The organism is Blastococcus sp. Marseille-P5729 (assembly GCF_900292035.1).
Taxonomy (GTDB): Bacteria; Actinomycetota; Actinomycetes; order Mycobacteriales; family Antricoccaceae; genus Cumulibacter.
This window is the reverse complement of the sequence record NZ_OMPO01000001.1, coordinates 739,991-852,755: the sequence shown is the minus strand read 5'-3', so window position 1 is coordinate 852,755 and position 112,765 is coordinate 739,991. Positions and strand designations below refer to the sequence as shown.

Genomic DNA, 112,765 nt, shown 5'->3' with positions numbered 1-112,765 from the left:
GGCTTTGAGCACGCGGATCCGAATCGACTGGTGCACCGAACCGATCCGAACCAACGGCGGGGCGAGTTTCGACGAGCCTCCCGCTAGGTCCACCACGGTGTCCTTGCTCAACCAATGGACCGAGCAGAGTGCCACCGAGTGGATTGAGGAAGAGTGAGAGGCTTGCCGGGATGACCGGCGGGCCTCTTGGCATTTATGCGGACCGTGTCGAACGGCTCGGCGAGCTCTGCTTCGAGTCGTACGCCGACGCCGCCGGTGACCAAGGGCCTGAGCGCCCCCGAGCAAGCTTGTGGGCGATCACGTCGCGCTGGCGGTACGGGAAAATCCCAGGTAGACAGGGAGGTATGGCTATCACTCTGACCCGCGGAATCGGCGCTCTCAGCGCCTCGGCGATCATGCTGCTGACCGGCTGCGCCAGCTCGGACGACGGCTCGACAGACGGCGCCAGCGCCACCACGACCGTCGCCGACGACAGCTCCTTCACCGTCGACCCGTCCGCATCACCGTCCGCCAAACAGGACGACGATGCCGACGACACCGGCGAGGCCACCGGCAGTCCCACCGCGAACGCGGGGGCAGCCGGCGGGGAGGCCGCGCTCGCAGCCATCGCCACGGCCGCCGCTTCGCAGACCGACGGCAAGGTCTACGACGTCGAGCTGGACGACGATGACGACCAGCGGTGGGAGATCAAGGTCGCTTCAAGCGGGCAGGGCCACAAGGTCTACGTCAGCCTCGATGGCGCGACCGTCATCAGCCAGGAGCCTGATGACGACGACAATGACGACATCCAGGCGATCGAGAAGGCCGCCGTCGACGCAGCCACCGCACTGCAGACCGCGCTTGACGCCAAGGGTGGCAGCCTCGACGAGATGGAGATCGACGAGGACGACGGCACCCTGAAGTGGGACATCGAGCTCGACATCGACGGCCAGGACGTCGAGGCTGACGTCGATGCCACCTCCGGCGAGCTGCTGAACTGACACGCCCGCGGGTGACGCGTCGTTCTGAATGTCCCCGGATGTGCCGAAAACGACCCATTCGGGGACAAGTCTTCAGCCCGCCCAGCGGCATCTCTGTCAGCCCGCCCAGTCGTCCTTCGTCAACCCCGCAAACCGTCGTCCTCGGGCGCCGGACGCCGTCCGCTAGGTTGAAGGCAACCCGGCGCCGACCCAACCTGTCCCATCCGGCGCCTGCATCGACAAAGGAGCGCACATGAGCGAGCTGGACTACGGCAGGCTCCAAGGAATCTACATCGACGGCCAATGGCGAGACGCCACCTCAGGCGCAACCTTCGAGGTCACCGATCCGGCGACGGGCCGCGTGATCGCTACGGTGTCGGACGCCGGCACCGACGACGTGAAGGCAGCCATCGACTCGGCGTCCGCGGCGCTGCCGGCGTGGGCGAAGCTCACCGCCTACCAGCGCTCGGAGATCCTCTACAAGGCGCACGCGCTGATGATGGAGCGCCAGGACGAGCTCGCCCAGCTGATGTCCACTGAGCAGGGCAAGCCGCTGCGCGCTGCCTCCATCGAGGTCAAGTACGCCGCCGACTTCCTGCTGTGGTTCGCGGAGGAAGGCAAGCGGGTCTACGGCCAGACCATCCCATCGGCGCGCGCGGATCAGCGGTTCATCGTCATGCACGGTCCAGTCGGCGTCGTTGGAGCAATCACGCCGTGGAACTACCCGATCTCGATGATCACCCGCAAGGTCGCTCCCGCGCTCGCGGCCGGCTGTACCGTCGTCCTCAAGCCGGCGGAGCAGACGCCGATCTGCGCCATCGAGGTATTCAAGATCCTCGAAGAAGCGGGCGTCCCGGCAGGCGTGGTGAATCTCGTGCCGTGCCTCGATCCGGTCCCGATCGGCGACGAGTTCCTGACCAACAAGGCCGTGCGCAAGCTGACCTTCACCGGCTCGACCGCCGTCGGCAAGCACATCGCCCGCGGTGCCGCCGATCAGATGAAGCGCGTCTCGCTCGAGCTCGGCGGCCATGCCCCGTTCATCGTCTTCGGGGACGCCGACCCCAAGCATGCGGCGACCGGCGCGGCAATGGTCAAGGTGCTCAACACCGGCCAGGCCTGCATCTGCCCGAACCGGATCTACGTGCACTCGTCGATCAAGGACAAGTTCCTGGAGATCCTCACCGCCCGCCTGGAGAAGATGAAGGTCGGCCACGGCCTGAGCGAGGGCACCAACATCGGCCCGCTGATCGACAAGGACGCCCACGACCGCATGGAGCGTCAGGTCGCCGACGCCGTAGAGAAGGGCGCCACGGTCGCGACCGGCGGCAAGCGGGTCGAGGGCGACGAGTACGCCGAGGGCTACTTCTTCGCCCCGACCGTGCTCACCGACGTCACGCCGGAGATGACCATCTACCGCGAGGAGACCTTCGGCCCGATCGCGCCGATCATCGTCTTTGACGACGAGGACGAGGTCATCGAGATGGCCAACGACACCGACTACGGTCTCGCCTCGTACATCTATACCCGTGACATCGGCCGCGCACTGCGCGTCGCCGAAGCACTGCGCTTCGGCATGGTCGGCATCAACGACATCAACCCGACGTCCGCGGCCGCGCCGTTCGGTGGCGTGAAGGAGTCCGGCCTCGGCCGCGAGGGTGCGCAGGAAGGGATTCTCGAGTACCTCGACACCAAGCTGGTCGGCATCTCGATCAGCTAGTCCGTCGCCGGCTCGCCAGTGCGAGCCAGTCGACGATCAACCGGGCGGTGCAGGACCGGGCTAGTGCCAGGTGGCCTGGTGGTCGTGGTGGGTGCTGAGGTACGAGCCCGGCTTGAAGAGGGTGTCGTAGTACTCGGTGTCAAGGTGCTGCGCCTGAAGGTAGTTCATGATCCACACCGTTGGCACCGTGCCTGGGAACTTGCCGAAGGTGTCGTCGATGTAGGTCGCCTGCAGCGCCATGAGCTCGGTGAACCGCTCGTCGGGGCGCGCCGCCTGTGCACGAATCGCCGCACTCTCGGTCCACGGCCCATCGGTGTCAGGGTGGAATGGCCCGCCTGGGCCGTACTTGCGCTCGAAGAACGCGTCGATCGCGTCGCGCATCGAGTCGTAGTACGGCCGCGTGTAGGTCTCGTAGACGCCCGGTAGCCCGGTCGCGTTGGGCAGCGCCCACCGCTCGTCCTCGACGATGTCAAACCCCAGGCCCGGGGTGTCCTCGCGACCAGACGCTCCGAGGAAGGTCAACCGATCGATCCCGTCGAAGCTCCACCCACCGAGACCCATCGCGCCGAGCACGAGGTGACCGACGAGCGTCGCCGACATGAGCTCGGCCGAGGCCTCGGTGATCGAGTACTGCTCCAGGAACGACAGGGGGAGTGGGTCATCGACACGGGCTACGTCCGCGAACTTCTCGATGCCGGGGATGGGACGGTTGTTGATGTCGTCAAAGATGACGTACCGGTTGCGCGTGAAGAACGCGAGGTTCGCGAGCGTGTGCTGAGCGAGGTCGGCGACCGGAGCGATCAGCAGCGATCCCGGGTGATTTGCGATCCAGGTGTTGTGCCCCTCCAGATAGGGCTCTTCGCGCGGAATCCACACGCGCGAGTCGCTGAGCCGCCGGACCCGCTTCAAAACGCCGTTCAGCCGGTCGGCGGTAAAGCCCTCACCCTCGCTGAACGCCACCTCCGGCTCGGCATCTCGAGTCGACAGGAAGTAGGTGCCCGATTCGTCGGTGAAGAAGAAGTCGACGATCTCGAAGCCAGCTGCGGACGGGAAGGTGCGACCGGTCGCGCTGCCGGAATAGTCGGGCAGCGCCGGTGCGTAACCGGGGTGGTGACTGATGCCATGGTGCCAACCGGTCGTGCCGGCAACCGTCGCCAGGACGACGGCCCGCTCTAGATCGCTCAGTGGCTGCACCGGCTTGTTGCTCTTCCACGCCAGCGGACCAGCGGGAATCTCTCCGCCGACGGGGAAGCGGCGCGAACGGCGTCCGTGAATGGCGTCTAGCAGCGGGAACTCCGCCAGTCGGGCGAGCCGCTCGTTGTCGGCGTCGGTCAGGCTCAGCAGGGGCAGATCGTTCATGTGCGTTCCTCTCGTGCCAACCGGGGTCAGCCGGCCGACGAAGCGATTGCTCTGTCGATGAAGTCGATGATCGTGGCAGCCACCTCGGCGTGCTCGACGTCGTTAAGGACGTCGTGTCGGCTGCGCTCCCACACCGTCACCTCGCTCGAGGGGATTTGTGCCGCGACCTGTCGGGTGTCCTCGAGCGGGGCCACCTCGTCGTCCGCGCCGTGCACGATCAAGGTCGGGACGGCGATCTTGCTGACGCCGGAGGACAGCTCGTTCCAGCCGGGGATCAGGCTCGCCCGGAACGCCGCAACCGCGTCCGCCTCGGTGAACGCGAGCGGATCGTTCTCCAGCCACGATAGGTAATCAGGGTCGGTGGCCAAGCCCTCGGCATCGAGGTCGATCTGGGCGCCAGGGGTGTCGAGCACCTCCTTCAGCCAGACCGGAGGCTTCAGCGGCGCGCCCGACAGCACTAGCGCCTGCTGCCACGCAGGGTGCTTGATGGCGAGCACCGCGGCGACGACCGAGCCCAGCGAGTGCCCTTGCAGGACGACGGGTACAGCCGCGTCAGCGACGACAAGCTCGTAGAGACGCTCGGCGTCCGCCACCAGCCCATCGAGTGAGCCGACGTCGCCGCGTGGTCCTTCACTGCGCCCGTGGCCGCGGTGGTCGAGGGTCACCAGCGTGATGCCGGCAGCATTGAGTGCCTCGGCGTACCGCTGATACAGGCCACCGTGCTCACCGAAGCCGTGTAGGAAGAGCACGACCGCGCGGGGGTCAGCCGCCTCGCGCACCTCGTAGTGGATCGAGCCAGAACTGCCATCGAACGCGGGCACCTATCGACCTCCATATGGCTAACGGCCCGCATGCCCGCGCTGCTCGCAGGCAGGGCCGGGCCATAGCATACTTTCCAGCCTGATACCGCCCGATGAAAGGGGCAGGGAAGTGGATCAGCGGGCGTAGCGGCGGGCGAAGTTGCTCAGAATCTTGTGCTGGTCACCCGGCAGGTCGGCGGTGTGCGCGTCGGTGATGAGCTGAGTCATCTCATCAGGTCGGAAGTACCCCGCGTTCTCGTACAGCCGGATGCGGGTCGCGAGGTCGTCGGCGTCCAGCTCGGGGTGGAACTGGGTCACGTAGAGGTTCTCGTCGATCCGGTACATCTGCACAGGGCAGGCCGACCCTTTAGCCAGCAGCACGGCGTCCGCCGGCGGCTGTGCGCAGGACTCCTTGTGGCCCACGAACGCCTTGAACCGGGTGGGGACGCCCGCCAGCAGCGGGTCAGCGGCGCCCTCGTCAGTCAGCTCGACCTCGATCGCGTGCACCGGCTCCTTGTAGATGTCGTTGACGACGCCGCCGAGGCGCATGGTGACGACACCGATGCCGTAGCAAAGGCCGATGAACGGGAACTGGCGCTCGCGTACCTCGTCGACGAGCCGGCCGAGGAAGTCCTCGACCTCGATCTGCACGTCGGACTTCACGACATCGCTGGCGTTGAAGGGGCCACCGCCGAGCACCACGCCCGAGTAGTCGTCCAGATCGACCGGGTCAATCGGTAGGTCGGTCAGCTGGCGATGCTCGAGATCGGCCGCGTCGACCTGCAGGTGGCGACGCACGGACTCGTATTCGTCGAAGGCGGCCTGCGGGTCGCGGGTGCCGAGAAGGAGGAACGGTTTCACGGCGACCAGGCTAGCCGCGCGCCGAGCGGCCTGGATCACCCAGGACCGACGCGCGAGCGACTAACCTGGCACGGCCCACCTAAACTCTGGCCCGGGGTAGCACATGGACCGTATGCATTCCCGTGACGACGTCCTCTCGGAGGACGTCGCAGACGAGGACATCGTCTACGACGACGAGATCGACCACGTCGACACGCGGCCGCGCGCCCTCGTCGTCGCGGCCTGGGTGCTGGTCGTCTCGGGCGCCGTCGGCCTCATCGGAGCGGTTGCCCTCTTGATGGAGCGGCTCGCGCTGCTCGGCGACGCCAGTTACATCCCGCAGTGCAATGTCAACGATGTGCTCTCGTGCGGGTCGGTGATCGAGTCCTGGCAGGCAAGCGTCATCGGGGATCTGCCGAACCCGGTGCTGGGCATCATCGGCTTCCCGATCGTGATCGTCACCGGGGTCGTCGTCCTCGCGGGTGCCCGATTGCCGGACTGGTACTGGGGCGCCTTCCTCGGCGGCACGCTCTGCGCGGTGGCCTTCATCCACTGGCTGGCCTGGCAGAGCTTCTTCGTGATCGGCGCGCTGTGCCCGTACTGCATGGTCGTGTGGCTGGCGACGATGTGCACCCTGGCCGCGATCCTCGTGGCGATGGCCGCGCAGGGACACTACTCGCGCAGGCTGATCAAGTGGATGCCGATCGCGGTCGTGGCGTGGGTGGTGCTGATCGTCGTCCTCGCCTTCGTCCGCTTCGGCTCCGAGGTCATCGCCTAGCCACTTCACCTTTCCAACCGTCGCGGCACGAACCTTCCGAAAGCGTGCCCCCCGTGTCAAACACTCGTTAGAGGCACTATCCTCTCTACATACGTGTCGCCTCGCGCGCCCTTGAGAGCCACAGGGGCACCAAAGGTGGCAACGTATGCCGGGAGACCACAGATCCGGAGGATGACAGTGACCCTCGCGCCCGAACGTCCGGTCGTCGCAACACCGACAGCCACTCCGCCGCGCACCGCGGCGAAGGGGTCGATGTTCGCGAACGTCCTGCGGACGACCGACCACAAGACGATCGGCAAGATGTACTTCATCGCGTCGTTCGGCTTCTTCATGATCGGCGGGATCATGGCGCTGCTGATGCGCGCCGAGCTGGCATACCCGGGCTACCAGTTCCTGTCGCCGGAGCAGTACAACCAGCTGTTCACCAACCACGGCGCGATCATGCTGCTGATGTTCGCCACGCCGTTGTTCTTCGCATTCGCGAACCTGGTCGTGCCGATCCAGATCGGCGCGCCCGACGTGGCCTTCCCGCGGCTGAACGCCCTGTCATTCTGGCTGTTCCTGTTCGGCTCGCTGGTCAACCTCTCCGGCTTCTTGACTCCGGCCGGCGCGGCCGACTTCGGCTGGTTCGCCTACACGCCGCTGTCGACCGCCGCTCACTCGCCGGGCGTCGGCGCCGACCTGTGGATCGTCGGCCTCGGCATCTCCGGTCTGGGCACCATCCTCGGCGCGGTCAACTTCATCACCTCGATCGTGTGCATGCGTGCCCCCGGCATGACCATGTTCCGGATGTCGATCTTCACCTGGAACACTCTGATCACCTCGATGATCATCCTGGTCGCCTTCCCGATCCTGACCGCTGCGTTCCTGGTGCTGATGTCCGACCGGCAGCTCGGCTCGGTGGTCTTCGAGCCGGAGAACGGCGGCGCCATCCTCTGGCAGCACCTGTTCTGGTTCTTCGGGCATCCCGAGGTCTACATCATCGTGCTGCCGTTCTTCGGCGTGATCTCCGAGGTCCTGCCGGTGTTCAGCCGCAAGCCGATCTTCGGGTACAAGGGCCTGGTCTTCGCGACCGCCGCCATCGCGGTCCTGTCCATCGCGGTGTGGGCGCACCACATGTACGCCACCGGCTCGGTCATGCTGCCGTTCTTCGCCTTCATGACCTTCCTCATCGCTGTCCCGACGGGTCTGAAAATGTTCACCTGGGTCATGACGATGTGGCGTGGGGCGTTGACCTTCGAGACCCCGATGCTGTTCGCGGTCGGCTTCCTGGTGACCTTCCTGTTCGGCGGCGTCACCGGTGTGGTGCTGGCCAGCCCGCCACTGGACTTCCACGTCTCCGACACCTACTTCGTGGTCGCGCACTTCCACTACGTGCTGTTCGGCGCGGTGGCCTTCTCGGCGTACGCCGGCGCGTACTTCTGGTTCCCGAAGTTCACCGGCCGGTTCCTCGACGAGCGGCTGGGCAAGTGGCACTTCTGGCTGACCTTCATCGGCTTCCACGGCACCTTCCTGGTGCAGCACTACCTGGGCAATGAGGGCATGGCCCGCCGCTACGGCGACTACCTGATGACCGACGGGTTCACCGGCCTGAACCAACTCTCGACAGTGTTCTCGTTCGTGCTGGGCGCCTCGGTCCTGCCCTTCATCTGGAATATGGTCCGCTCGTACAAGTACGGCGAGGTCACCACCGCCGACGACCCGTGGGGCTTCGGCAACTCGCTGGAGTGGGCGACCACCACCCCGCCGCCGCGGCACAACTTCCACCAGCTGCCCCGGATCCGCTCCGAGCGTCCGGCCTTCGAGCTGCACTACCCGCACATGCTCGAGCGGATGGAGCTCGAGGCGCACACGGGCAAGAAGCACCGCGAGCACGCCGAGGCGATGATCGCCGAGCGCCGCAAGAAGGGGTCCGAGGAAGGGCCGCAGGCTGCCGGCAGCGTGCGCTCGCGCGACCCGCAGAGCAACCCCGACCACGGCTAAGCACGATCACTAGACTCATGGCCGCCCACCGGGCGGCCATGAGCCTTTTCTGGGAGCCACCGCATGAGCTGTTTCGCCGTCCTGCTCGCCGCCGAGCTCGACACCGCGCTGCTGCAGTCGACCGAACGGGCCATCGAGGACGCCGACGCCGACATTCAGGCGATGCGGGTGCTCAGTGACCAGCCCGCCGCCCTCGAGCTGCGGATCGACGGGCTGGAGGCCACCGCTGCCCGCACGGTGCTGCGCGACGCGGCAGGTGACGTCCCGGTCGACATCTGCGTGGAGGACGCCGTCGAGGGCCGGCGTCCGCGCCGGGGGCTGCTGCTGATGGACGTCGACTCGACCCTGGTCGCCGGGGAGGTCATCGACTCGCTGGCCGCGTACGCCGGCAAGGGCCCCGAGGTCGCCGCGGTCACCGAACGCGCGATGCGCGGTGAGCTCGACTTCCGCGAGAGCCTGTACGCACGCGTCGCGACCCTCCAGGGGCTGCCGGCGCGGGTCATCGACGAGGTCGGCGGCGGCTTGCGGCTGACTCCGGGCGCGCGGACCCTCATCGACACGCTGCAGGCCGAGGACTGCCTGGTCGGAGCGGTCTCCGGGGGATTCAGCCAGATCCTCGATCCGCTGGCCGAGCAGATCGGGCTCGACTTCGCAGCGGCGAACCTGCTCGAGGTGCAGGACGGCGTCCTCACCGGCCGGGTGCTCGGCGAGGTCGTGGACCGCTCCGTCAAGGCCCGGCACCTGCGAGAGCTGGCCGCGCAGCACGGCTTGAGCCGCGCCGAGACGATCGCGGTGGGCGATGGTGCCAACGACCTGGACATGATCGCCGAGGCCGGCATCGGCATCGCCTTCAACGCCAAGCCCGTCGTGCAGCTAGAGGCTCCGGCCAGCCTGAATCAGCCCGGGTTGGACGGCGTCCTGCTGCTGCTAGGCATCGAGCGCGAACGGTGGCAAGTGCCGACGTGAGCCTCCCGGTGCCGTACGGGCGGCTGCAGCACCGCCGCCGTCCGGCCAGCTACGCGGTGGACGGACGCCAGCCGGGGACTGGGGGCGGGAGTGATCGGGCCGCCAGGCGTGGGCTCAGTCCGGTGCCTCGGAAGAGACCTCGGCGCCGGCGGCGCGCAGCTCAGCGATCGCCCGCTCGGTGGATTCCTCAGCGACGCCTGCTGTGTAGGGCAGCAGCACTCGCACGGCGAGTCCTTCGCGCACCGCATCGAGGGCCGTCGCCCGCACGCAATGATCGGTCGCGATGCCGACGATGTCGACCGAGCCCACCTTCTGCTTGCGCAGCCAGTCGGCCAGCGCCTCGCCGTCCTCGTTCTCGCCCTCGAATCCGGAGTAGGCCGCCTCGTAGTTGCCCTTATCGAAGGTCTCCTCGATCGGCTCGAGCGCCAGATCGGGGTGCAGCTGTGCGCCGTCCGTGCCGACCACGCAGTGCACCGGCCACGAGTCTACGAAGTCCGGCTCGTCGCTGAAGTGCCCGCCTGGATCGATGTGCGCGTCACGGGTCGCGACGACGTGGTCGTACGACGACCGCTCGACCAGCGCGCTGACGTCGCGGGCGACCTGCGCACCGCCGGTCACCGCGAGCGACCCGCCCTCGCAGAAGTCGTTCTGGACGTCGACGATGATCAGCGCGCGTCTCTGGCGGTCCTTCATCAGGCTCATCCTTCCGGTTGGTACACGTCGACATCGAGCACCGGCGAGCCGCGTAGCAGCTTCAGCGCCTCGCGCGGCAGCGATGCCATCGCCTCGCGATGATAGGCGCGCGACGTCTCCAGGGTGTCCCGCTCGAGGAACTCGCCACCGCGGACGAAGTCGACCTGCAGGTGGATGTCGTTGTCGTCGTACTCCGGCTGACCGTTCACCGCAGCGCGCTCCTCGGTCATCTGGCCGCGCTCGTCGATGCGCCGTACGGCGGTCTTAGCGCCGCCGATCGAGCCCTTGCCGGAGGCCTTCTTCTCCACCGGCACCCCGTCGCGCTCGACGAGCTTGTAGACCATGCCCGCGGTGGGCGCCCCTGAGCCGGTGACCAGCTTGGTCCCGACGCCGTACCCGTCCACCGGTGCGGCCCGCAGCGAGGCGATTGCGTACTCGTCGAGGTCGCTGGTGACGATGATGCGGGTCCTTCTCGCCCCGAGCGAGTCCAGCAGCTCGCGCGCCTCGTGCGCGAGCGAGCCGAGGTCGCCGGAGTCCAGCCGGATCGCGCCGAGCTCGGTCCCGCCTGCCTCGATCGCGTTGCGGATGCCGTCCATGACGTCGTAGGTGTCGACCAGCAGTGAGGTGCCGGTGCCGAGCGCCGCCACTTGGGAGGCGAAGGCGTCGTCCTCGGTGTCGTGCAGCAGCGTCCACGAGTGAGCGGCGGTCCCGGCGGTCGGGACCCCGAAGCGTCGTCCGGCCTCCAGGTTGGACGTCGAGGCGAAGCCAACCAGGTAGGCGGCGCGCGCCGCCGCGACCGCCGCCTGCTCGTGCGCTCGCCGCGAACCCATCTCGATACAGGGACGGTCGCCGGCAGCGGACACCATGCGGGCTCCGGCGCTTGCCACCGCCGAGTCGTGGTTGAGGATGGACAGCACGAGGGTCTCGAGGACGACGGCCTCGGCGAAGGTCGACCGCACGGTAAGGACCGGGGACTCGGGGAAGTAGATCTCACCCTCTCGGTAGCCGACGATGTCGCCGGTGAACCGGTACCCCTCGAGCCACTTCACCGTGTCGGCGTCCACCACCTTGGTGTCGCGCAGGAAGCGCAGCTGGTCATCATCGAAGCGGAACCGCTCGATCGCCTCGATCAGCCGGCCGGTGCCACCGACGACCCCGTACCGCCGTCCGTCCGGCAGCCGTCTGGTGAACGCCTCGAACACGCTCGGGCGGTTTGCGGTTCCGTCCTTCAACGCCGCCGCGATCATCGTGAGCTCGTAGTGGTCGGTCAGCAGAGCAGTGCTCGGGCCAGGGGTAGTCGAGGTCATGGGATTGATCCTAGGGGCGTTCCCGTCCTCCCATGCCGGCCGGATCTCTGGGACACTAGAGGGCATGACTGCGCGACGAGCGACCGCGAGCGCCCTGCCCGATCAGCTGCAGCAGCAGGAGACCGACGAGGTCCGCGACCCGCAGAAGCAGTGGGTGACCATCGTCTGGAACGACCCGGTGAACCTGATGAGCTATGTGACCTACGTATTCAAGAAGCTGTTCGGGTACGACGACCAGAAGGCGACCAAGCTCATGCTGGACGTGCACCACGAGGGCAAGGCCGTCGTGTCGACCGGCAGCAAGGAGCAGGTCGAGCACGACACCGCCCGGTTGCACGCGATGGGCCTCTGGGCCACCTTCCAGCCGGCCTAGCGGATGCGTCATTTCACGGTGCACGGTGACCGGATCGCCGTCAGCTTCCACGATGTCGAGCGCGAGATCCTCACCGGCTTCTTCGGTCAGGTCCGCGCCATCCTGCACGAACGGGCCGCCGAAACCGGGCAGTCCGGCGCGTACGCCGAGTCCGGCGACGATGAGGAGGCGCTGTTCGCCTCGCTGGAGAGCCAGAGTCGCCCGCTGCCGCCGCCGGACGACCCGGCGATCGCGCGGCTGCTGCCGTCAGGCCGGCGTGATGACGGCCCGGCCGCGGGGGAGAGCGCGATCGAGTTCCGCCGCCTTACCGAGAGCGACCTGAGAGGCGGCAAGGTGCGGGACGCCGAGCGCTCCGAGGCCCTGATCGAGTCCGGCGGCGAGCTCGACCTGGAGGACGCGACGGCGCTGCTGCGGGCGATCAACGACGTCCGGCTCAGCCTGGGAGCGCGGCTGGCGGTCGAGGAAGACACTCCGTACCCGCACAAGATCCGTACCGAGCACGACCAGGCGCTGGCCATCTACTTCTGGACCGGCGGGGTGCAGGAGGAGCTGCTCGAGGCGCTGCTTGAGATCGACGAGGACGTCTGATCGCTACTCGGGGACGCCTACGCCTGCGTCGCGGCGAGCGCGCTGGCGCAAGTAGTGCAGCAGGAAGCTGGCCGCGATGATCCAGGTGAGGACGGCGCAGACCCAGACGCCGCGCGGGATCCCGACGCTGCCGCGGTGCGCGGCGAGCGAACCCACGACCGCGATCACGGCCGCCGTCGCCAGCAGGATCAGCAGGCCGATCTTGAGGAACGCGACGACTCCCTGATGGACCACATCGCGCAGGTAGTCGGGATCGTTATCTGGATTCCAGGTGCGCACCGTCAGCGCGCCGGCCACCAGACCGACGGGGCCGAGCGCGGTCGTGAGCACGACGAGGAGCATGGGCATGGTGCGCCGAGTCTAGCGGGGGAATCACACGGCTCAGGCATCATGGACCCATGAGCGCCCCTTCCTTCACCCGCAGCCCGGGAGTCCCGGAGACCAAGCAGTCCCTTGACGAACGGCTCTCGCGGCCCCTGCCCGCGCTGATCACCGTCGGCGTGCTGCTGCTCGTGATGGTGGTGCTCGAGATCGTGGACGCCGCGATCCCCGCCAACCTCGACCTGTACGGCATCGAGGCTCAGGAGCCGGACGGGCTTCCCGGGATATTCAGCGCACCCTTCCTGCACCACGGCTTCGCTCATCTGTGGTCGAACGCGGTGCCCTTCTTCGTCCTCGGCTTCCTGACGATCATCGGCGGGATGAAGCGGTTCGTGTTGGCCAGCATCGGGATCATCATCATCTCGGGACTGTTTGCGTGGGGCCTGACCTTCGGGCCTGGCACCCAGATCATCGTCGGGGCCAGCGGCTGGGTGTTCGGCCTGCTGACCTACCTGCTGGCGCGGGGGGTGTTCACCCGCAACGGTAAGCAGATCGTGATCAGCGTGGTCGTGCTGGCCCTCTACGGCAGCGTCCTGCTCGGCATCTTCCCGACCGAGGCGGGCGTCTCCTGGCAGGGACACCTTGGCGGCGCGGTCGCCGGCGTGCTGATGGCATGGCTGCTCTCACGGGGCGATCGAGCCCGGCGAGCCTCATCGAGCGTCACGAAGACCTCGCCAGGTCCTACGCTGTAGTGCGTGCCAACCCAAGCTGACCGCAACGCGCCCATCGGAGTCTTCGACTCCGGAGCTGGCGGTCTGACTGTCGCCCGGACGATCATCGACCAGCTGCCCTCTGAGTCGGTCACCTACCTCGGGGACACCGCGCACGTGCCGTACGGGCCGCGTCCGATCGCCCAGATCCGCGAGTATGCGCTGGCATGTATGGACCGGCTGGTCGGCCAGGGGGTCAAGGCACTCGTCATCGCCTGCAACTCGGCCAGCGCGGCGTCGCTGCGGGACGCCCGGGAGCGCTATGACCTACCCGTCGTCGAGGTCATTCAGCCCGCCGTACGCCGCGCGGTCGCCGCGACCCGTAACAACCGGATCGGCGTGATCGGCACCGCCGCCACCATCGCCAGCCGCGCGTACCACGACGCCTTCGCAGCAGCGCCCCAGGTCGAGCTGCACGGCGCGGCCTGCCCGCGCTTCGTCGACTTCGTCGAGCGCGGCATCACCAAGGGTCGCCAGATCATGGGACTGGCGCAGGCGTACGTCCAGCCCCTGCAGGAGGCCGGTGTCGACACCCTGGTGCTCGGCTGCACCCACTACCCGATGCTCACCGGCGCGCTGGGCGTCGTCATGGGCGAGCAGGTGACGCTGGTCAACTCCGCCGAGGAGACCGCTAAGGACCTCTACCGCGTGCTCCTCGCCAGAGATCTCTACGCCGAGCGGGAGGGAGACGGCGAACGCCGATTCCTCGCTACCGGCGATCCCGACCAGTTCCTGGAGCTCGCCCGCCGCTTTCTTGGCCCGTTGATCGAGTCGGTCGAGGCCTCGCTTGGGTAAGCAGAGCACCGCCCCCTCGGCCAAACCGTCGCGTGCGGTCTGGATCTGCTACGCCGCAGGCGTCTTCGCGTACGTCGTGGCGGTGTTCAACCGCACGTCGTTCGGCGTTGCCGCGGTGCCTGCGGCCGAGCGCTTTCAGGCGTCGGCGTCGGACATCGCGATGTTCACCGTCGTGCAGCTGGTGGTGTACGCCGGCATGCAGATCCCGGTGGGCGTCATGGTCGACCGCTACGGCCCGCGCCGACTGGTGATCACCGGCGCGTTCATGATGGCGGCCGGCCAGGCGCTGCTGTCGATCTCGACGGCGGTCACGCCGGCGCTGCTGGCCCGCATCCTGATCGGGGCAGGTGACGCGCTCACGTTCGCGTGCGTGCTGCGCAAGGTAGCCGACACCTTCCCGGCACGCCTGGTCCCGCACATCACCCAGCTCACCGGCCTGCTGGGGCAACTGGGCCAGCTGATCTCGGCGATCCCGTTCGCGGCGTTGCTGGCCGCCACCTCGTGGACGACGAGCTTCCTGGCGGTGGCGGCGCACGCGCTGCTGGCCGGCATCCTGGCGATTGCCTTCTTTCGCGGTGAGACGAGCGGCGGCAAGCAACTGCAGTCGCTACGGCCCGGAGACGTCGTCCGCCAGATCACCAACGCATGGCGGCATCCCGGGACCCGGCTCGGGTTCTGGAGCCATTTCGTCACCCCGTTCAGCGTGACCACCTTCGCGATGCTGTGGGGCTACCCGTTCATGACTGAGGGCCTGGGGTTCAGCCAGCGGACGGCGAGCACGATGCTCACGATCAACGTCCTGGTCGCCCTCGTCGCCTCGCCGCTGATGGGCCGGTTAGTGTCCCGGCACCCGCTGCGCCGCTCCATGATTGTGCTGGCCTGTGCGATCGCCGCCGCGCTCGGATGGACGCTCGTGCTGCTGTGGCCCGGCGCCGCCCCAGCCTGGACGATCGCGCTGCTGATGGTGCTGATCTCGCTGGGCGGGCCCGGATCGATGGTGGGTTTCGACTTTGCCCGCACCTTCAACCCGACCAGCCGGCTGGGTACCGCCACCGGCATCGTCAACGTCGGAGGGTTCTTTGCCGCCCTGGTCACGATGTTCGCGATGGGGATGATCCTCGACGCGCTCGGCAGCGAGCGGGGCAACTACTCGCTCGAGTCGTTCAAGTGGGCGTTCGCCTTCCAGTATGTCGTCTGGGCGATCGGCATCGTGATGATCGTCCGCAACCGCGACCGGACCCGCAGGATTCTCGCCCGCGAGGACGAAATCGTCGTCCCGCCCCTCCGCTCGGCATTGCGGCGCGATTGGAATCGCTACCAGATGCGCAAGAACCGCGAGCGGCTCGCCGCCCGCAAGGTCGCCGAGCGGGACAACGCATCCCGTGAGGCTGCCGCGCGAGAGGCCGGGCGCCGACCGGTAGCCTCGGATGACGACAGCGCCCCAGATCCACCCGATTGGCAGATATGACCTCCCAGCCCCGAAGCGACGGCCGCCAGGCCGACCAGCTCCGCGACGTCCGCATCACCCGCAAGTGGCTCGACCACGCCGAGGGTTCGGCGCTAATTGAGTTCGGCCGCACCCGGGTGCTGGTCGCGGCCAGCGTGACGCAGGGGGTGCCGCGCTGGCGAAAGGGGTCGGGTTTGGGCTGGGTCACGGCTGAGTACGCGATGTTGCCACGCGCGACCCACGACCGGTCGGCCCGCGAGTCGGTCAAGGGCCGGATCGGCGGACGCACCCACGAGATCTCTCGCCTCATCGGCCGCGCGTTGCGCGCGTGCGTCGACCTCGGCGCGTTGGGGGAGAACACCATCGAGATCGACTGCGACGTCCTGCAGGCCGACGGCGGCACGCGCACCGCCGCGATCACCGGCGCCTACGTCGCGCTCGCCGACGCGATCTCCTGGCTGCGCGAGCGCGGCGCGCTGGCCACGGACGCCGCCCTCACCGGATCGGTGGCGGCGATCTCGGTCGGCATGATCGACGGTGAGCCCCGGCTGGATCTGCACTACGAGGAGGACGTGCGTGCCGGGACCGATATGAACGTCGTCGCCACCGGCGACGGACGGCTGGTCGAGGTCCAGGGAACGGCCGAAGGCGTGCCCTTCTCGCGCGCCGAGCTCGACGCACTGCTGGACCTGGCGCTCGCCGGCTGCGCCGCCCCCACCCGCCTGCAGCAGGAGGCGCTCGGCTCATGACCCGATTGCTGCTGGCCTCGCGCAACGCCAAGAAGCTCGCCGAGCTGCGGCGGATCATGACCACCACGGGAGTCGAGGTCATCGGGCTGGACGACGTCTCGCCGTACGACGAGGCCCCCGAGAGCGGCGCCACCTTCGAGGACAATGCGCTGCTGAAGGCACGTGAGGCCGTGCGCGCCACGGGGCTGCCCGCGATCGCGGACGACTCGGGCATCTGCGTCGACGCGCTGAACGGGATGCCGGGCATCTTCTCGGCCCGGTGGGCCGGGGAGCACGGCAACGACGAGGCCAACAACGACCTGCTCCTGGCCCAGCTGCGCGACGTCCCGGACGAGCGGCTCACCGCCCGCTTCGTGTGCGCCGCGGCGTACGCCGACCCGAGTGGTAACGACGTCGTCGTCCGGGGCGAGATGCCCGGGCGGCTGCGGCGGGCGCCCTCCGGCAGCGGAGCGTTCGGCTACGACCCGCTGTTCCAGCCCGACGGCGAGGAGGTTACCGCCGCTGAGCTGGCCCCCGAGGCGAAGGACGCGATAAGTCATCGAGGCAAGGCGATGCGCGCACTTGTCGCTGAGATCGAGCGCTACCTCGGCTGAGCTGCCACGCGGCGGCAGGCTAAGTCCTGGGAAATGGGCAGGCGGTGCGTGGGGTAACTTGGGGACGTCCAGCAGGCAGCGCTGACGTCTCCGTCTTGGATCAACCAACCGGCGAGGATCTTTGATGAACACCGATCGCAGTCTGTTGCAGGGCCCTGTGTGGCTGCGGCTGTTCGTCCTCGGCTCGCTCGTGCTGATCCTGCTGTTCGCGGCCGGATCTGCGCTGAACTCCATCGGCGCGATCGTCAGTGCCGCCCTCGTGCCTCTGCTGGTGTCTCTGCTGCTGACCGCGCTGCTGATGCCTCTGCAGATCCTGCTGAACCACCGCCTCCGCCTGAACCGGCACCTCGCGGCCGGGCTCACCCTCGTCCTCAGCACCGGGGCGATCGGCGCCGTCCTCTATCTCGCGGGGGCCCAGCTGGTCAACGGTATCGCCGACCTGCGCGACTCCGTCGCCGAACAGCTCGACAGCGTCCGGGACTGGCTGCTCAGCTCGTCGCTACCGATCACCGAGCAGACCATCGACGGGGCGATCGACCGAGCGCAGGAATGGCTGTCCGACAGCCGCGGCACCCTGGTAGAGGGCGCGGTGAACGTGGGGGTCTCGACCGCGAGCTTCCTGTTCGGCACCTTTCTGGCCCTGCTGGCCACCTTCTTTTTTCTTGCTCAGGGCGACAAGATCTGGGCGTGGTGCATTACGGCCCTCCCGGCGGCGAGCCGCCGCCGCACCTACGAGGCGTCACGGCGGGCCTGGGTCACCCTCAGCACCTATGTGAAGACGCAGGTAGTGGTCTCGGGGATCGACGCCATCGGGATCGCGCTCGGCGCGTGGATTCTCGGGCTCCCGTTCGTCATACCGCTGCTGATCATCACCTTCGTCCTGTGTGTCATCCCGGTGGTCGGCGCGTTCATCTCAGGGGCGCTTGCGGTGCTGATCGCGCTGACCTTCGAAGGCCTCGGGTCGGCGCTGATCATGCTGGCGATCGTGCTGGTCGTGCAGCAGCTCGAGGGTGACGTGCTCAGCCCACTACTGATGGGCAAGGCAGTCAAGATCCATCCGGTCGTGGTGCTGTTCGCGATCGCCGCCGGCGGTTACGCGTTCGGATTCCTCGGTGCGCTGTTCGTCGTACCGCTGATCGCGACCGCGAACACCGGTTACAAGTACCTCAACGGACGCGACCCGTTCCCCGTGCTCGACGAGGGCGGATCGGCGCTCACCGACCGTCCGAGCAAGCTGGTGGGCGACATCGTGGACGTACAGCTGCCAGCCCGAGTCGGCGACGCCACCCCGGTGTGGCTTATCGCCGCTCGGAACGCCTCGGAAGAGGGAAAGACCGAGCCGTCGCCCGGACACCTGGCCATCGCCGAGGCGGAGCTCGACCTGATCGAGCGGGACCGCGTCGAGGCGGAGCGGATCGCCGAGGCCCGGGTGGAGGCGGAGCGGATCGAGGCGCGCAAGATCATCGCCGACGAGGTCGAGGGCGACGAGGTCAAGGCCGATCAGATCGAAGCCGATGAGATCCAGGCCGACGTCGTGAAGGTCAACGAGGTGGACGCCGAGGTCGTCGAGCCGGACGAGCCGGGTGGCGCGCATGAGCAGACTGGCACGCCGGGGTCGCGGAGCGAGCGGCGCGACTGACAGTTCGTTCGCACCATCAACGCGACCGACGGTTCGTTTGCACTACTAAGTAGTCCTCTGGTGAACTAGACCGATGCACTCACCGCCCGCCGAACACGCCGCGTTCGGCTGGCGGTTCGTCGCCCCCTTGTGCATCGGTGCCGCGCTCAATCCGATCAACTCGACGATGGTCGCCACCGCTGTGGCCACCATCGGCGAGCATGTCGGCGCCGGCGCCGACCGCACCGTCTGGCTGATCTCGATCCTGTACCTCAGCAGCGCCATCAGCCAGCCGGTCTCCGGACGGATCGCCGACCGGATCGGCCCGCGCAAGGTCTTCGTCGCGGGCAGCATCCTGGTCGCCGTCGCGGGTTTCGCCGGGTTCTTCGTCCACAGCCTCTGGGGTCTGGTGGCGCTGAGGGCGGTGATCGGCGCGGGCACCGGCGCGGTCTATCCGGCGGCGATGGCGATGGTACGCCAGCGTGCGGACTCTCTCGGCCTGCCGCCGCCCAACCGGGTGCTGGGCTGGCTCGCGACGGCGTCGTTGACGACCTTGACCGTCGGTCCGCTGCTGGCCGGGCTGCTGGTGCAGACCGTCGGCTGGGAGTGGATCTTCATCCTCAACCTGCCGCTGGCGCTGCTGAGCCTGGCGATGGTGCTGGCCTTCGCACCCCGCGACCGGCCCCGCGAGCCTGGGCAGCGGGCCGCGCTCGATGTTGGCGGAATGGCGCTGTTCGCGGGCGCGATTGTGGCGCTCCTGTTCTTCCTGATGGAGCTTCGGGAGCCGCCGTGGTGGGTCCTGGCGGTCTCCGCCGCGTTCGTCGTCCTGCTGGTGCGGTACGAGCGGGGCCTCCGCCAGCCGTTCGTCGATGTCCGGATGATGGCCGCCAACCGGCCGCTGCTGCTGACCTACCTGCGGATCACGCTCGCGTTCGTCGTCCTCTACGCGGCGATGTTCGCGCTCGCGCAGTGGTTCGAGGCCGCCCGCGGCCTGAGCCCCACCCAGGTCGGAATGCTGCTGCTGCTGATCTTCGGCGTGGGCGCCCTGCTGTCGAGCTTCGGGTCACGCTTCTCCGCGATCCGCCCGCCGCTGCTCATCGGCGCGGTCAGCATGATCGCGGGTTCGCTGGTGATGGCGTGGGTGAGCGCGGACTCGCCCATCTGGCTGTTCGCGCTGATGTGCCTGTGCTTCGCGCCGTCCGCAGGTCTGTCGATGCTGGCGAACCAGATGGCGATCTACGTGCAGGCGCCGGCCGAGCAGATCGGAATGGCCTCTGGGCTCTCGCGCACCGCCCAGTACCTCGGCGCGATCATCGGCTCCGGGGTCATCGCGCTCGCCTTCGGGGCCCATCCGACCGATGCGGGGCTGCACCTGATCGCGTGGATCCTTGCAGTGACCGCGCTGCTGTTCATGCTCGCGACCCTCGTGGACCGCTCGTTGTCGAAGCGCTAGTTCCCTCCGTGGGAACCACCTGCGGTAGGTTTCGACTCGCTATAGGTGCGCGCAGAGCGGGATCGCAGCCGCGCCATCCCGAGGAGAGGACTGAGGACCAGGATGAGCACCCCACACACGCCGCCCACCGCACCCACCCAGGCCGGCGGGCAGCCTCAGCCGACGTCACCGGAACAGACCCGCGCGGGTGGTGGCTCGTCGAGCGCATCCATGCCCCGGGAGGGCTACGGGCCATCGTCCGGTTATGCGCCGCCGTCGGCGTACGGCCCTGCACCGGGATACGGTCCGCCTCCGGGCTACGGTCCGCCTCCCGGATACGGTCCCGGACCCGGGTATGGCACTCAGCCGGGCGGACCCGATGAGCATCACCGGCTACGGCCTCTCGGCCCGATCCTGATGATTCTCGGCGTGGTCGCCGCCGTCGTGTCGCTCTTCCTGCCGTGGAACCACGACATGGTGATGGTCGATGTGCCGGGTGGCGGGTTCACCTACGAGAAGGGGGAGGCCTGGAACGCCTTCGACCAGATCTCGGTTAACCAGGACGCCGGCCGCACGTACGGCACCTTGATGCTGATCGCAGTGATCGTGGCACTGGCGGCGTGCGTCGTCGTCCTCATCGCAGCGCTCGGCGCGCTCCTGGCTCGCCCGCGCGGGCGTGGCCTCGGCGTTCTTGGGTTGGTCGCGGCGATCCTCGGCCTGGTGGGCACTCTCGGCGTCCTGCTCGGGTACGTGGCTCTCGGTGCGACCGCCGAGAGCGACGTCGGCATGTGGGTCTACGGCCTGTCGTTCATCCCGGTGCTCATCGGCGCGATCGGCGTCCTGTCGAAGAAGTACTGACCGCCGCGTACTATTGACCAGCCCGCGTGATCACGGGCGGTGGGGCCGTAGCCCAATTGGCAGAGGCACACGGTTTAGGTCCGTGCCAGTGAGAGTTCGAGTCTCTCCGGCCCTACTTGATCGGCCACCTTCGTCCGGCTGCTGTCATCCGGTCCACTCGGGCGCGGCCGTCTTCAGTGCGTCCGCTCAGGCGAGGTTGAGCGTCTTGACGAGGCGCTCGACGTGGCCGGTGGCCTTCACGTTGTACTGGGCCTGCGCGATCTTGCCGTGCGCATCGATGACGAACGTCGAGCGGATGATGCCGACGCTGGTCTTGCCGTACATCTTCTTCTCGCCGTAGGCACCGTACGACTCGGCGACCTTCTTGTCCGGATCGCTCAGCAGCGTGATCGCAAGATTCTCCTTCGCGCGGAACCTCGCCAGCTTCTCGGGCTTGTCGGGCGAGATCCCGATGATCTTGAACCCGGCACTCGTCAGGTCGTCGTATGAGGTAGTGAAGTCGCAGGCCTGCTTGGTGCAGCCAGGGGTCATCGCGGCGGGGTAGAAGTACACGATCACCTGCGATCCGACGAGGTCCGCCAGCGAGACCTCGTTGCCAGCGTCGTCGGTCAAGGTGAAGTCCGGCGCGGTGTCGCCCGGTTCCAGCGTGACCTTCTCGGTCATGGTCGCTCCTCTGGTCGGTGGCTACCCGCACGATGCTAGTCCGTCGGGAACTTCGGGCGGCCGGATCGCGACTATCCTTTCCGGCAGTCGACGAGAGGCGCGTAGTGGCACTGAGCAGGCGGGGCTTCCTCGGGGCTGCGGCCGGTTCGGTCGCGGCCGGAGTCGTGCTCGCCGGCTGCGAGGGCGAGGGCACGGCACCCGCGACCAGCGGTGAGGGCAACCCCGGAGCCGGTCAGCAGCCGCAGTCCTTCCACGGCGCGCACCAGATGGGCATCCTGCCGGGCCCCGCGTCGTACGCCGTCGCGTTCGCCCTCGATCTCACCGTCGCCGACCGTGGCGGGCTGGCCGACGTGCTGCAGACCCTCTCGGCCCGCATCAAGTCGCTGGTCGAGAAACCCTCCGACGACCCCACCGATCCGTTGAAGGTGCCCGAGGACAACGGGATGCTCACGGGTCTGGACGCCCTCCTCGTGAGCGGCACCGTCGCTGCAGGGGCGTCGTTGTTCGACGCCCGCTTCGGCCTTCAGTCGCTCAAGCCGACCGCACTCGACCCGATGCCGGACGGCTTGGCCCGCGACGAGCTCGACCCGCAGCGCACCCACGGCGACCTTCTGGTGCTCGTGCAGGGGGAGCACGCGGACGTCGCGATGCACGCCGTCCGCCGCATCGTGCGCGACCTGGGCGGCAAGGCGACCGTCCGGTGGCTGCTCGAGCTGTTCACCCGCCCCGACACCACCCCCGAGCCGGACCGTACGACTACCCGCAACCTGATGGGCTTCAAGGACGGCACGGGCAATCCCGATCCCACCCTCGATGACCTGATGGACGACGTCGTCTGGAGCGCCGGTGCCGAGGACGGCGAACCGGCGTGGTGTGCCGGCGGCAGCTATGTCGCGGCCCGCACCCTGCGGATGATGATCGAGGAGTGGGATGGGCACACCCTCGACCACCAGGAGAAGGTCTTCGGTCGGGCGAAGGTCTCCGGCGCCCCGCTCGACGGCGAGAAAGAGACCGACGTCCCGGTCTATCCCAAGGATCCGGCCGGTGCGAAGATCCCGTTCACCGCGCACATCCGGCTGGCCAACCCGCGCGACGGGAAGGCCAAACTGATGCTGCGCCGGTCGATGAGCTACACCCGCGGCATCGACGGTGCCGGCCTGCTCGACCAGGGGCTGTTCTTCGTCAGCTACCAGCGCACCATGCAGGCATTTCTGGAGGCGCAGCAACGGCTGAAGGGCGAGCCGCTTGAGCAGTTCGTCATCACCAACGGGGGTGGGTTCTACTTCGCCTTCCCGGGACCGGCCGAGGGGGAGTACCTCGGTCAGGGCCTCATTGAGGCCGCCGGCTGACCCGGTCCGGCGACCGTTCTGCAAGCAGCCAGCGGCGTACGACGCTACGACCGCCTTGACCAGTCAAACGCCCTTGAGGAGACCCCGGGGCAGAGCGCACCCCCGCCGATATCCAGCGTGACATCGACCGCACCCGCGACGCACTCGCCGGAACGCTCGACCAGATCGCCGATCGCGTGAACCCCAAGCGGCTGGTCGACACCGGCAAGTCCCAGGTCCAGGCATTCCTCGAGTCACCTCAGGGCAAGGCCGTGATCGCCGGCGCCGGCGCGATCGTGGTGTTCCTCGTCGGACGCCGAATCGCGCTGGCGAAGAAGAACAAGCAGGAGCGCAACCTCGAGTTGCTCTACCGGTACAACCTGCTCGCCGACTAGGCCCACCGTCCGACGGACCGCGGCGCACCACTTCGTGGGCAACGCGGTCCGTTCTTTTGAGCGCACCCTGGCATACGGGTACCCCCTAAGGGTATAGTCGTGCGTATGGAGCACGCAATGACGCCCGGTTACACCGATGACAAGGACGCGATCCTCAAGCGGCTGCGCCGCATCGAGGGGCAGGTCCGCGGCATCGCCCGCATGGTCGAAGAGGACACCTACTGCATCGACGTGCTCACCCAGGTGTCGGCCGCGACCAAGGCGCTGCAGTCGGTGGCCCTCGGCCTGCTCGACGAGCACCTCGGTCATTGCGTTCGCCACGCGATCGACGAGGGTGGCGAAACTGCCGATGCCAAGATCGCCGAGGCCAGCGCGGCCATCGCGCGGCTGGTCAAGTCCTAGCACTCACGAAGGAGAGCCCGATATGGCAACCCAGAACTTCACCGTCACCGGCATGACCTGCGGCCACTGCGTCGCATCCGTCACCGAGGAGGTCTCCGAGGTCGACGGCGTGCAGAAGGTCGACGTCCAGCTCGACGGCGGCACGCTGACCGTCGAAGGCGACGCCGATTCCCAGGCCATCATCGACGCGGTCTCAGAGGCGGGATACGAGGCCGTAGCGGTATGACGACCGCCCCGGCGCGGAGCGTCAACCTCGAGCTCGAGGGGATGACCTGTGCCGCCTGCGCCAACCGCATCGAGCGCAAGCTGAACAAGATCGACGGCGTCGAGGCCAGCGTCAACTACGCGCTGGAGAAGGCGCACGTCGACTATCCGGCGTCCATCGACGTCGCCGACCTGCTGTCGGCCGTCGAGGCTGCCGGGTACAAGGCCACGCCCGAGTCCACCAACCAGGCGGCCCAGCGTGATTCGCTGGACGTCTCGGGTGAGAAGGGCATCACCCTCGGCACACGCTTGCTGATCAGCGCGCTCCTCACGATCCCCGTCGTCGCCATCTCGATGGTGATGCCCTGGCAGTTCGACGGGTGGTACTGGTGGGTCTTCGCGCTCACCACCCCGGTCGTCGTGTGGGGCGCCTGGCCGTTCCACGCAGCCGCGGCGAAGAACCTGCGGCACGGCGTGTTCACCATGGACACGCTGGTCTCCATGGGCGTGCTCGCCGGGTACCTCTGGTCGGCCTGGGCGGTGCTGAGCGGTGCCGCCGCGAAGGCCGCCCACGATGACAGCGGAACCGGGCACGTCTACTTCGAGGCGGCAGCCGCCATCACCACGCTGGTCCTGCTCGGCCGCTTCTTCGAGGCGCGGGCGAAGCGCAACGCCGGATCTGCGCTGCGCGCACTGCTCGATCTCGGCGCGCGCGATGTCACCGTCGTACGCGACGGTGTCCAGTCCCGCGTCCCGGTCAGCGAGCTGAGAAAGGGCGACGAGTTCGTCGTCCGGCCCGGGGAGAAGATCGCCACCGACGGCGTCGTCCTCGGCGGAGCGTCGACGGTCGACTCCTCGCTGCTGACCGGCGAGTCCGTCCCAGTGGAGGTCACCGAGGGCGACGAGGTTGTGGGAGCGACCATCAACCTCAGCGGGCAGATCCGGGTGCGCGCCACCAAGATCGGTGCGCAGACCCAGCTCGCCCAGATCTCGCGGCTGGTGTCCGAGGCGCAGGCCGGCAAGGCCGACATCGCCCGGCTGGCCGACCGGATCTCCGGCGTCTTCGTGCCGATCGTGATCGTGATCGCCGCCGGGACCTTCCTCGCCTGGCAACTCACCACCGGTGACACTGCGCGAGCGCTCACCGCCGCCATCTCGGTCCTGGTCATCGCGTGCCCATGCGCGCTCGGGCTGGCCACGCCGACGGCGCTGCTAGTGGGCACCGGCCGCGGAGCCCAGCTCGGCATCCTGGTCAGCGGTCCAGAGGCGCTTGAGTCAGCCGGGCGGATCGACACGGTCGTGTTCGACAAGACCGGCACGCTGACCACGGGCCAGATGCAGGTGCAGCAGATCGAGCCCGTCGACGGCGTCGATGACGAACGGCTGCTGTCGATCGCGGCGGCCGTCGAACGCGGCTCGCAGCATCCCATCGCCTCGTCGATCGTCGATCACGCCGAGTCGCTCGGCCTGGGCGATCGGCCCGCGAGCGACTACAAGACGCACGACGGCTTCGGTGCGACGGCCATCGTCGATGGTGCGCTCGCCGCGGTCGGCAAGCCCGGCTTCCTCGCGGACCAGGGGATCGCGACCGACGTGGCGCCGACGTCCGACGGGCACACCCGTGTTGCGGTCGGCTGGAACGTCCACTTGCTCGGCTGGATCGCGCTCGCAGACGCCCCTCGGCGCGAGAGCGCCGCGACGATCGCCGCCGTCCGGAAGCAGGGCATCGAGCCGATGCTGCTGTCGGGCGATCGGGCGGACGTCGCTAGCGCCGTCGCCGCAGAGGTGGGCATCGATAGTGGCAACGTGATCGCCGAGGTGCTGCCGGCCGACAAGGTCGACCAGGTGAAGACGCTGCAGGGGCAGGGCAGGAGCGTGGCCATGGTCGGGGACGGCCTGAACGACGCCGCCGCCCTGGCGACGGCGGACCTGGGCATCGCGATGGGCACCGGCACCGACGCGGCCATGAAGGCCAGCGACATCACGCTGGTCCGCGGAGACGTCGCCCAGGTCCCCGACGCGATTGCGCTGAGCCGCAAGACGCTCGGCACGATCAAGGGCAACCTGTTCTGGGCGTTTGCCTACAACGTCGCAGCGATCCCCCTCGCAGCCAGTGGCCTGCTCAACCCGATGATCGCCGGAGCGGCGATGGCGTTCTCGTCGCTGTTCGTCGTAGGAAACTCCCTGCGGCTGAGGCGCTTCCAAGCGACGGCTCGCACCTAGCACCGCCCTGCCGGGTCTTTTGACGGGCGGTTGAGGTGGTGCGCTTCGTTGGCTATGCCCAGGGGACGCCGCGAGCGGTCAGCAGCGCCTGCAGCGGACGCCGAGTCAGGTTTGACAGCTCGGCCTGTAGGGCCTCGGACAGCCGCTCGCAGAACTCGTTCGGCTCGTCTGCGGCGTCCGGGTTCTCCAGGACGACGGTGTGGATGGCGCCCGCCTGCAGCATCTCCTTCACACTGACCTTCTGTGCCCGTGCCATCTCGTCGGCGTGGTCGATGGTGCGGTGGATGATCGCGCTGGCGCCCTCCGGCGGCAGCGGCGAGAGCCAGGAGTTCTGCGCCGCGATCACACGGTCGCTGGGCAGCAGCGCCAGCGCCGCGCCGCCGGTGCCCTGACCCATCATGATCGCCACGGTCGGCGTCCGCACCGTCGAGAGGTCGGCCAGGCACCGGGCGATCTCGCCGGCCAGCCCGCCGTTCTCGGCCTCGGCCGACAGCGCGGCGCCCGGCGTGTCGATCACCGTCACCAACGGCAGACCCAGCTCCGTAGCGAGGAGCATGCCGCGCCGGGCCACCCGCAGACCCTCGGGGCCCAGCTGGTGGTTCGCGGTCTGCATCCGGCGGTCCTGACCCAGGACGACGCACGCGTACGAGCTGAAGCGGGCCAGCGCCAGCAGCAGACCCGGGTCGCGCTCGCCCTGACCGGTGCCGTTGAGCGGGACGACGTCCGAGGCGGCGATTCGCAGCAGATCGCGTACGCCCGGCCGGTTCGGACGCCGTGAAGCCAGCACGCTCTGCCAGACGTCGGCGTCCGGCAGGGCGTCGGGATCCTGGGTGGTCATCTCCGGGCGCGGCACCTCGATGGGTCCCTCCGCGGCCGAGGTGATGCGGAGGACCTTGTCGAGCAGCTTGCCGACCTGCTGGGGGGTCACGACGGCGTCGATGATCCCCTTCTTGTAGAGGTTCTCGGCGACCTGGACGCCGTCCGGGAACTTCTTGTCGTAGATCGCCTCGAACACCCGTGGCCCGAGGAAGCCCAGCATTGCCTTCGGCTCGGCCGCGGTCACCTGGCCGAGCGAGCCCCATGAGGCCATCACGCCGCCGGTGGTGGGGTTGCGCAGGTACACGAGGTAGGAGAGGCCCGCCGCCTTGTGCGCCGTCACGGCCTTGGAGATGTCGATCATTTGCAGGAACGCCGGTGTGCCCTCCTGCATGCGGGTGCCGCCCGAACTGGGTGCGGCGACGAGCGGGAGTCCTTCGGCCGTGGCGCGCTGGACGGCGGCAACGATCCGGTCGGCGGCGTTCTTGCCGATCGACCCGGCCAGGAACTTGAACTCGCTGGCGATGATGGCGATCCGACGTCCGGAGAGTAAGCCCTCGCCGGTGATCACCGACTCATCCGTCCCGGCCGTCTCAGTCGCCGCGACCAGTTGCTCGACGTACTCCTGAGATGCCCCCTCCACGGCGTCCTCGGGGTAGTGCAGGGGGGTGTCCCAGGAGACGAACGAGCCGTCGTCCAGCGTGAGGTCGATGAGCTCGCGGGCAGTGAGCCGCACGGGCTTCTGCTCGACGGGAGTGGCTGCGGTCATGCCCCCATCCTGACGGATCAGCGGCGGTGAGGCACTGTCAGTGGCTGCCAACAGAGCAGCCAGGGGCTGATACCACCGTCACACCAGATCGGGTGGATCTGGCTACCGGCGTACGTCGCGCGCCTGCTATTGTTTATCGCTGTTGCTCATGGAATGAGCGCGCGCCGCTAGCTCAACTGGCAGAGCAGCTGACTCTTAATCAGCGGGTTCGGGGTTCGAGTCCCTGGCGGCGCACATCGGGAGCCCTCGTCCGGACGATCCGGGCGAGGGCTTCGGCGTTAAGGAGCACTGCCGGAAAGACAGGAAGCGCATGGCTATTCGCCGGACCAAGATCGTCGCCACTATCGGCCCGGGGTCGGAGAACGCGGTCACGCTGCGGGCGTTGATGGATGCGGGCATGGACATGGCCCGCATCTCGCTGTCCCATGGATCCCTGGATGAGGCGCTGGGTCGGATCGAGCGCATCCGCGCAGTGGCCGAGGAGGCCGAGCGGCCCGTGGGGATCATGGCCGACCTGCCTGGACCCAAAGTGCGTGCCGCTGAGCTGCCCGACGGCGGCGTCCTGCTGGAGGCCGGCCAGACGATCGATCTCGTCGAAGGCACGCCGGGGGACAGGAGCACAGCCGAGCGGATCGCGATCGATCATCCAGGCGCCGCGAGCGCATTACGACCGGGAGACCGGGTGGTGATCGGCGACGGCGGCATTCAGTTCATCGTGACCGAGACCCATGATGAGCGGGCCGTGGCCGAGATCAGCACGGGCGGGTTCACCCAAGGTCGCCCCGGCGTCAGCATGCCATCGAGCCGGCTCGGACTATCGGCCCCGACGGCCCGAGATCTCGAGCTGCTCGCCGCGCTCTATGACGCCGAGGTCGATGCAGTGGCGATCTCGTTCGTGAAGTCTGCGGCCGACATCCTGCGTGCTCGCCACGCGATCGGTGATGACGCGCCCATGCTGGTCGCCAAGGTCGAGACTCCAGAAGCGGTCGACAACCTCAACGACATCGTCGCGGTCGCTGATGCCGTCATGGTGGCTCGCGGCGACCTTGGAATCCGGTGCGCGCTGGAAGACGTGCCCCACATCCAGAAGCAGATCATTCACTCCGGTGTTGCCTTCGGGCGACCGGTAATCACCGCCACCCAAATGCTCGAGTCGATGGTGCGGTCGCCGGTGCCCACCCGGGCGGAGGTCACCGACGTGGCGAACGCGGTCTCCGACGGGACGAGCGCGGTGATGCTGTCCGGCGAGACTGCCGTCGGTATGCACCCAGTCGAGGCAGTCGCCACGATGGCGCGGATCATCGATCGCGCCGAGCGGGACTTCCCCTACGAGGCGTGGGGCAAGGACCTTGAGCGACAGCGGGCGGCCGATCCCTCCGGAGTTTCTCCGAAGGACCGCATCACGAACGCGATCTCGGCGGCCGCATCGCGTGCTGTCGTGGACGCCGAGGCATCGGTGATCATCGCCTGCACGGACTCGGGCACCACGGCCCGGTCGATCTCCCGGTATCGCACGAAGGCTCCGATCATTGCGGTGACGCCCGTAGACCGGACCGTCCGCCAGCTCACGATGAGCTGGGGAGTCACGCCGCTGAAGGTCGAACGGCAGGACACCACCGACAAGACGGTCTGGGAGTCGGTCGCGGCTGCGGTGCGCGAGGGGCTGTTGCGTCCCGGCGAGGTGGTGGCTGTGCTCGTCGGCTCGCCCGCCGACGCGCCGCTGAGCACCGACACGCTGCGCCTCGTCCGCGTGCGGTGAACGACGCTCCGACGCAGGGGCCGTCCCACGCACGCCCGTCTCAGCCAGATCGCGGGTAACCGGTGCGACAATGGCGGGACATCTCGGCACGGCGAGCACGTTGAATCGATGGCGATGAGCGGATCCTGGAGCACCACACCACCGACGCGCCGGTCCCTGCGTGCTGGGCTCGGCGTCAGTTCATCGTTGGCGCTGGCCGCCTGCACGACCGGGGAACATCTTCGACTGGACCATCGAGTGGGCCACCTGGCAGCAAGGCAGCGCCCTCTAGCCGAGCGCGTGCTGCGCTAGCCGAGGGCGGCCTGGAACTTCTCGAGCAGATCCTCGGAGAAGAGCACGAACTGCACGTGGTCGAGGTCGGCGAGCGCAGGGGAGCGTCGTACGGTGTCCACCGCGATGTGGGCCACCTCGGCAGGGTCCCAGCCGTAGACGCCGGCGCTGATCGCGGGAAACGCGACGCTGCGGGCGCCGACCCGCACCGCCTCCGTCAAGGAGTTCGAGAAGCAGGCGGCGAGGTCGGCCGGGTCGGTCTGGCCGGCGTGCCGGTTGGGTCCGACGGTCTGGATCACCCACTTGGCCGCGAGCTGCGCGCCCGGGATCGCCGCTGCGGCACCCACGGGGAAGCCCTGGGGGTAGTGCGATCGCAGCTCTCTGCAGTGCGTGAGTAGCTCCGGGCCTGCGGCGCGGTGGATGGCGCCGTCCACCCCACCACCGCCCATCAAGCCGGAGTTGGCGGCGTTGACGATGGCATCGCAGCTCGACTGGGTGATGTCGCCGCGGACGGCGTCGATGCGGGCTGTCATGCTGCCACCCTACGACCTGCGGTACGCCGGTTGCTCCGTCGGGAACTCCACGATCGTTGCCCGCTGTGGAGCCCGGCCCTTGAGGGTCACTGGCTGTGTTTGCGCAACGATGCGGGCGTCGAAAGCATCGAGGGTGGCATCTACCTTCGATAGGTATTCGCGCAGCGCAGGTGTCGGCGACACGTCGTTACTGAGAAGACGGCGAGTACCGGCATCTCACAGCACCGTGAAGTCGTCATCCAGCCGAGTGCGGCCGGTGAGCGTCATCAGGATCTGGGTGCGCATCTCGGGTGTCGCGACCTGGGCGGCCAGCTCGATGGCGGGGACGGCGGCCGCCGCCAACGTCTCCGGGATCGGCTGACCGGTCGCTCGCGCGAGGTCGATCCCGTGGACGGTCAACTCGAACGCGCGAGTCGGAAGATATGCATCGAGAGTCATCGATCCCACCGGGGTCGCCACGTGGCGCGAGCCGGGGGTGTGCTCGACGAGATCGATCACCTGCTCGCCGATCGCGACGGCCTCGGCCGTGGGCTCCGAGCCAAGCGCCCCGCCGGCCTGCCGCCCACGTTCGGCGACCTGGGCCGGATCCGCCAGCCCGGCGCGCACCGCGGCGAAATACTCGGCTGCGGTGCGCAGGTCTGGCTCGCCGCCGTCCTCGCTGAGATAGCTCTCGATCGTGACGAACGCGCGGGAGGCGTGGCCGAGCAGCGCCCTCACGTCCCACTCGCCCAGGCCGGGGCCGTCGAGGGAGTCGGGATCGACCTGCCGGGCGACGTCCAGGAAGCCTCGCGCTGCTAGGAAGAACCAGTCGCGTCCAGTCGTCATTGCGTGACCGCCTTCTCGAAAAGCCCGGCTCCGGAGGAACTCCAGTATGGCACCGCGGGGCTGGAAGGCCGGGCCCCGGCCTTGTCGACCAGATGGGCGGTGACCATGCTGTGGGGGCAACCCACGAGCGCCGCGAAGAACGGCGGCGGGGCCGGGCTTCGCGCTGTCGCCAGGGGACGACGTGGAGGACCGGTTGACGGGCATGGATGCCGAGTCGGCGGTCGTGCGCGAGTCCTTAGAGCGCGGCACACCGGTGGCGTCGATCTGCGTCGGCGCGTTCCTGCTCGGTATCACCGGTCTGCTCGATGGCCGAGTGGCAACGACCGCGTGGCTCTATGCGGATGAGCTGCAGGAGCGGCACCCGCGGGCCAGAGTGGACGCGCGGCGGCTGGTCGTGACTGATGACGGCGTCACCACGACAGCCGCGTTGAGTGCGATGTTCGATTTCGTGCTCGATCTGACGGAACGCGAGTGTGGCTCGGCCGTCGCGCGGGCCACGGCTCGCCACGCGCTGCTGCCGGGCACGCGCACCAGCCAGTCGCCGTACGTCGACCGGTCGTTGCTGCCAGCGAAGGTGCATGGAGACGTCGTTCGGGCGGCGCAGCGGCTACTTCGCCAGAATCTGGCCGATCCGTACGACCTTCCCAAACTTGCTCGCGACTGTCGCGTCAGCACCCGGACGCTGCTGCGGCGCTTTCAGCAGGAGACTGGGGAGTCCCCGCTGGCGTATGCAGAAGGTGCGGATCGAGCGGGCCAAGCGATTGCTGGAGCGTTCGGAGCAGAGCTTCGCCGCCGTACGGAGCGCGGTGGGCTATCGCGACGGGGGCGCCTTTCGCGCGCTGTTCGCCCGGCATGTCGGCATGAGCCCCAGTGACTGCCGAGCGTCCTTCTGCGGAAGACCCGACGGATGATTCCAAGCAGCCGCCTCTGCGAGGTGTGAGTCGAAATCTGTTCGACTCGTGTGGACGGGGCCGATAGCGTCGGCTGCACCCTCCGCAGATCAACCCGAAGAGGTGTTTATGAACGGATTGTCTCGCCCTGCGCTTCCGCTGCGTGGTCGCAATGTAGTGGTCACCGGGGTGAGCCGCCGCGCGGGCATTGGCTACGCGACCGCGTGCCGGCTGGCGGCGTACGGCGCCAGCGTCTTCTGTCACCACTTCGCACCACACGATCATCAGCAGCCTTGGGGTGGCGATGACATCGGCGCTGTGCTGGACGGCGTCCGCAAGCATCTCACCGAAGGGGCCCAGATCGCAGACATGGGCGCGGATCTCGCTGATCCGGATGCACCCGAGCGTGTTATCGCGCATGCTGTCGCGGCTCTCGGGAGGGTCGACGCGCTGGTCTGCAATCAGGCGCTGAGCGGATCGGACGGCGCCCTGGGGCAACTGAGTGCTGACTACCTCGATCGCCACTGGGCGGTCGATGCGCGAGCGTCGATTCTGCTCGCGCAGGCATACCTCCGCCATCATGAGGAAGGTCGCGACGGCTCGATCGTATTCCTGACGTCCGGACAGGCGCACGGCCCCATGCCGGGTGAGATCGCCTATGCAGCGGCGAAAGCGGCAATCGCGGGCGTCACATTGACCATCGCCGACCAGCTCGCGGATCGCGGCATCCGTGTCAACACAGTCAATCCCGGGCCGGTGGACACCGGCTACCTCTCCAACGAGATGTGGAAGGCGGTGGCGCCGATGTTCCCAGCCGGACGATTCGGGAAGCCCGACGACCCGGCGCGACTGATGGCCTGGCTCGTCACGGACGAGGCTGCCTGGATCACTGGCCAGGTGATCAGCAGCGAAGGCGGCTTCGCTCGGTGGCGGGCCGGCAGCGAGTGAATTCGGACGGGCGCTGAAGATGTGCTGACGCGACCGGCCCCGGCGGGAAGCCGGGGCCGGTACATGGGGTGAGTAACGGGACTCGAACCCGCGACATCTGCGACCACAACGCAGCGCTCTACCAGCTGAGCTATACCCACCATTGTCACGTCACGCGCACATGCGCGATCTGCGACGTCTAAGAATAGCGGACGCCGGCCGCCCGGGCGACCGTGGGGCGTCCGGTCCGGGGATCCGACGTGCGGGCATTGTCGTACTCTGGCGCTCTGCCCGCTTCGCGGTCGTCGACGAGCGTGGGTGCTGCGCGGTCACGAACGAGCGTGGGGTGCCCCGTGATCACCGGCGGGCGTGCGGTCAGGGGCGAGACTGAGCGCGACCTGCTTGGCCTCCTCGCTGGAGGGGCCGGGCAGTGGGACGAAGACCGTCTCCCGGTAGTAGCGCAGCTCGGTCACCGACTCGAGGATGTCGGCCAGCGCGCGATGCGCCAGCCCCTTCTCGGGCTTGTTGTAGTAGGCCCGTGGATACCAGCGGCGGGTGAGCTCCTTGATCGAGGAGACGTCGATCATCCGGTAGTGCAGCATCTCGTTCACGCGCGGCATGTCGCGGGCGATGAACCCGCGGTCGACCCCGATCGAGTTGCCGCATAGCGGCACGGTGCCGTGGGTCTTGATGTGCTTGCTCAGGTAGTCGACGACGAGCTGCTCGGCCTGTTCCAGCGACACGGTGGAGCGCCGGACCTCGTCGGTCAGCCCGCTGGCGGCGTGCATCTCGACCACCACTGGCGGCATCGACTCCAGCATCTCGTCGGTGGTGTGGATGACGATGTCGATGCCCTCGTCGAGCACGTTGAGATCGCCGTCGGTGACCACGGCGGCTACCTCGATCAAGGCGTCGTGATCGAGCCGCAGGCCGGTCATCTCACAGTCGATCCACGCCAGCAGATCGGAGTTCGCAGAGTCGTTCATGGCGCCCAGCCTAGGCCGTTAGGCTGACGGTCGTGTCAACCGGCGCCGGGCAGCGGCGCGCCACCGAAGGGACCCGCATGAGCGAGCGCGATCAGCACGCAGACCAGCAAGGGCGGGCGTCGTCGTCCGGCCCTCGCGCCGAGGACGCCGCCCGCATCTCCGCCGGATACGCCTCCGACGGCGAGGCGCTGCGACTGGGTGCGGTCATGCTCGACGGGCAGGTGTATGGCGAGGCGCCGATCCGGATCCCGTTGGCGATGATGAACCGCCACGGCCTGATCGCGGGCGCGACCGGCACCGGAAAGACCCGCACGCTGCAGCTGCTGGCCGAGCAGCTCTCGGACGCCGGCGTCCCGGTGTTCGCCGCAGACATCAAGTCCGATCTGTCCGGGCTGGCGCAAGCCGGCGCGTCGAACGCCAAGATCGCCGAGCGCACCGCTCAGGTACGTGACGATTGGACGCCGACCACCTACCCGGTGGAGTTCTTCTCGCTCGGCGGTGACAAGACGCAGGGCAGCCCGCTCCGGGCGACCGTCACGAGCTTCGGTCCGCTGCTGTTGTCGAAGGTTCTCGGGCTGAACGAGACGCAGGAGTCCTCCCTACAGCTGATGTTCCACTGGGCCGACACCAACGGCCTGCCGCTGCTGGACCTGAAGGACCTCCGTTCGGTGATCACCTTCCTGACCAGCGCCGAGGGCAAGAGCCAGCTCGAGGGCATCGGTGGAGTGTCGAAGGCGACCGCCGGAGTGATCCTGCGGCAGCTGTCGGCGCTGGCCACCAGCGGAGCCGAGGAGTTCTTTGGCGAGCCGGAGTTCGACACCCGCGACCTGCTGCAGACCCGCGGCACCCAAGGCGTCATCAGCCTGATCGAGCTGGTGAAGGTGCAGAATCGCCCCGAGCTGTTCTCCACCTTCCTGATGTGGCTGCTGGCCGACCTGTACAACGATCTGCCCGAGGTGGGCGACACCGACAAGCCGAAGCTGGTCTTCTTCTTCGACGAGGCGCACCTGCTGTTCAACGGTGCGTCGAAAGCCTTCCTTCAGCAGGTCACCCAGACGGTACGGCTGATCCGCTCGAAGGGCGTCGGCGTCTTCTTCGTGACCCAGCAGCCCACGGACGTCCCGGACGACGTCCTCGCGCAGCTCGGCAACCGCGTGCAGCACGCGCTGCGTGCCTTCACCCCGGACGACGCGGCAGCACTCGCCAAGACGGTGAAGACCTACCCCAAGACCGAGGATTACGACCTCGCGCACGACCTCACCCAGCTGGGCACCGGCGAGGCGGTCGTGACCGTGATGAGCGAGCGGGGCGCACCCACGCCGGTCGCGTGGACCCGGCTGCCGGCCCCGCGATCGTCGATGGCCCCCGCGGATCCCGCGCTGTTCAGCCAGCTGGTGACGGATTCGACGTTCATGAGCAAGTACGGCGAGGAGGTCGACCGGGACTCGGCGTACGAACGGCTCGCCGCCCGGACCCAGGGCACCGGCGAGGACGGCGAGCAGGCGCCGAAGCCCACGAGCAAGGCATCAGCAGACAGGAAGTCTGCGCCGAAGCGTGAGCCGAAGCCGGAGCCGAGCGCGGTCGAGAGGTTCTTCGAGAACGGCGCGGTCAAGCAGTTCATGCGCAGTGCCGCGGCAGCGATCGCTCGTAACATCTTCGGCACGGCTCGGCGAAGGCGGTAGCGGCCGCTTTCGACCCGTTCCTACACTTGACGCTTGGTTTGACGCCGACGTCAAGGAGGGCCCGTGTCCTCGGACTCGCCCCGCGAGAACGACTCCACCACTCCGGTCGACCGCCGCGCCGCCGTACGGCGGCTGGCGACGATCGTCGGGGTGGGTGCAGGAGCGGTCGCGCTGCCGGCGCTCACCCAGCCTGCCGAGGCCAAGCCAGGGGACGCCGTCCGCGCGGGCGCCAAGAACGACGCCGGAGACGCGCAGACCGCGCTCCAGGGCTCAGGCTCCACGCCCGTGCTGCGCGTGGAGAACACCCGCTCGAAGTCCGGGCCGGTCGGCGACTCGGTGGACCTGATCTCGCCGCAGCTCGAGCTCGGCGCTCCCGTCCCCGGCGCCAACCGTCCACAGGTACCCGACGTCCGCGGCCTGCCCCCGGGCGGAGTGGGCATTGCCGGCGGCATCGTCATGGTCGGGGCCGATCTGGGTCGGGACACCGCCTTTCCGGTGCAGGTGCACACCTCGGCGGTCGGCAACCTCGTGGTGCCGATCCCGCTGGCGGCGGCGACCGTGCTCGACACCGCCACGATGTCCGCTGACCAGCGCGCGCAGCTGCCCGCGGGGGCGTTCGACGGCGCGGGCCGGCTCGCGCCAGGCACCCGCACCCCGGTGAGCCTGCGCGGCCTGGTCAACAGCGAGAAGTTCGAACAGCACGTGCTCGCGTGTGTGAGCATCACGGCCGCGGGCGGGGACTTCAGTGGCGCGGTCAATGCCCACGCCGATGATCAGCTCCCCGGTGACGTCGTGGTGCTCTCCTATGCTGTGCTGCCTCCCGAGGTGACCGCGAACGGCCAGCCGTTCGCGCTGCCCGCGACGGCGTCCGCGATAGCCCCGCTCGACCAGGTCGATCGGCTATGGATCTCGGTCAGCACCGCCACCCACGTGAAGCTGCAGGTGAGCGCGGTGATCGTGCCGGACCACAGCGTTCTGGTCGAGCCGGCCGAGCCGAGCGCCGGGCTGAGCGATACCGCTCGACGCGGCGCACTGCAGCGCCAGGCGGTGCGTGAGATGACCGCCTCCCAGCCCAACGCCAAGTAGCCCGCTTCCGACACAACGAAGGAGGCCCGGCACCCGCGTGGGTGCCGGGCCTCCGGTCGAGGCGATGCCTTAGCGGCGGACGGAACCCGCCGAGCGTCCCTTGACGGCGCGCCAGATCAGCAGCGCGATGATGGCGCCGATGATCGAGCCGATGATGCCCGAGGTCTGCAGGTAACCCTCGCCGAAGCCCTTGCCCTCATTTTTGAAGATCAGCCAGCCGAGGAAGCCGCCGATGACGGAGCCGACGATGCCGAGGATGATGGTCTGGCCGATGCTCATCGCATCCTTGCCCGGAACGACCGCGCGAGCGATGAAGCCGGCGATGGCGCCGATGACCAGAAGAACCAGAATTGCCCAGAGTGTGCTCATTGACAATCTCCTTCTACTTAAGTGGGAGTTCTGTCTCCCCGAACGGGAGCAGGTTTGCTCCCCTCTAGGAGCCGGGGGCTTGACTCACCATGTAAACCCGAGGTTATTGGCTCCCATTCCCCGATCATCGGTTATTTGGCCTTCCAAGACGAACATTCGGCAGATCGTTATGTCCTGGTAACTATTGCCCGCCGGCGATCCGCAACCGCACCCCACCGCGATGAACCCGCTTCGGACGCCGGATAATGGCCTCTCGTGACCGCCGTCCTCCTAGCCCTGACCTCGGCATTCGCGTACGGCTTGAGCGACTTCCTGTCCGGTGCGGCGAGCCGCACCACGCACTACGCGCGGGTGGCGCTGGTCACTCAACTTGTCATGACGGTCGCAACCTGGTCGGTGGCCGGGTTCTTCGGCGGATCGAGCACCGCCGCGTCCGTCGGTTGGGGACTCGCTGCCGGTCTGGGCTCCAGCCTCGGCACCGTGTTCCTGTACCGCGGCCTGGGGTCGGGGCAGATGAACGTCGTCGCTCCGCTGTCCGCCGCGACCGCCGCGGTCGTGCCGGTCGCGGTCGGATTGACGCTGGGAGAGCGGCCGTCCGCCTTGGTGCTGCTCGGCGTGGCGCTGATCATCCCGTCGATCTGGCTGATCTCGTCGGCGGCGCCGCAGCCGGGACGTCGCGGCCGGGCGGGTCAGGGTGCGATCGACGGCCTGCTCGCCGGCGTTGCGTTCGCGGTCAGCTTCATCGCGCTGGACCAGTCGCCGTCGGACGCCGGCCTGTGGCCCGCGGCGTACGCACAGCTGTCTGCGATGCTCGTGATCGCGGTAGCTGCGCTGCTGATCCTTCGCCGAGCAGGCCGCAGCGAGTCGCCCATGCCCAGGACAGCGATGCTGGCGGCTTTGGCAGCTGGCGTCCTGGGTTCGGTCGCGGTCGCGACCTTCCTGCTGGCCACCGGCTACGGCCTGCTGGTCGTGGTATCGGTGCTGACCTCGCTATATCCGGCGATCACCGTGCTGATGGCCAGGTTCCTGCTCGGCGAGAGCGCCACTGCGGCCCAGGTCGCGGGCTTCGCGCTCGCGGCGGCGGGCGTGGTGCTGGTGACGATCGGATGAAGTCGGTCGCCCCGGCGCGCCCGGCAGGGATCGAACCTGCGACCTGCCGCTTAGAAGGCGGTTGCTCTATCCGCTGAGCTACGGGCGCGTACGGCGCGAGCGCCGCCGGATCATTGTAGGCGCGCCCACTAGGATGGGCTCATGTCACGTCGCGCCATCATGGCCATCGCTATCGCTCTCGCCTGTCTGCTGGTCGTGTTCGTCGTCCTCTCCGTGGTGACGTCCAACGCGCAGTGGATCCTGTGGAGCGCCGTACCGCTGCTGCTGGCGCTCGGGTTCGTGCTGTCGGCGATCCGCGGCGAGACGCTCGGAGAGGGCAAGCGCCAGCGTGACGTCGTGATGGCCGAGCGCAAGGCCGCCGAGCGCAAGGCCAAGATCGCCGCCCGCGCCGCGGGCAAGTGAGCATCCCTAGTAGGAGGAGCCACCGATGACCATCACCGCCGAGCAAGTGCGCGCTGACGTCGCGCAGTACCTGCAGCTGGACCCGGACACGCTGACCGAGTACGCGCTGTTGACCGAGGACCTCGGTGTGGACTCGCTGACCGCGATCGAGATGTCGATCGAGCTCGAGGGTCGCTACGGCATCGACATCAGTGACGAGGAGCTGGCGGAGGTCGCGACCTACGGCGACCTCGAGAAGCTCGTGCTGGCGAAGGCCGGTGAGCAGGCATGATGGAATCGCGCGACGGCCGCCGCGTCGTCATCACCGGCCTCGGCGTGATCGCTCCGTGCGGCACGGGCCTGGAGGCCTTCTGGGAGGGCCTAGGCAAGCAGCCCGAACCCGCGGCGGAGCGGACGATCCCGGACTTCGATCCCAAGGAGCACGGTCTCAAGCACGCCGAGACGCGCCGTCTGGACCGCTTCGCCCAGCTCGCCTACGTGGCGGGCCGGATGGCGCTCGAGGATGCCTTCGGCGAGCAGGGCCCAGCCCAGTACGACGAGTGGAAGCGCGGTGTCGTCATGGGTACCGGCATCGGCGGGGCCCACGCGTGGGAGGCCAATGCCCAGGTCCTCGGCGAGAAGGGCGAGAAGGGCGTCTCGCCGCTCGTCGTCCCCATGGTCATGCCGAACGCCGGCGCGGCCGCAGCGTCGATGCGGCTGGGCTTCCGAGGCCCGGTCGAGACCATCGCGACCGCCTGCGCCTCCGGCACCCACTCCATCGCGCACGGCGCGAAGCTGGTCGCCTCGGGCCGCTGCGACGTCGTCCTCGCCGGCGGCTCGGAGTCCTGCCAGACCGGGGTGATGCGCGGCGGCTTCAACAACATGAAGGCCACCAGCAGCAGCGGCATCTCGCGGCCGTTCGACGTCCAGCGCGACGGGTTCTGCAGCGCAGAGGCCGCGGGCGTCCTCGTGCTGGAGGAGTACGCGGCGGCCAAGGCCCGCGGTGCCACGATCTACGCCGAGGTTCTCGGCAGCGGGTCGACCGCGGACGCCCACCACATCACCGCCCCTGACCCCGAGGGCAATGGCGCGTTCAACTGCATGCGGCTGGCCCTGGAGGACGCCGGCCTCGAGCCGTCGCAGATCACCCACATCAACGCCCACGGCACGTCCACGCCGCTGAACGACGCCGCCGAGAGCGCGGCTGTCGCGCGGATGTTCGGCACCGACCCGGGCCCGGCGATGACCTCGATCAAGGGCGTCACCGGCCACTCGCTCGGTGCCGCGGGCGCGATCGAGGGCGTCGCGCTGGCACTGACCTTCCATCACCGGAAGATCCCGCCGACGATGGGCACCAGCCAGGTCGATCCGAAGATCGAGACCGACATCGTCCTGGACTGGCGCGACTGGGATCCTGCTCCGGCGCTGAGCAACAGCTTCGCCTTCGGTGGGCACAACGGCTCGGTGATCTTCGGCCCGGTCCGGCCGTAGGCTCGCCCGGCGGCGACGCCAGCGCCGCTAGAACGAGTCAACCGTGCCCGGCACGATCTGCTTGGTGCCGTCGGCCGCCGCAGAGTCGGTGTCCTCGGCGGTCGGCCGGGTCGCCAGCGCGATGACCACTGCCGCGACCGTCGCCACGCTGACGATCACGGCGACGGTCGTGATGATGGTGACCGGAGTGTCAGACAGCCCCAAGGCGTAGAACGCGAGGATCTCCGCCGCGATGCACGCCCACACGATCGCCAGCCGGCCGCGGCGCAACACCGCCAGGCCGGCATAGATCGCGAACTGCATCACCGCCAGGCCACCACCCGCGAGGGCGAAGATCCACAGATCCTCGTCGAGGTCGGGGAACTTGTCGCCGGCGACGATCGTGCTCACCAGCCCACCGAGAACGGCGCATCCGGCGATGGTGGCCGCGGCGAGTCCGCCGACGGCCGCCAGGCCCTGCCGGGTCGCCGTACGGTGACGGGCCCAGTCCGACAGCGAGGCGAACAGCAGCGAGGTGACCGGCTGCGGCAGCCACAGCGCCGCGCGGAAGATGACATTGCCCGCGGCGTACCACCCGGCCTCCTCGCCGCTGAGCACATTGCGCGCGATCGTCATGTCGAGGCTGGACAGCAGTAGGAACACGCCATGTGCGTGAGCGGCGTGCACCGTTTCGATCAGCAGGCCCCGGACCGGCTGGCTGCCGTCCACGGGGGACTGGCCGATCAACCGGAGGGTGGGTCCGAGCATGACCGCGGCAGCCAGGGCCAGGCCCACCGCGGTGCCGAGCAGCGCGCCGGCCGAGCTGCGCGAGACGATCAGACCGGCGACGCCACCGGCCACGCGACCGACACCCATCAGCACTACGGCGATGCACAGCGTGCGCCACTGCCGGCGTCCTTGGGCCGCGCCCTGGGAGACGCCCAGCAGCACGAGGGCCGGCACGCACAGCGCGCCGCCGACGACTCCCCAGTAGCTCGGCAGGTGCAGAAAGCTCACGATCAGCGGAGAGACGAGCATGATCGCGCCCGCTCCGGCAATTCCGATCAGCACCGCGACCCGCATCAGCCGCGGCCCGACCGTGTCGGTCGCCGTCCGCCGGGCGACGACGGTCTGGATGGCGAAGCTCGGGATGGTGGCGATGACCACGAGATTCAGCAGCGCGAGGGTCTCGCCGAAGGTCGCCTTGTCGAGCAGGCGCGCGGAGAGCAGGAACAGTGCGTACGAAAGGACGTTCGCGATGATCGTCGCCGCGGGTACGAGAGTGCGCCAGGTCTTCTCCGACATCCTGCTAGCGCTCACGAGGTGAGAGTCTCCAGATCACGACGGATGAACAGGCTGGAAAGTGCTGGCGACGAATTCTACCGGCTGGTAACTTATCGCAGACGGAGTGGTGCGGGTCACGTGACCGGCGGCACTCGACCCTACGAGGAAGGTCCAGACGTGGTTGTTGCGTCCCTGCCAGCCTACGGCGTCGCGCCGAGCGAGGTTCTGGACCCGCTGCATAGTGGCGATGCGTCGCTGCTGGACGAGCAGACCGGGCTGGCCTTGGTCGGACGGCGGGTGGCGATCCTGAACTGGCGCGAACCCGGCCAGTCGGTCGCCGGTGGGGCCGAGGTGTACGCGTGGAACGTGGCCAAGGCACTCGTCGCCGCCGGCGCGTACGTCGACTTCTACAGCTCGCGCGAGCCTGGACAACCCAAACGGTCGGTCGTCGACGGCATCACGATCTACCGGCAGGGCGGCTTCTACGACGTCTACGCCCGAACCGCGCTGAAGGTCTGGCGTCGGCGCCATCACTACGACCTCGTCATCGACGCCGAGAATGGCGTGCCGTTCTTCGCTCCGCTGTATCTGCGGTCGGTGCCCGTGGTGCTGCTGCTGCATCACGTGCACCAGGACCAGTTCGGCGTCCATATGGGCCCGCTGCACACGTTCGTCGCCCGGTTCATCGAAGGCCGGCTCATGCCGTGGGCCTACAGCCGCCATGAGGCGATCGCAGTCTCGCCCTCGACCCGCGACAGCATGCGCAGGCGGCTGGGGTGGCGCGGTCCGATCGACGTCATCGAGAACGGGTCCCCGTCTCCGCGCCCGCACCGCGCCCAGGACCCTACGGCGGTCCTGCGAGTCTGTGCCCTTGGGCGGCTCGTCGCGCACAAGCGCGTCGACCGGGTCATCGAGGCGGTCTGCCAGCTGCACGCCCGCGGCGTACCGGTGCACCTGGACGTCGTGGGGCGCGGTTACGACGAGGAGATCCTGAACGACCTCGTCCGGGCGCGCGGGGCCGAGGAGCTCGTCACGATGCACGGCTTCCTCGACGAGGAGCGCAAGATCGAGGTGCTGCAGTCCGCCGACGTCCACGTCTGCTGGTCGGACGGTGAGGGCTGGGGACAGGTGGTGCTCGAGGCCGCGGCGGTGGGCGTCCCCACGATCGGACGCCGGGTCACCGGCCTGCAGGACGCCATCGTCGACGGCGTGACCGGATGGCTGGTCGACGACATCGACGGGCTGGCCGACGCGCTGCAGGCGGTACGTTCGCGCCTGGCCGACCCGCAGCAGCGGGCCGAGCTTGCCGCGGAATGCCGCATGCGCGCCTATGACTTCAGCTGGCCGCGGATGCAGCGCGCCGTCCGCGAGTACGTCGCGGCCCGGCTGATCACCTCGGCGGACTGACCCCCATGACGGCTCTCGAGTCGCGCACCATCCCGAGTCGTGACGCCGCCGATGTGGCGATGGAGCAGTCGGCTGGCGTCCTCGCGGCCGACCCGGACGCGCGGTCGTTCTTTCCTGCGCTGGACGGTGCCCGTGCCGTGGGAGCCATCATGGTCGTCGCCACCCACTGTGCGTTCCGGTCCGGGCAGTCCCTGGAGGGGACCTTCTGGTCGCACATCACCGCGCGCTTCACCTTCGGGGTCGCGCTGTTCTTCGTGCTGTCGGGCTTCCTGCTCTACCGCCCGTTCGCGGCGGTGGCCAACGGTAAGCGACGCCCGCATGTCGGCCGGTACCTGCGGCGCCGCGCGGCCCGCATCATCCCGCCGCTGTGGGTGTTCATCATCGTGATGCTGACCTGGGTGGAGAAGCCGAGGGGGACCTGGCAGGAGTACCTGAGCTTCCTGACCCTGAGCCACATGTTCAACGGCCTGGACAACCGGGCCGAGATGACGCACCTGTGGTCACTGAGCACCGAGGTCTCCTTCTACCTGCTGCTGCCGCTGCTGGGACTGCTGCTGGTCGGACGGCGCGGCCGGGGCTCACGCAGCTTCGCCCGGCAGGTGATCGGGATCGGTCTGCTCATCCTGTCCTCCTACGTGTTCCTGGTCGTGTGGTCGGTGGGCGTCATCAGCCACCCGCAGGCGCCGAGCTGGGTGTTCGCGTACTTCTCGTGGTTCGGCGGCGGCATGCTGCTCGCTGCGCTGTCGGTCGCCGGCAAAGCGTGGGTGAGCCGGTGGCGTGCGGGCCGGACGCTGCTGGCCTGGGCCGGGTCGCTGGGGCTGTGCTGGGGCATGGCGGTGGCGCTGTTCCTGCTGTCCACCTTGCCCTTCGGCAAGCCCTACGACCTCTCACCCGCTCGGCTGTCGCAGGTCGTCTGGGAGAACCTGCTGTACGGGCTGGCGGCCTTCTTCTTCCTGCTGCCGCTTGTGCTCGCCGAGCACAAGGGGGCCGATCGGGTGCTCTGCGGACGCGTGGGCAAGTTCCTCGGCGACATCTCGTACTCGACCTACCTCTGGCATGTCCCGCTGATCCTGGCCGCAGAGTGGCTCACCGGATCGGGGCTGTTCCAGGGTGGATTCCTGCTGCTGTTCGCGGTGACGCTCGGACTGACCATCGTTGTCTCGTCCGCGTCGTGGTTCCTCATCGAGCGTCCGGCGCTTCGCTATCTGTCCGGACGCCGCCAGGCCGCCACCGCCAGTACGCAGCAGGTCACGACTGCGCCGTAGGTCAGCAGCGCCGGCAGCATCTCGCGGTCTCGTTCGAGGATGCCGTCGCGGTCCGGGATCAGCACGTACGCCGTCGCCGCCAGCAGGAGCAGGCCGGGCAGTAACTGCGCGACCGGTCTGCTGAGCCAATGGCGTAGCCGAGGCACGCCCCAGATCAGCCCGATCCCGGCGATCAGCCCGAGCAGGCCCACGAGCTGATAGCCGAGCAATACGAGGCCGGCCGCACCGCCGATGCGGCCCAGCCGGCCCCAGGCGAGCTCCTCCGCGGGCGGCAGCGCCGCATCGCGGCGGAACGGGATCAGGCACAGGCCGCCGAGCACGAGCAGCAGCAGCCCGCCGCCCACGAGACCGGCGCGCACGGTCCCGGCCGGCTCGAAGACCAGCTCGACCACCCCGGTCGTGCCGGCCGGGACGACGTACGCCTGCTGCCAGCCGTTCACCGTGGTGGCTGCGAGAACCCGACCATCGACCGTCGCGCGCCAACCGGGATTGGCGTTCTCCGGGATGACCAGCAGGCTGTCGGCCGTGGCGTCGACCTGCACCATCCGATGCGTCGCGTCCCAGGACTGGATCTGCGCCGACCCCGCCGCGTCGGTATCGTCGACCGGGCCGAGCGGGGCACCCGGCGGATGCATGTCGATGCTCACCGGGGTAGCCACCGCCGTGCCGCTCACGACCACCTGGTTCGTGCCCGCCCGCAGGCTGGGCGAGCCCTCCCCGCACGCCGTGGCCGTGACCGGGAGCCCGGCGAGGACATCCGCTCGGTCGGCCGTGATCTCGGTCTGCAGCACGGTCCCGTTGATGCTGACGGCCGGTCCGTAGCCGCAAGGGATGACGACGGACTCGCTAGCCGCGGGGGCCGGGGCTCCGTTGACCGATAGCTGGGAGATGCCGGCGGGGAGGATGCCGCTGCGCAGATCGAACGAGCTCGTGCTCGTGCGCAGCTCCGCACTGCGGATCTGCACCCGAATCGAGGACGTCGTGATCTGCTGTCCGAACTCGACCTCGCCGTCTTCGGGAAGGGTGCCGGTCCAGATGAACTCGCCTGCGGTCACCCGCACGGTCCTCGGCTGGGGCAGCGGGTCGGACTCGTCGACCGTGATCTCGAGCCCGTCGGTGGTGACCGGCTCGGCGTAGTCGACCTGCAGCCAGGGTCGGGCGTCACCGGGCTCGGTCTGCCAGTACGTGCTCGGGTCGTCGTCCAGCGCACCGCCGCCCTGCACTCGCGGGTCCGCGCTGATCGTGCCGGAGGTCGTGACAGCTGGGGCGCTTCCGCCGGCCAGCAGCTGGTTGAGGGCTGGGCCGCGCTGGAGCAGTGCGGTGACCGCGAACTCGATCGAGCCACCTTCGACAAGGCTGAACTCGCGCGCGAACTCGTAGTGTTCCTCGCTGAGCAGCGTCGCCGCCGAGTCGCAGTAGGTGTGCTCCTCGACGGTGCGGCACTCGGGGCGCGCACCGGGGGAGCGCTCGAAGTGGACGTGGCTGGCTGCGTGCTCACCGGGGATGACGAGGTAGCGCTGGGGCAGGACGGCGGAGAACTTCAGGTCGCTGATCGCGAAGTAGGTTCCCACGGCGTCCGCTCGGTCCAGGACGGCGGCCTGGACGGTCAGGAAGGAGGTCTCGGGGACGTCGATCGCCACGAACTGCGACTCGTCGTTGGGCTGCACGGAGACGCGAGTCGTCCCGGCGTCCGTGGTGATGTTAAGTGCGGTGGGGTACGCCAGCAGGTCCGGTGGGAACTTCATGGTGAAGCCCGAACCGGACCAGGTGCCGTCGAAGTCGACCCGCAGCGCCTCCCCGATCGCTCCCAACGCCGAGGCCGAGTACCACGCGGTCACCGGTGACCCGTCCAGCGCGGACCAGGGGCCGTTGAGCGGGCTGGAGTTGGCCGCTGCGTAGATGCTGTCGCCCGACGACGTGGCGTACACGTCCTTGATGCCGGCGATCCGGAACCCCGACAACGGGGCGTCCGGTGGCAAGTAGTCGTAGGCGGCACGGGTTCCGAGGTAGCCCGAGCCGACGTTTAGCGTCTTCGACTTGGTGAACGAGCTGCCGAAGAATGCCTGCTGCTTGCGGATGCCGTCGGTGAGGAGACTGGGTCCGGTGGCGGGCAGGCTGTCGGTGGGGCCGAAGACGACGGTCGGCTGCGGACCGATCAAGTTGGCCAGCTGCGGCGAGAGATTGTCGCTGCTGCCGTTGGCCGTCACGACCTGATCGGCCGGCACCAGGCGCGCGGGTGTGGGCTGTGGGGTGACGGTCCAGATCTCGACAGCCGGCCGGGGCTGGGTCATCCCGCCGTCCATCAGATCGTTGTCGTCGCGCTCGAAGGTGGTGTCCGGGCCGAACGTGGTGGTCAGCTCGAACCCGGGGGAGGACGCCAAGGTCGCCCGCACGACCTCCCGCGGTGTGGCCGACGACGCGTACGAGTCAAGGTCGTTGCGCAGGACCACGTACCCGACGCCGGCGTTCGAGAGCGCCGCTGCGAGGTGCGGGTTCACGGTCCCGGCGGCGAGCTGGTGTTCGACGAGGTCCAGGAACCGGATGTAGCCGGCGGGGGTCAGCGGAATGCCGCTGCGCGTCGTCCACGGCGAGCTGGTCGCCGGCTGGAGGGGCTCATCCCCGGTGCGCCCCCACAGATAGGTAGGTGACGGGCTGCCGGGGACGACGAGGGCGCGCGCGCCGTCGGCGTTCTCATCCAGCCACTGCCCGGTCTGTGCCCACCAGGTGGTCGTGGCCGACGCGCGAGGCGATGCGGCCGACGACCCGGTGACCATGGGGGCGGCGTACGCCGCGGCCAGGCACAGCAGCACGAAGGTGGTGACTCGCTGGGCGCGGCGGCTCAGCCGCGGCGTCCGGCCGCCCCGGAGCCCGACGCCGGCGTACAGTCGGCGGACGGCGTACCCCACGCCGATCGCGACCGGCAGCCGGACGAGCGGGTCGAACTTGTGGATGTTCCGGAACGGAGCGAGCGGGCCGTCGAGAAGTGACTGCGTCCAGCTCGCCCACGCGGGGCCCCAGGTGCTGACGAACCCCAAGGACATGACGAGCATGCCCACGGCCAGGACGATCAGCAGGTAACGGCGGTGCAGTGCGGACCGCTGGGAGAGCCCCCAGAGCCCGAGGCCCAAGACCGCCACGGTCGCGGCGATGACCGCGGGAGCGGTCGCGATCGTCCATCCACCCGGCCAGGTGCCGGGCCCGAGGTAGGACACCCACTGCGTGGAGCCGCGCGCGATGTTGAAGGCGCTGAGCGGAGCGCTGGTGGTGCTCGCCCCCTCGATCCAGTCGAGGAACGGCGGGCTGTAGCGGCCCAGCACGAGCAGAGGGACTGCCCACCACGCCGAGGCCAGGGCGACGGCAAGCGCGAACCAGCGAGTCAGGATCCCGCGCCGCTTCGATCGGCGGCGGGTCAGCAGCCAGAGCGCCGGGACGGGAAGGATCGCCAGCGAGGCGGCGGCGTTCACGCCGCCGGCTAGCGCGAACGCCGCTCCCGCCAGGACGGCGCCGTGCCGGGGAGAGCCACTGCGGCTTGCGCGCACGAGCGGGATCATCATCAGCGGCAGCGCCACCATCGGCATGAGCTCGGACGAGATCGACGTCAGCTCGCTGATGACGCGCGGCGACAGGGCGTAGACGAGACCGGCGGCAATCTGCGGAACGAATCCGCGTACCCGCAGCTCGCGGGCCAGCCGGGTGGTCGCCAGGAAAGCGCCGCACACCAGTATCGATTCCCACAGCCGCTGCGCCGCCCAGGCGGGGATGCCGAGCGAGAACATCGCGCCGAAGGTCGGCCCCATCGGGAACAGATAGCCGTAGGCCTGGTTCTGCACCACACCGCCGTCCACCAGGGGGTTCCAGAAGACGGCGCCGCGTTGCAGGAACTCCCACGGGCTCACCACCAGATCGAGCTTCGTGTCGGTGGTGGCAAGGCCCGGTGACTGGCTGAAGACCAGGAAGGTCAGCAGCGCGCAGCCGAGGAGGAGCGCGAACCGCTGCCGGGATCTGCGCGCCTCTGCTGCACCCGGCGTTCGTCTGCGCTTACTCGGGAGGGTGGCGGTAGAGGTCATCGGGCGCCCGCCGTGCCGGCTACGGCTAGATTGTGCTGATGCCCGCCACGTCCCTCAGACGCCGCGCGTCGCCGCGTTGGCATCCGGTGGAGATCGGGGCCGTGGCGCTCATCGCGAGCTACCTGCTGTGGCCTGCACTTCGGCCCGGTGACCTGCTCGGTCGGGACATGGTCTTCACGCCGTACCCGAAGCTCGACCTGGCGGCGCTGGGTCTGGCCGACGGGTCGCCGCGCGCGGTGCCGCTCGACTCGGTCGTGGGCGTGGCCACGGCGATCTTCGGCTCGCAGCCGACCGGCCGACTCGCCCTGATCGGCACCGTTGTACTCGTTGCGAGCGGCGCCCGGGCCCTGGTGGCACGCGCTGTCCTGCCGGGCCGGCTGGCTGCGATCTCGCTCGCCCTGGTCAACCCCTTCGTGGTGGAGAGGCTGGCCATCGGGCAATGGCCGGTCGTCGCGGCGTACGGCGCCCTGGCGTGGCTGCTGATCGGCGTACGCCGGTTCCTCGACGGTGGGTCGGTGAGCTGGCTGCTGGCGGCGATCTGGATCGCGTCGCTGACGCCCACCGGCGGGCTGCTCGCCGCTGGCGTGGTGCTCATCGCCGCGGCGCTCGGCAACGGGCGGGTTCTGCGCAAGACGATCGCCGTCGCGCTGGCGCTGGTCGCTCAGGCGCCGTGGGTAGTGGCCGCGATCGCCAGCGGCGCCAGCCTGTCTGCTGATCCCGTGGGGGTCGAGGTGTTCCAGGCGCGTTCCGAACGGCCGGGACCGGTGCTGCTGACCCTCATGACAGGCGGCGGGATCTGGAACTCGCAGACCGCCGTCCCCTCGCAGAGTGGCCCGCTCGGCTGGGGATGGCTGCTGCTGGTCGTCGGCGTCCTGATAGCCGGCTGGAGCGGGCTGTCGCGGATGCTGGGCACGCTGCGCCGTCCGCTGGTCGTGGTGGGCCTCGGCGGCGTCCTGCTCGCGCTGCTGCCGGTTCTGCCGCTCGGCCAGGACCTGATGGAGTGGGCGAGCCGGGCGCTGCCCGGTGCCGGGCTGCTGCGGGACAGCCAGAAATGGATCGCGCCATGGGTGCTGCTGGTCGTGGTCGTCGCCGCGACCGCGGTGGATCGGCTGGCTCGATCGCTGCGACCGCCGGCGACCGGCTTCGCGGCGCTGGCGGCGATCACGGTGCCCCTGGCGCTGCTGCCGGATGCAACGGTGGTGCTCGGGCCCACCCTCCGGCCGGTCGGGTACAGCGAGGAATGGGACGACGTCCGCGCAGCCGTCCGGCCCGGCGATGTGACCCTGGTCCTTCCCCCAGGCAGCTACCGCAACTTCGGCTGGATGGACGAACGACCGGCGATCGATCCCGCGCCGCGGATGCTCCCGGGGGTAGTGATCGCCGACGACACCCTGATCGTGGGCGACACGCCGGTGGCGGGGGAGAGCGGGCGTGCGCGGGCGGCGTTTGCGGCCCTCGACGACGACGATCCGGTCGCCGCACTCGTCGGGCTCGGCGTCAGCCTGGTGCTCATCGAGCAGGACACCCCGGGCGCCTCGCTCGAGCTGCCCGGCACCGCCGTACACCGCGGTGATCAGCTGATTCTGGTGCGCATCAGCGAGTCCGGGGCGGACGAGGCGCGGGCAGTGCGCGCGGTCGCGGCGGTGGGTGCACACGGGCTCTACGCGCTCCTTCTCGTCGGTGCGTTCGTCAGTCAGTTCAGCAGATCGCGGGAAAAAACCCGCAAAAGGTCTCCCGAGACTACTGGCGAGTAACCTACTATGTCTCGTACGTCACGAGATGCGCATCACATCACCGACACGAAGGATCGTCATGTCCAACACAAACGGAGCCCGTTCGACGCTGATCGCCGCCGTCATCGGCATCGCGGCTGCGCTGCTGGCCGCGTTCGGTATCGCCTCCGCCGCCACCGGCTCGCAGGGCGACGCCCCCCGAAACGAGATCTCCCAGTACGGCGCGAACTGAGCGCCCACGCCTGAACCTGCGCGGACCAAGTCCCGCCGTACGAACTGGAGCCCCTGTGCCCGCTTTCACCGACAACGAGCCCCAGCACGCAGCTGACGGCCAGAGGCGCAAGCCCGGCATCCTCGCCCCGATCCTGATCGGACTCGGCGTGCTACTTCTTGCGCTCGCGATCCTGCTGCCCACGATGGTGCTCGGCATGGTCAAGAAGACGCCGCTCGACCCCGCCACTACGACGTCCATCGCCGAGGGCAAGGGAAAGATCTTCGACGCGGACGCCGGAGAGCTCGTCGAGTACGACAACATCCAAGCCACTCGCCTGGTGTCGATCGACACGAAGGCGTCCGACAGCGACGTCGCGGTCTTCCAGGCGACGCTGTGCGTGCGCAAGGAGCCCAAGTCCGGCGCGCCGGACGAGTGCGACTTCATGAACGACCCCGACATCCTGTCCTTCTCCTGTGACCGGGTCGCCACCAAGCGGTATGAGGCCACGGCGGTCAACGAGAAGAAGTACTTCGAGAACGTGAACAACGAGCCGACCGACTGCGAGGGGACCGACTACCCCGACCACCAGGGACTCACCTACAAGTTCCCGTTCGACGTGACCGCCGACGGCAACTACGAGATGAACGACGGTGACAGTGGGGGCGCGGTCAAGGCGGAGTATCAAGGCAAGGAGACGATCAAGGGCGTCGACGTCCTGCACTTCAAGGCCGAGTTCCCTGAGGCCGACACCAAGATCAAGGGCATCTTCCCCGGCACCATCCAGAACACCATCGAGTACTGGGTCGAGCCCACCACCGGCATGGTGATCAAGGGCGCCCAGCACCAGGTGCAGAAGTTCGAGAACGGGGATACCGCGGCTGACGTCCAGCTCGATTTCACCGAGGACAACGTCAACAGCAACGTCGCCAAGGCCAAGGACTCGCTCGGGCTGCTGAACATCGTCCAGCTGTGGGCTCCAATCGGAGCCGGCCTGATCGGGCTGTGCCTGATCGCGGCCGGTCTCATCCTGCGCAGCAAGCGGCGTCGGGACGATGAACAGGACCGCGAGTACGAGTACCAGCCGCCCGCCGCGTACGCCGGACGGTGACTGCCAGCGCACCTCGCACCGAGCGCCCGTGGGCTCCGACCCTCGGGCGCTCGGTGCGTCTGTTCCGGCTGTTCCTCAAGGAGCAGAGCGATCCGGATCTGTTCTACTCAGCGCTCGCGATCGACTCGGCCGAGCAGGTGGCGGCGTACGCCGACCTGGACGGCGCCACGCTGCTCGACATCGGCGGCGGTCCGGGATACTTCGCCAGCGCCTTCCGGGATCGCAGCGCGAGGTACGTCGGCATCGACCTCGACGCACCCACCGACATGACGCCCGATACCTACGCGCTGCGCGGGTCGGCTGAGGCGCTGCCGTTCGCGGACCAGAGCGTGGATGTCAGCTACAGCAGCAATGTGCTCGAGCATGTGCCCAACCCCTGGTTGATGGCTGACGAGATGGTCCGGGTGACGCGGCCCGGCGGCACCGTGTTCCTGTCGTTCACGCCGTGGTTCTCACCATGGGGCGGTCACGAGACCGCGCCGTGGCACTTCCTCGGCGGGCGGTACGCCGCGAACCGGTACGCCCGCAAGCACGGCAAGCGGCCCAAGAACGACTACGGTGTCGGCCTGTTCGGTTATCGCGTGGGCCAGGCGCTGCGGTGGGCCCGCAACCATCCCGACATCGAGGTGCTCGCTGAGCTGCCCCGGTATCACCCGCGCTGGGCGTGGTGGTTGGTGAAGGTGCCCGTCGTCCGCGAGGTCGCGCTGTGGAACCTCGTCATCGTCGCCCGTCGCCGAGCGTGATAAAGACGCCGACCCGTTCTGCGAGATGACGCGGTTCATCACACTGTACGGGGTTCTCGTTGCGCTCTCGGTGGTTGGAACGCCGGCGACGCCCTTCGCCGTGCAGTCGTTGGGTGGCTGATCTACGCGATGCCCGCGGCGCCCGCCGTGAAGCCGCCGGGCAGTGGCGCCCGTAGGCGCTCGGCAATGCGTAGCGGCCGCGGAGAACTGAGCCGCTCTCCGCGGCTGCGTGTCACGCCGTCTTCGACGACAGCTGGATGAGGTTGCCGCACGTGTCATCGATCGTCATGACTCGCACGGGCCCCATGTCGGTCGGCGGGGACACCACGCGCACGCCGAGCCCGGTCAGGCGATGATGCTCCGCGTCGATGTCATCGACCGCGAAGCTCGTCAGCGGGATCCCATCTTCGATCAGGGCTTGCTTGTACGTCTTGGCGGCAGGATGCTGATCGGGTTCGAGCAGAAGCTCTGTGCTGTTGTCGTCTGTCCCGACGACGGTAAGCCACCGGTACTCACCCATTGGGATGTCGGTTTTCGGGATGAACCCGAGCGTGTCGCGGTAGAACGCGAGTGCCTTGTCCTGGTCGTCCACGAGGACGGACGTGACGATGATGTGCGGCATCATTTCTCCTGTTCGGTTGGTGGGATCGGCCATCGAGTGACGATGGACCGTAGGGGCCCCGGGGTGAACACGTGCACCTTGGTGCGCCCATGTCGGCTCGTATGAACCAGCCCTGCGTCTTCCAGCACCTGAAGATGCTGCGAGATCGCCTGGCGGCTCATGGTGATGCCGTGATGGGCGGTAAGACGCGAGCAGATCTCGAAGAGTGGTTGACCCTCGCGTCGCTGCAGCTCGTCAAGGATCAACCTCCGAGTCTCGTCGGATAACGCCTTGAAGAGTGCGTCGTCGCTCACGAATATCTCCAATACGCAAGTTACAACTTGCATATTGCCTGAGAGGTCGAGAAAGCGCAAGCGCCTGCTTGCCTTTCCGTTCGCGGAAGTGAGCCGCGCTACTGGAGAGCTACCGACGGGTAGCTGTCCCCGAATGCGCCGCAATCGCCGCATTCGGGACATCTACCGGCGGGTAACTGAAGTGGGGCACTGCGCAGCGTCGTCGCGTACCACGTCGAGCGGCTGATGGTTACCGAGTACCCTGGGCCAAGATCTACTCCCAGACGCAGGAGGATGGATGACTGCGCCCTCGCAGCCCAACGACCCCAACGCCGGCGGCCAGGTTCGTCCGCCGGGCGCCGAGATCCCCGAGGCGGAGTATGGCAGCACTGCCCAGTTCCAGGCCTTCGTGCGCGAGAACGACGACCCCGACGAGGCACGCGACCGCGCGGCGGCCGACCCGGACGGCGCCCGCCCGGCGCTCGACGTAATGCCCGACGACCGCGAGATCCAGTTCTCCGAACCCCCGCCGGTGCGCAGCGCGCAACCGACGCCGCGCCCGGCCACCGCCGATGTCGAGGACGCCGAACTCGGCAGCACCGCGCAGTTCCAGGCCTTCGCCGCCGGGCCGGACGACGACACGATCCAGAGCGCTGCATCCGAGCGCCGCACCACGACGGACGACGACCAGGTTCTCGAGGCCGTCGTGCCCGAGGACCATGACCCCACCGCCGCGCAGATCATGGACGACCCACAGGTCCGAGGCTCGGTCCAGCCCTCCGACCTGCCGCCGGTCAACCCCGACAACAAGCGCAATCTGTACATCGCGCTCGCGGTGATCGTCTTGGTGGCGGTCGTCGTCGCGCTGATCTACTTCATCGCCTAGCACCTGCCCGACATCCCGCCGGCGTCCGATCGGCGGGCTCCACAGGCGTGCCTGCCGTCAGCGGCCCGACCCCGCTGGGAGAGAATCGGCCACTGAGGCAGCGCACTCCACCACAGCAACGAAAGAGGCTTCGATCGTGGCGCAGTACATCTACACCATGCGCAAGGCGCGCAAGGCGCACGGAGACAAGGTCATCCTGGACGACGTCACCCTCGCCTTCTACCCGGGCGCCAAGATCGGCGTCGTCGGCCCGAACGGCGCCGGCAAGTCGTCGGTGCTGAAGATCATGGCCGGGGTCGACAAGCCCTCCAACGGCGATGCCTTCCTCAGCCCCGGCTACACCGTCGGGATGCTCGCCCAGGAACCGCACCTGGATGAGAACCTGACCGTCCGCGAGAACATCGACCTCGCGGTGCAGGACATGCGCGACACCCTCGCGAAGTTCGAGGAGGTCTCGGCCGCCATGGGCGAGCCGGACGCCGACTTCGACGTCCTCATGGAGGAGCAGGGCAAGCTCATGGAGAAGATCGAGCACGGCGGTGGCTGGGAGCTCGACTCGACCATCGAGCAGGCCATGGACGCGCTGCGCTGCCCGCCCGGCGACGAGGAGATCTCGCACCTGTCCGGCGGCGAGAAGCGCCGCGTCGCGCTGTGCAAGCTGCTGCTGGAAGCCCCCGACCTCCTGCTGCTCGACGAGCCCACCAACCACCTGGACGCGGAGTCGGTGCACTGGCTCGAGCAGCACCTCGAGAAGTACGCCGGCACCGTCGTCGCCGTGACCCACGATCGCTACTTCCTCGACAACGTGGCGCAGTGGATCCTCGAGCTCGACCGCGGCCGCGCGCACGCCTACGAAGGCAACTACTCGACCTACCTCGAGAAAAAGCAGGCCCGCCTGAAGGTCGAGGGCCAGAAGGACGCCAAGCGCCAGAAGCGCCTCGCCGAGGAGCTCGAGTGGGTGCGCTCGAACGCCAAGGGCCGGCAGGCCAAGAGCAAGGCTCGCCTCGCCCGCTACGAGGAGATGGCGGCGGAGGCGGAGAAGACCCGCAAGCTCGACTTCGAGGAGATCCAGATCCCGCCGGGCCCGCGCCTCGGTGCGGTCGTGGTCGAGGCCAACCACCTCACCAAGGGCTTCGACGACCGGATCCTCATCGATGACCTGTCCTTCACCCTGCCGCGCAACGGCATCGTCGGCGTGATCGGCCCGAACGGCACCGGCAAGACGACCCTGTTCAAGATGATCGTCGGCGCGGAGCAGCCCGACTCCGGCTCGATCAAGCTCGGCGAGACCGTCAAGCTGTCGTACGTCGATCAGAGCCGCGCCGGTCTGGACCCGAAGAAGAACGTCTGGGAGGTCGTCTCCGACGGACTGGACCACATCCAGGTCGGGCAGGTCGAGATGCCCTCGCGCGCCTACATCTCGGCGTTCGGCTTCAAGGGCCCCGACCAGCAGAAGCCCTCGGGTGTGTTGTCCGGTGGCGAGCGCAACCGCCTCAACCTCGCGCTCACCCTCAAGCAGGGCGGCAACCTGATCCTGCTCGACGAGCCGACGAACGACCTGGACGTCGAGACCCTCTCCAGCCTTGAGAATGCGCTGCTGGACTTCCCCGGCTGCGTCGTGGTCACCTCTCACGACCGGTGGTTCCTGGACCGAATCGCGACCCACATCCTCGCCTACGAGGGTGACTCGCAGTGGTTCTGGTTCGAGGGCAACTTCGACGCCTACGAGAAGAACAAGATCGAGCGGCTCGGACCCGAGGCCGCCCGCCCGCACCGCGCGACCTATCGCAAGCTCACCCGGGGCTAGGCGATGGGCAAGACTTACGACTACGACGTCCATCTGCGCTGGTCGGACGCCGACCGTCAGGGCCATATCAACAACGGCAAGTTCGCCACCTACGCCGAGGACGCCCGCATCGAGTGGTTCGAGCACCTGCCCGGACGCGAGGGTCGGGTGCCCAGCGGCGGGCTCATTCTGGCTCGCCAGGAGATCGAGTACCACCGGCAAGTCCTCACCGAGGGTGAGCCGGGCAAGCACATGGTCATGAAGTGCTCGGCGCTGTCGGTGGGGCGCACCTCGGCCCGGATCCGCGAGGAGCTGTGGGGGGAGAACGACACCACGCCCGCGTGCACCGTCGTCTGCGTACTGGTCAACTTCGACTACGAGGCGCAGTCCTCGACGCCGTGGACCGACCAGCAGCGCGAGTGGATCGAGTCGTTCGCCGCCGAGGAACGGTAGTGGTCTTCCAGACGCAGATCCCGCTGCGGTGGGGCGACATGGATGCCTACGGGCACGTCAACAACGCCACCTTCGTCAGCTACCTCGAACAGGCCCGCGTCAACGCCTTCGAGTCGCGCACGGAGGATCGGACCGGCGCGGAGATGCTGATGACTGGCATCGTCGTGGTCGAGCACCAGATCCGCTACCGCCGCCAGGTGCCCTTCTCGCCGGTTCCGCTGCGCGCCCTGCTGTGGGTGCAGGAGGTCAGGTCGGCGTACTACGTGACGTCGTATGAGCTGTGGAATGATGCGGGGGAGCAGCCCGAGCTCGCCGTCACGGCCACCACCAAGCTCGCGCCGATCAACTTCGAGACCGGCCGGCCACGCCGGTTCACGGACGCTGAGCGTGAGTACCTGCTGGCCTTCGAGCCACCTGGAGGACGCACATGAGCACGCTCGCGCCGGCCTCGCACGCGGCGCGCACCGACCTGCTCACGTTCAGCTCGCGCGTCGCGCGACTTGCCCCGGACGGTCTGATCCGCCTGAAGAACGAACGCGACCGCACCACGGCGTGGGCGCTCGCCGTTGGCGTCCTGGTACGCCGCGACTTCGGCGCCAACCTCGAAGGGGCCGACGACGTCACCGTCTCGGCCAAGGCTCTCGCGGACGCCGTCGACCGGTCGGTGTCGTCGTCCGAGGTGGTAGACCTGCCCGAGGCGATGGACGCCGCCTGGCGCGCGTCCCTGCCGCCGTCCACCGACTGGACCCACCGGGAGGACCTCCCCGCGACCGAGATCCTGCAGACCCTCGACTTGGCGGGCTCTCAGCTGAAGGCCCTGGACGACACGCAGATCGCGGCGGCCGGGGACGCGATGCTCTCGCAGACCATCGCCATGGTCGACCGCGACAGCGTCGAGCCGGTCGAGATCCCGATGCGGATGCTGGTGGCGATGAGCCGGCTGGGGTTCCTCTCCGAGGCCGGCGGAGAGAACGACACGATCCGGGTGGCCACCAACGGCCGTTGGATCGTCGCGGCGACGCGGCTGGGCGCGGCCTTCCGCCGTCCGGCCTCCATTGACCTGCTCGGACTGAGCTGAGCGCCTGAACAGTCCGGCCGTCAGCCGGTCTGGCGCCAGGAGTCGCCGGACGAGCTCGACCCGTTCGACGGCTCGGGGGCGATGAACTGCGGGGTGGCGTGCGGCCGGGGCGGTTGCTCTCCCTGCTCTCCGCGCCCGGTCATGATCACCGGGATGTACCCGCTGTCGTCGACCCGCCGGGGGTACGGGGCGCCGTCCGGCGTAAGATTCTCCACCGCCTTCAGCCGGGAGTTCCACACCAGGGCGATCAGGGTGAACCCGGCGAGCGCGACCCGCAGCCCGATCGGGGTGTCCGCCGGCCGTACGGCGTCCCCGCGCAAGGACATCACCAAGCACAGCATGACCAGCGCGAACGCTGCGCCGATGGTCAAGGTCATCGCCAGCCGGGTGGCGCTGGCGCGCCGGGTCGCCAGCGGGAGGACGGCGATGCCCACGCCGACCGCCATGATGATCAGGATCATGAGCCGGAACAGCGTGACCCCGGGGGCGCCGGTGGCGGACGTCGCGAAGAACAGCTGGAAGGCCGCCATCTGCCCCGACTCCTCGCCGATTCCGGAGACCACGACCCACGGCAACCAGATGGTGGCGAAGGTGAGCGCGGCGGCGACCGGAGCGATGATCCATCGAGTCTGCTGTTCGCGGGCTGGGAAGCTGAAGGCCGAGACGACCCAGGCGATTCCGATCACCGCCAGCGACAGGACCACGACCTTCACCGGCCAGGGATAGCTGCCCGATTCAGGCATGAGAACCGGGCCGATGGCGGTCAGCGCTCCGATCGTCGGGATGAAGGCGACATAGCTCATCCAGCGATGCGGGAAGGCCAGCGCGAGCGCGCCGAGGATCACGGTAGCGACGCTGGACCAGACCAGCTCGGGACGAACGTCGGCCGGCGGCACCTCAGAGGCGGAGGACCAGGGGATGAACAGCATGATCACCACGGCCGGAAGCAGGCACACCAAGACCCACCAAGCCCCTCTGCTGGAGACACTTGATGGGAGGATCGTCTTCGAACCCTCGGGAGTGAGGTAGTCCTTCGCCGGCGTCATGATTGGTCCAAGTGTGACCGAGTTGTAGTTACCGGACCGTAGGTGTCCCCCTGATGGATCGCAACCGTGACTGGGCCGTGACTGAACAGAGTCCGGGACTGTGGCGCGGATTACGCCGCCGCCGCGCTGGGTGCGTTCAGCGTGTCGCGGCGGGGTCCGAATCGGCGCTGTTGACGAGGCTGTTCGCCGCCATCGTGAGATAGCCCCACAGTTGGGCATCGTGCTCGGGGGACAGCTCGATGGAGTCGACCGCATCGCGCATGTGCTTCAGCCACAGGTCGCGTTCATGCGTGCGGATCACGAACGGCTGGTGGCGCATCCGCAGGCGCGGGTGACCACGCTGCTCGGAGTAGGTGCCCGGGCCGCCCCAGTACTGCTCGAGGAACATCCGCAGCCGATCCTCGGCCGGACCGAGGTCCTCCTCTGGATACATCGCGCGCAGCTCGGCGTCCGCCGCGACGTTCTCGTAGAACCGGCGTACCAGCCGCGCGAAGGTCTCGTGCCCGCCGATCTCCTCGTAGAACGACCCGTGTCGCCTCGCTCTGGTGGTCACGATCCTCCTACTGGCTGCCGTTGCCCGTCCCTGGGAAGGATACCGCCGGAGCCTGGATGCCGGCCGCCGTGAACGCCTCGCTGATCCGCTGCTTGGCGTCGCGGCCGACGCGATAGCGATCGAGCGGGGTGACGGTGAGGACGGCGCGGAGGGTGATGCCGACGGCGTTGACGGCCTGTACGCCCAGCACCTGCGGATCGTCCAGGAAGGAATCCTGCTCGTCGTCAGAGGTGGCCATCGCGTCGAGAACCCGGCGCATCTCAGATCGCGCCAGCTCCAGATCGGTGCCGTGCGCGACCGGCATGTCGACGATGACGCTCGCGGTGCCCTGGCTCTGGTTGGCCACCCGTAGGATCTCGCCGTTGCGGACGTACCAGACCACGCCCTCGACGTCCCGCAGGCGGGTAGTGCGCAGCCCGACTGCCTCGACCGTGCCGATCGCCTCGCCCAGGTCGACGGTGTCACCGACGCCGTACTGGTCCTCGAGGATGATGGCGATCCCGTTGAGATAGTCCTTGACGAGGTTCTGGGCTCCGAAGCCGAGGGCGACGCCGACGATGCCGGCGCTCGCAACGATCGGTGCGAGGTTGATGCCGAGCTCGCCGAGGATCAGAACGGTGGCGACGCTGAACACCACGATCGAGACCACGCTCTTGAGCACGCTGCGGATCGTCTCGCCACGCTGGCGCCGCCGCTCGTCGTTCAGTCCAGCCGCGGCCGCGATGACGCTGCGGGCGCGGCCGCGAACCGGTATGAGCATCACCGGGTCCTTGCCGTCGATCGAGCGCTGGGTGAGCCGTCGGATGGCGCGGTGCAGCAGGAACCGGATGACGACCGTGATCACGATGATCAGCGTGATGCGGCCGCCGACGACCAGCCACTCGTTGGCTTCGGCGAAGGTCTGCTGGGCTTCTCGGGGTAGCTCGTTGAACATCACCGCCGAGTGTAGGGGTGGCGGCCGATGGTCGGCAGGATCGCGACAAGGTTGACTAACGAAACTTACAGTAAATAAAGTGAGGGAGTGCCCTCGCTGTCGAACCGCCCGTTGCTGTCGACCTCGGCCGACCGCGCCCTGGTGGTCGAGCGCACCGCCGAGTTGACGGTGGTAGGGGACGCCGTCCGCGGCGGGCTGAACGTGCTGCTCACGGGTGCGCCCGGGGCAGGCGCCACCACGGTGCTGCACCAGCTGTTGCGCAGGCTGCCCCGCGAGGGACAGGTGCACCCGCGATTCGTGAACGCGGCGGCCTTGCAGACCACCGACGAGCTGCTGCAGGAGTCGCTCGCCGAGCTGGTCCCGGCCATGGCCGTCGTCGGCGGTGGCTCGACCTACGCGCGGTTCGCCCGCTACGGCGAAGCACCGGACGGCGTGGTCGTGCTGGTCGACAATTCGCCACTGGCGCTCCTGCAGGACGCCTTCGGCACGCATCGCGACGAGATGTGGCAGGTCCCCGTGCGGTGGGTGGTGACCTGCCACGAGCAGCAGCGCGCGGACCTCCTGGCGACGCCGGCCGGCGACTTCTTCGATGTCGTCGTCGACCTCGAGCCGCTGACCGACGTACAGGCCGCGAGCCTGCTGCGCCGCCGGACGACGAAGGATGAGCTGAACGGGCACGCGTTGCGGGTCGCGGTCGAGTCGGCTGGGGGCAATCCGCGGGCCCTGATCCGGGCCGCGCGCCGGGTCGTGCTGGAGGGAGTCGATCCGGACGACCTCCAGCGCGACGTGTATCGGCGCGCCGAGGTGGCGCGGGGGCTGTCGCGCCCTGCGGCCATGCTGCTCGCGGAGCTGGTCGAGCGGGGCCCCTCAAGCGCGTCGGATCCAGGCCTGCAGGCCGCCACCGGGTGGACCAGATCGCGTCTCGTGCAGGTTCTCAACGAGCTCGAGCGCAGCGGCGCGGTCGACAGCGACGAGCACGGAGGTGGGCGGTCCGGCAGGCCCCGCAAGGTCTTCCGGTCCCGCTACTAGTGGCGCGATGCCGTTCGCTCACGTCCGAATAGCACCGCAGCGGGCGATAGCGTGGTGAAACCCACCGCAGCCGGTTGGGTAGGTTGGCAGCATGGCCGCCCTTCACGATCTCAGCGCGCTCGAGCAGGCTCAGATGATCGCGGCGCGTGAGGCATCCCCGGTCGAGCTTGTCGAGCACTATCTAGACCGCATCGAGCGGCACAACGACACCGTGGGCGCGTTCGTCACGGTGACCGCGGACGCCGCTCGGGCGCAGGCCAGGAGGGCCGAGCGCGCCCTCCGGAGCGGCGCGGACCTGCCGCTGCTGCACGGCGTGCCAACCGGCATCAAGGATCTGTCGAACCTCGAAGGCGTGCGCACCACCTCCGGGACTGCGCTGATGGCGGACTTCGTAGCGCCGTACACCGACGAGGCCGTGCAGCGGATCCTGGACGGCGGCATGATCAGCCTCGGCAAGACCCAGACGCCGGAGTTCGGCTTCCCCTGCTGGACCATCAACGACGTCGGTCCGACCTCCCGGACCCCGTGGGACCTCACCCGCCTCGCGAGCGGGTCGTCCGGCGGGGCGGCGGCCGCGGTGTCCGCGGGCCTGCTGCCGATGGCGCAGGGCTCCGACGGCGGTGGCTCCGTGCGCAGCCCGGCGGCCGCGTGCGGACTCGTCGGGCTGAAGCCGTCGCGGGGGCGGATCACCAACGGCCCGCTTCACGTAGACCCGGCCGGGCTGGCGGTCATCGGCCCGCTCGCCCGCACGGTCGATGACGTGGCCGCGTTCCTGGACATCGCCGCCGGGCCGGGTCGGTCCGATCCGTACTGGGCGCCGCCGCTACCGGCAGGGGAGAGCTTCCGGGACGCCGTACGCCGACCGCCGCGGCGGCTGCGGATCGGGCGGTACATCGACCCAGTGATGCCCGGCGCGGTGGTGGCCGCGGACGTCGCTGACTCCTGGGAGCGGACCTCCACACTGCTGGAGTCGCTGGGCCACGACGTCGAGGACATCGATGCCCCGATCAGCGTCGACGGTGTCGCTGAGTTCATGAAGGTCTGGGCGCTCGGCGCGACCGGGCTGCCGTTCGACGACGAGCAGGCCCGCGGGCTCAAGCCGCTCACTCGGTGGTTGCGCGAGCAGGGGATGCGATTCACCGGCGCCGAGGCGATGGCCGCGCTGGTGGCAATGGGCCAGGTCGGGCGCTCGATCGTGGAGCGACTCGCGCCGTACGACGTCGTGCTCTGCCCGGTCACCACCGACGTCGCCAGGCCGCTCGACTGGTACGGGGACGACCCTGCCGCGGACTTCGAGCTGCAGAAGCAGTACTCGGCCTTCACCAGCCCGTACAACGTCTCCGGACAGCCCGCGGTGAGCCTCCCGCTGCACCACAGCAGCGATGGCCTGCCGATCGGCATGATGCTGGTGGGTCGGCCGGCCGACGAGCTCACGCTGCTCGCGCTCGGCGCGCAACTGGAGCAGGCACTTCCGTGGCGCGATCGCGTACCCCCGATATGGCACGAGTGAGAATCGGCTAGATTCTCTAGGCATGAGCCTCCCGCATGTGATCTTGATGTTCGTCGGCGGACCACTGCTGGTCATGGCGATCGCCTACGGCCTCGCCTACCTGATGTCTCGCGACACCGCCTCGGCCGGCACCTACAAGCTCGGCGACACGTGGGAGCGTGAGCCGCTATGGTTCGTCGGACAGCCCCGCGAGGGCGTGGCCGCGCACCTGCCGCAGCACGCACTCGAGACCGCTCACGAGCCCGTTCCGTCGGCCACCATGGTCGGTGGCGCCAGCGGTACCTGGTAGCGAGGAGAGACTGAGATGGCCACCACTGCACCCGCCGAGCACCCCACCCTCGCGTTCGGGCCGACCGGCAATTCCGGACCCTTCACCTTCAAAGAGCTCGATCGTCTTTCCGAGGCGCTGACGATGAGCTCTCACGAGTCCGACATCAACTTCTCGGTGTTCATCGGCAACCTCGGCGCGGACCGTCGCGGCGCGGTCGCGCAGCGACACCGCAGCTTCGGCGCCAAGGCCGGTAACACCTGCCTGATCGCCGTCTCGCCCAACGAGCGGGCGGTCGAGATCGGCGTCGGTGAGATCGCCGCCAAGCGGCTCGATGACCGCGCCTGCAACCTCGCGGTTGCCTCGATGGTCTCCAGCTTCCAGGGCGGCGACCTGGTCGGTGGGCTGGTCGACGGGCTGCGGCTGCTGTCCGAGCAGGCCGGCCGCCCGCACCAGGCCTAACCGCGGGGGCTTCTACGTCAATGCTTGATTTTTGCTGAGAGGCGATTGCGCAGGACCAGCGGTAGATGCCGTAGCAAGCGTTCGTGTGACCTCAGCCGCGATTGCCCTCGGCGTCCGTGCGGCGGCAGGCCAGCGCCCGCATGATGCTGTCGCGCTGCTCGGCGACTAATCGCGCCTGGGGGTCGGCATGTCCGCCTGCAGACAGCCATCGGTCGGCCGCATCCACGGTCTCCTGCTCGATCAGCCGGGGGAACATCAGCTCGGTCACCTGCTGGGCGATCGCCGACGAGCGGTTCTGCCACACGTGATCGAGCGCCTCGAAGTAGCGATCGCGGTAGCCGCGGGTCAGGTCGTACTGGCGCCACGAGTAGAACCCCAGCGCCGTCGCCTCATGCATGTAGTTGGTGAGCTCATCGTTCTCGACCGCGGAGCTCCACGCCTCTGCCTTCGCCTCGGGAGTCGCTCGGACGGCGAGCGCGGTGGCGGCGCGGCGCTGGGCCACGTCCCCGGGGTCCTTCGCCAGCGCCGCCTCGATCTCGGCGTCCCCGGCTCGCCCGGCCGCGACCAACGGCGTGAGCAGGGCCCACCTGGTGTCGAGATCCATCGCCAGACCATCGAGCTTTTGCGAGCCTGTGGCGATCGCCGCGAGTCGGTCGAGCTGGGTGTCGGTCACGGCGGACGAGGCGAACACCCGCGACCAGTGCACCTGGGCGTCACTGCCGGCCGCCGCCTGCTCGGTCTGCGCCCACGCGAAGTCCGCCAGCTGCTCGGCACCCTCGCGCATCCAGTCCGGCGCACTGTAGGAGAAGACCGCTGACTGCGCCTGCGCCGAGAGGGTCTGGATGACGCTCATGGTCTGCTCGCTGCCGACCCCGGTCAAGAACAGCGCGAGGTAGTCGCGGGCCCGCATCTCGCCATCGCGAGTCATGTCCCACGCCGCGCCCCAGCAGAGTGCGCGGGGCAGCGACTCGGCGAACTTGTCGATGTGCTCCAGCAGGAAGGTCAGCGACTGCTCGTCGAAGCGTATCTTGGCGTAGGCGAGGTCGTCGTCATTGACCAGGAACAGCGCTGGGCGCATGGTCCCGACGAGTTGCTTGACCTCGGTGCGCTCACCTTCGACATCGAGTTCGATGCGGTTGGTGCGCACCAGGCGGCCATCTTGCAGGTCGTAGCAGCCGACGGCGAGCCGGTGGGTGCGCAGCGTCGGGTGCTCGGCGACGGCGGTCTGCTCGATGGCGAACGACGTGATGAGGCCGTTCTCGTCGGTTTCGACGACCGGGCGGAGGGTGTTGACCTGGGAAGTCTCCAGCCACTGCGCCGCCCACCACGACAGATCGCGTCCGCTGGCCCGCTCCAGCTCGTCGAAGAGGTCCTGCAGCTCGGTGTTCGCGTATTGATGCTTCTTGAAGTATGCGCGCAACGCGGCGAAGAAAGCATCCTGGCCGACGTACGCCACGAGCTGCTTGAGCACTGAGGCGCCCTTGGCGTAGGTGATGCCGTCGAAGTTGACCTCCACGGCCTGCACGTCGACCATGTCCGCGGCGATCGGGTGCGTGGTCGACTTGGTGTCCTGGTCATAGGCCCACGTCTTCTCGACGTTCGCGAAGGTGGTCCAGGCGTTGGTGTACTTCGTCGCCTCCGCCTGGCAGTGCACTGAGGCATAGGTGGCGAAGGACTCGTTGAGCCACAGGTCGTCCCACCACCGCATCGTGACGAGATCGCCGAACCACATGTGCGCCATCTCGTGCAGGATCGTCTCCGCGCGACGTTCGAGCCGGTATTCAGTGACCTTCGACTGGAAGACGTAGTCGTCACGGAACGTGATGGCGCCCGCGTTCTCCATCGCGCCGAAGTTGAACTCGGGAACGAACAGCTGGTCGTACTTCCCGAAGGGGTAGGGAAAGTCGAAGAGCTCCTGGAAGAAGTCGAAGCCCTGCTTGGTCACCTCGAAGATCTCGTCCGCGTCGAGGAACCGCGCCAGCGACGACCGGCAGTAGATTCCCAGGTCGATGCCGTCGTGGCGGTCGTGCACGTGATGGAAGGGGCCCGCGATCAGCGCGGTGATATAGGTCGACATCGGCTTCGTGGTCGCGAAATGGACCGTCTTGGAACCATCGCCGTTGTCGGTGACCCGCTCCGGCGTGCCGTTCGAGACGACCTCCCAGTCCCGGGGTGCGGTGACGTGGAAGGTGTAGGTCGCCTTCAGATCGGGTTGGTCGAAGCACGGGAACATCAACTTCGCGTTCGCCGTCTCGAACTGCGAGTAGAGGTAAACCGCCTGATCGCTCGGGTCGACGAAACGGTGCAGCCCTTCTCCGGTGTTGGTGTAGAGGCAGTCGACGTCGACCACCAGCTCGTTGCGTGCCGCCAGACCACCGAGGGAGATGCCGTCTTCGGCGCGGTAGCCGGAGGTGTCGATGCTCGAGCCGTTGAGCACCACCTCGTGCACCCGGTCCGCGACGACATCGACGAACGTCGATTCGCCTGGAGTGGCCTCGAAGCGGATCAGCGCGCGCGAGCGGAAGGTGCGGTCGCTGGGCCGTCCCGCGCCGTCGGTGAGGTCGATGCGCACGTCGTACGACGTCGTCCGTACGACCGACGAGCGCTGCCGCGCCTGGTCGCGAGTGAGGTTCGGGTGGGCCACTGAGGTGTCCTTCGCGTCGCTGGCGTGCCGCGCACCTGTGGTGCCGGCGGCAAGTTCGTCGTGCCCGTGATCTTCAGGCAACCGGGAACGATCCTGCCATAGGATCGATGAACGCATGGATGCCGACAGAGACGAGGAAGCAGCCCGTGGGCAAGAAGAAGGACGCTGCGGCGAAGGCCGGGGAGCTCGAGGCCAAGAAGGCCAAGAAGAGGTCCGACAAGAATTCCGCGATCAAGTCAGGCAAGAAGGACACGAAGAAGAAGGACGGCAAGAAGTCCGACAAGAAGGCCAAAAAGGACGATCGCACGACCACAGGCCCGCACGGAGACGCGCTCGGCGCTCCGCGGCCGGGCGAGGTCGATGCCGCCATCGCCGCTGCCGACCAGCTGACGGGCGAGGACGGCGCAGACCGCGACCGTGTCGACTTCTGGTTCGACCCGGCCTGCCCCTGGTGCTGGATCACCTCGCGGTGGATCCTCGAGGCCGAGAAGGTGCGCGACCTCGAGGTGAGCTTCCACGTCATGAGTCTCTCCGTGCTGAACGAAGGGCGCGACCTGGACCGGTCGTACGCGGCGCTGATGAAGAAGGCGTGGGGCCCGGTGCGGGTACTGATCGCCGCTGCCCGGGAGAAGGGCGATGCCGTGCTGGGACCGCTCTACACCGCGATGGGCACCCGCATCCACAACGAGGGCCGCAAGGACTTCGCCAAGGTCATCACCGAGTCGCTGCAGGAGGTCGGACTGCCGACCAGCCTGGCCAAGGCGGCTCGTTCGACGGAGTTCGATGATGAGCTGCGCCGCTCGCACCACGAAGGCATGGACAAGGTCGGCGACGATGTCGGTACGCCGACCATCCACGTCAACGGGGTCGCCTTCTTCGGACCGGTGCTCTCCCGCATCCCGCGCGGCGAGGACGCCGGAACCGTCTGGGACGGTGCGGTCAAGCTCTCGTCGTACCCGCACTTCTTCGAGCTGAAGCGTTCCCGCGACGAGTCGCCGTCCTTCGACTAGCGGGACTCTCGCGATGAACGATGCCCGCTCCGTGCACGATTACGAGTCGGTCGACGAGCGCTCGGCCCGCGGCCTCGTCGACAGCGGGCCATCTCGGATACGCCGCGATCAGGCGATGCGCGCGCGAGACATCGACCGGCCCACCGAGGCCGATCTGGCCGAGGCCGAGGACTCGCTGCAGGTCGTTCACCGCAACTGGAAGCCGCCGTCTGGCTAGCCCGCCAGGCCAGCCAGACGACGGGCTTCGGAAGCCGATGCGGCTACCTGCTCTCGTAGTCCGCGATCAGGTCGATCCGGCGCTGGTGACGCTCGTTCTCGCTCCACTTGGTGGCGAGGAAGACATCGACGATCTCGGCCGCCTCCTCCAGCGAGTGCATCCGCGCCCCGATGCCGATCACCTGTGCGTTGTTGTGCTCGCGGGCCAGCGCTGCGGTCTCGGTGCTCCAGGCGAGTGCTGCGCGAATCCCGGCTACCTTGTTCGCTGCGATCTGCTCGCCGTTGCCCGACCCGCCGATGACGACGCCCAGGCTCCCGGCATCGTCCCGGACCGCCTCGGCGGCTGCGATGCAAAACGGCGGGTAGTCGTCGTCCTTGTCGTAGACGTGAGCGCCCAGGTCGGTGACGTCGTGGCCCGCGTTCTGCAGGTGCTGCACGAGGTGGTTCTTGAGCTCGAATCCGGCGTGGTCGCAACCGATGTAAACGCGCATGGCAGCAAAGGTAGCGCGCCGCTCATTTCGAACCGGCGACTGGTCATGGCGACGTACGATCGTGGTGTCCGTCCGCTGAAGAAAGGCAGCCCATGTCGCGTCGTCATCACGTGGTCATCATCGGATCCGGTTTCGGTGGGCTGTTCGCTGCCCGCGCCTTCGACGGGCAGCCGGTCGATGTCACTCTGATCAGCAAGACCGGGCAGCACCTGTTCCAGCCATTGCTCTACCAGGTCGCGACCGGCATCCTCAGCGAGGGCGAGATCGCACCGGTCACTCGCGAGGTGCTGCGCCGGCAGAAGAACGTGCAGATCCACCTCGGCGAGGTCACCGACATCGACCTCGGTCAGCGGACGGTGCATTACCGACTGTTCGACAAGCGCATGGTGATGGAGTACGACTCGCTGATCGTCGCCGCCGGTGCGGGGCAGTCCTACTTCGGCAATGACGAGTTCGCCCGCTTCGCTCCCGGCATGAAGTCCATCGACGACGCCCTGGAGATCCGCGGCCGCATCTTCGGCGCGTTCGAGCTCGCTGAGCTCAGCCGGGAAGAGTCTGACATCGACCGATTGACGACCTTTGTTGTGGTCGGTGCCGGGCCGACCGGAGTGGAGATGGCGGGGCAGATCGCCGAGCTCGCCTATCGGGCGTTGCCGTCGGAGTTCCACAACTTCGACACGCGGGCCTCGAAGGTGATCCTCGTGGACGGCGCCGACCGCGTGCTCGGTTCCTTCGGGGAGAAGCTGTCGGCCAAGGCGCGGCGAGCGCTGGAACGGCTCGGGGTGGATGTCCGGCTGGAGAGCAAGGTGGTCGATGTCGACACGGGCGGTCTGCTCATCGAGCGCGCGGACGGCACGCGCTATCGGATCGAAGCGAGTTGCAAGGTATGGGCGGCCGGGGTGCAGGCCTCTCCGCTGGCGGGCATCCTCGCCGCGCAGTCCGGCGCGAAGCTCGACCGGGCAGGGCGGATCGAGGTCGAGCCGGACCTGACCATTCGCGACCATCCAGAAGTGTTCGTGGTGGGCGACATGATGGCGCTCGACGGTCTTCCGGGCGTCAGCCCAGTCGCCATCCAGGGTGGAAGGCACGCGGCCAAGATCATCGCCGAGCGCGTGAGTCGGCCCGGCTTCACCGAGCGCTTCCAGTACGTCGACAAGGGCAGCATGGCGACGATCTCCCGTTTTTCGGCGATCGCCAGCATCGGGCCGATCCGGACCGCGGGGTTCTTCGCCTGGCTATTGTGGCTGGCGGTCCACCTCTGGTACATCATCGGCTTCAAGCAGCGCCTCACGACGCTGCTGCACTGGGTGGTCTCGTTCGTGGGAAACGGACGCGCGGAGCGCGCAGTGACCACTCAGCAGGTGATCGCGAGGGGCGCGATCGCGGACCATGGCCCGGGGTACGACCCGCTGGCCGGAGCGGACTAGACACCCAGACGCGTCTCGGGTGGGACGGCCGAGGCCATCCCACCCGAGATTGGCGGTGCGGTGTGGTTACCGCCGCTGCGTTAGCGGCGGTCGCGGCGACCGTCGCCGTCCACGTCACCGCGGACGTCGCCGTCGATCTCGACCTCTTCCTTGCGGACGTCGGCCTGGACCTGCTCGGTGCCCTCGACGGTGGTCTTGCCGACGTTGATCTTCTCGGCAGCAACGACCTCCTTCTCGACGACCGGGCGCTCCTCGCGCAGGATGATGTCCTGCTCGCCCTCGCCCAGCTCGGCGCCCGTAGCAGCCTTGCCGTCGCCATCGTTGATCGGGGTGCGCTCGACGCGCAGCTCCTCGCGCTTGACGGGGACCTCGACGGTGCGCTTCTCGGTCACCACGTGCTTGCGCAAGCGTGCCCGGCCGGCTTCCTGGGTCTCGGTGCCGACGTTGACGCGCTCCTCGTGGCGCACGACCTCGTCGCCGTCGGCGACGTCGCGGTCCCGCGTGCGGTCGCGGTCGGCGACATCACGGTCGCGCTCGACGTCTACTCCGCCACCGGCAACGGCCGCATCGCGGTAGTTCTGCTCGTAGTAGTCGCGGTCGTAGCCCTCGGCTGCGCGGTAGTCGCGATCGCCGAAGTACTCGTACAGCCGACGCTCGTCATCGGCATCGAGGTGGTGGTCGGCGTCCACGTTCGGGGCGTCCTTGATGAAGCCCTTCTCGTAGGGCACGTGGATCTCTTCACCGCTGATGCGCGCGTCGGCCAGCGGGATCAGGGTCTCGTTGGTGCCGAACAGGCCGGTGTTCACCGACACCCAGGTCGGCTCCTGCGTCTGATCGTCGGTGTAGACCTGGCTCACGCCGCCGACCTTGTCGCCGTCCTGGTCGTAGACGGTCGCGTCGAACAGTGAATCGATCGTGTACTTCTCGCTCATGTCTTGCTCCTTGCTCGAACACAGGCGCGTTTTGCACCCGGCGGGCATTGGCCGCTGTAGGTAGCCCTACCCGGTAGTACCGGTAGTAATCGGATAAGCCCAAAGTCGCGGCAAAGCCAACGGAAGATTTACCGAAGTATGCGCGGGATCTTGACGCGAAGGACTTAAGACCGGCTTGAGCGCCAGGTTGCTGGTCGGGGTGACAGGATTCGAACCTGCGACCCTCCGCTCCCAAAGCGGATGCGCTACCAAGCTGCGCTACACCCCGAATGTGCGCCGACCAGTGTACGCAGGCGACGGGAGCGGGCGGCATCCGGGCGGACGGGCGGTGTAAACTACTGGACGGCCGTTCGCGGCCGCGCGGATGTAGCTCAATGGTAGAGCCTCAGTCTTCCAAACTGATTACGCGGGTTCGATTCCCGTCATCCGCTCCATCGGCGCGCTTGGCAGCACTCAGGGCATGCTGCTCATCGCCTCATGAATTCCAGCGTGCGACGCCAGGCATCCTGACAGGCGTCCTCCCACTCGGCGCTCGACCGGTCGAAGAACGAGTGCGGCGCGCGAGGATAGACGTGCAGGTCGTGCTGTACGCCGGACGCCGATAGCTCGGCGCCGAACGCCTCGACGATGTCCGGCGGGATGCTGCTGTCCCCGCCGCCGAACAGTCCCAGCACTGGCACGGTCATCCGGTCGGTCATTTCGATCGCGCTGAGGGCGGAGTTCGACTCGTTGTACGGCTTTCCGTAGAAGCCGACGACGCCGGCAAACCCGAGATCGGTGGCCGACAGGCAGTAGGCGTGCGCGCCACCGAAGCAGAACCCCACGGCGTATGTCGCATCGCTGCCGAGCTCCTCCTTCGCTGCCGCGACGTCGGCCTGGACCCCGGGCACCGTCGTTGCACGAACGTGCGGCCAGGGGTCGAAGTCCTCGGTTCGGTTGGCGTCCTCGGTGCTGCGCGCGAAGTAGTCGATGGCCATCGCGTCGAAGCCCTCGGCAGCGAACGCTCCGGCGAGGTTCTTGTAGAAGTCGAACAGGCCACGGACGTCGGGAAGTACGACGACCGCTCGACCGTTGGGCTGTTCCGGGCGGGCGCGGTAGGCCAGCACCTGGGCGCCGTCCGATGAGGTCAGCGTGAGGTCCTCACCGGACAGCGGGGACCGGCCGCTGGGCAGCGGGGGAGGGGTGGCGTCGGGCGCGAAGCACATGATGGGTCCTCTCGTCGTGTACCTGCCTTGCGCCCGTCGCGGCGGCACGACCTAGACTGAACCGCTGGGCCACCCGGAGCCACTGGCGCGTCCGCCGACCCGACAAGCATTCAGGTGCGTTACGCGAAACCTAGCGACCACCGCGACCAAAGCACAACCGCGAGGAGAATCTGTGAAGAGCATCGTCGAGAACCTGAGCACCACTCGGGTCAAGCTGGCCGTCGAGGTGCCGTTCGATGAGCTGAAGGACAAGTTCGACGCGGCGTACAAGCGCATCGGTCAGCAGATTCGCGTCCCCGGCTTTCGACCGGGCAAGGTTCCGGCCAAGATCCTCGAGGCGCGCGTCGGTCGTGGCACCGTCCTGCAGGACGTCGTCAACGAGGCCCTGCCCGAGGCCTATGCCGAGGCGTGCCAGGAGAACGGGCTGAAGGTCATCGGCCAGCCGCAGGTTGAGGTCACCGAGATCACCGACGACGAGTTCAAGTTCACCGCCGAGGCCGACATCCGCCCCGAGATCGCCGTCCCCGACCTGACCCAGGTCGAGGCCACGGTCGAGGACCCGGTGGTCGAGGACGACGAGATAGACGAGCAGATCGACGGACTGCGCGAGCGCTTCTCGACGCTCAAGGGCGTCGACCGCGAGGTCGCCGAGGGCGACTTCGTCTCCATCGACCTGAAGGCTGAGCTCGACGGCGAGGAGATCGAGGGCGGCTCGGCCAGCGGCCTGTCGTACGAGGTCGGCACCGGCCAGCTCGTGCCCGGCATCGACGAGCAACTGGTCGGCATGAAGGCCGACGACGAGAAGACCTTCAGCTCCGAGCTCGTTGCCGGCGAGCACGCCGGCAAGTCCGCCGACATCACCGTCAACGTGAAGTCGGTCAAGGAGAAGGAGCTGCCCGAGCTCGACGACGACTTCGCCTCGATGGCCTCGGAGTTCGACACGATCGACGAGCTGAAGGCCGACCTGCGCACGCGCCTGGAGCGTGCGAAGTCCTTTGCTCGCATCGCCACCGCACGCGACGCCGTCATGGAGGCGATCGTCGAGAAGGTGGACTTCGATCTTCCGCAGGGGGCGCTCGAGCAGGAGCTCGAGGCACGCAAGCACGACGCCGTGCACTCCTTCGACCACGACGAGGACGCCCTCACGAAGTGGGTCGAGGAGCAGGGCAAGACCCGCGAGGAGTTCGACAAGGAGATCGAGGAGAACGCGCACAAGAGCCTGCGCGCCCAGCTCGTCCTCGACCAGATCGTCGACGACCAGGAGATCGAGGTCGACGACGCCGAGATGACGCAGTACATCATCCAGCAGGCCGGCCGCTACGGCATGGCGCCGCAGCAGTTCGCCGACGAGATCGCCAAGGCCGGTCAGGTCGGGGCGCTGGTCGCCGACGTACGACGCCACAAGGCGCTGGACTACGTGCTCACCCAGGTCACGGTCAAGGGGTCGTCGGGCGACGTCCTCGATCTCGACGCCATTCGCCAGGAGGCCATCGCCTCGCTCGGCCAGACGGTCGCCGTCGACGACGAGGACGAGGCGCAGACCGATGCCGAGACTCGGACCGACGCCGAGCCCTCCGAGGACGACGCCAAGTAATCACCACAGCTGCCGACATGGCCCCGGACCACCTCAGGTCCGGGGCCATGCTCATGCTCGCGGTTGCTGCCGAGGCCGGGCGGAATCCGATCCTGGACGGCGCTCGTGCGCTGACAGCGAACGAGCCGGTTCTCGGGACTCTTTGGCTCTGAAACCGCGTTAATGTCGTGCAAGCCGAAATGACGGACCGCCTGCTGCGCAGGCAGGAGAAGGTAGGCACTGACGTGAACCCCAGCCCGATGATGGCCAGCGGCTCTGGCATGAACCTCTCTGACTCGGTCTATGACCGGTTGCTGCGCGAGCGCATCATCTTCCTCGGGTCGGCAGTCATGGACGAAGTCGCCAACATGCTGGCCGCGCAGATGCTGCTGCTCGCCGCGGAGGACCCGGAGCGCGACATCCACCTCTACATCAACTCACCTGGCGGCTCGGTGACCGCCGGCATGGCGATCTACGACACGATGCAGTTCATCGAGTGCGATGTCGCCACCTACTCGATGGGCCTGTCGGCGTCCATGGGGCAGTTCCTGCTGTCCGCGGGGGCCAAGGGCAAGCGCTATGCGCTGCCGCACGCGCGGATCATGATGCACCAGCCCTCCGCGGGCGTGCAGGGTACGGCGTCCGACATCAAGATCCAGGCCGACCTGTTCAAGCGCACCAAGCGCGAGATGGCCGAGATCATCGCCGAGCAGACCGGCCAGAGCGTCGAGCAGGTGACCGAGGACTCGGAGCGGGACCGCTGGTTCACCGCTGCGGAGGCCAAGGAGTACGGCTTCGTCGACCACATCATCAGCCGCGCCGAGGACCTTCCCTCCGGCGGACGCCGCTAAGGAGACATCACCATGAATTACGACCTCAGCGGACAGTCCCGCATCCAGCTTCCCGAGAGCCGGTACATCCTGCCCTCGTTCGTCGAGCGGACGTCGTACGGCGTGAAGGAGTCCAACCCGTACAACAAGCTCTTCGAGGAGCGCATCATCTTCCTCGGCGTGCAGGTGGACGACGCCTCGGCGAACGACATCATGGCCCAGCTGCTCACGCTCGAGTCGGACGATCCCGATCGCGACATCACGATGTACATCAACTCGCCCGGTGGCTCGTTCACCGCGCTGACGGCGATCTACGACACGATGCAGTTCGTGCACTGCGATGTCGCCACCGTCGTCCTCGGTCAGGCGGCCTCTGCCGCGGCAGTGCTCGCGGCCGCGGGCACGAAGGGCAAGCGGGCGGCGACGCCGAACTCGCGCATCCTGATCCACCAGCCCTCCGGCGGTGGCGAGGGCTATGTCTCCGACCTGGAGATCCAGGCCAACGAGATCGTGCGCATGCGTGCCCTGCTGGAGACGCTGCTGGCCCGGCACACCGGCCAGCCGATCGAGCAGATCCAGAAGGACATCGAGCGCGACAAGATCTTCTCGGCGGCCGAGGCCAAGGAGTACGGCCTGATCGACACGGTGATGCCGTACCGCAAGCTCTCCGGTGCCAGCTGGGACGATTAGTCACCAGACACCGACAACAGGTGGAAGAAGTTCGGTGAGGGCGTCTACCTGGGTTCGGCGTGCATCGACGTGAAGCTGGGCACTTCTGTCATGCCGCGACCACCTTCGGCGGCCGCGGCATGACGGACGAGGGCGCTATTGGCAGTCCCCGACGTGGACGACCGTCGTGTAGACGACCCTGACCTCTATTCCGCTATCAACCGAGCGGACCGTCACCACGACTGATTCCTCGGTCTCGGCCCGGCTGCTGACGTAACTGGAGCGCACCAAGGGGCCGGAGGGGAGGGGGCGGAAGGCCCACGCCCCGAAGGGCGGAGAGACCTTGCTCGCGAACGTCTCCAGGAGTGCTGCGCCTCCAAGTTCGTCGGTCTTGGCAACCCATCCCGGTGAGGTGTACCAGCAAGTCTCGATGGTGCGGCCGCCGGCCCTTGGGCCGCGGTCCACCCATTTCTCGTCGACTCTGGTCTGGTCATGACCGACCTCGACGAAACCGAGCTCGTAGGTCGCGTCGAGCTTCGACACCGTATGAGATAACGCTGCGTCTGCCGCCTTTCTTGCGTCATCGAGCGGCATGCCGCGGGTTTCTTCTCGCCAGAATATCCACGCAGCGGTGATCATACAGACGATGCTAACTACCCTGAGCCGTCGGTACCGTCGGCTGGGATCGATGTCGTCATCATCGATTACATCCGCCCGTGCATTCTCCATGCCGCTACGGACGAAGCCGCCGGCTGGAGAGTTCCGGCCGAAAGCAGCAGGTCAGCCGACAACCGCCGAGGATGCGAGTTCGCAATCTGGCCCATGCCAGCAGCGCCGGGCAAGTACTCGTGAATAGCCCGAGCCGCGGCGTATTCCGATCGCCCTGTGGGTGCGCGGCTGCGGTGGTGAGGAGACCAAGGACGACGCCGTACCGCAAACTCTCCGGCGCTACGTGGAGGAGTGACTTCCAGGCGGTCAGAGGGCGTGGGTGACCTGCTCGGCAAGAACCTCGGCGATCTGGCGCGCGAGGCCGAGTCGCACCCCGGTGTCGTCGGGTATCTGGGCGCTCTCGTGCAAAAGCACTACGGTGACCGATGGTCCGATTCGGAAGGCCAGCATGGTGTAGGCGGAGAAGTTGTCGTTGCCGATGCCGTGCTTGTAATCGTCAAGGTCGCTTTCCTGCGCGATCGACGCGTCACCGACGTCAGCGCCATCGAGCACGGTAGTGTGCACGGCCCCGTCTTGTGATGTGCCATCGTTTCCTCCCCCGGTGAGTCCCCGCGAAGTGACATGACTGACGCATTCTCGCGGTCCGTCGTCCCGGTAGGTCATGTCTGTAATTGGCCGTGATCTGTGGTGCGAGAGTGAGCCGTGAGAGGCCAGCGTGCCCAGAACTCCGAAGTAGTGGTGAATCGCCCGGCGCAAAGACGTCTCGTTGTCGGTCGCAGCGAGTACCTTCGAATATGCGTCGAACTCGGCGTGAGGCAGGTAGGGAAGAGGTAACGCGTGGCACGTGTCGGTGAAGGCGCTGATCTGCTCAAGTGCTCCTTCTGCGGCAAGTCGCAGAAGCAGGTGAAGAAGCTCATCGCGGGGCCCGGGGTCTACATCTGCGATGAGTGCATCGACCTCTGTAACGAGATCATCGAGGAAGAGCTCGCCGAGACCAGCGACGTGAAGCTCGACGCGTTGCCCAAGCCGGCCGAGATCTTCTCCTTCCTCAACGAGTACGTCGTCGGGCAGGACAAGGCCAAGCGTGCCCTCGCGGTGGCGGTCTACAACCACTACAAGCGGGTGCGGGCATCCGTTGGCGAGAAGCCCAAGGATGACGCGGTCGAGCTGCAGAAGTCCAACATCCTCATGATCGGCCCGACCGGCTGCGGCAAGACGCACCTCGCCCAGACGCTGGCCCGGATGCTCAACGTGCCCTTCGCGATCGCCGACGCGACCGCCCTCACCGAGGCCGGCTACGTCGGTGAGGACGTCGAGAACATCCTGCTGAAGCTGATCCAGGCCGCCGACTACGACACCAAGCGCGCCGAGACCGGCATCGTCTACATCGACGAGATCGACAAGGTCGCCCGCAAGAGCGAGAACCCGTCGATCACCCGCGACGTCTCCGGCGAGGGCGTGCAGCAGGCGCTGCTGAAGATCCTCGAAGGGACGACGGCCGCCGTCCCGCCGCAGGGTGGGCGCAAGCACCCGCACCAGGAGTTCATCCAGATCGACACCACCAACGTGCTGTTCATCGTCGGCGGCGCGTTCGCCGGGCTCGAGGACATCATCCAGGCACGCGTCGGAAAGAAGGGGATGGGCTTCGGTGCGGAGATCCGCTCGAAGGCCGACATCGACACGACCGACGTGTTCGGTCAGGTGATGACCGAAGACCTCGTCAAGTTCGGGATGATCCCCGAGTTCATCGGCCGCGTGCCGGTCACCGCGTCGGTCACCAACCTCGACCGCGACGCGCTGGTCAACATCCTCACCGAGCCGAAGAACGCCCTCGTTCGTCAGTACCGGCGGCTGTTCGAGCTGGACGGCGTCGAGCTGGAGTTCGAGCGCGAGGCGCTGGAGGCCATCGCCGACCAGGCGATCAAGCGCGGCACCGGCGCCCGCGGACTGCGCTCGATCCTCGAAGAGGTCCTGATGGGGGTCATGTACGACATCCCCGGCGACGACAACGTCGAGAAGGTCATCATCACCAAGGACACCGTCGAGTCGCAGGTCTACCCGACGGTGGTGAACCGCAAGAAGTCGAAGTCCAAGGATAACGGCGCACCGGAGTCCAAGTCGGCCTAAGGAGCCGATCGTGGATCACTTAGCGGTGCGCTCACGGCTGATCGAGACGCTCGCCGCCGAGTTGATCGCAAATGAGGACGAAACGGTATTTCGTCTTCACTTATAAGATAAGTGAAGTTAGAATCGTTGCATGTCCTCAGATCGACTTGCGGAGTGAGCTCGTGAATAGTTCACTAAGCGGGTCGTGATGGACAGCTCCGCTGGTCTCGACGTCTCAGGGTCCGCCGCAGGCAGCGGCTGGCCCAGACTCGACTACGAAGAGTTGCTGTGGACTCCGTCCGATCTCCCCGACCCAGGGACGTCGCACCGCGCGCGCCAACGAGAAATCGAGGAGCTCACGGGGCCCTATCTCGCCGCCGTGCCGCCACGAATCGCCCGCGCGACGTACATGACGTCGACCGAGACAGCGATTGCGGCCAGTGAGGCCGAGAACGAAATCTCACGCTTCGACGTGGAGATGGGCGGCGAGATTGCGCCCTTCTCGTCAATCCTGCTCCGTACCGAGGCTGCGGCATCCAGTCAGATAGAGAACCTGAGCTCGTCGGCGAAGGCCATCGAGCTCGCCCTGCTTGGCGATGACAGCCGAGGCAACGCGAAACTGATCGCGCGTAACGCCGTGGCGATGCAATCTGCCGTCGACCTGTCGAACAATCTCGATCCCGACACCATCCTGGAAATGCACCGAGCGCTTCTCGGGGACGTCGAGCCGGCGATCGCGGGCCGCTGGCGCGATTGCCAGGTGTGGATCGGGACATCGTCTCGCACCCCAGTGGGAGCAGACTTCGTGGCGCCGCACTACGAGCGTGTCCCGGACGCGATCGACGATCTCGTCGAGTACTTCCGTCGAGATGACGTACCGATCCTGCAGCAGGCCGCCATCGCGCACGCTCAGTTCGAGACGATCCACCCGTTCCCGGACGGAAACGGGCGCACGGGACGCGCCCTCATTCACGCAGCGTTGCGCAAGAAGGGACTTACCCGAAACGTGACGGTCCCTGTCTCGGCGGGGCTGCTGACAGATGTACACGGATATCACCAGGCGCTGACGGCATATCGCGAGGGCAATCCGGACGAGATCGTGAAGCTCTCTGCTCACGCCTCGCTGCTTGCGATCGAGAATGGTCGACAGCTCGTGACCGAGCTTCGCGACGTGCGCGCTGATTGGGTTCAGCGGATCTCGGCAAGAAGCGACTCGGCGGTCTGGAAGATCGCCGACCTCGCGATCCGCCATCCGGTCCTTACAACTCGCTCGCTGGAGTCCGACCTAGGCATTCCGGTGAAGAACGCCACGCGATACCTCAACCCGCTCGAGGACCTAGGAGTGCTGCGGAAGGCGAAACTCACCAAGCGCGATCACTACTGGGCGGCACATGACGTGTTGGCTGCGCTGGATCGATTCGCCGAACGAGCTGGCCGTCGACGCAGCTGACTTCCCGCGTATCGGCTTAGATGCGGCTCATGCTTAGTTGCCCATGCGCGAGACAGTGCTGGTGTCGAAGGCCTTCGCGGTCGCGGCTTTGATGCCGGCCGGGAACTCGCCCATCGCGCCGGTGTCGAGCGCCGATAGGCGCCGCTGCGCACGCACGTCACCGTTCCAGGCCGCGACCGAGTCGGCAGGCGCGGCGTTCGCGATACCGAGGATCATGCCCGGCAGTCCCAGCGCCGCGCAGTAGAGGGTGAGCGGGGCAGCCCCGGAGTAGATGGCTCCGCCGAAGGCGTCGATGGTCTGCATCAGCCTGCGTACGTCACCGGAGGAGTCCTTCACGCCGGCGATCGGGAGATCAGCCAGCAGCGGGACCGGGATGCCGGGCGCGCTCATCACCGGGAAGTGGTAGGCGAGCATCGGCGTCCCGTCGAGCTCGGCCGCGACCGCCCGGTAGTAGGCCGTGGGGTCGTTCGCGCGGATCGGGGAGAGCACCAGGACGGCGTCCGCCCCGGCCTGCACGCTGTCGCGGGTCTGCTCGGCGGCCTGCCGGCCGCTCGCCGCGCCTGTTCCGGAGATCACCGGGACGCGCACCGCCGACTTGACCGATCGGACCAGCTCGGCTCGCTCTGCCGAGGTGAGCGTCGGCGCCTCACCGGTCGACCCGCCCACGACCACGCTCGTGATGCCCTCGTCCACGAGCCGGACGGCGTGCTCGGTGGTCGTCTCGACGTCGACGTCTCCGGACTCAGTGAACAGCGTGACGAGGGCCACGCCCACGCCGGTGAAGATGTCAGTCATAGCCACTTGGGTATCACACCGCGTCGCCTGTGAGCCTGCCCGCGGCGGCCGTACCGCCGCGCCAAGTGCACCGTGGACCGGCTGGCGCTGCGGAACGAGCCGGCCGAATAGAATGCACGGCATGACTTCTGCTTCACCCGGCTCTTCCGCGCTGCCCGAAAAGCCCACGCTCGACGGCGTCGAGGCCAAGCTGGTGGCGCGCTGGGAGTCGGAGCAGACCTACGCCTTCGACCGGACCCAGCCGCGCGAGAACATCTTCGCCATCGACACCCCGCCGCCGACGGCCTCCGGCGCCCTGCACATCGGGCACGTGTTCTCGTACACGCACACCGACACCGTCGCTCGTTTCTGGCGGATGCGCGGCAAGGCCGTCTTCTACCCGATCGGGTGGGACGACAACGGGCTGCCCTCGGAGAAGCGGGTGCAGAACTTTTACGGCGTCCGCTGCGACACGTCGGTGCCCTACGACCCGGACTTCACGCCGCCGGAGAAGCCGGGCAAGCAGGAGGTGCCGATCTCGCGGCGCAACTTCCTCGATCTCTGCGAGATCCTCACCGTCGAGGACGAGAAGGCCTTCGAGAACGTCTTCCGCACCCTCGGCGCCTCCGTCGACTGGAGCATGCAGTACCGCACCATCGACGACCACTCGCAAGCCACCTCGCAGCGGGCCTTCCTGCGCAACCTGTCCCGCGGCGAGGCCTACAACCAGCAGGCCCCGACGCTCTGGGACGTCACCTTCCGCACGGCGGTCGCCCAGGCCGAGCTCGAGGACCGTGAGCGCCAGGGCAACTACTTCCGGGTCGGGTTCGCCAAGGCGGACGGCGAGAAGGTGTTCATCGAGACCACCCGTCCCGAGCTGTTGCCCGCGTGCGTCGCGCTGGTCGCCCACCCGGACGACGAGCGGTACGTCGACCTCTTCGGGCACACGGTCACCACGCCGGTGTTCGGAGTCGAGGTGCCCGTCGTGGCACACGAGCTCGCCGATCCCGAGAAGGGCTCCGGCATCGCGATGATCTGCACCTGGGGCGACACCACCGACGTGACGTGGTGGCGCGAGCTGCAGCTGCCGGCGCGCGCGATCATCGGCCGCGACGGCCGCCTGATCGCCGAGGCACCCGAGGCGATCACCTCCGAAACCGGTCGGGCGGCGTACGCCGATCTCGCCGGGCTGACCCCGCACTCGGCCAAGCAGAAGGTCGTCGAGCAGCTCACCGAGGCAGGCGCCATCGAGGGCGAGCCGAAGCCGACCACCCAGCAGGTGAAGTTCTACGAGCGCGGCGAGCGCCCGCTCGAGATCGTCTCCACCCGCCAGTGGTACATCCGCAACGGCGGACGCGAGGCCGAGGTCCGCGACCGGATGATCCAGCGCGGCCGTGACCTGCGCTGGGTTCCTGAGCACATGCGGCACCGCTACGAGAACTGGGTCGAGGGGCTCGCCGGCGACTGGCTGATCTCCCGCCAGCGGTTCTTCGGCATCCCGATCCCGCTGTGGTACCGGCTCGACGATCACGGCGAGCCGGACTACGACGACCCGATCGTTCCCGACGAGGCCACCCTGCCGATCGACCCGTCCAGCGACGTGCCGCCGGGCTTCGAGGAGTCCCAGCGCGGCCAGAGCGGCGGGTTCGTCGGCGATCCCGACGTGATGGACACCTGGGCGACCTCGTCGCTCACCCCGCAGATCGCCGGCAAGTGGGGAAGTGACGACGACCTGTTCCAGCGCGTCTTCCCGATGGACGTCCGCCCCCAGGGCCACGACATCATCCGCACCTGGCTGTTCTCCACCGTCGTCCGCTCCGAGCTCGAGTTCGGGGTGACGCCGTGGAAGGCGGCAGCGCTGTCGGGCTGGATCCTCGATCCCGACCGTAAGAAGATGTCGAAGTCGAAGGGCAACGTCGTCACGCCGATCGGTCTGCTCGAGCAGTACGGGTCGGACGCCGTCCGCTACTGGGCCGCGTCGGGCCGGCCCGGTACCGACACGGCCTTCGACGAGGCGCAGATGAAGGTCGGCCGACGCCTGGCCACCAAGATCCTCAACGCCTCGAAGTTCGCTCTCGGCACGGGCGCGAGCGCGGCGGACGCCGACAAGCCCGTGACCGAACCGCTCGACCTGGCGATGCTCGCCGCCCTCGCCGATGTCGTCGACGCCGCGACCAAGGCGTTCGAGGACTACAACTACGCCGTGGCGCTCGAGCGCACTGAGTCCTTCTTCTGGTCCTTCTGCGACAACTATGTCGAGCTGGTCAAGTCCCGCTCGTACGGCGAGGGACCAGGGGCAGACTCGGCCAAGAGCGCCCTGTCGCAGGCGCTATCGGTGCTGCTGCGGCTGTTCGCGCCGATCCTCCCGTTCGTCACCGAGGAGGTCTGGTCGTGGTGGCAGCAGGGCTCGATCCACCTGCAGTCGTGGCCCGAGTCGAGCGCACTTCGCAAGAATGACAGCGATGCCGCCGTCCTCGACGCCGCGATCGCTGCTATTGCGGGGATCCGCAAGGCGAAGTCGGAGGCGGGGATCAAGGGCTTCCACGAGGTGGCAGCGGTGCGCGTGACCGCTCCCAACGCCGACGTCGTCCGGCTGGTTGCCGACGATCTGAAGGGCGCGGCTCGAGCGGCGAGCATCGAGGTCGCCGAGGGGGCGGAGGCCGGCTTCGCGATCGTGGCCGGGTCGCCTAGTGAGTGATTCCGAGCTGACCGCCGAAGCGGTCGAGAGGCTGCTACAGGCCAGGTGGCCGGAGACTCGCATCGAGCCCTCCCTCGTGCGCATGCAGTCGCTCATGGACCTCATGGACGCGCCGCAGTCGCGTTATCCGGTCATCCACATCACCGGCACCAACGGGAAATCGTCGGTGGCGCGGATGATCGATCAGTTGTTTCGCGCCCTCGGGCTGCGCACCGGCCGCTTCACCAGCCCGCACCTGGAGTCCTCGCGCGAGCGGATCTGTCTGAACGGCGAGCCGATCAGCGAGCAGCGTTATGTCGAGACCTACCAGGAGATCGAGCCATATCTGCAGCTGGTGGACGCCGGTCACGGCATCCCCGACGACGCGCAGCAGGTGCCGGTGTCGTACTTCGAGACCATGACGGCGATGGCGTACGCGGCGTTCGCCGACGCGCCCGTCGACGTCGCGATCGTCGAGGTCGGCATGGGCGGTGCCTGGGACGCCACCAATGTCGCGGATGGGCGGATCGCTGTGATCACGCCGATCGGCATCGAGCACGCGAAGTACCTCGGTGACACGATCGAGCAGATCGCCAGGGAGAAGTCGGGCATCATCAAGCCAGAGTCCACGGCTATCCTCGCGGCCCAGACGCAGGAGGCGGCTGAGGTGCTGCTGAGCCGGTGCGTAGAGGTCGGGGCGGTCGCTGCCCGCGAGGGCATCGAGTTCGGAGTCGTGGACCGGCAGGGGGCGGTGGGCGGGCAGATGCTGTCCATTCAGGGGGTGGCGGCTCGCTATGACGAGCTGCTGCTGCATCTGTGGGGTGAGCACCAGGCATCGAACGCCGCCTGCGCACTCGCTGCCGTCGAGGCGTTCTTCGGCGCGGAGTCGTCGCAGACGTTGAGTGAGGACGTCGTCCGCGAGGCCTTCTTCGAGATGACCTCCCCGGGGCGTCTGGAGATCGTGCGCACCTCCCCGACGACGGTCATCGACGCTACCCACAACCCGGCGGGCATGAAGGCCACGGTACAGACGCTGCAGGAGTCCTTCGACTTCTCACGGCTGATCGGCGTGTTCGCAGCGTCGTCCGACAAGGACATCGCCGGGATGATCGAGCAGCTCGAACCGGTACTCGACGAGATCGTCATCACCCGCAACAACTCCACGCGATCGCACGATATCGACGCCACCGCGCGGATCGCGGTCGAGTACTTCGGCGCGGACCGGGTGGTAGTCGAGCCTGATCTACCCAATGCGATCGACGCCGCGGTGACCCTCGCCGAGGAGGGCGAGCACTTCGCCGGTGTGGGCGTACTCGTCACCGGTTCGGTCTACACCGCAGGAGATGCGCGCAAGCTGTTCAACCCGGATCGCAAGAAGCCGTGGGAGAAGGCATGAGCGACGCCGTCGAGCAGCGCGGGCTGCCGCCGGTCGACAAGGTCCGGCTCGAGAAGTCGATGCGGGGCATCTACTCGGCCCTGCTGATACTCGAGGCGATCGTGGTGCTGATGGTGCCGGCGACGATCCGGCAGTTCGGCGTCGGGCTGACCGGCTTCCGGCTCGGTGCGATCATCGCGGTCGTGGTCGGCCTCGTCCTGCTGTGCGGCTTCATCAAGAAGCCGTGGGCCTATCACGCGGGATGGGTGCTGCAGGCCGCCGTCATTCTGATGGGCTTCTGGGTATGGGCTATGTTCCCGCTGGGCATCGTGTTCGCCGCCATGTGGTGGTACGCGGGGCGCCTGCACACCCAGCTCAAGGCCCGCCCCGACCTCTAACCACCACACGCGCGTTGATCGCGCACGCAGTGCGCGTAGAGACTTCGCTGGGTGCTGGTTCACGTGACCCGCGGATGAGTCGTGCAGGTCCACTGCCCACCGTTCGGCCAGCAACGCGGATCACCGATCAGGCCGACCCGCGCTTCGACGCTCACTGAACCGTCCCAGGTTTGATGCCGCTTCCTTTCGAGTTGAAAGGATGGCGTTATGCCAAGGAAGATTGATTCTGCTGCCCGTGAGCGGGCGGTGCGGCTGGTGCGTGAGCACCAGGGCGAGTACCCGTCTCGCGCGAGAGCGATCGAGGCTGTAGCTCGCCAGGAGAGTGTCGGTGTCGAGTCGCTGCGCCGCTGGGTGGTGCAGGCCGAGATCGACGCCGGCGAGCGTGATGGACAGACCAGCGAGGAAGCCGCTGAGATCAAACGGCTCAAGGCCGAGAACCGTCGGCTGCGCGAGGACGTTGCGATCTTGAAGGCAGCGACGACTTTCTTCGCGGGGGAGCTCGACCCCCGAAACCGCTCCTGATGGGATTCATCGATCAGCTGCGCGCGGTGGGGTATGCAGTCGAGTCGATCATCCGCGTCCTGCGCGAGCAGGGCGTGAAGATCGCTGCACGCACCTACCGGTCCTGGCGCACGATACCGGTCGCCGCGCGCACCGTCACCGATGCGATGGTCCTCGACGCGGTCCGTGCGGCCGCCTGGAAGAACGTGATCGCATCTGACGGCAGCACGCGACGCAAGATGACTCCCGAAGGCCTCTACGGCCGCAAGAAGATGACGGCGTTCATCCGCCGCACCGCGCTGCCGGACGCGTCCCGCGGCGCTGTGGACCGCGCCATGACTGCGCTCGGTTTGTCCGGGATTACCCGCGCTAAGGCGATCCGCACCACCATCGCGTCCAAGGATGGCGTGCGTGCCGGGGACCTGCTGGATCGTAACTTCACCGCACCGCGCCCGGACTACGCGTGGGTCATGGACTTCCCCTACGTGCGTTCCTGGGCCGGCTGGGTATACGTCGCGTTCATTCTCGATGTGTTCTCTCAACGCATCGTCGCCTGGCACGCCCAGACCGCCCGAGGGACCGATCTGGTGATGATCCCGCTGCGGATGGCGCTGTGGGTGCGTGAGCGTGACGGTCACAAGATCCAGCCGCGGCAGCTTATCGCGCACTCCGATGCCGGGTCTCAGTACACCTCCGTGGCGTATACCGAGAAGCTCGCTCTGGATGGAATCGCGCCGTCGATCGGGACTGTCGGCGACGCATACGACTGTCAGTCTGTTTCTACCGGGTTCCGCAAGAATCGGGTAGTCCCGGCCGGAGTGCTCTGACCCATGCTTACGATTGGCCCGCAGGGTGCCTCAGCGTTGATCTGTCGAGCCTCCGGCCGGGCGCGCAGCAAGCGCTGCCGCCGGATCGGGCGTGACCTAATAGGAGCCTGGAGCAGCCTGGTCAAAGCGTCCCCATGACAGTCCTGTCCGCCCGCCGGCGACAGCGTGATACCCACGCTAATCGGCAGGAGGACCAGAAGCTATGGCCACCATAGAGGCCGCCCGATCCGGGCACGTCGTCATCGGGGTCGACACCCACAAGCACATCCACGTCGCTGCTGTGATGGATTCTATCGGCGGGATCCTGGCCACGCTCACGATCGCTACTGATGCTGCGGGCTATAAGCAGCTGCTGGACTGGGCCAGTGGGTTCGGGAAGATCATGGCCTTCGGCATCGAGGGAACTGGCTCCTATGGGGCTGCACTCACCTCATTCCTGAGGCGGCATGACCACAAAGTCATCGAGGTCGCCCGGCCGGATCGCCGGCTACGGCGCCTGAACGGCAAGTCAGACACCCTGGATGCTGAGAACGCCGCCCGGGCCGTACTGGCGGGATTCGCCACCGCAGTCCCCAAGAGCGCCGACGGTGCGGTAGAGATGATCCGGCAGCTGAAGGTCGCTCACGATACAGCGGTCAAGGACAGGACCGGGGCGATGGTCACGCTCAAAGCCATGCTCGTCCACGCCTCAGAAGACCTGCGCCGTGAAACAGCCGGGAAGACCCAGAAGATGATCGCTCGCCACTGTGCTCTCCTGCGTCCACGCGGGCTGAATACCCCGGAGGATGCCAACCGCCACGTACTGCGTTCGATCGCGAAACGCTGGATCGCACTCAATGACGAGATCACGGAGCTAGAGGCCATGATCAAGGACCTCGTGGCCCAGCGGGCACCGCATCTGCTGGATCGCTTCGGCATCGGCGTTGATACCGCCGCGGAGATCCTCATCGTCGTCGGCGACAACCCCGAGCGCATCAAAAGTGAAGCAGCGTTTGCGAAACTTGCCGGCATCAGTCCCATTCCGGCAGGGTCAGGGATGACCTGCGGGAAACATCGCATCAACCGTGGCGGGCACCGACAGCTCAATGCCGCGATCTACCGCACCGTAATCGTTAGGATGAGATTCCACGAACCAACGATCGCCTACGTTGCCCGCCGCACCGCCGAGGGCAAGTCCAAACGCGACATTATCCGATGCTTGAAACGCTACGTAATCCGAGAGGTCTACCACCTGGTCAAAACGGACCCCCACACCGGCGAGATCCGCAGTTGACAACTATAGGAGCATCAACGCGCTCATGGAGACCATCAATGGGCTCTACAAGACCGAGTGCATCCGCACCACGATCTTCCACGACGGCCCGTACAAGACGATCGCTGACGTCGAGTACGCGACCGCCGGCTGGGTCGACTGGTACAACCACCGCAGGCTGCACGGTAGCCTCGGCATGAGCAGCCCAGCCGAATACGAGGCTGCCTACTACAAGAGTCTCAACCGAGAACCGCTCCCCGTATAGAAGCGGCACAGAACCTAGGACGATTCACACTCGCGACAGAGGATCGCGAACGCTTGCGGATCGCGTTCCGCACCAATCGGACCTCGGGTGAGCTGGGCTACCGGGTATAGCCCGTGGGCCGCGGCGACGGCGAGGACGACGTCCAGCGACCGGTGGTGGCGCTCGAGTCGTACGTCGTGCCCGAATCGCCGGAACGCCTCGCCGATGTCGCGGATGCCGTCACCGCTCTGGAAGGCCACGACGACGTGCCCACCCGGCCGTACGACGCGAGCGGCCTCGGCGAAGATGCTCGGCAGCGCCTCGTCGGGGAGATGGATCATCGAGTACCAGTAGACGGCGCCGTCGAACCGCTCGTCCCCGGTCGGAAGCCTGGTCATCGAGCCGACGGCAACCCGCAGGTCGGGATGATGCCGACTTGCCATCGCCACCATTCCGGCGGAGAGGTCAACACCGGTCACCTGGCACCCACGATCGGTGAGATAGCGGCCGATCCGTCCCGTCCCGCATCCCGCATCAAGAACCTGCGGGCGGTCCAGAGACAGCAACGCTACGAAGTGGTCGAGGATCGCCAGGTCGATCGCCGCCTCCGGCTCCGTGCTCGGGAAGTGGGTCGCGTAGTCGGCAGCGATGGCGTCGTACGCCGCCCGGACCTCGTCCGACTCACCCATCATGCCGCCGAGCCTACAAATCACCGACGAGAACAGGGACTGCTGGTTGTACCGAAGACGTCGACGAGATACCAGTTCCGTGGCGGGAAGTGGATCGCCTATCCACACCGAGAGAGTTATCCACAGTCTGGCCACCGCTCGCTGCGCGTTTCCGCGCAGCCTCGGTAGGAAGACCGCATGACCAGCAAATACTCACCTGAGGAGTTCCTACGCGTCTTAGAGCGTGAGCTTGCCGCCATCGCCGACGACGTCATGCAGGTGCGCCCGTCGGAATGCCTTGTCTGCTACGTCTATCGGCTGTGCGGACTGGAGTGCACGGGCCCGGAGTTGATCGAGGAGTACCAAAGGCGCGCGGCTCCGAGGTCAACGCGCCTCCTGGAACGCCTGCAGGGCCTCGGCGCTTCCTGTGCGTGTGAGCTGTTCTTCAACGTCTATCAGCCGCTCGAGGGTTTCATCGCGATCCCCATCGAGGTGTACGTCGCCTCGCCTGAGATGTGCGCCGAGCTAGGAATCGCCGAACCGTCAATTCCATACGACGCGGACCCGATGCCCGGATTCCCTTGTCTTGGCGTTCGCAAGGGCAGTACCCAGCCGTGCAGCCTGTGGCGACGCCATGCATTGCTCGGGACCTGGAAGCACTGACGTCCGGGAGCGAACAGCGAGCGTGGAAGGGTGGATGTTGGGGGTCGTGGTCGGGGGCATTGTCGGCCCGCGCGTCTCGCCCGTTGCGCGCTCATCGATGACCGTGTCGAAGGCCGTAGGATGTACGGCGGTCCGCACGCATCCCAGGGAGAAACCGAATGTCTGTCGAGCGCACGCTCATCCTCATCAAGCCGGACGGCGTCGCGAAGAAGGTCGTCGGCGAGGTCGTCAGCCGGATCGAGCGCAAGGGCCTGACCCTCGTGGCGATGCAGCTGCGCACGATCGACGAGTCGACTGCGGCCGCGCACTACGCCGAGCACGAGGGCAAGCCCTTCTACCCCGATCTGATCGAGTTCATCACCTCAGGCCCGCTGGTGGCCATCGTCGCCGAGGGGGAGAACGCGATCGCCGCCTTCCGCCAGCTCGCCGGCGCGACCGATCCGGTCAAGGCCGAGACCGGCAGCATCCGTGGTGATTTCGCCACCGTCATGAACCGCAACATCGTGCACGGCTCCGATTCGCCGGAGAACGGCGAGCGCGAGGCGAAGATCTTCTTCCCCGATCTGTAAGCATCCGCGGCCGGTCAACTCCCCGCCCTCCTCGGCGGGCCATCTCGTGGCCGTTCTGAATCCGCGGTGACTTCCGTAGTTCACCGTGCCCGGTTAAGTTCGTCGCGTGACCCATGACGCCATGCGCCCCTCGAGCCTCCAACCTCGGACCGGAGAGACCGCCGCCCTCAGCACCGGAGGCGTGGTCTCCAAGAAGAAGGTCCTCTCGTGGGCGATGTGGGACTGGGGGACGCAGCCCTTCCACACGGTCATCGTCACCTTCGTGTTCGCCGTCTATGTCACCAGCGACTCGTTCGGCTCGGAGAACACGACCTCCCTCGCCCTCGGCGTCTCCACGGCGCTCGCCGGCCTGTTCATCGCCCTGCTGGCTCCGGTCCTCGGGCAGAACTCCGACCGGCACGGCACGACGGTACGCAACTGGCGCTGGATGACCTGGCTGCTGGCCGCCGTCGCAGCGTCGCTGTTCTTCATCGAGCCCGATCCGGCGTTCCTGTGGCCAGGGCTGATCCTGCTCGGCATCGGCAACGTCGTCGCGGCGATCGCCGAGGTCAACTACAACGCCGCGATGGACGACATCGCGACCGCCGAGAACGTCGGCAAGGTCTCCGGGTTCGGCTGGGGGATGGGTTACCTTGGCGGCATCGTCAGCCTGCTGCTGCTGAACTTCCTGTTCATCGCGCCGGACGTCGGGCTGTTCGGTGTCACAAACGAGAACGGGATGGACATCCGCGTCTCGATGGTGGTGTGCGCGGCCTGGATCGTCCTGTTCACGATCCCCACCTGGCTGAACCTGCGGGATCGCCCCGGCCGGCAGAAGGCGCCGCGGATCGGCGTCGTCGACTCCTACAAGGCGCTATGGCAGTCGGTGAAGCGGATTTGGCGCACCAGCCGCGACTCGATGAAGTTCCTGCTCGCCTCGGCGCTGTTCCGCGACGGCCTGTCCGGCGTGTTCACCTTCGGCGCGGTGCTCGCCGCCCGCACGTTCGAGTTCACCGATGCCGAGGTGATCATGTTCGGGGCCGCGGCGAACGTCGTCGCGGGCCTGGCCACGATCGCCATCGGAACCCTCGACGACAAGCTCGGCCCGAAGCGGGTCATCCTCTTCTCGCTCGCCGCGATCGTCGCGCTGGGAATCGCGATCTTCGCCCTGCACGACGCCGGCAAGACCGTCTTCTGGGTCTTCGGCATGCTGATGGTCATCTTCGTCGGGCCGGCGCAGTCGGCGTCCCGCAGCTTCCTCGCGCGGATCATTCCCGAGGGCAAGTCGGGTGAGATCTTCGGCCTCTACGCCACGACCGGCCGCGCGGTGTCCTTCCTGTCGCCGGCGATGTTCGCGCTGTTCGTCCTCATTGGCTCGTGGGTGACCGGCAGCGACCAGACGCAGTACTGGGGGATCATCGGGATCGTCCTGGTGCTGCTGGCCGGGCTGCTGCTCATGACCCGCGTGAAGGACCGTCCGGCGGTCATCGACGCGGGCTGACCCGCAGACTTCCTATGTCCTACGTGAAGGCCGACTCGCCGGTCAGGTCGCGGCTCACCAGCAGCGCCTGGATGGTCTCGGTTCCCTCGTAGGTGTGGATCGCCTCGATGTCCGACATGTGCCGGATGACGTGGTAGTCCAGCAGGATCCCGTTGCCGCCCATCATGTCGCGCGCCGTCGCGATGATCTCGCGCGCCTTCGTCGTGTTGTGCATCTTCGCCAGCGACGCCATCGTCTCCTCGAGCTCGTCGTCCGAGCTGAGCTGCCCAAGCCGCCAGCAGTAGAGCTGCATCGCAGTCAGGTCGGACAGCAGGTTGGCGAGCTTGTGCTGGATGACCTGGAACTCGGCGAGCTTCTGGCCGAACTGCTGACGCTTCTGGACGTAGGAGTGCACGATCTCGAAGGCCGCGAGCGCGTGGCCGAGCGCGCTCCAGGCCACGCCGCCGCGGGTCTTCGCCAGCACACGGGAGGTCTGCGCGAACGACGTCGCGTGGGGCAGGCGGTCCTCCTCGGAGACCCGGACGTCCGTCAAGGTGATCTCCGCCTGCCAGATCGCCCGCATCACGCCCTTGCCGGTCATCGGCTCGGCCGCGTAGCCGTCCAGGGTCGTGTCGACGAGAAAGCCCTTGACCTCGCCGTCCGCCTCGTCGCGCGCCCAGATGATCGTCACGTCCGAGATCGACCCGTTCCCGATCCACTTCTTCTGGCCGTTGAGCACCCAGTGGTCGCCGTCCCGACGCGCGGAGCTCTCCAGGGCGACCGAGTCCGAGCCGTGGTCGGGCTCGGTCAGGCCGAACGCGCCGATCTTCTCGACCTTCGCCAGCTGGGGCAGCCAGTACCGCTTCTGCTCTTCCGAGCCCAGCATGTCGATGGTGCGCATCACCAGGCCGGACTGGACGCCGTTGAAGGTGGCGACGCTGCCGTCGCCGCGGTTGAGCTCCATCGCGACCAGACCGTCGGCGACTGGGGACAGGCCAAGCCCGTCGTAGCCACGCACGCCGCCGCCGAGGATGTCGAGCTCGCCCATGCGCTTGAACAGCTCCCACGGCAGCTCGGCCTTCTCCCAGTACCCGTTGATGACCGGGAGCACCTCGTCGTCCACGAAGTCGCGGGCGCGTTCCCAGACGGCGCGATCCTCGTCGCCGAGCTCCTCGAACAGCCGCAGATAGTCGGTGCCGCCCGAGCGGCCGATTCCTTCGTGCATCGTGTGCTCCTCGCGCCGGTTGTTCAACCGACCCTAGACCCAAGCGCTACCGACTCGGGGTCGGTTCGGGCTGTCGATCGTCGCGCTCCATGCCATCGTGAGCGCCGTGTTCAATGCGTGCGCGCCGAAGGACCCCTGTTAGCGGTGCGAACTACCGGCGTGGTGTACTCAGGGATGGACCTAACACCACGATTTTTGGAGCGCACCCATGGCTCATGACTTCAGCGGGAAGGTAGCGTTCGTCACCGGCGCTGCCCAGGGCATCGGCAAGGAGATCGCGATCACGCTCGCCAAGGGCGGCGCGGCCGTCGCGGCGGTGGACCTCAAGGAGGACTCGCTGGCGGGCACCGTCGAGGCGATCAACCTCGCCGGCGGCAAGGCCATCGCGATCGGCTGCGACGTCTCGAAGATGGACCAGGTCGAGGCTGCGGTGCAGAAGACCGTCGACGAGCTCGGCGGCATCCACATCCTGGTCAACAACGCCGGCATCATTCGCGACAACCTGCTGTTCAAGATGACCGAAGAGGACTGGGACATGGTCATGGCCGTGCACCTGCGCGGCGCCTTCAACACCTGCAAGGTCGCGACCAAGTACATGACCGAGCAGAAGTACGGCAAGATCGTCAACCTCTCCAGCCGTTCGGCGCTGGGCAACCGCGGCCAGGCCAACTACTCGGCCGCCAAGGCCGGCATCATCGGCTTCACCTCGACGCTGGCACTCGAGCTCGGCAAGTTCAACATCAACGTCAACGCTGTTGCCCCCGGATACATCGAGACCCCGATGACCGACTCGACCGCCGCCCGCGTCGGCGTCGACAAGGAGGACTTCAAGAAGGCCGCCGCGTCGGCGACCCCGCTCGGTCGCGTGGGCCAGCCGATCGATATCGCCAACGTCGTCGCGTTCTTCGCCTCCGACGAATCCGGCTTCGTCACCGGTCAGACGCTGCACGTCAACGGCGGCCGCTAGGCCAATCGCTGCATGAGCAGCGCCGCGGGAGCATCGCAGATCGCCACCACGTCACGGGTTCGGGCCCGGAACGTGGTGGCGATCTGCTGTGCGGCGATGTTCATGGGCGGCCTGAGCATCTCGATCGTCAGCATTGCGCTGCCGGCCATCTCGGCCGACATCGACGCGACCGCCGCCCAGTCCAGCTGGATCCTGCTGGCGAACCTGCTGGCCAGCAATGCGCTGATGGTCGCCTTCGGCCGACTGGCCGATCTCACCTCGCGCCGGGCGATGTTCCTGATCGGGATCGTCACCTTCGCGCTGGGGTCGATCCTCAGCGGCATCGCCACGAACGGCGGAATGCTCATCGCCGGGCGCGCCGTCACCGGCGTGGGGGCAGCGATGGTGTTCGCGACCACGACCGCCCTGATCGCCATCGCAGTCCCGCGCGAGCGCATCGGTCAGGCGATGGGCATCTACTACGCCTGCAACTCGGCCGCGCAGCTGATGGGGCCGGTCGTCGGCGGCATCTTCGCCGACACGGTCGGCTGGCGGTGGCTGTTCTGGATGAACCTGCCGCTCTGCGTGATCATCCTGCTCGCCTCCTGGCGCTTCCTCGTCCGGGACGCCGTCCACGAGGCGCGGTCGTTCGACGTCAGCGGCGCGCTGCTGTTCATCGCCATGGCCACCACGACCGTGGCCATGCTGACCTCGATCAGCTCGAGTGGCCTGGATCCGCTGGTGATCGGCGCGGCTATCGGATCTCTCGCGGTGCTGGTGCCGCTGTTCATCTGGCGGGAGAAGCGCGCCCGGAACCCGATGGTGGAGCTGTCGCTGTTCGGCGACCGCCTGTTCGTCGGCACCACCTTCGCGACCTTCTTCAGCCACGTCGCTCGTTTTGGCATCGTCATCGTCGTCGCGCTGATCTACCAGTCGGGATACGGGATGTCGGCCACCCGAGCCAGCTTCCTGGTGCTGCCGGTGGCGGTCGGCACGCTCATCGCCTCGCCGATCGCCGGCACCTTGGAGATCCGGCGGGGCAGCGCATGGGTCAGCAAGGCCGGCGCATTCATCGTGGTCGCCGGCGTCCTGCTGTGCTCGATGATGATCTGGTGGCCGACCTGGTACTGGGCGGTGGTCGCGGGCGGTCTGCTCACTGGCGCCGGCGGCGGCATGGTGCAGACGGCCAACTCATCCGCGGTCACCCGCGCGACCCCGCGCGAGAAGCTCGGCGTCGTCGGCTCGCTGCGGGTCATGGTGCAGGGCGGCGGGATCATCACCGGAAACGCTCTCGCGCTCGCCGCCGTCTCGCTGTTGCTGCCCGCCGACGGCAAGAGCGCGGTCTACGCCGGAGGCAGCGCCGTCCTGCCCGATGTCTTCCGGCACGGGCTGCTGGACGGCGTCCCGATCGCCTTCGGCGTACTCGCGCTGTCCGCGTTCGGCTCGGTGGTGCTCTCCCGTGTGGGCTACCGCGGATACCGGGAGTCCTGAGCCGACTGCGTTGCGGGTCACCCACGGCCGGAGACTAGAGTCTCGATGCGTGTCCAAAGTATTGACGAGCATCCCTGTAGGTGAGCGGGTCGGGATCGCCTTCTCCGGCGGCCTCGACACGTCGGTGGCCGTGGCCTGGATGCGCGAGAAGGGTGCCGTTCCGTGCACCTATACCGCGAACCTCGGCCAGTACGACGAGCCCGAGATCGACCAGGTCCCCGGCCGGGCAGAGCAGTACGGCGCCGAGCTGGCCCGTCTCGTCGACTGCCGCGAGCAGTTGGTGGAGGAGGGGCTGGTCGCGATCACCTGCGGCGCCTTCCACATCCGGTCCGCCGGCCGCACCTACTTCAACACCACGCCGCTGGGCCGCGCCGTCACCGGCACGCTGCTGGTCCGCGCGATGCATGCGGACGACGTCAACATCTGGGGCGACGGGTCGACCTTCAAGGGCAACGACATCGAGCGTTTCTACCGCTACGGTCTGCTCGCCAACCCTCAGCTGCGCATCTACAAGCCGTGGCTGGACGCCGACTTCGTGCGCGAGCTCGGTGGCCGAACCGAGATGTCGCAGTGGCTCACCGCCCGCGACCTGCCGTACCGCGATTCGGTCGAGAAGGCCTACTCCACCGACGCCAACATCTGGGGCGCCACCCACGAGGCCAAGCTCCTGGAGCACCTCGATCAGTCGATCGAGCTCGTCCAGCCGATCATGGGCGTCGCGCACTGGGACCCCGCGGTCGAGATCGAGCCGGAGGACGTCACGATCACCTTCGCCGAGGGTCGCCCGGTGGCGATCGACGGCCGGGAGTTCGACACCCCGGTCGAGCTCGTCATGGAGGCCAACGCGATCGGCGGGCGCCACGGGCTCGGCATGAGCGACCAGATCGAGAACCGGATCATCGAGGCCAAGAGCCGCGGGATCTACGAGGCGCCGGGCATGGCGTTGCTGTTCGCCGCGTACGAGCGGCTGGTGAACGCCATCCACAACGAGGACACGGTCGCCACCTACCACGAGCAGGGCCGCCGCCTGGGCCGGCTGCTGTACGAGGGCCGCTGGCTCGACCCGCAGTCCCTCATGCTGCGCGAGGGTCTGCAGCGCTGGGTCGGTTCGGCGATCACCGGCTCGGTCACCCTGCGGCTGCGCCGCGGTGAGGACTACGCGATCCTCGACACGCAGGGGGAGCACTTCAGCTATCACCCCGACAAGCTGTCGATGGAGCGCGTCGAGAACGCCGCGTTCGGCCCGACCGACCGCATCGGGCAGCTCACGATGCGCAACCTCGACATCGCCGACTCGCGCTCCAAGCTCGAGTTCTACGCCGGCCGCGGCCAGCTCGGCAGCGAGTCGCAGCTCGTCGGCGAGCTCGAGCACGGCGGGTCGGAGTCGATCCGGGGCATCGGCGAGCCGCGCACCGCGGACGACGAGCTGCTCGACCGCGCCGCCATGGAGAGCGGCACGGACTGAGCGCGTGGGGCCCGTGGGCGTCGTCCGTCGGTCCTACGCGGGCAGCGCGACGGTGGCCGATGTGGTCTGGAACGGCACTGGATAGCCGTTGCTGACGGTGTACTGCTGGTCCGAGGTGAGCAGCTGGCCGGCGAAGTTCAGCGTCACCTGGCCGCCCGCGGCCGCCGTCCCCATGATGGTCGCGGTACCCAGAGCGCCCGCCTGACAGCTCACGGTGCCCTCGTTGATGGTGGACGACGCGCAGTCCAGCTCGTAGTAGACGGTCGTCGTCGAGTTCGTGACTCCGGACGACGAGATGGCCATCTCGATGAACTGCTGCCCGTCGGCGGCCCAGCCCTCCCCGTTGCGGTAGCCCGAGACGCTCACGCTGTCGACCTTGATCGTCAGGTCGAAGTACACGCCGTTGGACTGGGACGCGCGGGGCAGGGTGAACGAGACGCCCGGATCGTGTGTCTTGGGCTGACCATCCGTGTAGAGCCACTCGGTGCCCGGGTCGCCGGTCCGCTCGCCGGTGATCAGGTTCAGGGTCTGGTTCTTGCCCTCGCTGTCCACCACCAGGTTCAGCGGTCCGCCGTCCGGGGCGGACACCAGCAGCGACACCGGCGCCTTGCTGGGATCGTCGATCGCCTCGGTCTGGTCGCCCACGTTCAGGCTGAGCGTGTTCTCGCCGCTGAAGCCGTTGGCGGCGGTGGTGCCGCTGAGGGTGAGCAGGTAGAGCTTCTGGCCCTCGGCAGGTTGGGTGATCGAGGCGTCGATCGTCGCCGCCTCGACCTCGACGATCGAGTCCAGGGCGAACTGGGTGCCGAGCCCGGCGACGTTGGCCTGGCCGGACGTCGGGAGCGCGGCGCCCTTGTCGTCCTCCTCGACCGAGAAGCTGCCGGCCTTCCATATCGTGTTCTCGTCCGCGGTCGGGATGTCGGGCTCCTTCAGCCCGGCGCCGTCGATCTCGACCTGCTCACCGTCGCCGTTGACCAGGATCGTCGAGCCCGGTAGCTCCTGCGCACGCTGCGGCTCCTCGTCCGGGGCCTCGGCCGTCGCCTCGTCGTCCTTCGAGCCGGGCGTCACCGTGTAGGCATAGGTGTCCCAGACCTGCTTGTCACTGGTCAGCGGACGACGTACCGGACCGCAGGCGAGCTGCTTGGTGACCTCCTCCGAGGCCTCGTCGGCGAGATAGAAGCACTGGGCGCCGTCTGCCTTCGCAAGGCCCTTCTCGGGCAGTCCTTCCTCCCAGGCCTGGGTCTGCGACTCGGCGAACTCCTTGGCGTTCGTGATCGCGCGGTCGCCGTCCTTGACGCCTGGGTCGCCGCCGACCACCAGGAAGGTGATGACGAGCGCCGCCACGACGAGGGCAGCGAGCGGCACCAGCCACTTCCACGCCCCGGATCCCTTCTTCGGCTGCGCGGGCTGCGCACCGCTCGGTTGGGCCCACGGCTGACCGGCGTACGGACGCTGGTCGTAGTCCGGCTGCGGGGCCGTGCCGTACGCACCGGTGGTCGGCCCGGTCGGCGGGCCAGCGGGGGCGGAGGTCGGCGGGCCGGCAAACCCGCCGGTAGGCGGCCCGCCCCACGTCTGATGGCTCCCGGTGCTCGGTCCAGCAGGCCACGTCTGATCGTTGCTGGGCGGGACCGGAGGCCACCCCTGGTGACCGGCGGGCTGGGGCCACGACTGGTCCGACCCGGGCCCGTCAGGACCCTGATGCCCTGGTCCGGTCGGTCCTGTTGGTCCGGTGGGTCCCGTCGGCCCTGTCGGGTTCGTCATCCGTGCCGTCTCCTCGCGCTCGCGTGCCCACAGCACCCTAACGGCGGGGGATCACGCCTTTTCATCGCCGCGTTGAATTCTGCGGGCCTGCTGCGCTCAGCCGGACGTCTGGGCGCGGCCCCTGGCCTGGATGCCCGCCCGGCGCTCGGCGACCTTCTCCGGGGAGAACTGGTCGTGCTTCCACTGCCAGCCGGCCGCGGCCTCATTCTCCCAGGCCGCCTGCTCGGCGGTGTTCTCCGCATAGGTGCGCAGGATGCGGCGTACGCCGGCCTGGTCGTTGTCGACGATGGACGCCGCGAGCGCGTACGTGGTCGGCATCAGCTCGGCGTGGGGGACCACCCGGTTGACCAGTCCCCAGTCGTACGCCGTGGCCGCGTCGAGGAAGCGGCCCGAGAGGCTCAGCTCGCGGGCCCGGCGTACCCCGATGGCCTGCGGCAGCAGCACCGTCAACCCCCATCCGGGTTGGACGCCGACGCGGGCGTGGGTGTCGGCGAACCGCGCGTTCTCGGAGGCGATGAGCAGGTCGCAGCACAGCGCCAGCTCGAAGCCCCCGGTCACCGCGACGCCGTTGACCGCGCCGATCAGCGGCTTGGTCAGCTCGGGGAACGGCTTGCGGACGCCGGCCTCGCTGTCGGTGTCGATCAGCACGCCCTCGCTGACCTGCTTGAGGTCCAGTCCGGCTGTGAAGGCGGGGTCGGTCCCGGTCAGCACCAGCACGTCGACGGCGTCGTCGTCCTCGGCCTGCTGCATGAGCCGCGGTAGTAGCTCCAGCAGCTCGCGGCTGAGCGCATTGCGGGCCTCGGGACGGTTCATCGTGATGGTCGCGACCCGGTCGCGCACCTCCAGCAGTACCGGTTGCTCGCCCACGGGATGCCTCCTTGAACATCGGTTGTCCTCGAGGCTATCGGGCTACCCTGGACGGGTTATGACCTCACACTCTGTCTTCTCCGACCTGGAGCCGTTACTGGCCCAGGTGCAAAAGCCGATCCAGTACGTCGGAGGCGAGCTGAACTCCACCGTGAAGGAGTGGGACTCCGTCGACGTTCACTGGGCGTTGATGTATCCCGACGCGTACGAGGTCGGCGTCCCGAACCAGGGGCTGATGATCCTCTACGAGGTGCTCAACGAGCGCCAGGACACCCTCGCCGAGCGCACCTACGCCGTGTGGCCCGATCTCGCCGAGCTCATGCGCAAGCACGAGCTCCCGCAGTTCACCGTCGACGGGCACCATCCGGTGCGCGACTTCGACGTCCTCGGGGTCTCGTTCGCCACCGAGCTGGGCTACACGAACCTGCTGGAGGCCCTCGACCTCGCGCAAATCCCGATCGCCGCCGCCGACCGCACGGCCGATCACCCGATCGTGCTCGCCGGAGGGCACGCCGCCTTCAACCCCGAGCCGATCGCCGAGTTCATCGACGCCGCCGCCCTGGGTGACGGCGAACAGGTGGTCGGCGAGATCACCGACGTCATCAAGCAGTGGAAGGCCGAGGGCTCGCGCGAGCGGGCCGAGCTGCTGCTGCGACTGGCCCAGGTTCCGGGTGTCTACGTGCCCAGCCTGTACGACGTCGAGTACGGCGCCAACCACCAGATCGCCGAGGTGCGGCCCAACCGCGACGGCGTCCCGGCGGTCGTGCCCAAGCGGACGACGATGGACCTTGACCAATGGCCCTATCCCAAGAAGCCGCTGGTGCCGCTGGCCGAGTCGGTGCACGAGCGGATGTCGGTAGAGATCTTTCGCGGCTGCACGCGCGGCTGCAGGTTCTGCCAGGCCGGCATGATCACCAGACCGGTGCGCGAGCGCTCGATTACCGGGATCGGTGAGATGGTGGAGCGCGGCCTGCAGGCCACCGGGTTCGAGGAGGTCGGCCTGCTGAGCCTGTCCAGCGCTGATCACTCCGAGATCGCCGACATCACCAAGGGGCTGGCCGACCGCTACGAGGACTCCAAGACGTCTCTGTCGCTGCCGTCGACGCGCGTCGATGCCTTCAACATCGACCTGGCCAACGAGCTGTCGCGCAACGGGCGACGCTCCGGGCTGACCTTCGCCCCCGAAGGCGGCAGCGAGCGGATCCGCAAGGTCATCAACAAGATGGTCAGCAAGGAGGACCTGATCCGCACCGTCACCACGGCGTACGCCAACGGGTGGCGGCAGGTGAAGCTGTACTTCATGTGCGGACTGCCCACCGAGACCGACGAGGACGTCCTGGAGATCGCCGAGATGGCCAAGGAGGTCATCCGGGCCGGGCGCGAGGCAGCGGGGCGCAAGGACATCCGCTGCACGGTCTCCATCGGCGGGTTCGTGCCCAAGCCGCACACCCCCTTCCAGTGGGCCGCGCAGGCCAGCGCCCAGACCATCGACGAGCGCCTGGCCAAGCTCAAGGCAGCCATCACCGGCGACAAGGACCTGGGCCGCTCGATCGGCTTCCGCTACCACGACGGCAAGCCGTCGGAGGTCGAGGGGCTGCTCTCGCGCGGTGATCGCCGCGTCGGCGCCGTCATCCGGAAGGTGTGGGAGTCCGGCGGCCGCTTCGACGGCTGGAGCGAGCACTTCTCCCACGAGCGGTGGGTGGACGCCGCCACCGAGGCGCTCGCGCCGTACGGCATCGACCTCGCCTGGTACACCACCCGTGAGCGCGGGGAGGACGAGGTCCTCCCGTGGGATCACCTGGACTCCGGTCTGGACAAGCAGTGGCTGTGGGACGACTGGCTCGATGCGCTCGACGAGACCGAGCTCGACGACTGCCGCTGGATCCCGTGCTACGACTGTGGCGTGTGCCCAGGCATGGGCACCGACATCCAGATCGGGCCGACGGGCAGGAAGCTGCTCCCGCTGACGCCGGTCAACACCGGCGTGCCCCAGCCGGACGGAGCGAGGCAGTGAGCGGGCCGCGCAAGCGCAAGCAACGCGCTCCCGAGGGGCCGCCACCGCCTCCGGTGGTGCAGCGGCTGTGGATCCGCTACACCAAGACCGGCCGGCTGCGGTTCATGTCGCACCGCGACTACACCCGCGTGTTCGAGCGGGCGGTACGCCGGGCCGGGCTCCCGATCGCGTTCTCGGCCGGCTTCACGCCGCACCCGAAGATCTCGTGGGTAGGTGCCGCTCCGACGGGGGTGGCCAGCGAGGCGGAGTACCTCGAGATCGGGCTCGCCGCGGAGCTGGATCCCACCGACGTCAGCTCACGCCTGGACGCCGCGCTGCCGCCTGACCTCGACATCGTCGAGGTTGTCCCCGCGAGCGCCAAGTCCTTGGCGGACCGCGTGGATGCCTCTCGGTGGAGGTTCACCTTCCCGGGTATGGACCAGAGCCTGCTGCGCGAGGCCGCCGAGATGCTGGTGACCGGCGAGTCGGCGGTGGTGGAGCGCCTGACCCAGAACGGCCGTAAGCAGGTCGATGTGGGTAGTGCGTTCGCTCATGCCGAGGTCGGCGGCGCGCCAGGGTGTGCCATAATGACCGCAATCGTGCGACAGTCGATTCCCGTCGTACGGCCAGATGACGTGTACGCCGCGTTGCGTGACGTCGCAGGACTCGTGCCACCGCAGCTGCCGCAGGCGCTAAGGCTGGCGCAAGGATCCCTCGACGACACCGGCCGGCTGCTGGACCCACTCGCGGTCGACAGCCCCGCCATCGCCTCGTCGCCGGCGAGCTAGCAACTGCGCGTCCTACCGGACGCCGGTCTGTGCCACGGCGACGCCCTACCAGACTTTCGCGGTCTGACCTGGACGGCCAGAGGTCCAGACCGCATGACATGCCCGGGCATGCCGGCGCCTGCACTGCAGGCGCAGCACGCGCGGGCCGTGAGGAGTTTCGCCCGCATGCGCGAAGACGAGACCGACGGCACAGCCGCTGAACCCAACGCCCAGCACGAGCAGCCCGCACCTGAGGCTCCGGCACCCGCGAAGCGCACCCGGCGCCGCAGCAGCTCACCGGCCACGTCGCTGCGCGAGCCGCAGCCGGTGAGCGTCGATCCGGTGAGCATCGAGGCGCCGGCTACGCCGTCCTCGCCGCCCGTTGATGCCGCGGAGGAGCCGGCCGAGAAGCCGAGGAAGCGGGCTGCCCGCCGCCGGGCCGGCAAGCCCGAGACGGCAGTGCCGGCCACGACAGTGCCCGAGGTCTCGCCCGACCAGTCCGCGACCGAGGACGTGCCCGGCGCCCTGGCGCCGGTCGTCGAGGACGCCGAGCACGCTGCGTTCGAGCAGACCCGGGCAGACCAGCCGCCGACGGGCCAGCCACCGGCGGGCCTGGCGTCGTCCGAGGACCCGCCCGCCGAGGAGCTGCCCGCCGAGCAGGCGGCCGAGCAGGTGCCGGGCGACTCCACCCAGGCGCCCAAGGGCGAGCAGGGCTCGCTCCCGTCGCTGGCGCCCGCTCTGTCGCACGTCGACTCCACCGGTGCCGAGATCGAGCTGGCCGCCCCGGCGGCCTTCAACCCCTTCGCGGTGTTCGTGGCGCCGGAGGATGTGACCGTGCCGGCGGCCCCGGCCCGTCGTGAGCAGGCCGGCGAGGAGGAGCCCTCCCCGGACGACCCGGAGACCGACACCGACGGCGACGATTCGGACGACGAGGGCGAGTCCGGCTCACGTCGCCGCCGGCGCGGACGCCGCGGACGGGGTAGGAAGTCCGGCGACGACACAGCCGCAGACACCGGTTCCGATGACGAGCCCGGTGCCGAGAAGAAGGGCGCGAACGGCTCGGGCGACCAGCCGGACCAGCCCAAGAAGGGCGCCGACGACAAGACCGACGACCGGGGTGCCGACTCCGGCAAGGACGACGACTCCGATGAGGAGGGGGAGTCCACCTCCCGCCGTCGCCGGCGGCGTCGCCGACGTGGCGGCGACGACGACTCTGACTCCAACGGCAACGGCTCGCCCAGCTCGAACGACAAGGTCAAGGGGGTCACCGGCTCGGTCCGGCTGGAGGCCAAGCGTCAGCGCCGCAAGGAAGGACGCGACGCCGGCCGTCGACGCGCACCGATCCTCACCGAGGCCGAGTTCCTCGCCCGCCGCGAGTCGGTCACCCGCCGCATGGTCGTCCGTCAGCAGGGCGAGCGCACCCAGATCGCCGTCCTCGAGGACGACGTCCTGGTCGAGCACTACGTGACGCTCGCCAGCGAGCAATCGTTCGCGGGCGGGGTCTACTACGGCCGCGTGCAGAACGTGCTGCCCAGCATGGAGGCGGCCTTCGTCGACATCGGCAAGCGCCGCAACGCGGTCCTGTACGCCGGCGAGGTCAACTGGGATGCCGCAGGCCTGGAGGGCAAGCAGCGCAACATCGAGCAGGCCCTGAAGTCCGGTGACAAGGTGCTGGTGCAGGTCACCAAGGACCCGATCGGGCACAAGGGCGCGCGACTGACCAGCCAGATCTCGCTGCCCGGCCGCTACCTGGTGTACGTGCCCGGTGGCTCGATGACCGGCATCAGCCGCAAGCTCCCCGAGGGGGAACGGCAGCGGCTGAAGGACATCCTCCGCAAGATCGTCCCCGACGACGCGGGGGTGATCATCCGGACCGCTGCGGAGGGTGCCAGCGAGGAGGAGCTGACCCGCGACGTCGAACGCCTGAAGGCGCAGTGGGAGGTCATCGAGCAGCAGGTCGCCGACACCAAGACCAAGGCGCCCTCGGTGCTCTATGAGGAGCCCGACCTGGCGATCCGCGTCGTCCGCGACCTGTTCAACGAGGACTTCTCCGAGATGGTGATCTCCGGTGCGGACGCCTGGGACACCATCTCCGGGTATATGCAGCACGTCGCTCCGGACCTGGTCGAGCGCATCCAGCGCCACGAGGACGACGTCGACGTGTTCGCCGCCAACCGCATCGACGAGCAGCTCACCAAGGCGCTGGATCGCAAGGTGTGGCTGCCGTCGGGAGGCTCGCTGGTCATCGACCACACCGAGGCGATGACCGTCATCGACGTCAACACCGGCAAGTTCACCGGCAGCGGCGGCAACCTCGAGCAGACCGTCACCAAGAACAACCTGGAGGCGGCCGAGGAGATCGTCCGGCAGCTGCGGCTGCGCGACGTCGGCGGGATCGTCGTGATCGACTTCATCGACATGCTCCTGGAGAGCAACCGCGAGCTCGTGCTGCGTCGGCTCACCGAGTGCCTCGGCCGCGACCGGACCAAGCACCAGGTCGCCGAGGTGACCTCGCTGGGCCTGGTGCAGATGACCCGCAAGCGCGTGGGGCAGGGGCTGCTCGACGCCTTCAGCGAGCCGTGCCCGCACTGCGAGGGACGCGGCCTGACGGTGCATGCCGAGCCGGTGGAGAAGAAGACCGCCTCGCCCCAGAGCGAGCCGCAGAACCGCCGCGGGCGTTCGCGCCGCGGTGGCTCCGGGCGCGACGACAACGCCAAGCAGGCCACAGAGCCCAAGCGCGACTCCACCGTGCAGCTCAGCGCCATCGCCGCGGCCAGCAAGAAGCACGACGAGGACGGCGACGGGGAGACGGCCGCTCCCGGGTCGCCAGCGCAGCCGGTGGCGGACGCCGCGGCCGAGACCGGTGCCCCCAGCCCGGAGCCGGCCGGTGACGGCGAGCGGCTCGGGGACCAGGGGCAGGGCGAGCAGGACAGCGCCGAACGGCGGCCGACCGCGCGCCGCAGGCGTGCCGCTCGCCGTCCCGCCGGACCGCCCACGCCCTCCACCGACGAGTCGAAAGTGTGAGCGAGGTCAGCGTCGGCTCCGATTGACCGCGATCGGGGTCGATGCGATAGACTTGCTCGTCGCGCCTTGTGAGGAGTGCGCGAACCAAGACTTGCACCATCCGCGCGCGGCTGCACGCTGCGTGCCCAGGAAAGATACGTAAACCAGGGAGTTGCCGTGTACGCCGTAGTCAAGACTGGCGGCAAGCAGTACCGCGTCGCCGAGGGCGACGTGTTCGAGGTCGAAAAGCTCGAGGGCGAGCCGGGCGCGTCGGTCTCGCTGCCTGCCGTGCTGCTCGTGGACGGCGGCGACGTCACTGCCGACGCGGACGCGCTGGGCAAGGTCCAGGTCGACGCCGAGATCGTCGACCAGGTCAAGGGTCCAAAAGTCCGCATCCTGAAGTACAAGAACAAGACCGGCTACAAGAAGCGCCAGGGCCACCGTCAGCCGCTGACGGTCGTCAAGGTCACCGGCATCACGAGCGGGAAGTAGGTACTAGTCATGGCACATAAGAAGGGCGCATCCTCGTCCCGAAACGGTCGCGACTCCAACGCTCAGCGCCTCGGCGTGAAGCGGTTCGGCGGCCAGGTCGTCAAGGCCGGCGAGATCATCGTTCGCCAGCGCGGCACCCACTTCCACCCGGGCGCGAACGTCGGTCGCGGTGGCGACGACACCCTCTTCGCCCTCACCGCGGGCGCTGTCGAGTTCGGCACCCGCCGCGGCAAGAAGCAGGTCAGCATCATCGAGGCGCAGACCGCGGCCGGCTAGACCCGCGCGACTGCACGAATCTTCAGTCGAGGGGCGAGAGGACCAGTCGGTCCCTCGCCCCTCGATCCTTTCTCCGGTGGGGAGCACACCATGGCGGACTTCATCGACCGCGCCGTCCTGCACGTCACGGGCGGCAACGGCGGTCACGGCTGCGTCTCGGTGCACCGGGAGAAGTTCAAGCCGCTCGGCGGGCCGGACGGTGGCAACGGCGGCCACGGTGGCGACGTGCGAGTCGTGGCCGACGGGAACGTGCACACCCTCCTGGACTTCCATCACCGTCCACACCAGAAGGCAGCCAACGGCAAACCCGGCATGGGCAGCCACCGCAACGGCGCGAACGGCGACGGGCTGACCTTACGGGTCCCGCCCGGCACCGTCGTGACCACCCGCGACGGCGAGGTCCTCGCCGATCTCGCCGTACCCGGCAGCGAGTACACGGTCGCTCCCGGCGGACGCGGCGGTCTCGGCAACGCCGCGCTGGCCACCGCCCGGCGCAAGGCTCCCGGTTTCGCGCTGCTCGGCGAGCCCGGCGAGGAGGCGACCGTCGTCCTCGAACTGAAGTCGGTCGCAGACGTCGGGCTGGTGGGCTTCCCCTCGGCCGGCAAGTCGTCGCTGATCTCGGTGATCTCGGCCGCGCGACCGAAGATCGCCGACTACCCGTTCACCACTCTGGTGCCCAACCTCGGGGTCGTCCAGGCCGGCCAGTATGTCTACACCGTCGCCGACGTCCCCGGCCTGATCCCGGGTGCCGCGCAGGGCAAGGGACTAGGGCTGGAGTTCCTGCGGCACGTCGAGCGCACCTCGGTGCTGGTGCACGTCGTCGACTGCGCGACCCTCGAGCCGGGCCGCGACCCGATCAGCGACATCGACGCCCTCGTGAAGGAGCTCGACGAGTACGGCGACCTCGCCGCACGCGCCACGATCGTCGCGCTGACCAAGATCGACGTCCCCGACGCCCGCGAGCTCGCCGAGTTCGTCACGCCCGAGCTGCGCGAACGCGGGTTCGACGTCTACCCGATCTCCGCCGTCACCCACGAGGGCCTCGATGCCCTGAAGTTCGCGCTCGGCGCTGCCGTCGAGGCACACCGCGCCGAGCACCCCGCCGACGAGAGCCCGCGGATCGTGATCCGGCCCAAGGCGATCGGCGAGGACGAGTTCGTCGTCCGCCCCGACCCGGAAAGCGTGGGCGGGTTCATCGTCGAGGGCGGCAAGCCGGTGCGGTGGATCCGGCAGACCGACTTCACCAACGACGAGGCGGTCGGCTTCCTCGCCGACCGCCTGGCCCGCCTCGGCGTCGAGGCCGAGCTCGCCCGCCAGGGCGCCCTGCCGGGCTGCGATGTCACCATCGCCGGCATCACCTTCGGCTGGGAGCCCACGGCCGAGTCCGTCGCCGGGGAGATGGGCGTGGTGGCCTTCGGGCACCGCGGCACCGATCCCCGGATCGAGGCTGCCGAGGGACGGGAACGCACCTCGGCCGAGGAGCGCCGCGCGGCCAAGCGGGCCCGCCGAGTGCCCTACGAGCTGAAGGAGTCAGACGGGTACCAGATTGGGGACGACGATGACTAGTCCGCACGCGGTGCTCGGTGACGCCAAGCGGGTCGTCGTCAAGGTGGGCTCGTCGTCGCTGACCAAGCCCGCTCAGAACGGCGGCACCGGGCTGGACGCCGACCGGATCGGGTTCGTCGCCGACGTCATCGCCGAGGCCGTACAGGACGGCCGCGAGGTGGTGCTGGTGTCCTCCGGCGCCATCGCCGCCGGTCTCGAGCCGCTGCGGCTGCGCCGTCGTCCGCGTGACCTCGCGACCCAGCAGGCGGCGGCCAGCGTCGGCCAGCTGCTGCTCGCCGAGGCCTATGCCACCGCGTTCGCCCGGCACGGCCTGCAGGTGGGCCAGGTGCTGCTGACCTCCGACGACCTGCAGCGCCGTACCCACTACCGCAACGCGCAGCGCTCGCTCGAACGGCTGCTGCGGCTGGGTGTCGTGCCGATCGTCAACGAGAACGACGTCGTGGTGACCGACGAGATCCGCTTCGGTGACAACGACCGGCTCGCCGCGCTCACCGCTCACCTCGTGAGCGCGCAGGGCATGGTGCTGCTGTCGGACGTCGACGGGGTGTACGACGCGAACCCGGCCAAGGGCCCGGCGAACCTGATCCCGGTGATCGAGGACGAGGCCGGCCTCCGGTCGGTCGACACCTCAGGACCCGTTACCGGGGGAGTCGGCACCGGCGGCATGACCACCAAGCTCGACAGCGCCCGGATCGCCTCCGGCGCAGGTGTCGCGGTCATCATCACCTCGATCGAGAACGCGCGAGAGGCTGTCGCCGGGCAGAGCGTCGGCACCTTCGTACCGTCCCGCGGCAAGCGACCCTCCCAACGGCTGTTCTGGCTGCGCTGGGCCAGCGAGCCACGCGGCCAGATCGTGCTCGACGAGGGCGCGGTACGCGCAGTCGCCGGACGACGCAAGTCGCTGCTGCCGGCCGGCATCACCGGCTCGGTCGGCAACTTCGAGGTGGGGGACGCGGTCGAGCTCGTCGGTCCCGACGGTCTGGCGATCGCCCGCGGGCTGGTGGCCTACTCTTCAGAAGAGCTTCCCGATCTCATCGGGAAGCAGACCCACGACCTCGACGCCGATCATCAGCGCGAGGTCATGCACCGAGACGACATCGCCGTCCTGTAAGGAAAGCAGCAAATGACAGACGCCACCGAGATCGTTCGTGAGCTAGCGACCCGCGCCCGCGAGGCCGCCGCGGAGCTGTCCCTGCTGCCGCGATCGACGAAGGACAAGGCGCTGCGCGCGATGGCCGATGCGCTCGTCGCCCATGCATCGACGATCCTTGAAGCCAACGCCCGTGACGTAGACCGGGCTCGGGCCGGCGGTACCAGCGAGGCGATGATCGACCGCCTGGCCCTGACCGAGCGCCGCGTCAGCGACATCGCCGACCAGCTGCGCAATGTCGCCTCACTACCCGACCCGGTGGGGGAGGTCGTGCGCGGGTACACCATGCCCAACGGCGTGCGGGTACAGCAGATCCGGGTCCCCATGGGCGTGGTCGGGATGATCTACGAGGGCCGCCCCAATGTCACCGCTGACGCCGCCGGGCTGTGCCTGAAGTCCGGCAACGCGGCGCTGCTGCGCGGGTCGTCGTCCGCGAGCGAGTCCAACGAGGCGATCGTCGAGGTGCTGCGGACCGCGGCCGCGGCCAACGGCGTGCCGGCCGACGCCATCCAGGGCGTCCCTGCTGATGACCGGGCGACCGTGGATGCCCTGCTGCACGCGCGCGGGCTGGTCGACGTGGTGATCCCGCGGGGCGGCGCCGGCCTGATCCAGCGGGTCGTCACCGACTCGACCGTGCCGGTGATCGAGACCGGCGTGGGCAACGTACACGTGTACGTCGACGCCACCGCGGACCTCGACATGGCCGAGAAGATCGTGCTGAACTCCAAGGCCCGGCGCCCGTCGGTGTGCAACGCCGCGGAGACGCTGCTGGTGCACAAGGACGTCGCCGACGAGTTCCTGCCCCGCGCGGCCAAGGTCCTCGGCGAGGCCGAGGTAACGCTGCACGGGGACGAGCGCACCCGTCAGAGGCTGGGCGAGGACGTCGTCCCCGTCACCGACGAGGACTGGGATACCGAGTACCTCTCGCTCGACCTCGCGGTCGGCGTTGTGGACTCGCTGGACGATGCGGTCGCGCATATCCGCAAGCACTCCAGCGGCCACACCGAGGCGATCGTGACCTCCTCGCTGGATGCCGCCCGCTCGTTCACCATGCGGGTGGATGCCGCCGCGGTCATGGTCAACGCTTCGACCGCGTTCACCGACGGTGGTGAGTTCGGCTTCGGCGCCGAGATCGGCATCAGCACCCAGAAGCTGCACGCGCGCGGGCCGATGGCGCTGCCCGAGCTCACCACCACGACGTACGTCGTCCAGGGTGAAGGCCAGACCCGCCCCGCCAGCTGACCGGATCTGCGACGGACGTGAGCCACGGCACTCCGGAGCCCGAATCGGATTCGGTATCGTTGATACCAACGTCAAGTTCTATAGAGGTGGTTTGCGTTGAGCGCAGAACAGTCCGCGAGTGCCCCCGTCGAAGCCCAGCACCGCCCCCAGTTCGGTGGTGTGGACGACGTCCTGATCCGTCTCGGACAGGCCGGCTATCTCGCTGACCGCGCGACCGCCACGACGGTGTTCTTGGCCGACCGGCTCGGCAAGCCGCTGCTGGTCGAGGGCCCGGCTGGCGTCGGCAAGACCGAGCTCGCGAAGGCGATCGCGGCCGCGACCAGGTCCGAGATCGTCCGCCTGCAGTGCTACGAGGGTCTGGACGAGGCCCGTGCCCTCTACGAGTGGAACTACAAGAAGCAGCTGCTGCGCATCCAGCAGGGCACCGCGGCCGCGCAGGCCAGCGGCGAGACCTGGGACGACGCCAGCGACGACATCTTCAGCGAGGAGTTCCTGCTGGAGCGTCCGCTGCTGACCGCGATTCGCCGCGACGAGCCCACCGTGCTGCTGATCGACGAGATCGACAAGTCGGACGTCGAGGTCGAGGGCCTGCTGCTGGAGATCCTCTCGGACTTCCAGGTCACGATCCCCGAGATGGGTACCATCCACGCCAGGCGCCGCCCCTTCGTGCTGCTGACCTCGAACGCGACCCGCGAGCTGTCCGAGGCGCTGAAGCGCCGCGCGCTCTACCTGCACCTGGACTACCCCGGCCCCGAGCGCGAGCGCGACATCATCATTAGCCGCGTCCCGGACATCGCTCCGGCGCTGGCGGACCAGATCGTCCGGACCGCCCGCGCGCTGCGCGCGATGGAGCTGAAGAAGTCGCCCTCGATCGCCGAGACCATCGACTGGGCCCAGACCCTGCTGGCGCTGGGCATCAATACCCTCGATGAGAACGCCGTCAAGGAGACGCTCGGAGTCGTCCTCAAGCACGCCAGCGACGCGGTCAAGGCCGCCGGAGAGCTAAGGCTGAACTGATATGACTGCCACGGTCGAGACCAAGGGTCTGCTCGCGCACCTCACGGGCTTCGTCGGTGCGTTGCGCGAGGCCGGGATCCCCGTGGGAGTGGGCGAGTGCGTCGACACCGCGTCCGTGCTCGCAGCCGTGGACGTTCTCGAGCGCGAAGACCTGCGCGAAGGCCTGGCCGCGGTCTGCGTCAAGCGCCCCGCATATCGGCTGGCCTTCGACACCATGTTCGACCTGTGGTGGCCGTTGGCCACCGGCGAGGGCGTGGCCATCGGCAAGGGCAGTCCGGACGGCGAGGGCGATCCGGACTCCGAGGCCGATGCGGAGGCGGCCGGTGACGGTCAACCCGACATCGACGCCTGGCGCGAGGCCCTGGCCAAGGCGCTGATGGATGGCGACTCGGAGACCCTCAAGCGGCTGGCCCGCAACGCGGTCGCCCAGCTCGGCAAGGGCGCGGCCGGCGGAGGCCGCGAGTCCTACTACTCCTATCGCGTGATGCGGGCCCTCAGCCCCGACACCCTCGTCGCGCAGTTGCTCGACGGCCTGCTCAACAAGGCCGAGTCCGAGCGTGGCGGCATGCAGGAGCAGGTCGCCCGCCAGACGATCCGCGACCGGCTCGCCGAGTTCCGCCGGTATGTCGATGCCGAGGTTCGCCGCCGGGTCGCCGAGGACCGCGGCAAGGAGCAGGTGGCCAAGACGACGATCCGTCCGATGGCCGACCAGGTGGACTTCCTGCGCGCGCAGAGCGACGATCTCGCCGAGCTGCGCCGTACGGTGCACCCACTGGCGCGCCGACTAGCGAGCCGGCTGTCGGCTCGCCGCCGGCTGGGGCGCAGCGGGCGGCTGGACTTCCGCCGGACGGTCCGCTCCTCGCTGGCCACCGGCGGCATCCCGATCAACACCCACCACAAGCCGCGCAAGCAGCACAAGCCCGAGCTCGTCGTTCTCTGCGACGTCTCCGGATCGGTGGCGGGCTTCTCGCACTTCACCCTGATGCTCACTGCGGCGTTGCGCGAGCAGTTCAGCAAGGTGCGTGCGTTCGCCTTCGTCGACACCACCGACGAGGTCACCTCGTTCTTCACCCCGGGCGAGGATCTGCCGACCGCCGTGCAGCGCATCGGCAGTGAGGCCAACCTGGTGTGGTTTGACGGGCACTCCGACTACGGGCACTCCTTCGAGGTGTTCGAGGAGAAGTGGCCCGAGGCCATCGGCCCCAAGACCAGCCTGCTCATCCTGGGCGATGCACGCAGCAACTACCGTGATCCGGCGCTGAGCACCCTGAAGCAGATGGTCTCCCGCGCCCGCCACGCCTACTGGCTCAACCCCGAGGCGCAGCGCATGTGGGGCAGCGGTGACTCGGTCGCCAATCGATATGCCGAGGTCATCGAGATGAAGGAGTGCCGGACGGCGCAGCAGCTGGCCGACTTCGTGCACGACATGCTGCCCGGCGCCTAGTTCACGAACCGGCCACGAACCGGTCACGGCGACTCGGTTGCGGCGTACGGGGATCTGGTTATGGGACGATCCCGCCCCCGGCCGGGTAGAGTCGTTCGTCGATGATCGCTTCACTGCAGTCCGCCGCATGACCCGCCTCGGGATCATGGGCGGCACCTTCGATCCGGTGCACAACGGCCACCTTTCGGCCGCGTCCGAGGTCGCCTCGCTGTTCGGTCTCGACGAGGTAGTCTTCGTGCCGACCGGCCAGCCCTGGCAGAAGGCCGAGAAGAAGGTCTCGCCCGCCGAGGACCGCTATTTGATGACCGTCATCGCGACGGCGTCCAACCCCCGCTTCAGCGTCAGCCGCGTCGACATCGACCGGCCTGGTCCGACCTACACGATCGACACGCTGCACGACCTCAACCGCCAGTATCCGGACGCCGAGCTGTTCTTCATCACCGGCGCGGACGCGCTCCAGCAGATCCTGAGCTGGAAGGATCACCAGGAGATGTTCGAGCTCGCGCACTTCATCGGTGTCACCCGGCCCGGGTACCCTCTCGACGACACGGGCCTTCCCGAGGGATCGGTCTCCCTGGTCGAGGTTCCGGCGCTGGCCATCTCGTCGTCCGACTGCCGAATGCGACGTTCGCGCGGTATGCCGGTCTGGTATCTGGTGCCGGACGGCGTCGTCCAGTACATCGACAAGCGACATCTCTACCGTGAGCAGTAGCCCGAGGAGCACACCAGCTATATGAGCGCCCCCGAGCGATCGATCCAGATCGCCACCATCGCAGCCGATGCCGCCGCAGACAAGCTCGGCCAGGACATCGTCATCATCGACGTCAGCGATCAGCTCGTCATCACCGACTGCTTCGTCGTCGTCACCGCCACCAACGAGCGGCAGGCGTCCGCGATCGTCGACGCGGTCGAGGAGGCGCTGCTGAGGGAGAAGGTCAAGCCGGTACGACGCGAGGGCCAGCGCGAGGGACGGTGGGTGCTGCTGGACTTCGTCGACGTCGTCGTGCACGTGCAGCACACCGACGAGCGGAACTTCTACGACCTGCCGCGGCTGTGGCGCGACTGCCCCCGCATCCCGTACGAGCAGCTGGCCGCACCGGCGGACGACCAGCAGACCGGCAGCGGGAAGTGAGCCTCGATCGCCTGCTGCTGTGGCGCCACGGCCGCACTGACTGGAACGCCGACGGACGCTTCCAGGGCCAGCTCGACACGGCACTGGATGCCACCGGCGTCGCCCAGGCGAGGGAGGCCTCCCCGTACCTGGCTGCCGAGCGGCCGACGGCGGTCTACGCCAGCGACCTGAGTCGCGCGGCGGCCACCGCCCAGGTGCTGGCCGACCTTCTGGCGGTCCCGGTCACGCTCGATCCGCGACTGCGCGAGACCAGTCTCGGCGGCTGGGAGGGACTCGATCGCGCCGAGGTGGCGCAGCGCTTCCCGGAGGAGTTCGCCGGCTGGACATCGGGTCTGCGCACCAACCCGGGCAACGGCGAGACAGCCCAGGACGTCGCCCGCCGGGAGCGTGAGCTGGTCGCTGAGCTCGAGCGGACGGCGTCCGGCACGGTCGTGCTCACCGGGCACGGAGGCGCGCTCAAAGCGCTCACGGCGAGCCTCATCGGGCTGCCCGATCCGGCGTGGTCGGCGATCGCCCCGCTGCGCAACTGCCATTGGACCGAGCTGCGACGCACCGACGCCGGGGCATGGCGGCTGGTCGCGCACAATGTGTACCCGCTCAGCGACCCGAGCACGCTCACGACCGAGGAGCTGAACGTCGACTCCGACGCCGGAGACGCGCAGATCGGGACCCCACGTCCATCGGGGACCGACAGCGCCGGCCGTTAGCGAACCGAAAAGGTTCTGCTGCCGGGAACCCGGCAGGTAGGGTCGAGAGATGAGCCGGGGAACAGTCGTCGTCACCGACTCCACCGCGTATCTGCCCCCAGGCATCGACGAGGGGCTGCCGATCGATGTCGTCCCGCTGCACGTGATCATGGGCGACCATCAGGGCGAGGACGGCATTGAGATCACTCCCGCCGACGTCGTCGAGCGGCTAAGGGAGAAGTCGGTCACCGTCACCACGTCGCGACCGACACCCGCACAGTTCGTGGAGCGCTACCGCGAGCTGCTCGCCGAGGGCTACGACCACATCGTCAGCGTGCACATATCGAGTGAGCTCTCGGGAACCTGGGACGCCGCTCGCCTCGCGGCGGTGCAGTGCAACTCCGACGCGGGAGAGGAGATCGTGCGCGTCGTCGACTCGCGGGTGACGGCCATGGCGCTCGGCTTCCCGGTGCTCGTCGCCGCCCGCAAGGCGGCCGCGGGGGCGAGCAACGACGAGGTGTACGACGCGGCCGTCAGGTCGCTCGAGGACACCTCGAACTTCTTCTATGTCGACACTCTTGAGTATCTCCGTCGCGGTGGCCGCATCGGTGCCGCCGCCGCCTGGCTGGGCACCGCCTTGGCGGTGAAGCCGATCCTGCACCTCCTCGACGGCCGGATCGTGCCCTTGGAGAAGGTGCGGACCGCCAACAAGGCCATCGCGCGGATGAAGTCCCTGGCAGTGAGCGCCGCCAACGGGATCGAGGGCGACGTGCTCATCGCCGTCCACCATCTCGCTGCTGAGGAGCGTGCTGAGAAGCTACGGGCGGAGCTCGCGGAGGAGATTCCCGGGTCGGCAGAGATA

The 112,765-nt window shown here is 68.1% G+C and carries 106 protein-coding genes, 6 tRNA genes and 4 pseudogenes (1 of these 116 only partly in view); 82 read left to right on the top strand and 34 right to left on the bottom strand.

What is annotated here, in order from left to right; genetic code table 11:
* The first annotated feature begins 344 nt into the window (after positions 1-344).
* Together DAA40_RS04160 and DAA40_RS04155 are read left to right on the top strand one after the other, a co-directional pair.
* Positions 345-980 (top strand): PepSY domain-containing protein, encoded by a 636-nt coding sequence (locus tag DAA40_RS04160; RefSeq protein ID WP_106848418.1) that lies wholly within the window; start codon positions 345-347, stop codon positions 978-980.
* Between the two features lie 232 nt (positions 981-1,212).
* Positions 1,213-2,676: an NAD-dependent succinate-semialdehyde dehydrogenase gene (locus tag DAA40_RS04155; protein ID WP_199849500.1), complete on the top strand. Its 1,464-nt coding sequence runs from the start codon at positions 1,213-1,215 to the stop codon at positions 2,674-2,676.
* A gap of 60 nt (positions 2,677-2,736) precedes the next feature.
* Here DAA40_RS04155 and DAA40_RS04150 read toward each other — a convergent pair whose 3' ends face one another.
* The 3 genes from DAA40_RS04150 to DAA40_RS04140 all read right to left on the bottom strand — a co-directional run bounded on the left by DAA40_RS04150 (position 2,737) and on the right by DAA40_RS04140 (position 5,696).
* Positions 2,737-4,035 (bottom strand): hypothetical protein, encoded by a 1,299-nt coding sequence (locus DAA40_RS04150; RefSeq protein ID WP_106848417.1) that lies wholly within the window; start codon positions 4,033-4,035, stop codon positions 2,737-2,739.
* 26 nt (positions 4,036-4,061) lie between these two features.
* Positions 4,062-4,856: an alpha/beta fold hydrolase gene (locus DAA40_RS04145; RefSeq protein WP_106848416.1), complete on the bottom strand. Its 795-nt coding sequence runs from the start codon at positions 4,854-4,856 to the stop codon at positions 4,062-4,064.
* A gap of 114 nt (positions 4,857-4,970) precedes the next feature.
* Complete coding sequence (locus tag DAA40_RS04140) at positions 4,971-5,696, bottom strand: glutamine amidotransferase (protein WP_106849251.1); 726 nt, start codon at positions 5,694-5,696, stop codon at positions 4,971-4,973.
* A gap of 103 nt (positions 5,697-5,799) precedes the next feature.
* On the opposite strand from DAA40_RS04140, the gene DAA40_RS04135 reads away from it, so the two are divergent.
* The 3 genes from DAA40_RS04135 to serB all read left to right on the top strand — a co-directional run bounded on the left by DAA40_RS04135 (position 5,800) and on the right by serB (position 9,402).
* Positions 5,800-6,453 (top strand): vitamin K epoxide reductase family protein, encoded by a 654-nt coding sequence (locus DAA40_RS04135; protein WP_106848415.1) that lies wholly within the window; start codon positions 5,800-5,802, stop codon positions 6,451-6,453.
* A gap of 177 nt (positions 6,454-6,630) precedes the next feature.
* Positions 6,631-8,436 carry a cytochrome c oxidase subunit I gene (gene ctaD, locus DAA40_RS04130; RefSeq protein WP_234356232.1) on the top strand — a complete coding sequence of 602 codons (1,806 nt, stop codon included), beginning with the start codon at positions 6,631-6,633 and terminating at the stop codon, positions 8,434-8,436.
* A 63-nt stretch (positions 8,437-8,499) separates the two neighbouring features.
* Positions 8,500-9,402 carry a phosphoserine phosphatase SerB gene (gene serB / locus DAA40_RS04125; RefSeq protein ID WP_106848414.1) on the top strand — a complete coding sequence of 301 codons (903 nt, stop codon included), beginning with the start codon at positions 8,500-8,502 and terminating at the stop codon, positions 9,400-9,402.
* A gap of 114 nt (positions 9,403-9,516) precedes the next feature.
* Here the strand turns inward: serB and DAA40_RS04120 are convergent, their stop codons facing one another.
* A complete protein-coding gene (locus DAA40_RS04120; protein WP_106848413.1) occupies positions 9,517-10,095 on the bottom strand; it encodes a nicotinamidase in 579 nt (192 codons plus the stop codon).
* Positions 10,096-10,100: 5 nt separating this feature from the next.
* Positions 10,101-11,402, bottom strand: a complete 1,302-nt coding sequence (locus DAA40_RS04115; protein ID WP_106848412.1) for a nicotinate phosphoribosyltransferase — start codon at positions 11,400-11,402, stop codon at positions 10,101-10,103.
* 64 nt (positions 11,403-11,466) lie between these two features.
* On the opposite strand from DAA40_RS04115, the gene clpS reads away from it, so the two are divergent.
* Together clpS and DAA40_RS04105 are read left to right on the top strand one after the other, a co-directional pair.
* Positions 11,467-11,775, top strand: coding sequence for an ATP-dependent Clp protease adapter ClpS (clpS, locus tag DAA40_RS04110; protein WP_106848411.1), 309 nt, complete (start codon positions 11,467-11,469; stop codon positions 11,773-11,775).
* Between the two features lie 3 nt (positions 11,776-11,778).
* Positions 11,779-12,363, top strand: coding sequence for a DUF2017 family protein (locus DAA40_RS04105; protein ID WP_106848410.1), 585 nt, complete (start codon positions 11,779-11,781; stop codon positions 12,361-12,363).
* A gap of 3 nt (positions 12,364-12,366) precedes the next feature.
* Here DAA40_RS04105 and DAA40_RS04100 read toward each other — a convergent pair whose 3' ends face one another.
* The gene (locus DAA40_RS04100; RefSeq protein WP_106848409.1) at positions 12,367-12,711 is read right to left on the bottom strand and encodes a hypothetical protein; all 345 of its coding nucleotides are present in this window, start codon (positions 12,709-12,711) and stop codon (positions 12,367-12,369) included.
* 50 nt (positions 12,712-12,761) lie between these two features.
* Between DAA40_RS04100 and DAA40_RS04095 the strand changes: the two genes are divergently transcribed.
* The 9 genes from DAA40_RS04095 to DAA40_RS04055 all read left to right on the top strand — a co-directional run bounded on the left by DAA40_RS04095 (position 12,762) and on the right by DAA40_RS04055 (position 21,061).
* Positions 12,762-13,436, top strand: a complete 675-nt coding sequence (locus DAA40_RS04095; protein WP_106848408.1) for a rhomboid family intramembrane serine protease — start codon at positions 12,762-12,764, stop codon at positions 13,434-13,436.
* 3 nt (positions 13,437-13,439) lie between these two features.
* Positions 13,440-14,249, top strand: coding sequence for a glutamate racemase (gene murI / locus DAA40_RS04090; protein WP_106848407.1), 810 nt, complete (start codon positions 13,440-13,442; stop codon positions 14,247-14,249).
* Positions 14,242-15,717 carry a nitrate/nitrite transporter gene (locus DAA40_RS04085; RefSeq protein ID WP_106848406.1) on the top strand — a complete coding sequence of 492 codons (1,476 nt, stop codon included), beginning with the start codon at positions 14,242-14,244 and terminating at the stop codon, positions 15,715-15,717. Before murI ends, DAA40_RS04085 begins: the two co-directional genes overlap by 8 nt.
* A complete protein-coding gene (gene rph, locus DAA40_RS04080; protein ID WP_106848405.1) occupies positions 15,714-16,445 on the top strand; it encodes a ribonuclease PH in 732 nt (243 codons plus the stop codon). The genes DAA40_RS04085 and rph overlap by 4 nt, the downstream gene beginning before the upstream one ends.
* On the top strand, positions 16,442-17,038 hold the full coding sequence (gene rdgB, locus DAA40_RS04075; RefSeq protein WP_106848404.1) for an RdgB/HAM1 family non-canonical purine NTP pyrophosphatase: 597 nt from the start codon (positions 16,442-16,444) through the stop codon (positions 17,036-17,038). The genes rph and rdgB overlap by 4 nt, the downstream gene beginning before the upstream one ends.
* Before the next feature lie 124 nt (positions 17,039-17,162).
* Positions 17,163-18,677 (top strand): AI-2E family transporter, encoded by a 1,515-nt coding sequence (locus DAA40_RS04070; RefSeq protein ID WP_106848403.1) that lies wholly within the window; start codon positions 17,163-17,165, stop codon positions 18,675-18,677.
* A 73-nt stretch (positions 18,678-18,750) separates the two neighbouring features.
* Positions 18,751-20,109: an MFS transporter gene (locus DAA40_RS04065; protein WP_106848402.1), complete on the top strand. Its 1,359-nt coding sequence runs from the start codon at positions 18,751-18,753 to the stop codon at positions 20,107-20,109.
* 102 nt (positions 20,110-20,211) lie between these two features.
* Entirely contained in the window at positions 20,212-20,946 is a 735-nt protein-coding gene (locus DAA40_RS04060) for a hypothetical protein (RefSeq protein WP_158716224.1), read from the top strand.
* A 41-nt stretch (positions 20,947-20,987) separates the two neighbouring features.
* A tRNA-Leu gene (locus DAA40_RS04055) sits at positions 20,988-21,061 on the top strand.
* Between the two features lie 71 nt (positions 21,062-21,132).
* Here DAA40_RS04055 and bcp read toward each other — a convergent pair.
* Entirely contained in the window at positions 21,133-21,609 is a 477-nt protein-coding gene (gene bcp, locus DAA40_RS04050; RefSeq protein WP_106848400.1) for a thioredoxin-dependent thiol peroxidase, read from the bottom strand.
* Between the two features lie 104 nt (positions 21,610-21,713).
* Here bcp and DAA40_RS04045 point away from each other — a divergent pair, with 104 nt between their 5' ends.
* The 5 genes and pseudogenes from DAA40_RS04045 to DAA40_RS04025 all read left to right on the top strand — a co-directional run bounded on the left by DAA40_RS04045 (position 21,714) and on the right by DAA40_RS04025 (position 26,161).
* Complete coding sequence (locus DAA40_RS04045) at positions 21,714-22,958, top strand: Dyp-type peroxidase (protein WP_158716223.1); 1,245 nt, start codon at positions 21,714-21,716, stop codon at positions 22,956-22,958.
* Between the two features lie 107 nt (positions 22,959-23,065).
* Positions 23,066-23,332 (top strand): annotated as a pseudogene (locus tag DAA40_RS04040) (DUF3618 domain-containing protein); the annotation flags it as partial.
* A 105-nt stretch (positions 23,333-23,437) separates the two neighbouring features.
* Positions 23,438-23,734 (top strand): metal-sensitive transcriptional regulator, encoded by a 297-nt coding sequence (locus DAA40_RS04035; protein WP_234356230.1) that lies wholly within the window; start codon positions 23,438-23,440, stop codon positions 23,732-23,734.
* A gap of 22 nt (positions 23,735-23,756) precedes the next feature.
* Positions 23,757-23,960: a heavy-metal-associated domain-containing protein gene (locus DAA40_RS04030; protein ID WP_106848396.1), complete on the top strand. Its 204-nt coding sequence runs from the start codon at positions 23,757-23,759 to the stop codon at positions 23,958-23,960.
* A complete protein-coding gene (locus tag DAA40_RS04025; RefSeq protein WP_106848395.1) occupies positions 23,957-26,161 on the top strand; it encodes a cation-translocating P-type ATPase in 2,205 nt (734 codons plus the stop codon). The genes DAA40_RS04030 and DAA40_RS04025 overlap by 4 nt, the downstream gene beginning before the upstream one ends.
* A gap of 52 nt (positions 26,162-26,213) precedes the next feature.
* On the opposite strand, the gene DAA40_RS04020 is transcribed toward DAA40_RS04025, so the two are convergent.
* The gene (locus DAA40_RS04020; RefSeq protein WP_106848394.1) at positions 26,214-27,746 is read right to left on the bottom strand and encodes a carboxyl transferase domain-containing protein; all 1,533 of its coding nucleotides are present in this window, start codon (positions 27,744-27,746) and stop codon (positions 26,214-26,216) included.
* A gap of 161 nt (positions 27,747-27,907) precedes the next feature.
* On the opposite strand from DAA40_RS04020, the gene DAA40_RS04015 reads away from it, so the two are divergent.
* Both DAA40_RS04015 and pyk read left to right on the top strand, forming a co-directional pair.
* Positions 27,908-27,980 (top strand) — tRNA-Lys (locus DAA40_RS04015).
* 76 nt (positions 27,981-28,056) lie between these two features.
* Positions 28,057-29,505 (top strand): pyruvate kinase, encoded by a 1,449-nt coding sequence (gene pyk / locus DAA40_RS04010; protein WP_106848393.1) that lies wholly within the window; start codon positions 28,057-28,059, stop codon positions 29,503-29,505.
* Positions 29,506-29,792: 287 nt separating this feature from the next.
* On the opposite strand, the gene DAA40_RS04005 is transcribed toward pyk, so the two are convergent.
* The 3 genes from DAA40_RS04005 to DAA40_RS03995 are packed head-to-tail and all read right to left on the bottom strand — an operon-like array spanning position 29,793 to position 31,133.
* Positions 29,793-30,308 carry an O-acetyl-ADP-ribose deacetylase gene (locus tag DAA40_RS04005; protein WP_106848392.1) on the bottom strand — a complete coding sequence of 172 codons (516 nt, stop codon included), beginning with the start codon at positions 30,306-30,308 and terminating at the stop codon, positions 29,793-29,795.
* 9 nt (positions 30,309-30,317) lie between these two features.
* Positions 30,318-30,491, bottom strand: a complete 174-nt coding sequence (locus DAA40_RS16950) for a DUF1330 domain-containing protein (RefSeq protein WP_106848391.1) — start codon at positions 30,489-30,491, stop codon at positions 30,318-30,320.
* Between the two features lie 33 nt (positions 30,492-30,524).
* On the bottom strand, positions 30,525-31,133 hold the full coding sequence (locus DAA40_RS03995) for a maleylpyruvate isomerase N-terminal domain-containing protein (RefSeq protein WP_106848390.1): 609 nt from the start codon (positions 31,131-31,133) through the stop codon (positions 30,525-30,527).
* Positions 31,134-31,314: 181 nt separating this feature from the next.
* On the opposite strand from DAA40_RS03995, the pseudogene DAA40_RS16945 reads away from it, so the two are divergent.
* The 3 genes and pseudogenes from DAA40_RS16945 to DAA40_RS03975 all read left to right on the top strand — a co-directional run.
* Positions 31,315-31,587, top strand: a pseudogene (locus tag DAA40_RS16945) (DJ-1/PfpI family protein); the annotation flags it as partial.
* A gap of 124 nt (positions 31,588-31,711) precedes the next feature.
* On the top strand, positions 31,712-32,044 hold the full coding sequence (locus DAA40_RS16940) for a helix-turn-helix domain-containing protein (protein ID WP_106848389.1): 333 nt from the start codon (positions 31,712-31,714) through the stop codon (positions 32,042-32,044).
* A 108-nt stretch (positions 32,045-32,152) separates the two neighbouring features.
* Positions 32,153-32,971 carry an SDR family oxidoreductase gene (locus DAA40_RS03975; RefSeq protein WP_106848388.1) on the top strand — a complete coding sequence of 273 codons (819 nt, stop codon included), beginning with the start codon at positions 32,153-32,155 and terminating at the stop codon, positions 32,969-32,971.
* Between the two features lie 64 nt (positions 32,972-33,035).
* Here the strand turns inward: DAA40_RS03975 and DAA40_RS03970 are convergent.
* Positions 33,036-33,111, bottom strand: a tRNA-His gene (locus DAA40_RS03970).
* Positions 33,112-33,279: 168 nt separating this feature from the next.
* The gene (gene orn / locus DAA40_RS03965; protein WP_106848387.1) at positions 33,280-33,936 is read right to left on the bottom strand and encodes an oligoribonuclease; all 657 of its coding nucleotides are present in this window, start codon (positions 33,934-33,936) and stop codon (positions 33,280-33,282) included.
* A 32-nt stretch (positions 33,937-33,968) separates the two neighbouring features.
* Here orn and DAA40_RS03960 point away from each other — a divergent pair, with 32 nt between their 5' ends.
* Together DAA40_RS03960 and DAA40_RS03955 are read left to right on the top strand one after the other, a co-directional pair.
* The gene (locus DAA40_RS03960; protein WP_234356229.1) at positions 33,969-35,618 is read left to right on the top strand and encodes a helicase HerA-like domain-containing protein; all 1,650 of its coding nucleotides are present in this window, start codon (positions 33,969-33,971) and stop codon (positions 35,616-35,618) included.
* 63 nt (positions 35,619-35,681) lie between these two features.
* A complete protein-coding gene (locus DAA40_RS03955; RefSeq protein ID WP_106848385.1) occupies positions 35,682-36,704 on the top strand; it encodes a hypothetical protein in 1,023 nt (340 codons plus the stop codon).
* 69 nt (positions 36,705-36,773) lie between these two features.
* Here DAA40_RS03955 and DAA40_RS03950 read toward each other — a convergent pair whose 3' ends face one another.
* Positions 36,774-37,073, bottom strand: coding sequence for a GlsB/YeaQ/YmgE family stress response membrane protein (locus DAA40_RS03950; RefSeq protein ID WP_106848384.1), 300 nt, complete (start codon positions 37,071-37,073; stop codon positions 36,774-36,776).
* A gap of 255 nt (positions 37,074-37,328) precedes the next feature.
* Between DAA40_RS03950 and DAA40_RS03945 the strand changes: the two genes are divergently transcribed.
* Positions 37,329-38,183 (top strand): DMT family transporter, encoded by an 855-nt coding sequence (locus DAA40_RS03945; RefSeq protein WP_106848383.1) that lies wholly within the window; start codon positions 37,329-37,331, stop codon positions 38,181-38,183.
* Between the two features lie 15 nt (positions 38,184-38,198).
* Here DAA40_RS03945 and DAA40_RS03940 read toward each other — a convergent pair.
* Positions 38,199-38,271: transfer RNA gene (locus DAA40_RS03940), tRNA-Arg, on the bottom strand.
* Between the two features lie 53 nt (positions 38,272-38,324).
* Here DAA40_RS03940 and DAA40_RS03935 point away from each other — a divergent pair.
* From DAA40_RS03935 to DAA40_RS03925, 3 genes are read left to right on the top strand one after another with little or no spacing between them, the layout of a single operon-like run.
* Positions 38,325-38,585, top strand: a complete 261-nt coding sequence (locus DAA40_RS03935; protein WP_106848382.1) for a hypothetical protein — start codon at positions 38,325-38,327, stop codon at positions 38,583-38,585.
* A gap of 25 nt (positions 38,586-38,610) precedes the next feature.
* Complete coding sequence (locus tag DAA40_RS03930) at positions 38,611-38,856, top strand: acyl carrier protein (RefSeq protein ID WP_106848381.1); 246 nt, start codon at positions 38,611-38,613, stop codon at positions 38,854-38,856.
* Positions 38,856-40,055 carry a beta-ketoacyl synthase gene (locus DAA40_RS03925; protein WP_199849497.1) on the top strand — a complete coding sequence of 400 codons (1,200 nt, stop codon included), beginning with the start codon at positions 38,856-38,858 and terminating at the stop codon, positions 40,053-40,055. Before DAA40_RS03930 ends, DAA40_RS03925 begins: the two co-directional genes overlap by 1 nt.
* A gap of 27 nt (positions 40,056-40,082) precedes the next feature.
* Here the strand turns inward: DAA40_RS03925 and DAA40_RS16080 are convergent, their stop codons facing one another.
* Positions 40,083-41,354: a lipopolysaccharide biosynthesis protein gene (locus DAA40_RS16080; protein WP_158716221.1), complete on the bottom strand. Its 1,272-nt coding sequence runs from the start codon at positions 41,352-41,354 to the stop codon at positions 40,083-40,085.
* A 141-nt stretch (positions 41,355-41,495) separates the two neighbouring features.
* Between DAA40_RS16080 and DAA40_RS16075 the strand changes: the two genes are divergently transcribed.
* Together DAA40_RS16075 and DAA40_RS03910 are read left to right on the top strand one after the other, a co-directional pair.
* A complete protein-coding gene (locus DAA40_RS16075) occupies positions 41,496-42,725 on the top strand; it encodes a glycosyltransferase family 4 protein (RefSeq protein WP_158716220.1) in 1,230 nt (409 codons plus the stop codon).
* A 5-nt stretch (positions 42,726-42,730) separates the two neighbouring features.
* Complete coding sequence (locus DAA40_RS03910) at positions 42,731-43,990, top strand: acyltransferase (RefSeq protein ID WP_106848377.1); 1,260 nt, start codon at positions 42,731-42,733, stop codon at positions 43,988-43,990.
* On the opposite strand, the gene DAA40_RS03905 is transcribed toward DAA40_RS03910, so the two are convergent.
* Positions 43,927-48,057: an alpha-(1->3)-arabinofuranosyltransferase family protein gene (locus DAA40_RS03905; protein WP_106848376.1), complete on the bottom strand. Its 4,131-nt coding sequence runs from the start codon at positions 48,055-48,057 to the stop codon at positions 43,927-43,929. The genes DAA40_RS03910 and DAA40_RS03905 overlap by 64 nt on opposite strands.
* 38 nt (positions 48,058-48,095) lie before the next feature.
* On the opposite strand from DAA40_RS03905, the gene DAA40_RS03900 reads away from it, so the two are divergent.
* The 4 genes from DAA40_RS03900 to DAA40_RS03890 are packed head-to-tail and all read left to right on the top strand — an operon-like array spanning position 48,096 to position 51,855.
* The gene (locus tag DAA40_RS03900) at positions 48,096-49,811 is read left to right on the top strand and encodes a hypothetical protein (RefSeq protein WP_158716219.1); all 1,716 of its coding nucleotides are present in this window, start codon (positions 48,096-48,098) and stop codon (positions 49,809-49,811) included.
* A gap of 58 nt (positions 49,812-49,869) precedes the next feature.
* Positions 49,870-50,022 (top strand): hypothetical protein, encoded by a 153-nt coding sequence (locus DAA40_RS16070; protein ID WP_158716218.1) that lies wholly within the window; start codon positions 49,870-49,872, stop codon positions 50,020-50,022.
* Positions 50,023-50,077: 55 nt separating this feature from the next.
* Positions 50,078-51,112 carry a DUF3068 domain-containing protein gene (locus DAA40_RS03895; protein WP_158716217.1) on the top strand — a complete coding sequence of 345 codons (1,035 nt, stop codon included), beginning with the start codon at positions 50,078-50,080 and terminating at the stop codon, positions 51,110-51,112.
* A gap of 53 nt (positions 51,113-51,165) precedes the next feature.
* On the top strand, positions 51,166-51,855 hold the full coding sequence (locus DAA40_RS03890; protein WP_106849249.1) for a class I SAM-dependent methyltransferase: 690 nt from the start codon (positions 51,166-51,168) through the stop codon (positions 51,853-51,855).
* Positions 51,856-52,087: 232 nt separating this feature from the next.
* Here the strand turns inward: DAA40_RS03890 and DAA40_RS03885 are convergent, their stop codons facing one another.
* Positions 52,088-52,477, bottom strand: coding sequence for a VOC family protein (locus tag DAA40_RS03885; protein ID WP_106848373.1), 390 nt, complete (start codon positions 52,475-52,477; stop codon positions 52,088-52,090).
* Positions 52,477-52,770: a helix-turn-helix transcriptional regulator gene (locus DAA40_RS03880; protein WP_234356228.1), complete on the bottom strand. Its 294-nt coding sequence runs from the start codon at positions 52,768-52,770 to the stop codon at positions 52,477-52,479. Before DAA40_RS03880 ends, DAA40_RS03885 begins: the two co-directional genes overlap by 1 nt.
* 277 nt (positions 52,771-53,047) lie before the next feature.
* Here DAA40_RS03880 and DAA40_RS03875 point away from each other — a divergent pair, with 277 nt between their 5' ends.
* From DAA40_RS03875 to DAA40_RS03855, 5 genes are all read left to right on the top strand, one after another.
* Positions 53,048-53,635, top strand: a complete 588-nt coding sequence (locus DAA40_RS03875) for a hypothetical protein (protein WP_106848371.1) — start codon at positions 53,048-53,050, stop codon at positions 53,633-53,635.
* Positions 53,636-53,771: 136 nt separating this feature from the next.
* Positions 53,772-55,442, top strand: coding sequence for an energy-dependent translational throttle protein EttA (gene ettA, locus DAA40_RS03870; protein ID WP_106848370.1), 1,671 nt, complete (start codon positions 53,772-53,774; stop codon positions 55,440-55,442).
* 3 nt (positions 55,443-55,445) lie between these two features.
* Positions 55,446-55,874, top strand: a complete 429-nt coding sequence (locus DAA40_RS03865; RefSeq protein ID WP_106848369.1) for a thioesterase family protein — start codon at positions 55,446-55,448, stop codon at positions 55,872-55,874.
* Positions 55,874-56,305: a thioesterase family protein gene (locus DAA40_RS03860; protein ID WP_106848368.1), complete on the top strand. Its 432-nt coding sequence runs from the start codon at positions 55,874-55,876 to the stop codon at positions 56,303-56,305. Before DAA40_RS03865 ends, DAA40_RS03860 begins: the two co-directional genes overlap by 1 nt.
* Positions 56,302-56,952 carry a hypothetical protein gene (locus DAA40_RS03855; RefSeq protein ID WP_106848367.1) on the top strand — a complete coding sequence of 217 codons (651 nt, stop codon included), beginning with the start codon at positions 56,302-56,304 and terminating at the stop codon, positions 56,950-56,952. Before DAA40_RS03860 ends, DAA40_RS03855 begins: the two co-directional genes overlap by 4 nt.
* A 20-nt stretch (positions 56,953-56,972) precedes the next feature.
* Here the strand turns inward: DAA40_RS03855 and DAA40_RS03850 are convergent, their stop codons facing one another.
* From DAA40_RS03850 to DAA40_RS03840, 3 genes are all read right to left on the bottom strand, one after another.
* Positions 56,973-57,998, bottom strand: coding sequence for a hypothetical protein (locus DAA40_RS03850; protein ID WP_158716216.1), 1,026 nt, complete (start codon positions 57,996-57,998; stop codon positions 56,973-56,975).
* Positions 57,999-58,134: 136 nt separating this feature from the next.
* A complete protein-coding gene (locus DAA40_RS03845; RefSeq protein ID WP_106848365.1) occupies positions 58,135-58,551 on the bottom strand; it encodes a globin in 417 nt (138 codons plus the stop codon).
* 7 nt (positions 58,552-58,558) lie between these two features.
* Positions 58,559-59,485 (bottom strand): mechanosensitive ion channel family protein, encoded by a 927-nt coding sequence (locus DAA40_RS03840; RefSeq protein ID WP_106848364.1) that lies wholly within the window; start codon positions 59,483-59,485, stop codon positions 58,559-58,561.
* An 87-nt stretch (positions 59,486-59,572) separates the two neighbouring features.
* Here DAA40_RS03840 and DAA40_RS03835 point away from each other — a divergent pair, with 87 nt between their 5' ends.
* From DAA40_RS03835 to DAA40_RS03820, 4 genes are all read left to right on the top strand, one after another.
* The gene (locus DAA40_RS03835) at positions 59,573-60,514 is read left to right on the top strand and encodes a hypothetical protein (protein WP_106848363.1); all 942 of its coding nucleotides are present in this window, start codon (positions 59,573-59,575) and stop codon (positions 60,512-60,514) included.
* 91 nt (positions 60,515-60,605) lie between these two features.
* On the top strand, positions 60,606-62,024 hold the full coding sequence (locus DAA40_RS03830; RefSeq protein WP_106848362.1) for an amidase: 1,419 nt from the start codon (positions 60,606-60,608) through the stop codon (positions 62,022-62,024).
* Positions 62,025-62,046: 22 nt separating this feature from the next.
* On the top strand, positions 62,047-62,313 hold the full coding sequence (locus tag DAA40_RS03825) for a hypothetical protein (protein ID WP_106848361.1): 267 nt from the start codon (positions 62,047-62,049) through the stop codon (positions 62,311-62,313).
* A 15-nt stretch (positions 62,314-62,328) separates the two neighbouring features.
* Positions 62,329-62,754, top strand: a complete 426-nt coding sequence (locus tag DAA40_RS03820) for a DUF5130 family protein (protein WP_106848360.1) — start codon at positions 62,329-62,331, stop codon at positions 62,752-62,754.
* Between the two features lie 91 nt (positions 62,755-62,845).
* On the opposite strand, the gene pepN is transcribed toward DAA40_RS03820, so the two are convergent.
* Positions 62,846-65,479, bottom strand: a complete 2,634-nt coding sequence (pepN, locus tag DAA40_RS03815) for an aminopeptidase N (RefSeq protein ID WP_234356227.1) — start codon at positions 65,477-65,479, stop codon at positions 62,846-62,848.
* Between the two features lie 65 nt (positions 65,480-65,544).
* Here pepN and DAA40_RS03810 point away from each other — a divergent pair, with 65 nt between their 5' ends.
* Entirely contained in the window at positions 65,545-66,408 is an 864-nt protein-coding gene (locus DAA40_RS03810; RefSeq protein WP_304529197.1) for a DsbA family protein, read from the top strand.
* 13 nt (positions 66,409-66,421) lie between these two features.
* Positions 66,422-66,625: a hypothetical protein gene (locus tag DAA40_RS03805; RefSeq protein ID WP_106848358.1), complete on the top strand. Its 204-nt coding sequence runs from the start codon at positions 66,422-66,424 to the stop codon at positions 66,623-66,625.
* Positions 66,626-66,668: 43 nt separating this feature from the next.
* On the opposite strand, the gene DAA40_RS03800 is transcribed toward DAA40_RS03805, so the two are convergent.
* Positions 66,669-67,115 carry a ribose-5-phosphate isomerase gene (locus tag DAA40_RS03800; protein WP_106848357.1) on the bottom strand — a complete coding sequence of 149 codons (447 nt, stop codon included), beginning with the start codon at positions 67,113-67,115 and terminating at the stop codon, positions 66,669-66,671.
* Positions 67,116-67,207: 92 nt separating this feature from the next.
* Between DAA40_RS03800 and DAA40_RS03795 the strand changes: the two genes are divergently transcribed.
* The gene (locus tag DAA40_RS03795) at positions 67,208-68,542 is read left to right on the top strand and encodes an NAD(P)/FAD-dependent oxidoreductase (protein ID WP_106848356.1); all 1,335 of its coding nucleotides are present in this window, start codon (positions 67,208-67,210) and stop codon (positions 68,540-68,542) included.
* Between the two features lie 80 nt (positions 68,543-68,622).
* Here DAA40_RS03795 and DAA40_RS03790 read toward each other — a convergent pair whose 3' ends face one another.
* Together DAA40_RS03790 and DAA40_RS03785 are read right to left on the bottom strand one after the other, a co-directional pair.
* Complete coding sequence (locus tag DAA40_RS03790; protein ID WP_106848355.1) at positions 68,623-69,474, bottom strand: DUF2382 domain-containing protein; 852 nt, start codon at positions 69,472-69,474, stop codon at positions 68,623-68,625.
* A gap of 191 nt (positions 69,475-69,665) precedes the next feature.
* Positions 69,666-69,742: transfer RNA gene (locus tag DAA40_RS03785), tRNA-Pro, on the bottom strand.
* A 92-nt stretch (positions 69,743-69,834) separates the two neighbouring features.
* Here DAA40_RS03785 and DAA40_RS03780 point away from each other — a divergent pair.
* A tRNA-Gly gene (locus DAA40_RS03780) sits at positions 69,835-69,908 on the top strand.
* A 33-nt stretch (positions 69,909-69,941) separates the two neighbouring features.
* On the opposite strand, the gene DAA40_RS03775 is transcribed toward DAA40_RS03780, so the two are convergent.
* The gene (locus DAA40_RS03775; RefSeq protein WP_106848354.1) at positions 69,942-70,679 is read right to left on the bottom strand and encodes a dienelactone hydrolase family protein; all 738 of its coding nucleotides are present in this window, start codon (positions 70,677-70,679) and stop codon (positions 69,942-69,944) included.
* 172 nt (positions 70,680-70,851) lie between these two features.
* Between DAA40_RS03775 and tig the strand changes: the two genes are divergently transcribed.
* The 3 genes from tig to DAA40_RS03760 all read left to right on the top strand — a co-directional run bounded on the left by tig (position 70,852) and on the right by DAA40_RS03760 (position 73,772).
* Complete coding sequence (tig, locus tag DAA40_RS03770) at positions 70,852-72,273, top strand: trigger factor (RefSeq protein ID WP_106848353.1); 1,422 nt, start codon at positions 70,852-70,854, stop codon at positions 72,271-72,273.
* Positions 72,274-72,452: 179 nt separating this feature from the next.
* Positions 72,453-73,103: an ATP-dependent Clp protease proteolytic subunit gene (locus DAA40_RS03765; RefSeq protein WP_199849494.1), complete on the top strand. Its 651-nt coding sequence runs from the start codon at positions 72,453-72,455 to the stop codon at positions 73,101-73,103.
* Between the two features lie 12 nt (positions 73,104-73,115).
* The gene (locus tag DAA40_RS03760) at positions 73,116-73,772 is read left to right on the top strand and encodes an ATP-dependent Clp protease proteolytic subunit (protein WP_106848352.1); all 657 of its coding nucleotides are present in this window, start codon (positions 73,116-73,118) and stop codon (positions 73,770-73,772) included.
* 135 nt (positions 73,773-73,907) lie between these two features.
* On the opposite strand, the gene DAA40_RS03755 is transcribed toward DAA40_RS03760, so the two are convergent.
* Together DAA40_RS03755 and DAA40_RS03750 are read right to left on the bottom strand one after the other, a co-directional pair.
* Positions 73,908-74,390 (bottom strand): hypothetical protein, encoded by a 483-nt coding sequence (locus tag DAA40_RS03755; RefSeq protein ID WP_158716215.1) that lies wholly within the window; start codon positions 74,388-74,390, stop codon positions 73,908-73,910.
* A 336-nt stretch (positions 74,391-74,726) separates the two neighbouring features.
* Positions 74,727-75,083 (bottom strand): hypothetical protein, encoded by a 357-nt coding sequence (locus DAA40_RS03750; protein ID WP_158716214.1) that lies wholly within the window; start codon positions 75,081-75,083, stop codon positions 74,727-74,729.
* A 174-nt stretch (positions 75,084-75,257) separates the two neighbouring features.
* On the opposite strand from DAA40_RS03750, the gene clpX reads away from it, so the two are divergent.
* Positions 75,258-76,547, top strand: a complete 1,290-nt coding sequence (gene clpX, locus DAA40_RS03745; protein ID WP_106848349.1) for an ATP-dependent Clp protease ATP-binding subunit ClpX — start codon at positions 75,258-75,260, stop codon at positions 76,545-76,547.
* 187 nt (positions 76,548-76,734) lie between these two features.
* Positions 76,735-77,976: a Fic family protein gene (locus DAA40_RS03740; RefSeq protein WP_106848348.1), complete on the top strand. Its 1,242-nt coding sequence runs from the start codon at positions 76,735-76,737 to the stop codon at positions 77,974-77,976.
* Positions 77,977-78,009: 33 nt separating this feature from the next.
* On the opposite strand, the gene DAA40_RS03735 is transcribed toward DAA40_RS03740, so the two are convergent.
* Complete coding sequence (locus DAA40_RS03735; RefSeq protein WP_158716213.1) at positions 78,010-78,771, bottom strand: dihydrodipicolinate synthase family protein; 762 nt, start codon at positions 78,769-78,771, stop codon at positions 78,010-78,012.
* A gap of 121 nt (positions 78,772-78,892) precedes the next feature.
* Here DAA40_RS03735 and valS point away from each other — a divergent pair, with 121 nt between their 5' ends.
* The 6 genes and pseudogenes from valS to DAA40_RS03705 all read left to right on the top strand — a co-directional run.
* Entirely contained in the window at positions 78,893-81,448 is a 2,556-nt protein-coding gene (gene valS / locus DAA40_RS03730) for a valine--tRNA ligase (protein WP_106848346.1), read from the top strand.
* Complete coding sequence (locus DAA40_RS03725) at positions 81,441-82,823, top strand: folylpolyglutamate synthase/dihydrofolate synthase family protein (protein WP_234356226.1); 1,383 nt, start codon at positions 81,441-81,443, stop codon at positions 82,821-82,823. Before valS ends, DAA40_RS03725 begins: the two co-directional genes overlap by 8 nt.
* The gene (locus DAA40_RS03720; protein ID WP_106848345.1) at positions 82,820-83,200 is read left to right on the top strand and encodes a DUF4233 domain-containing protein; all 381 of its coding nucleotides are present in this window, start codon (positions 82,820-82,822) and stop codon (positions 83,198-83,200) included. Before DAA40_RS03725 ends, DAA40_RS03720 begins: the two co-directional genes overlap by 4 nt.
* 207 nt (positions 83,201-83,407) lie before the next feature.
* Positions 83,408-84,468 (top strand): annotated as a pseudogene (locus tag DAA40_RS03715) (IS3 family transposase); the annotation flags it as partial.
* A 262-nt stretch (positions 84,469-84,730) separates the two neighbouring features.
* On the top strand, positions 84,731-85,801 hold the full coding sequence (locus DAA40_RS03710; protein WP_106848344.1) for an IS110 family transposase: 1,071 nt from the start codon (positions 84,731-84,733) through the stop codon (positions 85,799-85,801).
* A gap of 16 nt (positions 85,802-85,817) precedes the next feature.
* Positions 85,818-86,045: pseudogene (locus DAA40_RS03705) on the top strand (integrase core domain-containing protein); the annotation flags it as partial.
* Between the two features lie 14 nt (positions 86,046-86,059).
* On the opposite strand, the gene DAA40_RS03700 reads toward DAA40_RS03705, so the two are convergent.
* Positions 86,060-86,716: a class I SAM-dependent methyltransferase gene (locus tag DAA40_RS03700; RefSeq protein WP_199849492.1), complete on the bottom strand. Its 657-nt coding sequence runs from the start codon at positions 86,714-86,716 to the stop codon at positions 86,060-86,062.
* A gap of 174 nt (positions 86,717-86,890) precedes the next feature.
* Between DAA40_RS03700 and DAA40_RS03695 the strand changes: the two genes are divergently transcribed.
* The 3 genes from DAA40_RS03695 (at position 86,891) to DAA40_RS03685 (ending at position 89,404) form a co-directional block, all read left to right on the top strand.
* Positions 86,891-87,355: a hypothetical protein gene (locus DAA40_RS03695; protein WP_106848343.1), complete on the top strand. Its 465-nt coding sequence runs from the start codon at positions 86,891-86,893 to the stop codon at positions 87,353-87,355.
* A gap of 158 nt (positions 87,356-87,513) precedes the next feature.
* The gene (ndk, locus tag DAA40_RS03690; protein ID WP_106848342.1) at positions 87,514-87,924 is read left to right on the top strand and encodes a nucleoside-diphosphate kinase; all 411 of its coding nucleotides are present in this window, start codon (positions 87,514-87,516) and stop codon (positions 87,922-87,924) included.
* A gap of 106 nt (positions 87,925-88,030) precedes the next feature.
* Positions 88,031-89,404, top strand: a complete 1,374-nt coding sequence (locus DAA40_RS03685) for an MFS transporter (RefSeq protein WP_199849491.1) — start codon at positions 88,031-88,033, stop codon at positions 89,402-89,404.
* 19 nt (positions 89,405-89,423) lie between these two features.
* On the opposite strand, the gene DAA40_RS03680 is transcribed toward DAA40_RS03685, so the two are convergent.
* Positions 89,424-90,608 (bottom strand): acyl-CoA dehydrogenase family protein, encoded by a 1,185-nt coding sequence (locus DAA40_RS03680; protein ID WP_106848340.1) that lies wholly within the window; start codon positions 90,606-90,608, stop codon positions 89,424-89,426.
* Positions 90,609-90,816: 208 nt separating this feature from the next.
* Here DAA40_RS03680 and fabG point away from each other — a divergent pair, with 208 nt between their 5' ends.
* From fabG to argG, 3 genes are read left to right on the top strand one after another with little or no spacing between them, the layout of a single operon-like run.
* A complete protein-coding gene (fabG, locus tag DAA40_RS03675; protein ID WP_106848339.1) occupies positions 90,817-91,575 on the top strand; it encodes a 3-oxoacyl-ACP reductase FabG in 759 nt (252 codons plus the stop codon).
* A gap of 12 nt (positions 91,576-91,587) precedes the next feature.
* Complete coding sequence (locus tag DAA40_RS03670; RefSeq protein ID WP_106848338.1) at positions 91,588-93,045, top strand: MFS transporter; 1,458 nt, start codon at positions 91,588-91,590, stop codon at positions 93,043-93,045.
* Between the two features lie 49 nt (positions 93,046-93,094).
* On the top strand, positions 93,095-94,510 hold the full coding sequence (gene argG, locus DAA40_RS03665) for an argininosuccinate synthase (protein WP_106848337.1): 1,416 nt from the start codon (positions 93,095-93,097) through the stop codon (positions 94,508-94,510).
* A gap of 33 nt (positions 94,511-94,543) precedes the next feature.
* Here argG and DAA40_RS03660 read toward each other — a convergent pair whose 3' ends face one another.
* Both DAA40_RS03660 and DAA40_RS03655 read right to left on the bottom strand, forming a co-directional pair.
* Positions 94,544-95,872 carry a hypothetical protein gene (locus tag DAA40_RS03660; protein ID WP_158716212.1) on the bottom strand — a complete coding sequence of 443 codons (1,329 nt, stop codon included), beginning with the start codon at positions 95,870-95,872 and terminating at the stop codon, positions 94,544-94,546.
* Positions 95,873-96,364: 492 nt separating this feature from the next.
* The gene (locus DAA40_RS03655; protein WP_106848335.1) at positions 96,365-97,135 is read right to left on the bottom strand and encodes an enoyl-CoA hydratase; all 771 of its coding nucleotides are present in this window, start codon (positions 97,133-97,135) and stop codon (positions 96,365-96,367) included.
* Positions 97,136-97,193: 58 nt separating this feature from the next.
* Between DAA40_RS03655 and DAA40_RS03650 the strand changes: the two genes are divergently transcribed.
* The 14 genes from DAA40_RS03650 to DAA40_RS03585 form a co-directional block, all read left to right on the top strand.
* Positions 97,194-99,149: a TIGR03960 family B12-binding radical SAM protein gene (locus DAA40_RS03650; RefSeq protein WP_106848334.1), complete on the top strand. Its 1,956-nt coding sequence runs from the start codon at positions 97,194-97,196 to the stop codon at positions 99,147-99,149.
* Complete coding sequence (locus DAA40_RS03645) at positions 99,146-99,916, top strand: TIGR03936 family radical SAM-associated protein (RefSeq protein WP_234356225.1); 771 nt, start codon at positions 99,146-99,148, stop codon at positions 99,914-99,916. Before DAA40_RS03650 ends, DAA40_RS03645 begins: the two co-directional genes overlap by 4 nt.
* A gap of 165 nt (positions 99,917-100,081) precedes the next feature.
* Positions 100,082-102,919 (top strand): Rne/Rng family ribonuclease, encoded by a 2,838-nt coding sequence (locus DAA40_RS03640; RefSeq protein WP_106848333.1) that lies wholly within the window; start codon positions 100,082-100,084, stop codon positions 102,917-102,919.
* Between the two features lie 156 nt (positions 102,920-103,075).
* The gene (gene rplU, locus DAA40_RS03635) at positions 103,076-103,390 is read left to right on the top strand and encodes a 50S ribosomal protein L21 (protein WP_106848332.1); all 315 of its coding nucleotides are present in this window, start codon (positions 103,076-103,078) and stop codon (positions 103,388-103,390) included.
* A gap of 9 nt (positions 103,391-103,399) precedes the next feature.
* Positions 103,400-103,666 carry a 50S ribosomal protein L27 gene (gene rpmA, locus DAA40_RS03630; protein WP_106848331.1) on the top strand — a complete coding sequence of 89 codons (267 nt, stop codon included), beginning with the start codon at positions 103,400-103,402 and terminating at the stop codon, positions 103,664-103,666.
* Positions 103,667-103,756: 90 nt separating this feature from the next.
* The gene (gene obgE / locus DAA40_RS03625; RefSeq protein ID WP_106848330.1) at positions 103,757-105,232 is read left to right on the top strand and encodes a GTPase ObgE; all 1,476 of its coding nucleotides are present in this window, start codon (positions 103,757-103,759) and stop codon (positions 105,230-105,232) included.
* A complete protein-coding gene (gene proB / locus DAA40_RS03620; RefSeq protein ID WP_106848329.1) occupies positions 105,225-106,343 on the top strand; it encodes a glutamate 5-kinase in 1,119 nt (372 codons plus the stop codon). Before obgE ends, proB begins: the two co-directional genes overlap by 8 nt.
* A gap of 12 nt (positions 106,344-106,355) precedes the next feature.
* Entirely contained in the window at positions 106,356-107,624 is a 1,269-nt protein-coding gene (locus tag DAA40_RS03615) for a glutamate-5-semialdehyde dehydrogenase (RefSeq protein ID WP_106848328.1), read from the top strand.
* A gap of 96 nt (positions 107,625-107,720) precedes the next feature.
* Entirely contained in the window at positions 107,721-108,641 is a 921-nt protein-coding gene (locus DAA40_RS03610) for a MoxR family ATPase (RefSeq protein WP_234356224.1), read from the top strand.
* A 1-nt stretch (position 108,642) separates the two neighbouring features.
* Positions 108,643-110,085 carry a VWA domain-containing protein gene (locus DAA40_RS03605; protein WP_106848326.1) on the top strand — a complete coding sequence of 481 codons (1,443 nt, stop codon included), beginning with the start codon at positions 108,643-108,645 and terminating at the stop codon, positions 110,083-110,085.
* A gap of 127 nt (positions 110,086-110,212) precedes the next feature.
* A complete protein-coding gene (gene nadD / locus DAA40_RS03600; protein ID WP_106848325.1) occupies positions 110,213-110,797 on the top strand; it encodes a nicotinate-nucleotide adenylyltransferase in 585 nt (194 codons plus the stop codon).
* 21 nt (positions 110,798-110,818) lie between these two features.
* Entirely contained in the window at positions 110,819-111,217 is a 399-nt protein-coding gene (rsfS, locus tag DAA40_RS03595; RefSeq protein ID WP_106848324.1) for a ribosome silencing factor, read from the top strand.
* On the top strand, positions 111,214-111,924 hold the full coding sequence (locus DAA40_RS03590) for a histidine phosphatase family protein (protein ID WP_106848323.1): 711 nt from the start codon (positions 111,214-111,216) through the stop codon (positions 111,922-111,924). The genes rsfS and DAA40_RS03590 overlap by 4 nt, the downstream gene beginning before the upstream one ends.
* Positions 111,925-111,973: 49 nt before the next feature.
* Positions 111,974-112,765, top strand: partial view of a DegV family protein gene (locus DAA40_RS03585; protein WP_106848322.1) — the 5' portion only. 87 nt of this gene lie beyond the right edge of the window; only the first 792 of its 879 coding nucleotides appear in the window; it begins with the start codon at positions 111,974-111,976; the stop codon falls past the right edge of the window.

Coding starts and splice junctions, on each gene's coding strand:
- DAA40_RS03765 (WP_199849494.1), top strand. CDS start 72,453: ATGACGGACCGCCTGCTGCGCAGGCAGGAGAAGGTAGGCACTGACGTG.
- ndk (WP_106848342.1), top strand. CDS start 87,514: ATGTCTGTCGAGCGCACGCTCATCCTCATCAAGCCGGACGGCGTCGCG.
- DAA40_RS04065 (WP_106848402.1), top strand. CDS start 18,751: ATGCACTCACCGCCCGCCGAACACGCCGCGTTCGGCTGGCGGTTCGTC.
- DAA40_RS04160 (WP_106848418.1), top strand. CDS start 345: ATGGCTATCACTCTGACCCGCGGAATCGGCGCTCTCAGCGCCTCGGCG.
- orn (WP_106848387.1), bottom strand. CDS start 33,936: ATGAACGACTCTGCGAACTCCGATCTGCTGGCGTGGATCGACTGTGAG.
- DAA40_RS03755 (WP_158716215.1), bottom strand. CDS start 74,390: ATGATCACCGCTGCGTGGATATTCTGGCGAGAAGAAACCCGCGGCATG.
- DAA40_RS03695 (WP_106848343.1), top strand. CDS start 86,891: ATGACCAGCAAATACTCACCTGAGGAGTTCCTACGCGTCTTAGAGCGT.
- DAA40_RS03995 (WP_106848390.1), bottom strand. CDS start 31,133: ATGACGACTGGACGCGACTGGTTCTTCCTAGCAGCGCGAGGCTTCCTG.
- DAA40_RS03805 (WP_106848358.1), top strand. CDS start 66,422: ATGAACGATGCCCGCTCCGTGCACGATTACGAGTCGGTCGACGAGCGC.
- DAA40_RS04120 (WP_106848413.1), bottom strand. CDS start 10,095: ATGAAGGACCGCCAGAGACGCGCGCTGATCATCGTCGACGTCCAGAAC.
- DAA40_RS03950 (WP_106848384.1), bottom strand. CDS start 37,073: ATGAGCACACTCTGGGCAATTCTGGTTCTTCTGGTCATCGGCGCCATC.
- DAA40_RS03865 (WP_106848369.1), top strand. CDS start 55,446: ATGGGCAAGACTTACGACTACGACGTCCATCTGCGCTGGTCGGACGCC.
- DAA40_RS03825 (WP_106848361.1), top strand. CDS start 62,047: ATGAGCCTCCCGCATGTGATCTTGATGTTCGTCGGCGGACCACTGCTG.
- DAA40_RS03910 (WP_106848377.1), top strand. CDS start 42,731: ATGACGGCTCTCGAGTCGCGCACCATCCCGAGTCGTGACGCCGCCGAT.
- rpmA (WP_106848331.1), top strand. CDS start 103,400: ATGGCACATAAGAAGGGCGCATCCTCGTCCCGAAACGGTCGCGACTCC.
- DAA40_RS03975 (WP_106848388.1), top strand. CDS start 32,153: ATGAACGGATTGTCTCGCCCTGCGCTTCCGCTGCGTGGTCGCAATGTA.
- bcp (WP_106848400.1), bottom strand. CDS start 21,609: ATGACCGAGAAGGTCACGCTGGAACCGGGCGACACCGCGCCGGACTTC.
- DAA40_RS04030 (WP_106848396.1), top strand. CDS start 23,757: ATGGCAACCCAGAACTTCACCGTCACCGGCATGACCTGCGGCCACTGC.
- DAA40_RS03900 (WP_158716219.1), top strand. CDS start 48,096: ATGCCCGCCACGTCCCTCAGACGCCGCGCGTCGCCGCGTTGGCATCCG.
- DAA40_RS03650 (WP_106848334.1), top strand. CDS start 97,194: ATGACCTCACACTCTGTCTTCTCCGACCTGGAGCCGTTACTGGCCCAG.
- DAA40_RS03875 (WP_106848371.1), top strand. CDS start 53,048: ATGACTGCGCCCTCGCAGCCCAACGACCCCAACGCCGGCGGCCAGGTT.
- DAA40_RS03855 (WP_106848367.1), top strand. CDS start 56,302: ATGAGCACGCTCGCGCCGGCCTCGCACGCGGCGCGCACCGACCTGCTC.
- rdgB (WP_106848404.1), top strand. CDS start 16,442: ATGACCCGATTGCTGCTGGCCTCGCGCAACGCCAAGAAGCTCGCCGAG.
- DAA40_RS03775 (WP_106848354.1), bottom strand. CDS start 70,679: ATGTGCTTCGCGCCCGACGCCACCCCTCCCCCGCTGCCCAGCGGCCGG.
- DAA40_RS03720 (WP_106848345.1), top strand. CDS start 82,820: ATGAGCGACGCCGTCGAGCAGCGCGGGCTGCCGCCGGTCGACAAGGTC.
- DAA40_RS03670 (WP_106848338.1), top strand. CDS start 91,588: ATGAGCAGCGCCGCGGGAGCATCGCAGATCGCCACCACGTCACGGGTT.
- DAA40_RS03830 (WP_106848362.1), top strand. CDS start 60,606: ATGGCCGCCCTTCACGATCTCAGCGCGCTCGAGCAGGCTCAGATGATC.
- DAA40_RS03885 (WP_106848373.1), bottom strand. CDS start 52,477: ATGCCGCACATCATCGTCACGTCCGTCCTCGTGGACGACCAGGACAAG.
- DAA40_RS04060 (WP_158716224.1), top strand. CDS start 20,212: ATGAGCACCCCACACACGCCGCCCACCGCACCCACCCAGGCCGGCGGG.
- DAA40_RS03700 (WP_199849492.1), bottom strand. CDS start 86,716: ATGATGGGTGAGTCGGACGAGGTCCGGGCGGCGTACGACGCCATCGCT.
- DAA40_RS04135 (WP_106848415.1), top strand. CDS start 5,800: ATGGACCGTATGCATTCCCGTGACGACGTCCTCTCGGAGGACGTCGCA.
- DAA40_RS04115 (WP_106848412.1), bottom strand. CDS start 11,402: ATGACCTCGACTACCCCTGGCCCGAGCACTGCTCTGCTGACCGACCAC.
- DAA40_RS03790 (WP_106848355.1), bottom strand. CDS start 69,474: ATGAGCGAGAAGTACACGATCGATTCACTGTTCGACGCGACCGTCTAC.
- obgE (WP_106848330.1), top strand. CDS start 103,757: ATGGCGGACTTCATCGACCGCGCCGTCCTGCACGTCACGGGCGGCAAC.
- rsfS (WP_106848324.1), top strand. CDS start 110,819: ATGAGCGCCCCCGAGCGATCGATCCAGATCGCCACCATCGCAGCCGAT.
- proB (WP_106848329.1), top strand. CDS start 105,225: ATGACTAGTCCGCACGCGGTGCTCGGTGACGCCAAGCGGGTCGTCGTC.
- DAA40_RS04155 (WP_199849500.1), top strand. CDS start 1,213: ATGAGCGAGCTGGACTACGGCAGGCTCCAAGGAATCTACATCGACGGC.
- DAA40_RS03930 (WP_106848381.1), top strand. CDS start 38,611: ATGACCATCACCGCCGAGCAAGTGCGCGCTGACGTCGCGCAGTACCTG.
- DAA40_RS03605 (WP_106848326.1), top strand. CDS start 108,643: ATGACTGCCACGGTCGAGACCAAGGGTCTGCTCGCGCACCTCACGGGC.
- DAA40_RS04070 (WP_106848403.1), top strand. CDS start 17,163: ATGAACACCGATCGCAGTCTGTTGCAGGGCCCTGTGTGGCTGCGGCTG.
- DAA40_RS04105 (WP_106848410.1), top strand. CDS start 11,779: ATGCGTCATTTCACGGTGCACGGTGACCGGATCGCCGTCAGCTTCCAC.
- DAA40_RS04150 (WP_106848417.1), bottom strand. CDS start 4,035: ATGAACGATCTGCCCCTGCTGAGCCTGACCGACGCCGACAACGAGCGG.
- DAA40_RS03740 (WP_106848348.1), top strand. CDS start 76,735: ATGGACAGCTCCGCTGGTCTCGACGTCTCAGGGTCCGCCGCAGGCAGC.
- DAA40_RS04020 (WP_106848394.1), bottom strand. CDS start 27,746: ATGACCGCAGCCACTCCCGTCGAGCAGAAGCCCGTGCGGCTCACTGCC.
- DAA40_RS03680 (WP_106848340.1), bottom strand. CDS start 90,608: ATGCACGAAGGAATCGGCCGCTCGGGCGGCACCGACTATCTGCGGCTG.
- DAA40_RS03925 (WP_199849497.1), top strand. CDS start 38,856: ATGGAATCGCGCGACGGCCGCCGCGTCGTCATCACCGGCCTCGGCGTG.
- DAA40_RS03710 (WP_106848344.1), top strand. CDS start 84,731: ATGGCCACCATAGAGGCCGCCCGATCCGGGCACGTCGTCATCGGGGTC.
- DAA40_RS16940 (WP_106848389.1), top strand. CDS start 31,712: ATGGAGACGTCGTTCGGGCGGCGCAGCGGCTACTTCGCCAGAATCTGG.
- nadD (WP_106848325.1), top strand. CDS start 110,213: ATGACCCGCCTCGGGATCATGGGCGGCACCTTCGATCCGGTGCACAAC.
- DAA40_RS04100 (WP_106848409.1), bottom strand. CDS start 12,711: ATGCCCATGCTCCTCGTCGTGCTCACGACCGCGCTCGGCCCCGTCGGT.
- DAA40_RS04005 (WP_106848392.1), bottom strand. CDS start 30,308: ATGACAGCCCGCATCGACGCCGTCCGCGGCGACATCACCCAGTCGAGC.
- DAA40_RS04025 (WP_106848395.1), top strand. CDS start 23,957: ATGACGACCGCCCCGGCGCGGAGCGTCAACCTCGAGCTCGAGGGGATG.
- DAA40_RS03735 (WP_158716213.1), bottom strand. CDS start 78,771: ATGACTGACATCTTCACCGGCGTGGGCGTGGCCCTCGTCACGCTGTTC.
- fabG (WP_106848339.1), top strand. CDS start 90,817: ATGGCTCATGACTTCAGCGGGAAGGTAGCGTTCGTCACCGGCGCTGCC.
- clpS (WP_106848411.1), top strand. CDS start 11,467: ATGACTGCGCGACGAGCGACCGCGAGCGCCCTGCCCGATCAGCTGCAG.
- DAA40_RS03905 (WP_106848376.1), bottom strand. CDS start 48,057: ATGACCTCTACCGCCACCCTCCCGAGTAAGCGCAGACGAACGCCGGGT.
- DAA40_RS04095 (WP_106848408.1), top strand. CDS start 12,762: ATGAGCGCCCCTTCCTTCACCCGCAGCCCGGGAGTCCCGGAGACCAAG.
- rph (WP_106848405.1), top strand. CDS start 15,714: ATGACCTCCCAGCCCCGAAGCGACGGCCGCCAGGCCGACCAGCTCCGC.
- DAA40_RS03750 (WP_158716214.1), bottom strand. CDS start 75,083: ATGACCTACCGGGACGACGGACCGCGAGAATGCGTCAGTCATGTCACT.
- pyk (WP_106848393.1), top strand. CDS start 28,057: ATGGCTATTCGCCGGACCAAGATCGTCGCCACTATCGGCCCGGGGTCG.
- serB (WP_106848414.1), top strand. CDS start 8,500: ATGAGCTGTTTCGCCGTCCTGCTCGCCGCCGAGCTCGACACCGCGCTG.
- DAA40_RS03795 (WP_106848356.1), top strand. CDS start 67,208: ATGTCGCGTCGTCATCACGTGGTCATCATCGGATCCGGTTTCGGTGGG.
- DAA40_RS04035 (WP_234356230.1), top strand. CDS start 23,438: ATGGAGCACGCAATGACGCCCGGTTACACCGATGACAAGGACGCGATC.
- DAA40_RS03840 (WP_106848364.1), bottom strand. CDS start 59,485: ATGTTCAACGAGCTACCCCGAGAAGCCCAGCAGACCTTCGCCGAAGCC.
- DAA40_RS03820 (WP_106848360.1), top strand. CDS start 62,329: ATGGCCACCACTGCACCCGCCGAGCACCCCACCCTCGCGTTCGGGCCG.
- DAA40_RS03800 (WP_106848357.1), bottom strand. CDS start 67,115: ATGCGCGTTTACATCGGTTGCGACCACGCCGGATTCGAGCTCAAGAAC.
- DAA40_RS03850 (WP_158716216.1), bottom strand. CDS start 57,998: ATGACGCCGGCGAAGGACTACCTCACTCCCGAGGGTTCGAAGACGATC.
- valS (WP_106848346.1), top strand. CDS start 78,893: ATGACTTCTGCTTCACCCGGCTCTTCCGCGCTGCCCGAAAAGCCCACG.
- DAA40_RS03760 (WP_106848352.1), top strand. CDS start 73,116: ATGAATTACGACCTCAGCGGACAGTCCCGCATCCAGCTTCCCGAGAGC.
- DAA40_RS03935 (WP_106848382.1), top strand. CDS start 38,325: ATGTCACGTCGCGCCATCATGGCCATCGCTATCGCTCTCGCCTGTCTG.
- DAA40_RS03640 (WP_106848333.1), top strand. CDS start 100,082: ATGCGCGAAGACGAGACCGACGGCACAGCCGCTGAACCCAACGCCCAG.
- DAA40_RS03615 (WP_106848328.1), top strand. CDS start 106,356: ATGACAGACGCCACCGAGATCGTTCGTGAGCTAGCGACCCGCGCCCGC.
- DAA40_RS16070 (WP_158716218.1), top strand. CDS start 49,870: ATGTCCAACACAAACGGAGCCCGTTCGACGCTGATCGCCGCCGTCATC.